95 protein-coding genes, 1 pseudogene and 2 riboswitches (2 of these 98 running past the window's edge) are annotated in these 115,343 nt (G+C 33.3%); of the genes and pseudogenes, 40 read left to right on the top strand and 56 right to left on the bottom strand.

All coding sequences use genetic code 11. The features are described from left to right. A protein-coding gene (gene metE / locus AC3ITQ_RS07595; RefSeq protein WP_489237765.1) for a 5-methyltetrahydropteroyltriglutamate--homocysteine S-methyltransferase crosses the window boundary here: on the top strand, nt 1-1,672 show its 3' portion. Its footprint begins 653 nt before the window's first position; the window shows 1,672 of its 2,325 coding nt (coding positions 654-2,325); its start codon lies off the left edge, out of view; its stop codon occupies nt 1,670-1,672. Between the two features lie 301 nt (nt 1,673-1,973). Here the strand turns inward: metE and AC3ITQ_RS07590 are convergent, their stop codons facing one another. After that, nucleotides 1,974-2,567: an outer membrane beta-barrel protein gene (locus AC3ITQ_RS07590; RefSeq protein ID WP_489237763.1), complete on the bottom strand. Its 594-nt coding sequence runs from the start codon at nt 2,565-2,567 to the stop codon at nt 1,974-1,976. A 226-nt stretch (nt 2,568-2,793) separates the two neighbouring features. After that, nucleotides 2,794-3,372: an outer membrane beta-barrel protein gene (locus AC3ITQ_RS07585; protein ID WP_489237761.1), complete on the bottom strand. Its 579-nt coding sequence runs from the start codon at nt 3,370-3,372 to the stop codon at nt 2,794-2,796. Nucleotides 3,373-3,517: 145 nt separating this feature from the next. On the opposite strand from AC3ITQ_RS07585, the gene gldA reads away from it, so the two are divergent. Both gldA and AC3ITQ_RS07575 read left to right on the top strand, forming a co-directional pair. After that, on the top strand, nt 3,518-4,414 hold the full coding sequence (gene gldA, locus AC3ITQ_RS07580; RefSeq protein WP_489237759.1) for a gliding motility-associated ABC transporter ATP-binding subunit GldA: 897 nt from the start codon (nt 3,518-3,520) through the stop codon (nt 4,412-4,414). A 386-nt stretch (nt 4,415-4,800) separates the two neighbouring features. Further along, nucleotides 4,801-6,923: pseudogene (locus tag AC3ITQ_RS07575) on the top strand (TonB-dependent receptor domain-containing protein). A 148-nt stretch (nt 6,924-7,071) separates the two neighbouring features. On the opposite strand, the gene AC3ITQ_RS07570 reads toward AC3ITQ_RS07575, so the two are convergent. The 19 genes from AC3ITQ_RS07570 to AC3ITQ_RS07480 form a co-directional block, all read right to left on the bottom strand. Beyond that, complete coding sequence (locus AC3ITQ_RS07570; RefSeq protein WP_489237757.1) at nt 7,072-8,229, bottom strand: PepSY-associated TM helix domain-containing protein; 1,158 nt, start codon at nt 8,227-8,229, stop codon at nt 7,072-7,074. Between the two features lie 116 nt (nt 8,230-8,345). Continuing rightward, a complete protein-coding gene (locus AC3ITQ_RS07565; protein WP_489237755.1) occupies nt 8,346-9,626 on the bottom strand; it encodes a DUF4374 domain-containing protein in 1,281 nt (426 codons plus the stop codon). Between the two features lie 69 nt (nt 9,627-9,695). Beyond that, on the bottom strand, nt 9,696-12,059 hold the full coding sequence (locus tag AC3ITQ_RS07560; RefSeq protein WP_489237753.1) for a TonB-dependent receptor: 2,364 nt from the start codon (nt 12,057-12,059) through the stop codon (nt 9,696-9,698). Nucleotides 12,060-12,349: 290 nt separating this feature from the next. Beyond that, a complete protein-coding gene (locus AC3ITQ_RS07555; protein WP_489237751.1) occupies nt 12,350-13,759 on the bottom strand; it encodes a pyridoxal phosphate-dependent decarboxylase family protein in 1,410 nt (469 codons plus the stop codon). 31 nt (nt 13,760-13,790) lie between these two features. Then, nucleotides 13,791-15,014, bottom strand: a complete 1,224-nt coding sequence (locus AC3ITQ_RS07550) for a dicarboxylate/amino acid:cation symporter (protein ID WP_489237749.1) — start codon at nt 15,012-15,014, stop codon at nt 13,791-13,793. Nucleotides 15,015-15,096: 82 nt separating this feature from the next. Beyond that, nucleotides 15,097-15,750 (bottom strand): class I SAM-dependent methyltransferase, encoded by a 654-nt coding sequence (locus AC3ITQ_RS07545; RefSeq protein ID WP_489237747.1) that lies wholly within the window; start codon nt 15,748-15,750, stop codon nt 15,097-15,099. 113 nt (nt 15,751-15,863) lie between these two features. Further along, entirely contained in the window at nt 15,864-16,838 is a 975-nt protein-coding gene (locus tag AC3ITQ_RS07540; protein WP_489235457.1) for an IS110 family RNA-guided transposase, read from the bottom strand. A gap of 352 nt (nt 16,839-17,190) precedes the next feature. Beyond that, nucleotides 17,191-18,147 (bottom strand): methylenetetrahydrofolate reductase [NAD(P)H], encoded by a 957-nt coding sequence (metF, locus tag AC3ITQ_RS07535; RefSeq protein WP_489237745.1) that lies wholly within the window; start codon nt 18,145-18,147, stop codon nt 17,191-17,193. A gap of 165 nt (nt 18,148-18,312) precedes the next feature. Continuing rightward, nucleotides 18,313-20,988, bottom strand: coding sequence for a methionine synthase (metH, locus tag AC3ITQ_RS07530; protein ID WP_489237743.1), 2,676 nt, complete (start codon nt 20,986-20,988; stop codon nt 18,313-18,315). A gap of 459 nt (nt 20,989-21,447) precedes the next feature. Further along, nucleotides 21,448-21,876 carry a hypothetical protein gene (locus AC3ITQ_RS07525; RefSeq protein WP_489237742.1) on the bottom strand — a complete coding sequence of 143 codons (429 nt, stop codon included), beginning with the start codon at nt 21,874-21,876 and terminating at the stop codon, nt 21,448-21,450. A 7-nt stretch (nt 21,877-21,883) separates the two neighbouring features. Beyond that, nucleotides 21,884-22,888: a homocysteine S-methyltransferase family protein gene (locus tag AC3ITQ_RS07520; protein WP_489237740.1), complete on the bottom strand. Its 1,005-nt coding sequence runs from the start codon at nt 22,886-22,888 to the stop codon at nt 21,884-21,886. 317 nt (nt 22,889-23,205) lie between these two features. After that, nucleotides 23,206-23,320, bottom strand: a riboswitch (SAM riboswitch). Nucleotides 23,321-23,727: 407 nt separating this feature from the next. Then, nucleotides 23,728-24,780: an NAD(P)/FAD-dependent oxidoreductase gene (locus AC3ITQ_RS07515; protein ID WP_489237738.1), complete on the bottom strand. Its 1,053-nt coding sequence runs from the start codon at nt 24,778-24,780 to the stop codon at nt 23,728-23,730. A 96-nt stretch (nt 24,781-24,876) separates the two neighbouring features. Then, nucleotides 24,877-25,458: a precorrin-2 dehydrogenase/sirohydrochlorin ferrochelatase family protein gene (locus tag AC3ITQ_RS07510; RefSeq protein ID WP_489237736.1), complete on the bottom strand. Its 582-nt coding sequence runs from the start codon at nt 25,456-25,458 to the stop codon at nt 24,877-24,879. Nucleotides 25,459-25,696: 238 nt separating this feature from the next. Further along, a complete protein-coding gene (cobA, locus tag AC3ITQ_RS07505; RefSeq protein ID WP_489237734.1) occupies nt 25,697-26,473 on the bottom strand; it encodes a uroporphyrinogen-III C-methyltransferase in 777 nt (258 codons plus the stop codon). Further along, nucleotides 26,466-28,556, bottom strand: a complete 2,091-nt coding sequence (locus tag AC3ITQ_RS07500) for a HEPN domain-containing protein (protein ID WP_489237732.1) — start codon at nt 28,554-28,556, stop codon at nt 26,466-26,468. Before AC3ITQ_RS07500 ends, cobA begins: the two co-directional genes overlap by 8 nt. 114 nt (nt 28,557-28,670) lie before the next feature. Continuing rightward, on the bottom strand, nt 28,671-29,915 hold the full coding sequence (locus tag AC3ITQ_RS07495; protein ID WP_489238911.1) for a sulfate adenylyltransferase subunit 1: 1,245 nt from the start codon (nt 29,913-29,915) through the stop codon (nt 28,671-28,673). 142 nt (nt 29,916-30,057) lie between these two features. Beyond that, the gene (cysD, locus tag AC3ITQ_RS07490) at nt 30,058-30,957 is read right to left on the bottom strand and encodes a sulfate adenylyltransferase subunit CysD (protein ID WP_072970415.1); all 900 of its coding nucleotides are present in this window, start codon (nt 30,955-30,957) and stop codon (nt 30,058-30,060) included. 129 nt (nt 30,958-31,086) lie between these two features. Continuing rightward, nucleotides 31,087-31,797 (bottom strand): phosphoadenylyl-sulfate reductase, encoded by a 711-nt coding sequence (locus tag AC3ITQ_RS07485; RefSeq protein WP_489237729.1) that lies wholly within the window; start codon nt 31,795-31,797, stop codon nt 31,087-31,089. Nucleotides 31,798-31,824: 27 nt separating this feature from the next. Beyond that, nucleotides 31,825-32,727 carry a sulfite exporter TauE/SafE family protein gene (locus AC3ITQ_RS07480; RefSeq protein ID WP_375033801.1) on the bottom strand — a complete coding sequence of 301 codons (903 nt, stop codon included), beginning with the start codon at nt 32,725-32,727 and terminating at the stop codon, nt 31,825-31,827. A gap of 308 nt (nt 32,728-33,035) precedes the next feature. On the opposite strand from AC3ITQ_RS07480, the gene AC3ITQ_RS07475 reads away from it, so the two are divergent. Further along, on the top strand, nt 33,036-33,818 hold the full coding sequence (locus AC3ITQ_RS07475; RefSeq protein WP_489237727.1) for a sulfite exporter TauE/SafE family protein: 783 nt from the start codon (nt 33,036-33,038) through the stop codon (nt 33,816-33,818). Nucleotides 33,819-33,905: 87 nt separating this feature from the next. On the opposite strand, the gene AC3ITQ_RS07470 is transcribed toward AC3ITQ_RS07475, so the two are convergent. The 11 genes from AC3ITQ_RS07470 to AC3ITQ_RS07420 form a co-directional block, all read right to left on the bottom strand. Beyond that, nucleotides 33,906-34,316: an RrF2 family transcriptional regulator gene (locus tag AC3ITQ_RS07470; RefSeq protein WP_115888189.1), complete on the bottom strand. Its 411-nt coding sequence runs from the start codon at nt 34,314-34,316 to the stop codon at nt 33,906-33,908. A 143-nt stretch (nt 34,317-34,459) separates the two neighbouring features. After that, nucleotides 34,460-34,969, bottom strand: a complete 510-nt coding sequence (locus tag AC3ITQ_RS07465) for an RDD family protein (protein ID WP_489237725.1) — start codon at nt 34,967-34,969, stop codon at nt 34,460-34,462. Between the two features lie 145 nt (nt 34,970-35,114). Continuing rightward, nucleotides 35,115-35,630, bottom strand: coding sequence for an alpha/beta hydrolase (locus tag AC3ITQ_RS07460; protein WP_489237723.1), 516 nt, complete (start codon nt 35,628-35,630; stop codon nt 35,115-35,117). A 68-nt stretch (nt 35,631-35,698) separates the two neighbouring features. Then, a complete protein-coding gene (locus AC3ITQ_RS07455) occupies nt 35,699-36,871 on the bottom strand; it encodes a trans-sulfuration enzyme family protein (protein WP_026983849.1) in 1,173 nt (390 codons plus the stop codon). A 173-nt stretch (nt 36,872-37,044) separates the two neighbouring features. Continuing rightward, nucleotides 37,045-37,470, bottom strand: a complete 426-nt coding sequence (locus AC3ITQ_RS07450; RefSeq protein ID WP_489237721.1) for an OsmC family protein — start codon at nt 37,468-37,470, stop codon at nt 37,045-37,047. Between the two features lie 71 nt (nt 37,471-37,541). Continuing rightward, a complete protein-coding gene (thrA, locus tag AC3ITQ_RS07445; protein ID WP_489237719.1) occupies nt 37,542-39,956 on the bottom strand; it encodes a bifunctional aspartate kinase/homoserine dehydrogenase I in 2,415 nt (804 codons plus the stop codon). A 1-nt stretch (nt 39,957) separates the two neighbouring features. Then, complete coding sequence (locus tag AC3ITQ_RS07440; RefSeq protein ID WP_489237717.1) at nt 39,958-40,941, bottom strand: alpha/beta fold hydrolase; 984 nt, start codon at nt 40,939-40,941, stop codon at nt 39,958-39,960. A 79-nt stretch (nt 40,942-41,020) separates the two neighbouring features. Further along, nucleotides 41,021-41,129, bottom strand: a riboswitch (SAM riboswitch). A gap of 188 nt (nt 41,130-41,317) precedes the next feature. Next, nucleotides 41,318-41,515: a hypothetical protein gene (locus AC3ITQ_RS07435; protein ID WP_072970406.1), complete on the bottom strand. Its 198-nt coding sequence runs from the start codon at nt 41,513-41,515 to the stop codon at nt 41,318-41,320. 626 nt (nt 41,516-42,141) lie between these two features. Further along, on the bottom strand, nt 42,142-43,230 hold the full coding sequence (locus AC3ITQ_RS07430) for a homoserine dehydrogenase family protein (RefSeq protein WP_489237715.1): 1,089 nt from the start codon (nt 43,228-43,230) through the stop codon (nt 42,142-42,144). A gap of 181 nt (nt 43,231-43,411) precedes the next feature. Continuing rightward, on the bottom strand, nt 43,412-44,716 hold the full coding sequence (locus tag AC3ITQ_RS07425) for an O-acetylhomoserine aminocarboxypropyltransferase/cysteine synthase family protein (protein WP_489237713.1): 1,305 nt from the start codon (nt 44,714-44,716) through the stop codon (nt 43,412-43,414). An 81-nt stretch (nt 44,717-44,797) separates the two neighbouring features. Continuing rightward, nucleotides 44,798-44,986, bottom strand: a complete 189-nt coding sequence (locus tag AC3ITQ_RS07420) for a hypothetical protein (protein ID WP_489237711.1) — start codon at nt 44,984-44,986, stop codon at nt 44,798-44,800. Nucleotides 44,987-45,802: 816 nt separating this feature from the next. Between AC3ITQ_RS07420 and metK the strand changes: the two genes are divergently transcribed. Beyond that, the gene (gene metK / locus AC3ITQ_RS07415) at nt 45,803-47,053 is read left to right on the top strand and encodes a methionine adenosyltransferase (RefSeq protein ID WP_489237709.1); all 1,251 of its coding nucleotides are present in this window, start codon (nt 45,803-45,805) and stop codon (nt 47,051-47,053) included. Nucleotides 47,054-47,131: 78 nt separating this feature from the next. On the opposite strand, the gene AC3ITQ_RS07410 is transcribed toward metK, so the two are convergent. From AC3ITQ_RS07410 to AC3ITQ_RS07400, 3 genes are all read right to left on the bottom strand, one after another. Then, nucleotides 47,132-49,360, bottom strand: coding sequence for a hypothetical protein (locus AC3ITQ_RS07410; protein WP_489237707.1), 2,229 nt, complete (start codon nt 49,358-49,360; stop codon nt 47,132-47,134). A 91-nt stretch (nt 49,361-49,451) separates the two neighbouring features. Continuing rightward, nucleotides 49,452-52,139, bottom strand: a complete 2,688-nt coding sequence (locus tag AC3ITQ_RS07405; protein WP_489237705.1) for a carboxypeptidase-like regulatory domain-containing protein — start codon at nt 52,137-52,139, stop codon at nt 49,452-49,454. A 28-nt stretch (nt 52,140-52,167) separates the two neighbouring features. Then, nucleotides 52,168-53,082, bottom strand: a complete 915-nt coding sequence (locus AC3ITQ_RS07400; protein ID WP_489237703.1) for a GLPGLI family protein — start codon at nt 53,080-53,082, stop codon at nt 52,168-52,170. A gap of 233 nt (nt 53,083-53,315) precedes the next feature. Between AC3ITQ_RS07400 and AC3ITQ_RS07395 the strand changes: the two genes are divergently transcribed. Beyond that, nucleotides 53,316-54,131 (top strand): hypothetical protein, encoded by an 816-nt coding sequence (locus AC3ITQ_RS07395; protein WP_489237702.1) that lies wholly within the window; start codon nt 53,316-53,318, stop codon nt 54,129-54,131. Then, on the top strand, nt 54,131-54,745 hold the full coding sequence (locus AC3ITQ_RS07390; RefSeq protein ID WP_026983862.1) for a deoxynucleoside kinase: 615 nt from the start codon (nt 54,131-54,133) through the stop codon (nt 54,743-54,745). Before AC3ITQ_RS07395 ends, AC3ITQ_RS07390 begins: the two co-directional genes overlap by 1 nt. A 118-nt stretch (nt 54,746-54,863) precedes the next feature. On the opposite strand, the gene AC3ITQ_RS07385 is transcribed toward AC3ITQ_RS07390, so the two are convergent. The 5 genes from AC3ITQ_RS07385 to AC3ITQ_RS07365 all read right to left on the bottom strand — a co-directional run bounded on the left by AC3ITQ_RS07385 (nt 54,864) and on the right by AC3ITQ_RS07365 (nt 62,545). Then, entirely contained in the window at nt 54,864-57,410 is a 2,547-nt protein-coding gene (locus AC3ITQ_RS07385; protein WP_489237700.1) for a sodium-translocating pyrophosphatase, read from the bottom strand. Nucleotides 57,411-57,522: 112 nt separating this feature from the next. Continuing rightward, entirely contained in the window at nt 57,523-58,053 is a 531-nt protein-coding gene (locus tag AC3ITQ_RS07380; RefSeq protein WP_065449271.1) for an inorganic diphosphatase, read from the bottom strand. Nucleotides 58,054-58,163: 110 nt separating this feature from the next. Beyond that, a complete protein-coding gene (locus AC3ITQ_RS07375; protein ID WP_489237697.1) occupies nt 58,164-58,763 on the bottom strand; it encodes a DNA-3-methyladenine glycosylase family protein in 600 nt (199 codons plus the stop codon). A gap of 235 nt (nt 58,764-58,998) precedes the next feature. Then, nucleotides 58,999-61,500: a DUF5686 and carboxypeptidase-like regulatory domain-containing protein gene (locus AC3ITQ_RS07370; protein WP_489238909.1), complete on the bottom strand. Its 2,502-nt coding sequence runs from the start codon at nt 61,498-61,500 to the stop codon at nt 58,999-59,001. A gap of 67 nt (nt 61,501-61,567) precedes the next feature. Further along, nucleotides 61,568-62,545, bottom strand: coding sequence for a pyruvate dehydrogenase complex E1 component subunit beta (locus AC3ITQ_RS07365; RefSeq protein ID WP_026983869.1), 978 nt, complete (start codon nt 62,543-62,545; stop codon nt 61,568-61,570). Between the two features lie 493 nt (nt 62,546-63,038). Here AC3ITQ_RS07365 and AC3ITQ_RS07360 point away from each other — a divergent pair, with 493 nt between their 5' ends. The 4 genes from AC3ITQ_RS07360 (at nt 63,039) to AC3ITQ_RS07345 (ending at nt 66,545) form a co-directional block, all read left to right on the top strand. After that, a complete protein-coding gene (locus AC3ITQ_RS07360) occupies nt 63,039-63,785 on the top strand; it encodes an electron transfer flavoprotein subunit beta/FixA family protein (protein WP_489237695.1) in 747 nt (248 codons plus the stop codon). A gap of 76 nt (nt 63,786-63,861) precedes the next feature. Continuing rightward, nucleotides 63,862-64,830, top strand: coding sequence for an electron transfer flavoprotein subunit alpha/FixB family protein (locus AC3ITQ_RS07355; protein WP_489237693.1), 969 nt, complete (start codon nt 63,862-63,864; stop codon nt 64,828-64,830). Between the two features lie 164 nt (nt 64,831-64,994). Next, nucleotides 64,995-65,618, top strand: a complete 624-nt coding sequence (locus AC3ITQ_RS07350; RefSeq protein WP_056190192.1) for a bifunctional nuclease family protein — start codon at nt 64,995-64,997, stop codon at nt 65,616-65,618. A 75-nt stretch (nt 65,619-65,693) separates the two neighbouring features. After that, nucleotides 65,694-66,545 carry a thymidylate synthase gene (locus AC3ITQ_RS07345; protein WP_194658136.1) on the top strand — a complete coding sequence of 284 codons (852 nt, stop codon included), beginning with the start codon at nt 65,694-65,696 and terminating at the stop codon, nt 66,543-66,545. Between the two features lie 30 nt (nt 66,546-66,575). Here the strand turns inward: AC3ITQ_RS07345 and AC3ITQ_RS07340 are convergent, their stop codons facing one another. Next, complete coding sequence (locus tag AC3ITQ_RS07340) at nt 66,576-66,872, bottom strand: isoamylase early set domain-containing protein (RefSeq protein ID WP_026983875.1); 297 nt, start codon at nt 66,870-66,872, stop codon at nt 66,576-66,578. A gap of 247 nt (nt 66,873-67,119) precedes the next feature. Here AC3ITQ_RS07340 and AC3ITQ_RS07335 point away from each other — a divergent pair, with 247 nt between their 5' ends. From AC3ITQ_RS07335 to porT, 4 genes are all read left to right on the top strand, one after another. Continuing rightward, nucleotides 67,120-67,464 (top strand): 2TM domain-containing protein, encoded by a 345-nt coding sequence (locus AC3ITQ_RS07335; RefSeq protein ID WP_489237690.1) that lies wholly within the window; start codon nt 67,120-67,122, stop codon nt 67,462-67,464. Nucleotides 67,465-67,476: 12 nt separating this feature from the next. After that, a complete protein-coding gene (locus AC3ITQ_RS07330) occupies nt 67,477-67,959 on the top strand; it encodes a dihydrofolate reductase (RefSeq protein WP_489237688.1) in 483 nt (160 codons plus the stop codon). 586 nt (nt 67,960-68,545) lie between these two features. Beyond that, complete coding sequence (gene ubiE / locus AC3ITQ_RS07325) at nt 68,546-69,277, top strand: bifunctional demethylmenaquinone methyltransferase/2-methoxy-6-polyprenyl-1,4-benzoquinol methylase UbiE (protein WP_375034547.1); 732 nt, start codon at nt 68,546-68,548, stop codon at nt 69,275-69,277. A 1-nt stretch (nt 69,278) separates the two neighbouring features. Next, nucleotides 69,279-69,992, top strand: coding sequence for a type IX secretion/gliding motility protein PorT/SprT (porT, locus tag AC3ITQ_RS07320; RefSeq protein WP_489237686.1), 714 nt, complete (start codon nt 69,279-69,281; stop codon nt 69,990-69,992). Nucleotides 69,993-70,001: 9 nt separating this feature from the next. Here porT and AC3ITQ_RS07315 read toward each other — a convergent pair whose 3' ends face one another. After that, the gene (locus AC3ITQ_RS07315) at nt 70,002-70,730 is read right to left on the bottom strand and encodes a TrmH family RNA methyltransferase (RefSeq protein WP_489237684.1); all 729 of its coding nucleotides are present in this window, start codon (nt 70,728-70,730) and stop codon (nt 70,002-70,004) included. Between the two features lie 37 nt (nt 70,731-70,767). Between AC3ITQ_RS07315 and tamL the strand changes: the two genes are divergently transcribed. From tamL to AC3ITQ_RS07295, 4 genes are all read left to right on the top strand, one after another. Next, a complete protein-coding gene (tamL, locus tag AC3ITQ_RS07310; protein ID WP_489237682.1) occupies nt 70,768-73,323 on the top strand; it encodes a translocation and assembly module lipoprotein TamL in 2,556 nt (851 codons plus the stop codon). Nucleotides 73,324-73,382: 59 nt separating this feature from the next. Then, nucleotides 73,383-74,450 (top strand): class II fructose-bisphosphate aldolase, encoded by a 1,068-nt coding sequence (fbaA, locus tag AC3ITQ_RS07305; RefSeq protein ID WP_489237680.1) that lies wholly within the window; start codon nt 73,383-73,385, stop codon nt 74,448-74,450. A 74-nt stretch (nt 74,451-74,524) separates the two neighbouring features. Beyond that, entirely contained in the window at nt 74,525-75,379 is an 855-nt protein-coding gene (gene accD / locus AC3ITQ_RS07300; protein WP_026983883.1) for an acetyl-CoA carboxylase, carboxyltransferase subunit beta, read from the top strand. Nucleotides 75,380-75,462: 83 nt separating this feature from the next. Beyond that, a complete protein-coding gene (locus AC3ITQ_RS07295; RefSeq protein WP_489237679.1) occupies nt 75,463-76,038 on the top strand; it encodes a hypothetical protein in 576 nt (191 codons plus the stop codon). A 37-nt stretch (nt 76,039-76,075) separates the two neighbouring features. On the opposite strand, the gene AC3ITQ_RS07290 is transcribed toward AC3ITQ_RS07295, so the two are convergent. Next, nucleotides 76,076-76,963 (bottom strand): cupin-like domain-containing protein, encoded by an 888-nt coding sequence (locus tag AC3ITQ_RS07290; protein WP_489237677.1) that lies wholly within the window; start codon nt 76,961-76,963, stop codon nt 76,076-76,078. An 85-nt stretch (nt 76,964-77,048) separates the two neighbouring features. After that, nucleotides 77,049-78,296 (bottom strand): ABC transporter permease, encoded by a 1,248-nt coding sequence (locus AC3ITQ_RS07285; RefSeq protein WP_489237676.1) that lies wholly within the window; start codon nt 78,294-78,296, stop codon nt 77,049-77,051. Between the two features lie 165 nt (nt 78,297-78,461). Here AC3ITQ_RS07285 and purH point away from each other — a divergent pair, with 165 nt between their 5' ends. The 6 genes from purH to rodA all read left to right on the top strand — a co-directional run bounded on the left by purH (nt 78,462) and on the right by rodA (nt 85,718). Continuing rightward, complete coding sequence (gene purH / locus AC3ITQ_RS07280) at nt 78,462-79,988, top strand: bifunctional phosphoribosylaminoimidazolecarboxamide formyltransferase/IMP cyclohydrolase (RefSeq protein WP_489237674.1); 1,527 nt, start codon at nt 78,462-78,464, stop codon at nt 79,986-79,988. A gap of 55 nt (nt 79,989-80,043) precedes the next feature. Further along, nucleotides 80,044-81,072, top strand: a complete 1,029-nt coding sequence (locus AC3ITQ_RS07275) for a rod shape-determining protein (RefSeq protein ID WP_026983887.1) — start codon at nt 80,044-80,046, stop codon at nt 81,070-81,072. Between the two features lie 110 nt (nt 81,073-81,182). Continuing rightward, nucleotides 81,183-82,007 carry a rod shape-determining protein MreC gene (gene mreC / locus AC3ITQ_RS07270; protein WP_375034539.1) on the top strand — a complete coding sequence of 275 codons (825 nt, stop codon included), beginning with the start codon at nt 81,183-81,185 and terminating at the stop codon, nt 82,005-82,007. Next, nucleotides 82,000-82,506, top strand: a complete 507-nt coding sequence (locus AC3ITQ_RS07265) for a hypothetical protein (protein WP_026983889.1) — start codon at nt 82,000-82,002, stop codon at nt 82,504-82,506. Before mreC ends, AC3ITQ_RS07265 begins: the two co-directional genes overlap by 8 nt. Further along, nucleotides 82,503-84,467 carry a penicillin-binding protein 2 gene (gene mrdA, locus AC3ITQ_RS07260; protein WP_489237671.1) on the top strand — a complete coding sequence of 655 codons (1,965 nt, stop codon included), beginning with the start codon at nt 82,503-82,505 and terminating at the stop codon, nt 84,465-84,467. Before AC3ITQ_RS07265 ends, mrdA begins: the two co-directional genes overlap by 4 nt. A 15-nt stretch (nt 84,468-84,482) precedes the next feature. Then, nucleotides 84,483-85,718 carry a rod shape-determining protein RodA gene (rodA, locus tag AC3ITQ_RS07255; protein WP_375034537.1) on the top strand — a complete coding sequence of 412 codons (1,236 nt, stop codon included), beginning with the start codon at nt 84,483-84,485 and terminating at the stop codon, nt 85,716-85,718. A gap of 161 nt (nt 85,719-85,879) precedes the next feature. Here rodA and AC3ITQ_RS07250 read toward each other — a convergent pair whose 3' ends face one another. The 6 genes from AC3ITQ_RS07250 to xrtF all read right to left on the bottom strand — a co-directional run bounded on the left by AC3ITQ_RS07250 (nt 85,880) and on the right by xrtF (nt 90,605). Then, nucleotides 85,880-86,560, bottom strand: a complete 681-nt coding sequence (locus AC3ITQ_RS07250) for a DedA family protein (RefSeq protein ID WP_489237669.1) — start codon at nt 86,558-86,560, stop codon at nt 85,880-85,882. 132 nt (nt 86,561-86,692) lie between these two features. Further along, nucleotides 86,693-87,034 carry a heavy-metal-associated domain-containing protein gene (locus AC3ITQ_RS07245; protein ID WP_489237667.1) on the bottom strand — a complete coding sequence of 114 codons (342 nt, stop codon included), beginning with the start codon at nt 87,032-87,034 and terminating at the stop codon, nt 86,693-86,695. A gap of 33 nt (nt 87,035-87,067) precedes the next feature. Next, a complete protein-coding gene (locus AC3ITQ_RS07240) occupies nt 87,068-89,074 on the bottom strand; it encodes a TonB-dependent receptor plug domain-containing protein (RefSeq protein ID WP_489237665.1) in 2,007 nt (668 codons plus the stop codon). Between the two features lie 114 nt (nt 89,075-89,188). Then, nucleotides 89,189-89,587: an HYC_CC_PP family protein gene (locus tag AC3ITQ_RS07235; protein WP_489237663.1), complete on the bottom strand. Its 399-nt coding sequence runs from the start codon at nt 89,585-89,587 to the stop codon at nt 89,189-89,191. 45 nt (nt 89,588-89,632) lie between these two features. Then, on the bottom strand, nt 89,633-90,079 hold the full coding sequence (locus AC3ITQ_RS07230) for an exosortase F system-associated membrane protein (RefSeq protein WP_489237661.1): 447 nt from the start codon (nt 90,077-90,079) through the stop codon (nt 89,633-89,635). Then, nucleotides 90,069-90,605 (bottom strand): exosortase family protein XrtF, encoded by a 537-nt coding sequence (xrtF, locus tag AC3ITQ_RS07225; RefSeq protein WP_489237659.1) that lies wholly within the window; start codon nt 90,603-90,605, stop codon nt 90,069-90,071. Before xrtF ends, AC3ITQ_RS07230 begins: the two co-directional genes overlap by 11 nt. A gap of 72 nt (nt 90,606-90,677) precedes the next feature. On the opposite strand from xrtF, the gene AC3ITQ_RS07220 reads away from it, so the two are divergent. The 10 genes from AC3ITQ_RS07220 (at nt 90,678) to rpe (ending at nt 103,493) form a co-directional block, all read left to right on the top strand. Then, nucleotides 90,678-91,133, top strand: a complete 456-nt coding sequence (locus tag AC3ITQ_RS07220; RefSeq protein ID WP_072970372.1) for a GAF domain-containing protein — start codon at nt 90,678-90,680, stop codon at nt 91,131-91,133. Between the two features lie 36 nt (nt 91,134-91,169). Then, nucleotides 91,170-92,120 (top strand): energy transducer TonB, encoded by a 951-nt coding sequence (locus AC3ITQ_RS07215; protein WP_489237657.1) that lies wholly within the window; start codon nt 91,170-91,172, stop codon nt 92,118-92,120. A 90-nt stretch (nt 92,121-92,210) separates the two neighbouring features. Next, the gene (gene rpsO / locus AC3ITQ_RS07210) at nt 92,211-92,477 is read left to right on the top strand and encodes a 30S ribosomal protein S15 (protein ID WP_026983900.1); all 267 of its coding nucleotides are present in this window, start codon (nt 92,211-92,213) and stop codon (nt 92,475-92,477) included. A 161-nt stretch (nt 92,478-92,638) separates the two neighbouring features. Continuing rightward, a complete protein-coding gene (locus tag AC3ITQ_RS07205; protein ID WP_194658158.1) occupies nt 92,639-94,774 on the top strand; it encodes a polyribonucleotide nucleotidyltransferase in 2,136 nt (711 codons plus the stop codon). A 181-nt stretch (nt 94,775-94,955) separates the two neighbouring features. Further along, the gene (locus tag AC3ITQ_RS07200; RefSeq protein ID WP_489237655.1) at nt 94,956-95,699 is read left to right on the top strand and encodes a hypothetical protein; all 744 of its coding nucleotides are present in this window, start codon (nt 94,956-94,958) and stop codon (nt 95,697-95,699) included. A 5-nt stretch (nt 95,700-95,704) separates the two neighbouring features. Further along, on the top strand, nt 95,705-98,488 hold the full coding sequence (locus tag AC3ITQ_RS07195) for a TonB-dependent receptor (RefSeq protein WP_489237653.1): 2,784 nt from the start codon (nt 95,705-95,707) through the stop codon (nt 98,486-98,488). Between the two features lie 23 nt (nt 98,489-98,511). Continuing rightward, nucleotides 98,512-99,702 (top strand): DUF4249 domain-containing protein, encoded by a 1,191-nt coding sequence (locus AC3ITQ_RS07190; RefSeq protein WP_489237651.1) that lies wholly within the window; start codon nt 98,512-98,514, stop codon nt 99,700-99,702. Then, on the top strand, nt 99,690-101,444 hold the full coding sequence (locus AC3ITQ_RS07185; protein ID WP_489237650.1) for a hypothetical protein: 1,755 nt from the start codon (nt 99,690-99,692) through the stop codon (nt 101,442-101,444). Before AC3ITQ_RS07190 ends, AC3ITQ_RS07185 begins: the two co-directional genes overlap by 13 nt. A gap of 138 nt (nt 101,445-101,582) precedes the next feature. Then, the gene (locus AC3ITQ_RS07180) at nt 101,583-102,446 is read left to right on the top strand and encodes a sigma-70 family RNA polymerase sigma factor (protein WP_007804760.1); all 864 of its coding nucleotides are present in this window, start codon (nt 101,583-101,585) and stop codon (nt 102,444-102,446) included. Nucleotides 102,447-102,830: 384 nt separating this feature from the next. Next, nucleotides 102,831-103,493, top strand: a complete 663-nt coding sequence (gene rpe, locus AC3ITQ_RS07175) for a ribulose-phosphate 3-epimerase (RefSeq protein ID WP_489237648.1) — start codon at nt 102,831-102,833, stop codon at nt 103,491-103,493. Here rpe and AC3ITQ_RS07170 read toward each other — a convergent pair. Continuing rightward, nucleotides 103,470-104,258: a DNA/RNA non-specific endonuclease gene (locus AC3ITQ_RS07170; RefSeq protein WP_489237646.1), complete on the bottom strand. Its 789-nt coding sequence runs from the start codon at nt 104,256-104,258 to the stop codon at nt 103,470-103,472. The two genes, rpe and AC3ITQ_RS07170, sit on opposite strands and share 24 nt — an antisense overlap. Before the next feature lie 93 nt (nt 104,259-104,351). Then, on the bottom strand, nt 104,352-106,535 hold the full coding sequence (locus AC3ITQ_RS07165; RefSeq protein WP_489237644.1) for a carboxy terminal-processing peptidase: 2,184 nt from the start codon (nt 106,533-106,535) through the stop codon (nt 104,352-104,354). Between the two features lie 211 nt (nt 106,536-106,746). Here AC3ITQ_RS07165 and surE point away from each other — a divergent pair, with 211 nt between their 5' ends. The 5 genes from surE (at nt 106,747) to AC3ITQ_RS07140 (ending at nt 111,566) form a co-directional block, all read left to right on the top strand. After that, nucleotides 106,747-107,526, top strand: a complete 780-nt coding sequence (surE, locus tag AC3ITQ_RS07160; RefSeq protein WP_489237642.1) for a 5'/3'-nucleotidase SurE — start codon at nt 106,747-106,749, stop codon at nt 107,524-107,526. Further along, complete coding sequence (locus tag AC3ITQ_RS07155; RefSeq protein WP_489237640.1) at nt 107,519-107,791, top strand: hypothetical protein; 273 nt, start codon at nt 107,519-107,521, stop codon at nt 107,789-107,791. Before surE ends, AC3ITQ_RS07155 begins: the two co-directional genes overlap by 8 nt. Before the next feature lie 66 nt (nt 107,792-107,857). Beyond that, nucleotides 107,858-108,976: a lipid-A-disaccharide synthase gene (gene lpxB, locus AC3ITQ_RS07150; RefSeq protein ID WP_489237638.1), complete on the top strand. Its 1,119-nt coding sequence runs from the start codon at nt 107,858-107,860 to the stop codon at nt 108,974-108,976. Between the two features lie 12 nt (nt 108,977-108,988). Further along, nucleotides 108,989-109,483, top strand: coding sequence for a C40 family peptidase (locus tag AC3ITQ_RS07145; RefSeq protein ID WP_489237636.1), 495 nt, complete (start codon nt 108,989-108,991; stop codon nt 109,481-109,483). Between the two features lie 46 nt (nt 109,484-109,529). Beyond that, the gene (locus tag AC3ITQ_RS07140; protein WP_489237634.1) at nt 109,530-111,566 is read left to right on the top strand and encodes a ComEC/Rec2 family competence protein; all 2,037 of its coding nucleotides are present in this window, start codon (nt 109,530-109,532) and stop codon (nt 111,564-111,566) included. A gap of 10 nt (nt 111,567-111,576) precedes the next feature. On the opposite strand, the gene AC3ITQ_RS07135 is transcribed toward AC3ITQ_RS07140, so the two are convergent. The 4 genes from AC3ITQ_RS07135 to AC3ITQ_RS07120 all read right to left on the bottom strand — a co-directional run. After that, a complete protein-coding gene (locus AC3ITQ_RS07135) occupies nt 111,577-112,029 on the bottom strand; it encodes a thioredoxin family protein (RefSeq protein ID WP_489237632.1) in 453 nt (150 codons plus the stop codon). Between the two features lie 219 nt (nt 112,030-112,248). After that, nucleotides 112,249-112,716: a thioredoxin family protein gene (locus AC3ITQ_RS07130; RefSeq protein WP_489237630.1), complete on the bottom strand. Its 468-nt coding sequence runs from the start codon at nt 112,714-112,716 to the stop codon at nt 112,249-112,251. A 52-nt stretch (nt 112,717-112,768) separates the two neighbouring features. Then, the gene (locus tag AC3ITQ_RS07125) at nt 112,769-114,256 is read right to left on the bottom strand and encodes a peptide MFS transporter (protein ID WP_489237628.1); all 1,488 of its coding nucleotides are present in this window, start codon (nt 114,254-114,256) and stop codon (nt 112,769-112,771) included. Nucleotide 114,257: 1 nt separating this feature from the next. Further along, a protein-coding gene (locus AC3ITQ_RS07120) for a peptide MFS transporter (protein WP_375034516.1) crosses the window boundary here: on the bottom strand, nt 114,258-115,343 show its 3' portion. The gene runs 591 nt beyond the window's last position; the window shows 1,086 of its 1,677 coding nt (coding positions 592-1,677); the start codon falls outside the window, past its right edge — the gene reads right to left on this strand; it ends in the stop codon at nt 114,258-114,260.

Here is a 115,343-nt window from a genome sequence, read left to right as displayed (position 1 = left end):
CAAAGAGCGTAATACTTTCACGGAAGTGTACAATGAAATCAATATTCGTTTTCCAAAAATTAAAATCATTTTAGCCAATTATTTTGATTGCTTCGGAGAAAATTTGGCAACTGCATTGGCTTTGCCTGTTGATACTTTCCATTTAGATTTGGTACGTTGTCCTTCTCAATTAGATGACATTTTAGAATCGGGACAATTGGCATCAAATGTAAAGCTGTCTTTAGGAGTTGTTGACGGAAGAAATATCTGGAAAAATGATTTTAAAAAATCATTAGAATTAATCCAAAAAGCAATTGATGCTTTGGGTGAAAACAGAATTTTAGTAGCACCGTCTTGTTCTTTAATTCACAGTCCATGCGACTTGGATTTAGAAACTAACGATGCAACCTTAACTCCGGAAATCAAACAATGGCTGGCTTTTGCTAAACAGAAAATCAACGAATTAGTCGTCTTAAAACAATTAGCTTCCGGTGAAATCGATGTTAAAAACTCTGTTGATTTTGAAAGAAACGTAATCGCAAATGACAATCGTAAAACTTCAAAATTAATTCACAATAATGAAGTTAAAACACGTGTCGCCGGAATTACAGCTTCTGATGACAAACGTAAAAGCACTTTTGCAACAAGAAGAAAAAGCCAGATTGACGCTTTAGATTTACCTTTATTTCCAACAACCACAATTGGTTCTTTCCCTCAAACAGCTGAAGTGAGAAGCTGGAGAGCGAAATTCAAAAAAGGAGAATTAACTACAGAACAATACAACGATTTAATCGAAAAAGAAACCGAAGCTACGATTCGTTTTCAGGAAGAAACCGGAATTGATGTATTGGTTCATGGAGAATTCGAACGTAATGATATGGTGGAATATTTTGGCGAGCAATTGGCTGGATTTACGTTCACCAAAAATGGCTGGGTTCAAAGTTACGGAAGCCGTTGCGTGAAACCTCCTGTTATCTATGGCGACGTTTCAAGACCAAATCCAATGACGGTAAAATGGTCGAAATATGCACAATCCTTAACTCCAAAATGGGTAAAAGGAATGTTGACTGGTCCGGTAACTATTTTACAATGGTCGTTTGTTCGTAACGATCAGCCACGTTCTGAAACTTGTACTCAAATTGCATTGGCAATTCGTGATGAAGTGGTAGATCTTGAAAAAGCCGGAATCAAAATTATTCAAATTGATGAACCTGCTATCCGTGAAGGTTTGCCTTTAAGAAAAGAAGAATGGGCAAATTATCTGGATTGGGCTGTAAAAGCATTTCGAATTTCTGCATCAGGGGTTCAGGACGACACACAAATTCATACCCATATGTGTTACAGCGAATTCAACGATATCATTCAGAATATTGCTGATATGGATGCTGATGTTATCACAATTGAATGTTCTCGCTCGCAAATGGAACTTTTAGATGCTTTTGCCAACTTTAAATATCCAAACGAAATTGGACCTGGAGTTTATGATATTCACTCGCCACGTGTGCCTTCAAGTGCCGAAATGGTTCGTTTACTAGAAAAAGCTTCAGCTGTTATTCCGGTAGATCAATTATGGGTAAATCCGGATTGCGGTTTAAAAACCCGTCATTGGGATGAAACCAAAAAAGCTTTGATCGAAATGGTTGCCGCCGCTCAGGAAATGCGAGCTGCCGTTGAAAACGGAGTGACTGCCTAATTTTATCTTATTATATTTTTGTTTTTTAGTGTCAACAAGTGGAATCGAAAATTCTTGTAGTTATGATTTAATTTCGATTTCACTTCTGTTGGCATTATTTTTTTTAGAAGCAGAAATTTTCATTTTCAAAACACGTTCAGTCCCGCTATCCGCTATATCTGCTGTGGTGAACCCCACCACAACAGGATATCGCTTCTATCGGGGCTAAATAAGATTTTTTAGTTTTCATAAGATTTTAGATAGGTACAAAAAAGCATCCGCCGCGGCGGATGCTTTTTCAAAATTGAAATATATTTTCAGATTAGAAATTTTTGGAAACTCCTACAGAAAATGCCTGACCAAAAGTGAAACTAAAATTTTTGAATTCATCTCCATTTCCGTTATTCCCGTCATAGTTAAATGTATTGTAACCAATACCTCCAATATTAAAATTCAAACCAAATCCTTTACCTACATTAATTAAAATTGCCGGAGTAACTCCAATATAAAAACCGTCTCCTTGATTTGTTGATGATATTGATCCTGTTGTATTTGTTGATTTACTATTTTGATAACCAACTCCTAAATCAGCATAAGCAGAAAAAGTTTGATTCAATGGTTTTGAGTAACGCAAAAAACCTCCCACTGAATAAATGTTTGATTTAGACTCATTACTATTATTTTTTACTTCTTGTTTTGAAGTACCAACTGTTCCTTCAATACCAGCAGTCCAGTTTTCATGAAACTGATATCCTACTTTTGGCGAAAAAGAAAAAAGAGTCGATTGAGTCTCTAAGTCAGAATTTGATGCATTTTGAGAATGGTATTCAATACTTCCCATAACTAATACAGACCCTTTTTGGGCATTTGCAAAGCTAACTATAGCCAACGCAAGAATAACTAGAATTTTTTTCATAAGTGATATTTAAAATTTTACTATATTTTAACAAGAACAATGCCAACTATATTAACATTTTAAATACCAGATAAATACTATTTTAATATTTTAACACTTACTCACAAATAATTCATATTACTCAGGAAAATTATCAAAAAAATAAAACCGACACCGTACTAATTATTGCAAAAAAAAGCATCCGCCGCGGCGGATGCTTTTAAAAAATTGAATATAAAATCTAAGATTAGAAATTTTTAGAAACTCCAATATTAAATGTTCTACCAAAATTAAAATCGAAGTTTTTGTATTCTGGACCGTTGTTTTCGTAGTTTATTGTACCGTAGCTTAAACCTCCAATATTAAAGTTTAAACCAAAACCTTTTTTCATATTAATGAAAAGTGCAGGTGTTACACCAACATACATACCGTCACCTTCATAAGTTGAAGTGATAGGTCCTTCATAAATTTTATCTTTTTCACTTTGATAACCTAAACCTAATTCTGCAAAGAATGAGAAAGTTGGATTCAATGGCATAGTGTAACGTAAAAATGCACCTAATTTAGTAGTATTAAATTTCTCTTCGTTTACTCCTTGTTTTGTTTTAGAAGAACCAAAAGAAGCTTCACCTCCAACTGTCCAATTATCGTGAAATTGGTAACCTACTTTAGGAGAAAAGTCAAATTCATTGTCTTTTACTTCGTTATTAGCAAGAGTTCTTGTTTCTGAAGAATAACCAACACTTCCACCTACTAAAATTGTTCCTTTTTGAGCGTTTGCAAAACTGCAGATAGCCAATGCAGCCATCACTAAAATTTTTTTCATAATTTGGGTTTTATTTTATTTAGCAATCCTTTAACAATAACAATGCCGTCAATACTGGGATTTTTAATTTTTTTAGGAATACTTTAAAAGATAAATTTTAGCAATCGAGACTATTTCTGTTTACTTTTGTAGCAAATAAAAAGTCATGTCGATAGAAGTAAACAGTATATCAAAAAGTTACGGAGAGCAAAAAGCTTTAAACGAAATTTCCTTTAAAATTGAGAAGGGAGAAATCGTTGGATTTCTTGGCCCAAATGGAGCAGGAAAATCTACTTTAATGAAAATTTTGACTACTTATTTATTGGCAGATAGCGGCTCAGCCCTTGTAAATAGTCACGATGTCATGACAAATGCGAAAGCAGTGCAGCAATCTATAGGCTACCTGCCGGAACATAATCCGTTGTATTTGGATTTGTATGTTCGTGAGTATTTGGCTTTTAATGCCGATGTTTACAAAGTGCCAAAGTCAAGAATTGAAGAAGTAATTCAACTGACAGGACTGTCAGCTGAAAGTCATAAAAAAATAGGACAATTGTCTAAAGGATACCGCCAGCGTGTGGGACTTGCCAACGCCTTATTGCATAATCCTGACGTTTTAATTTTGGATGAACCAACTACAGGTCTGGATCCGAATCAGTTAATGGAAATTCGAAATGTGATTAAAAATGTTGGAAAAGATAAAACGGTTTTTCTGTCAACACACATCATGCAGGAAGTAGAAGCCATTTGTGATCGTGTCATTATTATTGACAAAGGACAAATCGTTGCAGATAAAAAATTAGATCATTTAGTATCTGAAGACAAACAACAAGTTATCGAAGTTGAATTTGATTATCAGGTTGAAGAACAGCTTTTAGCAAAACTCGAAAATATTGTTTCGTACATAAATACACATGACATGACGTGGGAACTAACTTTTGTCGCAGACAAAGATATGCGCCCTTCTATTTTTGATTTTGCCAATGAAAATGGTTTAAAAACATTACAATTGAATCAGAAGAATAAAAATCTGGAAGCTGTTTTTAGAGAGATTACTAAATAATTCTTAGTCTCAGTTCCAGTTTAAATATAAAAGCTCGTTTAAAATATTAAACGAGCTTTTTCTATTGCATTACTTATTTAAACAAGCCCTTCTCTCCTATCTCATTCAGGAATAACTCAGAAATTTTAAAAAACACTACCAACTAATTCTCAATGAATTAAAAATTAATTACAATTTTTAACTTTATTTTTATTTAGACTTATTATAAATAGTTATATATTTGAACTTTCAAACTTTAAATGCCATATCATGTTATCAGCACTTTATTCTAAAACCAAATACTATTTTTCTCTTCTTACACATTGGCAACAGTGTTTAGAAAATCTTTCTAATAAACTAGAGAAAATTGTATTACAATAAAAGATTAAGTAAAGAAGAACAGGAAAATGAAGCATATTATAACCTCAATAATGATGGCCTTTTCGGTTTATGGTTATTCACAGACAGAAAAAGAAACTGATAGTGTTGTAGAAACATCCATTAATGTTTTAGACGAAATTGTTATCACTAAAAAGAAAGTACTTTATACACAAAAGTCAGATAAAATGGTTTTTAACGTAGAAAATAGCATTGTTTCTGAAGGCGGAACTGCACTTGATGTATTAAGTCGGGCCCCTGGTGTAGTTGTTTCTCAGGACGGGGAATTATCTATAAGAGGGCAGCAAGGTGTTGGTGTAATGATAAACGGTAAATTAACACAGCTTTCGCAGAAAGAATTAGCTAATTATTTGAAATCAACAACCTCATCTAATATCAAGCAAATAGAAGTGATTACAAATCCTTCCTCAAAATATGATGCAACAGGAAAAGCCGGAATTATAAATATTATATTAAAGAAACCCAACTCAGACGGCTTAAAAGGAACTGTTTTTACCAATTATGCAAGAGGTCGAAAAAACAGAACGAACTCTGGATTAAACTTGAGTTACAATAAAGACAAATTTGGTGTTTTTGGTAACTACAGTTATACTTTTAGGGGCGAAGAAGAACGTAAAGAATTCAATCAAATTCAATATACGGATATTACAAGACAAGAGATCGCAACAAAAAATTATCAAAATTCAATTACAGATGAGCCATTAACTTCAAATAATTTTAAAATTGGAACAACTTATGAAGTTTCCCCAAAAACAAATTTAGAGATTTATATCGATGCAAAAATTGGACGTTATGAAAACATTGCTGACGGCCGAAATACATTAGTCAACGGCTTAGATCAACTGCTTTTTGATGCTTCAACTTATAATGACAGCAAAGAAAAATGGAATGATTACACTTATAGTTTTTCCGGAGTTCACAAATTTAATACTGAAGGAAAAAACATGTCTTTTGATTTTGAATACGAAACTTCAAAATTTAGATCGAATCAATTTCAGAGTGCTCAAAATATAGCTCCTTCAAATGCCGCAGCAATTAATGACCGCAGGGGCTTTATTCCTTCTCAATTGAAAGTTTTTACTGGAAAAGTGGATTTTATAAATCCGTTAAAAGAAAAACAATCTCTTGAATGGGGCTTTAAAACAAGTCTCAAAAACAACGACAATCCTTCTGTGTACGAATATTACGATAACAATGAATGGCTTATAGATCCAAATTCAACTAATCATTTTGAATATAAAGAGCAAATTTATGCCGGGTATGCGAACTATAAATATCAACTCGAAAAGCTTTCTATTCAGGGAGGTATAAGAACCGAATATACTGCTATAAATATTGCGCAAAAAACTTTAAGTGAAGAACATAAGAGTGATTATTTAAAATGGTTTCCTAGTATTTCAATGAATACCAACTTAGTGCCGATCATGCTATGCATGCTTCTTACAGTAAAAGAATTAACAGACCAAGCCAGTTTGATTTGAATCCATTTCGATTTTATGACGATTCCTTTAATTATTCTCAGGGAAATCCAAATTTAATACCTGAAATCACACACACGGCAGAAGTTGGATATGCATGGAAAAGTAACTTTATGGCTTCATTATACTTTAGTCAGACGAAAGATGTTTTTACAGAAATTTACGCCTATAATCCGGAAAATAATACCACTGTAACTTCGCAAATTAATGTTGACAAATCGTATAATTATGGTTTAAATATTACCAATACAGCCGAATTTAATAAGTGGTGGTCCCTAAATACTCTTTTCAATGTTTTTGAAAATAAGTTTATGGGGAATGTTCTAAATTCTGCTACAATAAATCCTATTGCAACTTTAAATTTAAGTCTCCAAAACTCTTTTACAATTACAGATAGCTGGAAAGCCGAAGTTAACGGGCAATACCAATCTAAATCTAATCTTGGAATTTATGAGCGTGATGCTTTCTTTGATTTAAGTATCGGGATTTCGAAACAAATTTTAGCCAGCAAAGGCAATATAAAATTGAATGTCACTGACGTTTTCAATACCAATAATTTCAATATCAATTCTGTTACAGGACAAACCAGTATCAACAAAAGATATGATCTTGACAACCGAATTGCAACTATCGCATTTACTTATCGAATATAAGCCTTGTTTACTATTTTGATTCTTGTTTTTTTGTTTTTTTTTGATGTTAGTAAAGAGCCTGTCTGTTCAACAGGCTCTTTCATTTTTATAAAATCTAACTTTCAAAAAATCTATTTGCACTAAATAGGTTTTACTAACCTTTGATTGCCTATTTTTTCTTTTTCTTTCTTCCCCACCAAATGTAAAAACCTGTAAGAGGCAAGCTGGCGCAAATTAAACTGGCTGTAAAATAAATAATCTTAGTTGGTAATCCGCCAATAGCTCCAACGTGCAGACTGTAATTGGAACGGCTTAACCAATCGTGAAATTTTTCATTTCCGATATATTTTCTTGAATTAGGAAGCAGTTCTAATGTTTTGGAATTAAAATATAAATCTCTCCAATTACCATTTTTCATATCTGTACAAGCGTAAAAATCATCATTGGGTTCATCTGGAAAATTAATAATAACTGCTTCTTTATTTTCTTTTGCTATTTCTTTCCGAACTTTATTAAATATAATATCTGATGCAGTCAACATATCATATTTAGGTTTAGAAAGACTATCAGTTTTAACTTCTGCTACAACTTCCTTTTTTACTTCTTCATTAGTAAAACCTCCCGTTATCCAGTACGTACTTTCTCTTACCCAATGAAAACTCATTATCAATCCGGTTAACGCAATTAAGAAAGCTAAAATGAGAGAATAAAATCCTAATACGTTATGTAAATCATAATTAAGTCGCTTAAAACGGGCATTCCATTTAATTTTGAAACTACTGTTAATATTTGTTTTATTCCACTTTTTTGGAAACCATAAAATTATACCGCTGATTAAAAGAAAAAAGAAAATTAAAGTCGCCCAGGACGTTATGGTTGTTCCAAGTTCTTCCCCAAGCCATAAATAGCGATGCCCTTCATCAATTTCATGAAAAAAATCTTCATGATCTACCATTCCGGTTATTTTTCCGTTATAAGGATTTACATAAATCAAAGAATCTGATTCAATATCAACTTTTATTGTTTTATCTAAACCATTATACCATAAGCCGTGAATCTCTTTTTCCGGTAAAGCTTTTTTTACCTCACCATAGATCTTAGAAGGCGGTAAAATTTTATCGGCACTTTGAGCTTCTACATTTAACCAGGGTGAAGTCATTGCTTTTATTTCTTGTTCAAAAACCAAAATACAGCCTGTAATGCCCATTATAAGAACAACAATTCCAGAAGCCAATCCAAGCCATAAATGAAGCCAGGCGTTAATTTTGCTAAAGCGGGATTTGTTTTTTTGTTTTGTTTTAGAAAATTTTTCAGTGATAACAGACATTATAAAATTCTTAATATTTCACCAGTAATGAAATTGTTATTATTAAAAAACCATATAAACAATATCAATAAAGACATTGCTTATATGGTTATAAAGTTAAAAACAAAAAGTTTTGATTATTTTGTTGTTGCAGCCGGTGTTGTGTGCGACAATTTGGTAATTGCAGGAATATCCGTTCCACCACCAGTTACTTTTGCTCCGGCAGTAGCAACTCCTGTTTCTATATTAACTTTATATATACGAACTTCTTCATTCGTTACAAAAGCTTTATAAGCATTACCATCTTCATAGTATAAACTTCCAATACCAAAGTAATTATCACCAGCGTGTCCAGGCAATCCAGTTACCGGAGTTATTTTCTTAGACGGTAAATCTATAATGGCAGATTTAAATTTAAATGAATAGTGACGTAAGAATCCCCACTCCAAAGTATCATCTGCAGTTGGAAGATAAACAATAAATGCTTTCTCTCCCCCAAGCGGATAAGCAGCAAGCACTTTACCACCTAAAGAACTAGCCTGAATATCAAAGAAATAAGAAGAATCAAATTCAGTTTGACCTTTGTTAATTCTCAAAATTCCTGAATTAACAGTTGTAGATGGAGCACTGTAACCTCCTGCTTTTGCGTTTGAAGAGAAAGTATAAACATTTCCTGATTCAGTACGAATAATACCTGTATTAGTATAATACATACCCGCTGCAGTAGTACGTGCATCTTCGATTCTCTTAACGAATGTCAAAGAAGGATAATCATAAACTCTAATATAAGCTTTCGCCTGATCTATAGCCCAATTATCACTTGCGTCTCTATTAAAAACGGTAACGAATACTTTATCTCCAACAACAGTTACACCAGTAGGAAAGTCAAAACGTCCTGTAGTTGTTCCAAAATCATTGAATTTACGATTAGTAATCAACTGTTTCACAGGATCATAAACAATTAATTCGTTATTTGAACTTGCACCTTCCCATGACGCACCAACAATTAATAATTTATTATCGTCTGTAACACCGTAAGCATAAGGAGATTCGATCAAAACGCGTGTTCCTGCAATTAATTGACCCGCAGCATTTAAAGAATAAGGTGCTGCACCTTCTGCTTCACTATCCAATGCAAACATCGTATTAGCAATAGGAATATACGAACCACCTTGCTCGATTCCTTTTCCAGTCATGTCAATTGTTCCAGTCATTAAATCGTTTAATGAGCCAAAACTCCACATATAATTTTCATTCCATGTATCAGTTTGGTAACCAATTACATACTTATTAACAACAACTGGTTCCGGAGTAACAACTTCAGGTTCTTTAACTGGAGAATCATCGCTACTGCATGAAAATAGAGTAACAGACATTAGCATAATAGCTAATAGATTTTTAATTTTAATTGTTTTCATAATATTTAGTTTAATTATTTATTAGTCTGTCACAGGACAGATTGAGAATTGATTTTAATTTTTATTTGATTACATAAAGAAATAGCGCAGTTTTAGCGTAAACGATCTTCCCGGTTTTTGTACACTGAAATAATCGTAAAGTTTAACGTCTGTAAAATCAAAGCATTCTACGGCAATGTTATAGCGGCCGTTTTTAAGTGAATAGGCTACAGATGCAGAATAGTAAAGCTGTTCAGGAATTTCTTTTTTATTTGTCTCTCCAAGATTTGGACTTCTTAAGTAATAACTCGCTGAGTAATTTGCCATTAAATTAACAGTAAGGAAGTCATCGTCAAATTTAATTTTCCTGAAGTTGAACCCTAAATTGGCATTTCCGTAAAAAATTGGAACATTAGGAAGTTGTGTATCATACAAATAATTAATTTGATTAGTATCCGGAGAAATGGTTGAATCTTTATTAAGTGTTTTTTGGTAAGTTGCATTGGCATCAAAAAACAACCAATCTTTATAACCATAATGAACAACTCCATCAAATCCGGTTACCTGTATATTTTTAAAATTAACAGCTTTTCTTTTAAACTGATTAGATTGATCTATTCTAAACTGTATAAAATCATTGGCTTTTCTATAGATGAAATTCCCCTCTACTCCAAAAGAGTGCACTGAAAATATTTTTTTATAAGAAAACCCAAAATTAAAATTATCACTGGTTTCTTGCTGAAGATTAGGACTTGGACTAACCGTAAGTCCATCTCCTAACAACTCTAAAGATGAAGGAAGTCTATAAGCATGCTCGAAAGATGTTTTAACCTGAAGCTCTTCAGGAATTAAAAAATAAGCCGCTGCGGAACCGTATCCAAAATTGTTAAACGAAGGATTTACTTTTTGTTCTGAAGTGGTTCCTGCGTCTGTTATTACTTCTCCTTTTAAATCAATTATTTTCCCAAAGACGTTAAAAGACAGTCTTTTTTCAAGCGCCGACAAACTATAGGAGAATCCAACTATGTTTTTATTTAAAAAAGGTTTTGTTGGAGTATCTGTAGTTATGTATTCATTATCCTCAGTTCGCTTATATCCAATATAGGTATAATTTAAACCAAAGGAGTGATTTTGATTTAGATCGTATTTAAGATTAGCATTACTTTGCAGTGATTTTATATCAAATACCATTAAAGTTTTAACCTGATTAATTTCTCCGGAAGTAAAATATCCTGGGGTTTCTCGCTCTCCTCTCCATGTAAATCTTCTTGATGAAGTATCTACTTTTCGTTCTTCTGCTACATTATAAGATGCATTCCAGGTTGCGGTTAACCCCTTGGTAAATAAGTTTGCTTTTTTATACTTTAAAGAAGCCACCAAATTTTGACTGTCTTCAAAAGCAGCTCCTACAACTCTATACATCGTTGGTCCTTGCTGAATTTCTTTTTTATTTGCACTTCCGGTTACGCCTACCAACAAATAATCTGCATATTTTTTATCTTTTACTCCCACTTCGGCTATTACAGTTCCTTGTTTATATCCATCATGAAAATGCTTAAGTTCCTCTGGCGGACCAAAAACTCCTGTCATAGGATCTGGAATTTGACCTTCAACTTTATAACTGTTATCAGAATAATTAAAAAAAGCATTTAAATTAGTTACGAAACCATTTTTACTTGTAAAACGTGTATTTAAAGCGGCTTTGTGAGTATTAAAAGAGCCATAGCTATAAGAAGCATCAATATATCTTCTGGCACTCTTATTTGTAATAATATTTACTGCACCTCCTAATGCGTCACCTCCTAATTCGATTGGCACAACTCCCTTGTAAACATCAATTCTTTCTGCCATGTTAGTTGGAATATTATTTAATGTAAAAGAGGATCCATAATTATCTAAAGGAATTCCGTCCATAAAAAATTTCACCTGATCTCCGGAAAAACCATTCAATGAAAAATTAAAAGCAGATCCCATTCCTCCTGTCTCTCTAACACGAACACCTGTTGTTCTGTTTAAGACCTGATTTAAATCAGAAGAAGTATTGTACAATTGTTTCAAATCAACCGCAGTAATATTAAAGGCCTCTTCTTTTACTCTTTGTACCTTAGATTTTCCTTTTACCTGAACCTCTTCCAGAGCAGCCATATCTTCATCAATACTTATTGTCGCAGCGGTCTGATTAGATTGCAGCTTAATTTTTGTTTGTTTTGGTTTATATCCAACATAAGTAACCGACAACACGTAATCACCTGGCTCAGCGTTTAGTTCATATTCGCCCTTTTCATTTGTCAATGCTGAATAACCAGTCCCCTTTAGTGCCACTGAAACACTTTCGGCAGGCTGGCCATTTTGTGTTAAAACAACTCCATTTAATTTTACTTTGCTTTTTTGTGAGAAACCCTGAATCGAAGCTAAAAGAACCAATATCAGGATTAATAGTTTTTTTATATGCATTATTTTAAAATTGATTGAGATAAAATTTTGCACAAAAATAGGCGCTACAAAGAGCTTTTCCAAAACTATTTTTAATTATTCTAAATAAAGACAATTATTAACTTTTAAAAACACATATTCGCAAAAAAGTTTTTATTTTTTAAGATATAATTAAATCTAACTTAAGATTTGCTTAATATTTTGAATCTAATAAGTTAAAAAGCAATGTTCAATTTTAAGAAAAAGTAGTTTTTTGTCATAAAAAAGCCGTTTACAATGTAAACGGCTTTTCAAAAATTTCTTGCTTTATCTTAAATTTCCAGATCCAAAATAGTTTCTTTCATTTCTTCAATTACGATTTTAATATCTTCTTCTGCTGTACGCCAGTTCACAAATGACGCTCGTATTCCTTTTCGATTTTGGTAAACTGTTGGTGTCATGAATACTTTTCCTTTATCATTTAGAAGTGTCAAAAACGCGCTTACTTTTTCCTGATTGTGCTTTCCTTTCAAAGTAAAGCAAACATTATTAAGTCGGATTGGAGCCAGCAATTCGAAATTATCGTCTTCGATCAATTCATTTCCAAAATGTAATGCCAGTGCAGCACTGTTTTCAACAATATCCTGAAATCCTTCTTTACCATAAGCCAATAAGGAAAACCAAACCGGCAACGCTCTTAAACGTCTTGAATTTTCAGGCACTACATTCAGGTAATTAAAATTCTCCAACGGATTCCCCAAATAAGGTGCATTCGAATTCTGAAAAGTTTCTATTTGTAAATTTGTATGTTCTTTTTTAATCAAATAAAAAGCACTTTCATAAGGTACGTTTAGCCATTTATGACAATCTATTGTAATACTGTCTGCTCCTTCCCAACCTTCAACAAAATGTTTGAATTTATTCGAAACCGCAGCAAATCCTCCAAAAGCAGCGTCAATATGCCACCAGAAATTGTATTTATCTTTCAGTTTTGCGATGGCTTCAAAATCATCAAAATCAGCTGTATTGACAGTTCCTGCACTTGAAATCAAAACAAAAGGCTTTCCGTTTAAATTTTGAATATTTTTTTCTAAATCATCAATATCAATGGCCTCACGATTACCTTCAATTGTTTTGATTGTAGTGAAGTTATTACTTCCAATTCCTAACATCGCCAATGATTTTATGGATGAAGAATGTGGTGTTGCTGTCAATATATTGATTGATTCTGAAATTCCGTTCTTAGCAAAATCTTTTCCAAATTGTTTTCCAAACCACTGTCTTGCAACGCCTAAACAAGTAAAATTCGACATGGTTGCTCCGGTTACAAATCCGCCTAAAAAAGAATCCGGCAATTGTAATAATTGAAGCAGTAAATTAATTGTTTCAAATTCTATTAAAGCAGAAACTCCCCCTTGTGCTTTTATCGCCTGTGTATTTTGGTCATAAACTGTAGCCAGCCAATCACCCACAATTGAAGCCGGCGTTGATCCGCCTGTTACAAATCCCCAATATCTCGGCCCTGGTGAGCTGACCAATAAAGGAGCTAATCTTTCATTAAATTCTTCTAACGCAGCCAATGAACCCAAACCTAATTCGTTCAGTTCTCTCGTTGGATCAATTGAATTTTTAGTAGACGTTGGAACGTTTTCAAGATTGTTCAAAAAATCTATTCCTTGTTGTTTTGTTCTGTCAAGAATAGTCGACAGATTATTTAAATCGCTTTTTAATATTGAATTCATTACGTATAATTTGAAGTAATTGAAATTTTATTTACCATTTGGTCTTTTCAGAAAATCGCGAAATCATCATCGAACAAATCAAATCGCCGTTTACGTTTAATAAAGTCGCAATTGGATCAACTAATGTTCCCAAGATCATGGCAACTGGCAAAGCTTGTTCCATTGGCAGTCCGTAAACGGTTATCGCTAAAACTTCTCCTATATAACCTCCATTCGGAATTCCGCCTTCGACAATCGAAACGATTACAGTAATTCCTAAAGCCAAAAGTATCGTTGAAGGTTCTGTAAAATCTTTTCCAAACATGGCAAAAAGAACCGTTATTTTTAAAATAGAAGACATACTCGATCCGTCTTTATGCAAAGGAGCCCCAAGCGGAATAACCAAATTGCGAACATGTTTTGGTATGTTCATTTTTTCGGCTGCTTCCAAATTTGCAGGAATGGTGGCAATACTGCTGCAGGTCCCAACTGCCGTTAAAGCAGGGGTAATGTTGTTACTCCAAAATACTTTAAAAGCTCTTTTCCCACCGGCAACCAAAGCGTACAAACTAAAAAATACAAAGAAATAAAAAGTACAAGCGCCGTAATAAACTCCGAGCGGTTTAGCATAAACACCAAATAACTGCGGTCCAAAAACGCCAACCTGATAGGCAAAATAAGCACCCAAACCAATTGGCGCCAATTTCATAATCATATTCAAAAGCTGCTTCATAACTTCATTTCCTGAGTCCAGAAAACTTCTGAAAGCACTTCCTTTTTCTCCCGACTGCAAACTGGCAAATCCAATCAAAAAAGAAAATATAATCAACGCCAACATACTTTTTCGGGACAATAATTCGAAGAAATCATTTACGGTCAGCAATTGCGCTATTTGATCTCCGATACTTCCTGATTGCATATTTTCTATCGGAACTTTAGAAATGATGATATTTTGATGAATAGGAAAAAGATAAACTGCAAAAATCATGACAATTGCAGAAATAAGGATGGTCGCCAGAAAAACGGCGATCATAATAATAAACAATTTTCCCAATTTTTCTGTTCGTTCTAAATTGGCAATAGAAGAAGCAATTGTGAAAAATATAAGTGGAATAATGGCTGTAAAAAGTAAGTTTAGGAAAATATCTCCAAGTGGTTTTATAACCAAGACATCTTTACCATAAAATAACCCTAAAATACTTCCGAGAATAATACCGCCTAGAAGTAATAAAATGCTACTATAACTTTTGAGAAAATTGATTTTTTTAACCTCCATATTATAAAAAGTATTAGGATTTGCCGAAATCGAAACCTGAAATAAGAATCAATTAAATTACTCAAAAAAAGAGTTCAAAAAACTATTTTTCCAAAACAATCGTAGTAAAATCCCGATCGACCAATTCGCCTGTTTTCGTTTTGACCTTTTCGGTTAAAGTCTCTTTGTATAAGATTTTAAAAGCTGTTTTTTGGACTAATTGCTCCACTTTTTCAGTGCTATAAAGTTCAAATTCGAATTTGGTAAAAGGCAATTGTTTCATAAAACTTTCTTCTGCAAAAGTGATGCAGAATAGGCCATTTGGTTTTAAAACTCGGTATATTTCTGAAAGTAACTTTTCTGGTTCCTGCCAGAAATAAATGGTATTAACCGTGAATATTTTATCAAAAAAAACTTCTTGAAACGGAATTATATTTCCTTCATAAAGCGAAAAGAAAGCTTGTTTTTGAGAGACAAAATTTCTGTTGATTTGGCGCGCTTCCTGAAACATTAATTCAGACATTTCGAGTCCGTAATATTTCAGGTTTTCGGCTTGTTCGAATATAAATTCGACATGTCCTGCGTTTCCATGACCTAATTCTAAAATAGCATTTCCTGCTTTTATATTTAGATTTTGAACAGAATGACGCGTCATGTTGATGTTAGTTTCATTCATCATGTTGGCCATTTCTATCCCTTTTTCTCCTGTTGGATGTTTTAACTGGGAGGCGATTGCTTGTAATTCTTCTTTTTCCATAAAACTAAAATTAAATTCCAATTAAAAAATTCCAAATTCCAAACTTATTTGTAATTGCGAGGAACAAAGCAACCACACTAACTGTCTCAACATCATGTTTGTCATTCCGATTTCTATGATAAAACCAAATCTTTTTGATAAGGGATTTGGTTTTTTATTACCGCAAAAACTCGATGGATTATTTTATTTCTCACAGCGTTTAAAACGCTCATTTTATTCTTTCCTTCATCAACTTTTCTAATGTAGTATGTTCTTAAATCATTATCTGATCGGACCGCACTCATCGCTGCCAGATGCAGAATAGTTTTTAGATTTTTATCAGCAAGCATTGATACTCCAGGCCTTCTTTTTAATGATGTTCCAGATTGAAAATCAAAAGGAACTACTCCACTGTAACATGCCATTTTCCTAGGATCAGTTATAGTTGTGAATCCTTCTGTTTTTGACAACAATGTCCATGATAAAACCTGACCTACTCCAGGAACAGATTTAATCAATTTCTGTTGTTGATTAAGACTCTCTTGGTTTTGGATTATATTTTCAATATCATTTTCTATTATCTTAATTTGGACGTCAATATCTTTAATAAGCTTAATATTTAAGTCTTTTAGCTGTTTATCTAAGCCAATACTTTTCATGAGTTTGTAATCATGCTGCTGCACTATTAGCTGCTTTTTAATCTTTATTCTTGAAGCTCTTTCGGTTAATAGTATTTTTATCTTTTTAATCGAACAAGAACCTGGCTTCCATTCTCTGCTTTCCTGATGATTTTTTTCGATGAAATTACAAATGCGAAGAGCATCAATTTTATCATTTTTACCTCTAACAAGTCCTATACTTTTTTTGATATGTAAAGCTGATATTACATAAACTTTAAAATCAAATTTTTCAAGCACTTCAAACAGATTCCAATTATATCTGCCTGTGTTTTCCATAGCTATAATTACCTTTTCTCCCGAGTAGCTTTTCAAGAAACGTTTAATAACAGGTACTTTATTTTCAATGGAAAAGTAGCTTACTGTCTCATTTTTAATACAGATATCTAAAGTCTTACTGCTGATATCAATGCCAATAATAATGTTTTTCATAACTTTGCTTTTACGATTCAACAAATGATTTGAGAAATTCATCATAAGCTCAACTCCTTGATAACGGGTCTCTAGCCCAAATTTCTATCTGAGTCTTTGATGAAAGGGAAGCGAAAGTCTTAATCAAGATATGAGTCACAAACTCAGAGGAACGAATAGTTTACTTTTGCTTCCTTTCTCAATCATAAATTTAATTAAATTTCAAAAAGCAAATCTAAAGGAGGGACGAGGAATCCCCGCGAGAAACTCTACAAAGCAATTCGACAATCATTGTCGAGCTACTTACGGGGATTCCTCGTCCCTCGGAATGACATACTGTGAGTTATTACAGTATATTTAAGCAAAAAAACTCTTAAAAAATCTGACTCGCGATCTGGCGAATATTCTCAGATTTACCCATTGAATAATAGTGCAAAACCGGAACTCCCGCTGCTTTTAGTTCAAGAGATTGCTGAATCGCCCACTCGATTCCGACTTGTTTGATTTCAGCATTATTTTTACATTTATCAACAGCATCAATTAAATCTTCCGGTAAATCGATTCTGAAAATCTGTGGCAAAATCTGTAAATGTCTTTGAACAGCAATTGGCTTAATTCCAGGGATAATCGGAATTGTGATACCTATTTCTCTTGCTTTTGCTACAAATTCAAAATATTTAGCATTGTCAAAAAACATTTGTGTCACCACATAATCAGCACCTGCATCTACTTTTTCTTTCAATCGCTTTAAATCCGATTGTAACGAAGGAGATTCTAAATGTTTCTCCGGATAACCTGCAACACCAATACAAAAATCAGCTTTGTTGTCGATATCCATTACTTCATGCAGATATTTTCCGCAATTTAAATTGTTGATTTGTTTTACCAAATCTATAGCAAAATGGTTACCTCCAACTTTAGGAACAAAAGATTGTTCGTCTTTCATGGCATCGCCACGAAGCGCCATTACATTAGTAATTCCCAAATATTGACAATCAACCAGCATGTATTCTGTTTCTTCCTGAGTGAAGCCTCCGCAAAGCAAATGCGGCACAGTATCTACATTGTATTTGTGTTTTATAGAAGCGCAGATTCCAAGCGTTCCAGGACGCATACGAGTCAATTTTTTATCTAAAAGTCCGTTTCCTTTATCAATATAAATATACTCTTCGCGAGAAGTCGTTACATCAATAAACGGCGGTTTAAACTCCATCAACGGATCAATATTATCGTATAATTCCTGAATACTTTTCCCTTTTTGAGGCGGAATAAGTTCAAATGAGAATAAGGTATTTCCTTTGGCGTTTTCTATATGTTCTGTTACTTTCATTATTTAAGTTATGAGTTATGAATTATGAGTTTTGAGTTATTTGTGTAAAAAATCTGAATCAAAAAACATAATCAAATAATCTTATTTTGTTTCACGTTTCAAGTTTCAAGTTTCACGTTGCTTTAGAGAACCTTAAACTTGAAACCTGAAACAAATAAAACTTTCTTAATCTGCTATATTAGGGTTTAACCATTTGCTTGCATATTCAGTTGAGACGCTGCGTCGCTTCGCGTAATCTACCACCTGATCTTCTTTTATTTTTCCTAGTCCGAAGTACCTGCTTTTTGGATTTCCGAAATAATATCCTGAAACAGAAGATGCTGGCCACATCGCCATACTTTCTGTAAGTGTTACACCAATTTCTTCGGCTACATTTAAAAGTTTCCAAATCGTTGGTTTTTCCAGATGATCCGGACAAGCCGGATATCCTGGAGCCGGACGAATTCCTTTATAAGTTTCTTTAATCAATTCTTCGTTGGTTAAAGATTCTTCGGTATCATAACCCCAAAAATCTTTTCGAACTTTCTCGTGAAGATATTCGGCGAAAGCCTCAGCAAAACGATCGGCTAATGCCTTAACCATAATCGAATTATAATCATCCAAATCCTTTTCAAATTCTGCTGCCCATTCGTCAACACCAAAACCGGTTGTCACACAAAAAGCTCCCATATAATCGGCTATTCCGCTTTCTTTTGGCAGAATAAAATCAGACAATGCGATATTCGGCGCGCCTTTTGTTTTTTGTGATTGCTGACGAAGCGTTAAGAATTTCTCTAAAACTTTTCCGTTTTCATCACGCAATTCTATATCGTCATCATCAACCTGATTCGCAGGAAAAATTCCGTAAATACCTTTTGCTTGTAGTTTTTTCTCAGCCAAAATGACTTTCAGCATCGCCTGAGCATCTGCAAAAAGAGAAGTGGCTTCTTTACCCACAACCTCATCCGTTAAAATCGCAGGATATTTTCCGTGCAATTCCCACGTTTGAAAAAATGGCGTCCAGTCGATATACGGAACCAAAACATCCAAATCAACCTCAACAGTTTGTTTTCCAATAAATTTTGGTTTTGTTGGAGTGTATTCGCTCCAGTCTAATTGCATTTTATTTTTACGGGCATCTTCAATACTTAAGAAGTTTTTATCTCTTGAACGATTTAAAAACGTTTCTCTAAACGAATCATATTCTGCGCGAATATCGCTTGCATATATTTTACGGTTATGATCTAATAAATTTCCTGCAACAGTAACGGCACGCGAAGCATCGTTTACGTGAATTACAGTTTCTCTATATTGTGGAGCAATTTTCACGGCGGTATGCGCGCGCGAAGTGGTTGCTCCCCCAATCATAATCGGAATTTTAATTCCTTGTTTGTCTAATTCTTTGGCTAAATAAACCATTTCGTCAAGCGAAGGTGTGATCAGTCCGCTTAGTCCAATAATGTCAACATTATGTTCAATCGCAGCCGCAATAATTTTTTCCGGAGGCACCATAACACCAAGATCTACAATCTCGTAATTATTACAAGCCAAAACTACCGAAACAATATTTTTACCAATATCGTGAACGTCGCCTTTTACGGTCGCCATCAATATTTTTCCGTTTCCTTGTTTGTCTCCGGCTTGTTTGCTTGCTTCGATATAAGGCAACAAATAAGCAACGGCTTTTTTCATTACACGTGCTGATTTTACCACCTGAGGCAGGAACATTTTTCCGCTTCCGAATAAATCTCCAACCACGTTCATTCCCGTCATCAAATTGATTTCGATAACTTCAATTGGTTTAGTTGCTGCCAAACGTGCTTCTTCAACATCTTCTTCAATAAAAGCATCAACCCCTTTTACTAATGAATGCGTAATTCTCTCCTGAACCGTTCCTAAACGCCATTCCTGAATCGCTTTTTCATCTGATTTTACTTCGCCTTTTACGTTTTCAGCAAAATCTAAAAGTCGTTCTGTTGCGTCGTCGCGTCTGTTCAAGATTACATCTTCAACGTGTTCTAATAAATCTTTCGGAATATCATCGTAAATCGAAAGCATCTCCGGATTCACAATTCCCATCGTCATTCCGTTCTTTATCGCGTGATATAAAAATACCGAGTGCATCGCTTCACGAACCGTATCATTTCCTCTAAAAGAAAACGAAACATTACTCACACCACCACTAATATGCGCGTGAGGTAAATTATCTCTAACCCATTTTGTACCTCTAAAAAAGTCCAAAGCATTTAAGCGATGTTCTTCCATTCCGGTTGCAACGGGGAAAATATTTAAATCGAAAATGATATCCTGTGGCGGAAAACCAACTTTATTAACCAAAATATCATACGAACGCTGGCAAATTTCAACTCTTCGGTCGAAATTATCCGCCTGACCCACTTCGTCAAAAGCCATGATAATGGCCGCAGCTCCGTATCGTTTGATTAATTTGGCATGATGAATAAAGGCTTCCTCTCCTTCTTTCAACGAAATCGAGTTTACAACGCTTTTTCCTTGTACTACTTTAAGACCTGCTTCGATGATTTCCCATTTCGAGCTGTCGATCATAATCGGCACTCTCGAAATATCCGGTTCTGATGCAATTAAATTCAGGAATTTTGTCATTGCCTGAACACCATCAAGCATTCCTTCATCCATATTAATATCGATGATCTGTGCTCCACCTTCTACTTGTTGTCTTGCAATATCAAGCGCCTCGTCATATTTCTCTTCCTTGATCAAGCGAAGGAATTTTCGCGAACCTGTTACGTTCGTACGCTCCCCAACGTTTACAAAAACACTTTCGGGCGTAATAATCAACGGTTCTAATCCTGCTAATACAAGGTCTCTTCTTTTTTCTGCCATTTCTTTTTAAGTTACTAAGGTCCTAAGGTTCTTAGGTTCTAAGTTTTTTTTATTCTATCTTTTCTTTCCTGCAAGGTTTTCGAAACCTTGTTAGGTATATGTCGTTTTCAATAATCTTATTTGGGGCGTGTTCGCCGAAAAAGGCGAACCGGGCTATCCGTTACAAGTCCTCGACCAATTTCGTTATCACTGCATTGGTCTGCGGGCTTTTCACTTCTATCCCGCACGCGGCACTCAATTTCAAAAGACGATTTATATTTCTACAATTTAATTGTCGTTTTTAAAATCTCTGGACCTACTATATATGTCGTTCCTACGGAACTTTTAATTCAACGTCTTGCTTGTCTTTGCGAAGAACGAAGCAATCTCATCCTAATACTCCATATTCCAAAAAAACATTTCGTCTTCCGAAACTATCCTTTAGTTTTCTTTATTAATTTTATGAAAACAATTAATTCTCTATTTCCACTTTGAGTACTCTATATATTTACAAGTTACACCTGCATCATATATGTAATATTTAGTTTTAGTGAATCCCGCTTTAACTAATGAAATTGAGTCAGGTTTTAATTCTTCATCCAAAACAATATAGTGTTCTTCCGGTTTATCTAAATCATACTTAACTTTATAAAACTTATTTACAAGCCCAGAATCTTCACTCAAAACTTCTGATAAAATTTTTCTACCTGAATAGAAATAATACTTTAAATAATCTCTTTTGCCTTCACGTTCAATTCTAGTTACAAATCCAATAGTTTCGCCTTTGAATGTTTTCTTATACTGATTATATTCATTGGCATCTTTACTTGAAAGAAAAAACAACAAAAATATTATTGCAATAAGAAGAATTGGTCCTATCAAATTTGTATTGATGTCATTTCCTTTCATCCTTCTATTACGCAAAAACCGGTGCCACTCTTGGCTTATAATCCTTCGCAACCTCAGCAATTAATCGAATATGATCCGGAGTTGTTCCGCAACAACCACCGATAATGTTGATTAAATTGTCATCTAAATATTCTTTAATTAAAGCCTGAGTTTGTTCCGGTGTTTCATCATATTGTCCGAACGCGTTTGGCAAGCCTGCATTTGGATGTGCCGAAACGTTGAACTGTGTATGCTGAGATAATGTTTTTAAATACGGTTTCAATAAATCGGCTCCAAGAGCGCAATTGAAGCCTACACTCAATAACGGAATATGTGATACTGAAATCAAAAACGCTTCAACCGTTTGTCCGGAAAGTGTTCTTCCTGAAGCATCGGTAATCGTTCCTGAAACCATGATTGGAATATCAAGATTACGTTCGTCTTTTACTTCTTCGATAGCAAAAAGTGCTGCTTTTGCATTTAACGTATCAAAAATGGTTTCTACCAAAAGTAAATCACATCCACCATCCATTAAAGCTTCTACTTGTTGTTTGTAGGCGATACGCAAATCATCAAAAGTTACGGCTCTATAACCCGGATCATTTACGTCTGGTGACATACTTGCCGTTCTGTTTGTCGGTCCGATTGAACCGGCAACGAAACGCGGTTTGTCAGGATTTTTAGCCGTGAATTCATCCGCTACCTGACGGGCAATTTTAGCCGATTCGTAGTTTAATTCGTAAACCAAATCTTCCAGGAAATAGTCGGCCATACCGATCGTAGTTCCTGAAAAAGTATTGGTTTCTACAATGTCTGCGCCAGCATCAAAATACGCAGCGTGAACATCGCGGATCGCTTGTGGTTGTGTTATGGATAGTAAATCGTTGTTTCCTTTTAACGGATGCGGAAAATCCTTGAAACGCTCTCCTCTAAAATCTTCTTCTGAGAAATTATAGCGTTGCAGCATTGTTCCCATTGCTCCATCAAGGATTAGGATATTTTTTTTAATTGCTTCCTGAATTGTTATTGCCATTTTTTTTGTCTTTTGCCACGAAGACGCTAAGACACTAAGCTTTTTTTAATTTTTATTATCTTCATACCTAACAGGTTTTTGAAACCTGTTAGGATACGCATTTTGATTCACATTGATTCCAAAAATTCACTATTGCCAGCCAATTAGCCCCGATGGGAGCAAATATCCTTTTATCCGCCGCGGCGGATAAAAGATATTGTGGACAGCGGGAACGATGTTAGCATAAATGCGCTAATAATTCGCTCATTAAACTGTGAATTCAGTAAAATAATATTGTAAGGTTGTCAGGAAAAGTTGAGGAAATACTTTATGTATTTGTGTTATCTATCTTTAATACTATGAATTAGTGTAAAGTAGAATTTAGCACCTTCTTTATGATAAAGGGTTGCTAAGGTTTCATCGGGTCTATCCCTCCGCCTTTCGTGATAACTTTCAATAAATTTAGGAACGGTGCAAAGGTATGAAATAGCCTTGCGATTTGCAAATGTTTTTTTAAAGGGTCTGAGGGACTGAGTGGCTAAGGTTCTAAGGTCTTTTTAAGGTACTGAGGTTCTAAGATACTAAGGGGTTAAGTTGAAAATTCTAATTAATGTTTTTTAATAAAGCTCCGGCGGAGCGTCATGTTTATAGCAAACAATTATACGTTTAATCAAAGCTCCAGCGGAGCGATATATTATTTATAAATAATTATATGTCGCCCCGCTGGGGCTCTTTTTTCATTAGGCATCCTTATTCTATAAACATGGCATCCCTTCGGGATTAAAAAAAAGCTCAAACTAAAAGTTTGAGCTTTATAAAAATCTTAGTACCTCAGTACCTTAGAACCTTAGCCCCTCAAATTAAACAATCGCTTTCACAACTGCCTTAGGTGCTTCTTTTCGTGTTCCGTCAAAACCGTCTACTCCAGAAACTGTGGTATATTTCAATACGTATTTTTTACCTGGATTAATGATTTGGTACGCAGCCTGGCACATTAAAGTTGCTTCGTGGAAACCACAAAGAATCAATTTTAATTTTCCTGGGTAAGTATTTACATCTCCAATGGCAAAGATTCCCGGAATATTGGTCTGGTAATCTAATGCGTTGTTTACTTTGATTGCATTTTTCTCTATATCTAATCCCCAGTCTCCAATTGGACCTAATTTTGGTGTCAATCCGAAAAGTGGAATAAAGAAATCTGTTTCGATTTTACGGTGTGCTCCGTTTTCTTCGATATCTAATGACTCAACGTGCTCAGCACCGTTGATTCCGATTACTTCTGCTGGTGTAATTAATTTAATTTTTCCGGCAGTTTTTAATTCCTGCACTTTTTCTACAGAATCTAAAGCTCCTCTAAATTCATTTCTTCTGTGAATCAAAGTTACTTCTGAAGCTACGTTTGCCAAGAAAATACTCCAGTCTAATGCTGAATCTCCTCCTCCTGCAATTACAACTCTTTTATCTCTGAATTTCTCTGGATTTTTGATGAAGTATTTTACTCCTTTATCTTCGTAAAACTCGATATCTTCAATAAGTGGCTTGCGTGGCTCAAAACTTCCTAAACCTCCTGCGATAGCGATAACCGGTGCGTGAAATTTAGTTCCTTTATTTGAGGTTACAATGAAACTTCCGTCTTCTTGTTTTTCGATTGTTTCAGCCCTTTCTCCTAATGTATAACCTGGCTCAAACTGCTTAATTTGTTCTTGTAAGTTATCAATTAAATCTCCTGCTAAAACTTCCGGGAAACCAGGGATATCATAAATAGGCTTTTTTGGATACAATTCTGAAAGTTGTCCTCCTGCTTGTGGTAAAGCATCTAAAATATGACATTTTAATTTCAATAGTCCTGCCTCGAAAACGGCAAATAATCCTGTAGGGCCTGCTCCAATTATAAGTATATCTGTTTTAATCATTATGTTTGTTGTTTATAATCATTCTTAATAATACAAAGAAACGAATAAATTATTCTTTAATCAATGATTTTTATCATTATTCATTTCTCTTGTGTGCTACTCTTTATTTTTAAGGGAAGATGTAATTTCGTTCATTCTTTTAACCTTTTCTTCAAAATCGCCTTTTAAAGTTTTCCTGTATTCGTTCAGATTTTCTACCATTTGGTTTATGTCTTCGGGAATTACCTCTTCGAAAAACTCACGCAATCTTTTAGCAGTTGTTGGCGATTTTCCGTTGGTCGAAATGGCGATTTTTACATTTCCTTTCGTCACGATTCCGCCTAAATAATAATCACATAAATCGGGCGTATCGGCAATATTGCAAATCAAATAACGCTTTCGGGATAAATCGTATACTCTTTTATTGACTTTTAAATCATCGGTACAAGCGATTACCATATGGCGTTTTTTGAGCATTTTCTTTTTGAACTTCGATTCCGTCAATTTAATTGAAGGATGATTTTCGGCTAAAACTTTAATTTCTAAATGAAAGTCGGGCGCTACGACCTCAACATTGGCATTTGGACTTGACTTTAGCAAAAAAGAAAGTTTCTCTAATCCAACATTTCCGCCACCCACAATCAACACATTTAGATTGTGAAGCTTTAAGAATATTGGATATAATTCATTCTGTTCCATTTTAATTTATTTTCAACTAATCAAAATTAGATGATTTATTTTTAACAGCATTGGTTTTAAAATCCAATGTTATAACCATGTGTACACCAGATTGAAATTTGAACGTTTATTTGCCGGGCGTACATCGGGTTGAAACCCGACGCTACAATATTGTTCATCCCTCCGGGATTTTATTATGTAACGTGTTCACATTATGTCCATCAGGTTGAAACCTGACGCTATGTTTCTCTTCGGAACTTTATCTTGTAATTTCTTTCGACAAAAATTCTTCGTAAAAGCCTTTTAATTTGTTGCTTTCTCTCACAACTTCTCCGAGAACAATGATTGCTGGCGAACTCAATTTCTTCTCTTTTACAATTTCTAAAATTGAATTTACGGTTCCAACTCCTACTTTTTCTTCTGAAGTTGTTCCGTTTTGAATGATTGCTACGGGCAAATCTCCTTTATCTTCTTTTTGAAACAAATCGATAATTTGAGGCAATTTGTGCATTCCCATCAAAATAACAACTGTTGCTGATGACTGTGCGGCCAAGGCTACATCTGAAGATAATTTTCTGTCAGAAGTTGTCCCTGTAATCGCCCAGAAACTTTCTGAAACGCCTCTTTTTGTAATGGAGATTCCCAGACTTGCAGGAACTGCTACTACTGAAGAAATTCCAGGAACGACAACGGTCTCGATGCCGAAGCTTTCAATAAATTCGATTTCTTCGCTTCCACGCCCAAAAATAAACGGATCGCCGCCTTTTAAACGAACCACATTTCCGTAAGTCAGCGCGTTATCAACAATTAATTGATTGATCTGATCTTGCGTATAAGCGTGATTCCCAATTTTCTTCCCAACAAAAATTCTAATTGCATTTTTGGGTGCGTAAGCTAGTATTTCTTCATTGGCCAATGCATCATACAAAACCACGTTTGCTTCAGCCAATGCTTTTGCGCCTTTCAGCGTAAGCAAATCCGGATCGCCAGGACCTGCACCGACTAAAGTTACTTTGGGTTTTATTGTATTATGCATTTGCTAATTCTTGAGCTCTGTATTTTTCAATTGTATCAAAAAATGCAATTCCTTCCTGAATGTATTGTTTTGCAAAAGCTTCTGAAGGATCATTTTGATTGATTTGATACACTAATTCTTTAAATGATGTTGCCAATTCGATTTTACCTGTTACGATGAAAACGTTATCAAACAAATCCACAATTCCTGCATGATTGTTTGTTTTTTCGTTTTCTGAAAGCAACAATGCTTTAGCTCCATTTACAAATCCGGCGTAAGCGTGGTAAATAGCATCTGACCATTTTCCTTCGTCGAAAGATTCTTGTGCGAAAGTCAATTTATCTTTAGCTTCTAATAATAAAGTCGCTACTAAATCGATCACAACACCAGCACATTCTCCAACTCCAACTGCTTTTACGTAATTATCGGCATTACCCCAATCCACAAAATCAGCTTCTGTTAAATTGGTTACATCCGCGAAAGGTTTCAAAATTTCATAGAAATATTTCTCTCCTTTTTGATCGTAATAGTTTAGGAATTTTTCTCCGTTTGCATTTTTGTCAAAATCATTTAAGATCGTACGTAATGCATCTGGACCTCTTCTACTTGGAATTTTGATTACTTTATCAGCAAAACGTCCTTCTCCGTTTCCTAATCTTCCTCCACCTAATAAAACTTGTAATGCCGGAGCTACTAGTTTTCCAGAGTTGATTGACATCCCCTGAAAACCAATTGCTGACATATTGTGTTGTCCACAAGCATTCATACAACCAGAAATTTTAATTTCGATTTCGCGGTTGTTTAAATACTGCGGATATTCAGCATTTATTACTCTTTCTAATTCTTCTGCAATACCGGTACTACTTGCAATCCCCAAGTTGCAAGTATCAGTACCGGGACATGCCGTAATATCTACAGTAGAATTATAACCCAAATGAACAAAGTCTAATTTGGCTAATTCCTGATAAAAGAAAGGAAGATTCTCTTCTTTTACGTGACGTATTACAATATTTTGACGCAATGAAAAACGTAATTCATTTGCTGCGTAATTTTTAATTAAAGCTGCTAATAATCTGGCTTTATCAGTGTAAAAATCTCCTAATAAAACTTTGATTCCAATTGCATAATAACCTGCTTGTTTCTGAGCAATTACATTCGAGTTTTTCCAGGCTTCATAAGCTGCGGTATCTTCAATTGTAACTTGCGGAACTTCTAATAAAGGCTCTGCAATTGGTCCGTCAAAAGCGGTTGTATCAATTTCGTAGGTTTCAAAAGCGATTGCTTTTTTCTCTTTTTCAACCAAATCAAGGAAAACATCTCTTCCCATTTCTTTGATTAAGAATTTCATACGCGCTTTCATTCTTTTTGCACGCTCGCCATATCGGTCAAAAATACGGATGATTCCTTCTGCGGTCGGGATGATTTCGTTTGCAGGTACAAATTCTGAAAGTAATTCAGCATGTGCTGGCTGAGATCCTAAACCTCCACCAAACATGATTTTGAAACCTCTTTGTCCATCAACGATTTTTGGAATAAATCCTAAATCGTGTAAATAACTCAAAGCGGTATCTTCATCAGATGATGAGAACGAAATTTTGAATTTACGTCCCATTTCCTGACAAATCGGGTTTCTTAATAAATATTGAAACAAAGCGTGTGCATAAGGCGTAACATCAAATGGTTCGTCTACATCTACACCAGCCAATTCGCTTCCTGTAATATTACGAACAGTGTTTCCACAAGCTTCACGCAACGTAACATCGTCTTTAGCCAGATTTGCCCAAAGTTCCGGAGTTCTGTCTAAACTCACATAGTGAATTTGAATATCCTGACGCGTTGTAATGTGCAAACGCCCTGTAGAATATTCATCAGAAACTTTAGTAATACGTACCAATTGCTCGCTGGTTACTTTCCCGTACGGCAATTTAATACGAATCATTTGAACGCCTTCCTGACGTTGTCCGTAAATTCCACGTGCTAAACGAAGACTACGAAAACGCTCATCATCAATTTTTCCTCCACGGAATAAATGAATCTTTTTTTCTAAATCGATAATTTCTTTTTGAACTATCGGATTTTCTATTTCTGTTCTAAAACTTTCCATTTCTTTTTAATGCTTTAGGCTTTAAGCAATAAGCTGTAGGCTTTCTTGCGTACCGTGTTATACATTTTTTGCTAAAAGCTTACAGCCTAAAGCTTATTGCTTACAGCAGTGAAACTAGCGAATGAATCCTACTCCTGCTGTTGTGTTTGTTGCGGTGTCAATTAATATGAACGCTCCGTTTGATTTATTATCGTTATAGGCATCAAAATATAAAGGCTTGCTTAATTTGATGGTTACTTCTCCAATTTCGTTGATCGCCAATTGCGATGCTTCTTTGGTTCCTGAATAGTCAGTTGAGATTGTATTTTTGATACTTTCTACTTTTGCCAAAACTCTGTTGGTATTGTGCTGGATCAGGTATTTTGTTCCTGCAACCAATTTTTTGCTGTCCATCCAACAAACAGTTGTTGTGATTTCTTTTTCAATTTTTGGAAGTTCTGATGATTTTACAATCATATCGCCTCTTGTCACATTGATATCATTTTCTAATTCGATTGTGATAGACGAACCTGCAACAGCTTCATCAAATGTTTTATCGAAAAAGTGAATTTTAGTCACTTTTGATTCGGTTAAAGAAGGCAAAACTGTTACAGCATCTCCAACTTTAATTGAATTTCCGTATAATTTTCCAGCGTAACCTCTAAAATCGTGGTATTCCTCTGTTTTTGGACGAATAACCGTTTGAACCGGGAAACGCGCTTTTCCTGCTTCAAATACATCAGAAGAATGCAATCCTTCTAAATGTTCCAATACAGTTTGACCAGTGTACCAAGGCATATCTTTCGATTGATCCACTACGTTTCCACCGTTGATCGCGCTTAACGGAATGTAACTTACGTTTTGCTCTTTGAAAGTACTTTTTGCATTTAATGCCTGAAAATCGGCTTTGATTTTGTTGTAAACTTCTTCAGAATAATCAACTAAATCCATTTTATTAATCGCAACAATTACCTCTTTTACTCTCAATAAATTATTGATAAAAAAGTGACGGTATGTTTGCTCGATAACTCCTTTTCTCGCATCAATTAAAATAATAGAAACCTGAGAAGTCGAAGCTCCTGTCACCATGTTTCTGGTATATTCTACGTGCCCCGGAGTATCGGCGATAATGTAACTTTTCTTTGCAGTCGAAAAATAAATGTGCGCTACGTCAATTGTAATTCCTTGTTCTCTCTCTGCTACTAATCCGTCAGTTGCCAAAGAAAAATCCAAATAATCGTACCCTTTTTGTTTACTGCTTTTCTCGATTGCTTCAATTTTATCCGTAGTCAAGGATTTTGTATCGTACAATAATCGTCCGATCAAAGTACTTTTTCCGTCATCTACACTTCCTGCTGTTGCTATTTTTAAAACTTCCATTTCTATATTTTGTTTCAAGTTTTAATTTTGTTTCAAGTTTCAAGTTTTGAAAAACTTTGTCTAAAATTAAACCTGTATGTTTTTTTGTTTTTGAATTTTACTTTAGAGATTTTTAATTTTTAATTCCAAATTTTTAATTGAATTAAAAGTACCCTTGTTGTTTTCTTTTCTCCATTGCAGCTTCAGAACGTTTGTCGTCGATTCTGGCTCCTCTTTCAGAAATAGTTGAAGTTCTAATTTCTCCAACAACTTCCTGGATTGTTGCTGCGTAAGATTCAACAGCGGCTGTACAACTCATATCTCCAACGGTTCTGAAGCGAACAATTCGTTCTTCGATTTGTTCGTCTTCTTCCTGGTACACAAAAGGAGAATGCGACCAGATTAAACCGTCTCTCAAAAAAACTTTTCTTTTATGTGAAAAATAGATTGATGGAATTTCGATGTGTTCTTTTTCGATATAACTCCAAACATCTAATTCAGTCCAGTTTGAAATTGGGAAAACACGAACATTTTGACCATTTTCTATTTTTCCATTCAAAATATCAAACAATTCCGGACGTTGATTTTTTTCATCCCATTGACCGAAATCGTCACGAACAGAAAAAATACGTTCTTTAGCTCTTGCTTTTTCTTCATCACGACGCGCTCCACCAATACAAGCATCAAACTTAAATTCTTCAATTGCATCTAAAAGTGTAATCGTCTGCAAGCTGTTTCTACTAGAATATTTTCCAGTTTCTTCAACAACTTTTCCTTCATCAATAGCATCCTGAACATTACGAACGATTAACTCTAAACCTAATTCTTCAACCAATTTATCTCTGAAAGCAATTGTCTCAGGGAAATTATGTCCCGTATCAACGTGCAAAAGAGGAAACGGAATTTTTGCCGGGAAAAAGGCTTTTTGCGCCAAACGCACTAATGTTATAGAATCTTTTCCTCCAGAGAAAAGTAAAACAGGTTTATCAAACTGTGAAATTACTTCTCTGAAAATGTATATTGCTTCACTCTCTAAAGCGTTTGTTTTTAATACTGAACTCATTGTTTTTTGTTTAAAAAAGTTTCAAGTTTTAGGTTTCAAGTTTGTGGTGACTCTAAAATTCTCAACTATTGTTTTATTCTATTCTCTTGCTTCTTTGCTCTTGCCTCTATTCTCTTTATTCTATTCTCTTTACTCCTTCTTAGCGCTGTGTAATCCACATTCTTTGTGGCTTGATTCCCACCACCATCTTCCGGCTCTGATATCTTCTCCCGGAAAAATTGCTCTTGTACATGGTGCGCATCCTATACTTACGAAACCTTGTTTGTGCAATGCATTTTGAGGAACATTGTTTTCTGATAAATAGGTTTCAACTTCTTCTAAAGACCATTTTAATAATGGATTGAATTTGATGATTTCGAAACCTCCATCGTATTCAAATAAATTCAAATCTTGTCTGTTTTCCGATTGCTCCGCTCTTAAACCTGTGATCCAAACTGAGTTTCCAGCCAAAGCTTTTCGTAACGGAACCACCTTTCGGATGAAACAACATTCTTTTCTATTCTCAACCGAATCATAAAAACTATTCGGACCTTTTTGTTTTAATAAATTCTCCACCGCTGTTGCTTCCGGAAAATAAACCTCAATTGGTCTTTTATACTTTTTTAATGTCTTATGAAAAACATCATACGTTTCCTGAAACAGTCTTCCGGTATCCAGGGTGAAAATGGTAATATCAGTATTGCTTTTTGCAATGAAATCTGTGATTACCTGATCTTCCTGACCAAATGAAGTCGAAAAAATTACTTTCCCCGAATATTCTTTAGCTAAAAAAACTAAAGTTTCATCAAGCGAAAAATCTTTCGTCTTATCTAATAATGTTTGTATAACTGTCGCGCTCATATTCTTTTTTCCTTTCTAAAAAATTGATTACAATAATTTAGATAATGTTTTCAAACTCAATAATATTATTAAAACTCCAACTGCAATCATCATTGGTTTTCTTTTGATTTTATTTACCAAATAAGCTCCTAATGGCGCTGCAATTACGCCTCCTAAAATCAAACCAATAATAACCTGCCAACCGTGGATTCCTCCAAAAAGCATGAAAGTAATTCCGCTTGCAAATGATACTGCAAATTCAGCTGCATTTACTGATCCAATCGTGTAACGAGGATTTCTCCCTCTTCCTAACAATGTAGAAGTTACTATTGGTCCCCAGCCTCCGCCACCAACTGCATCCATAAAACCTCCAAAAGTGGCAAGAAAACCTAATTTCTTCGTTTTCTTTTTTATAATACTTTTTGCTAATGCTTTTCTAATAATGATGATTGCGAGAATAATCATGTAAACTGCAATAAAAGGCTTTATAACATCGCCATTAATTACATCTGACAATAAATAGGCTCCCGTAATTGACCCTAAAACTCCTGGAATCAATAAATGTTTTACCAGTTTTTTATTAATGTTCCCGAAACGGTGATGCGAAATTGCCGATACTCCTGTTGTAAACATTTCGGCAACGTGAACTCCTGTACTGCTAACTACCGGTGGAACTCCATAAGCCAATAAAAAAGAAGTTGAAGTTGCTCCGTAACCCATTCCTAACGTTCCGTCTACCAACTGAGCAAATACACCAATAAAGAAAAAAACTAAAAACTCCTGATTAAATCCCGAAACAAAACCATTCCATGAAAATTCAGCATGATGATTATAAACCAACACAGTCAGTAAACCTACCAACAAAACTACAGGTATAATAACCCATAATTTTTCTTTTAATGACGTATCAGACTTAACCTCAACACTATTTAACTTCAGTTCTTTTTCCATATTTCTACTATTCTTTTTCAAAAAATCCATTACCCTATCGGGTTAGTAGATTACTTTGCAAAAATACTACTTATTTCTAAATATCAAAACAATATTTTTATTTTTTTAACCCTCTAAGAATCCTTTAATTACATCTTAGCGAGATATTTATAGCCGAGGCCGATTATTTTAACAAATAATACGCTATTTCAATGTATTCAAACAATAAATACACTTGGAATATTTGTTTTATAAAATACATCTTTAAAGTCTACCATTTCCATAGGATAATTATAAAATTGTTGTTATTTTTACGGCAAATTTTTATTATGGATTTTCAAATCGGTCTTGTTATAGCGGGTTTACTCGTTGGTTTTGTGGTGGGGTTGACAGGTGTTGGCGGTGGTTCATTAATGACTCCTATTTTATTGTATTTTGGAATTCCCCCAACAACAGCCGTTGGTACCGATTTATTATATGCCGCATTTACCAAAATGGGAGGCGTATTTGTACATCATAAAAAAAGCAATATCAATTGGCAAATAACTGGCTGGCTGACCTTAGGCAGTGTTCCTGCTGCTTTACTTACTTTATGGATTTTACATAGTATTAAAACTGATATTTCCACTATAAATGCTGTAATCAAATACAGTTTAGGCTGGGCACTTCTTTTTACATCAATAGCAATTTTATTCAAAAAGAAACTTTTAGTTTTTTCTCAAAAACATGCGGGAGATAAATTTCATAGTGAAAGCCATACTCAAAATATGCTGACTATTGGGATTGGCATCTTGCTGGGAGCAACTGTAACACTTACTTCTATTGGTGCCGGTGCTTTAGGAACAGTTACCTTATTCTTTCTTTATCCGCTTTTACCAACACCACGTTTAGTTGGAACCGAGATTGCTCACGCTGTTCCGTTAACTCTTGTTGCCGGAATTGGGCATGCTTCTATGGGAAATTTAGATTTGGGATTATTAGGACAATTATTAATGGGATCACTTCCGGGGATTTTTATAGGGAGCATGTTAAGTGGAAAAGTACCTGATTTGTTTCTTAGAAATGCTATCGCAGTAATGTTATTTTTGGCTGGATATAAATTAGTTTTTTAAAAGAAAGAATCTTTCAAAACATAAAAAAAGACCTTTTCATTAATCTGAAAAGGTCTTTTTATTATGTTTTATTCTGAACAGAATGCTTTAAAAAGCAATATCTGCTAATGAATTGCTTTCCAAAATCTTAAGTGTATTATCTCTAACTTCAGTCATTAAACGTCTGGCAGCACAAGTTGCTTCATCATCGCAATCATCACATTTTTCATAAAAGTTATGGCTGGCGCAAGGCAATAGTGCAATTGGTCCTTCAAGAATTCTGTAGACTTTAGCCATGCTAATATCTTTCGGATCTTTGATCAGATAATATCCACCGCCTTTTCCTTTTTTTGCTCCAAGAAAACCGGAGTTACGAAGCAGCAATAGAATACTCTCCAGAAATTTAATCGAAATATGTTCGCTTTTGGCAATTTCAGCAATTTGTACCGGTTCGTTGTTCTCGCGTCTGGCTAAATAAGTTAAAGCTTTAATTCCGTATTTTGTTTTCTTTGAAAGCACGTGTATAATTTTAGATTGTTGAGTTTAAATTTAGATTGATTGCTTACATCTAAAAAATCAACATATTTTCCAGTACAAAAATATACTTTTTGAACGAGAATAATAATATAATGAGTAACTAAATTCTACTAAATTAGTATAGTTTAAATTAATTCGTTTTCCGGAACCCCAATTAAGTTAAAATCATGAAAAGATTTTACACTTTCATCCAATCCTTTTTTACTAACAACATAGGTATCAGAAATAGAATCGTGCCATCCTCTTGAGCCTCCTAAAAAAGTAAACGCATCAAAAGGGATGTAACGACATAAACTTCTTTTAAAAATCGTTCCAAAGCTTGGTTTTTCTCCATTTTCATCTACAACAACAGAGCCCGTAATAAATTTACCTACAGATCGTCCAAACAATCCTTCCATGAAAGTGTAATAAATTATAGACACCGTAATAGCTACTAAATTCCATCCCAAATCACCCAAACTGTCAACCCAAAGACCTAGTGCAGTCATTCCTAATACATTGGTCAAAATTCCTAATACAATGCCAATTGCAAATAAAACAACAAAAAAAGAAACCAGATCAATAATGTAATTCAAAAAACGAGTCCCGCTGGACACCAATAATGTATCATCTAAAATGTAAGTAGAATTACTCATAAGCGATAAAGGTTGATTTAAGGTTAAGTATATCTTTTTGATTTCGTTATGAACAAAAATATACTTTTTACTGAAACAATTATGCAAACAAAAAACGATTTTTTAACAGTAATAAATTTACAGTCAAAAAATCGTTTTTTGTTTTTTAAATTTCCTTAGAAATTAAAGAAGCATTTTCTTCTTTCTTATAAAAATCATGGCTTTGTCCCTGAAGAATTGTATTTGATATTTTTAAGTCGATAAACCATTTATCAATTGGATTGTTTGGGTCATTTTCTCCAAAGTACACTTTAATATCACAATTTGGAACTTCTGTTTCATATCGTAATCGGGTTGATGAAACAGCAAATAAATGTGTTGTTTTTAATCCTTGCAAAGAAGCTTTCCAGGCAATTGTTCCTCCAATGCTAAATCCCAAAACTGTTACTTTATCAGTTTCTAATTTTAATAAAGTTTCAACTGCTTTATCAATTCCTCCATTGAGAAATTGTTTGTGAATATCAGCTTCCGCAAGATTGGAAGCATCAATATTGGCTAATTCAAGAACATCATAATACTGAATCTCAAATTTAGACCGTAATGTATTTGTATAGTAGTTTATCCATTTCGGATGTTGCCCTCCAAATAAATCTGATAGGATGAGTAGTTTCGGTTTAACCATACCATAAAAATATGATTTTAGATACCAGATTCAAAATCTAATATCCAAAATCATAAATCTAAAATTCCTTAAGAAAGTGCCTGATCTAAATCGGCAATAACATCTTTTACTGTTTCTAAACCTACAGAAACACGTACTAAACCTTCTGTGATTCCAACTGCAAGCTTTTCTTCAACAGACAATTTACTGTGTGTTGTTGAGGCTGGATGCGTTACAATTGTTTTTACGTCTCCAATGTTTGCAGAAAGCGAGCATAATTTAATCTTGTCCAAAAATTTTCTACCTGCTTCAAGACCACCTTTAATTTCAATTGCAATAATATTACCACCTAAAAGCATTTGTTTTTTAGCGATTTCATATTTTGGATGTGACTTTAAGAAAGGATATTTCACACTTGCTACATTTGGATGTGCTTCTAAAAACTCAGCCACTTTTAAAGCATTCTCACAATGTTTGTCAACACGAACAGCTAAAGTTTCTAAACTTTTTGACAAAACCCACGCATTAAATGGCGACATTGCCGGTCCGGTATTTCTTGAAAACAAGTATATCTTACGAATCAATTCAGCATCTCCAACTGCAACTCCGCCTAATACACGACCTTGTCCGTCTATCAGTTTTGTCGCCGAGTGAATTACGATATGAGCACCGTATTTAATAGGCTGTTGAATGTATGGTGTTGCAAAACAGTTATCAATTATTAAAATCAAATTATGTTTTTTCGCAATTTGTCCCAATAATTCTAAATCAATTACATCTACACCAGGATTTGTTGGTGTTTCAGCATATAAAATTTTAGTGTTTGGTTTAATAAAACTTTCAATCGTTTCTGGCTGATTGATATCAAAATAAGAAGTTTCGATTTTCCATTTTGGAAAATAGGTCATGAATAAAGCGTGCGTTGATCCAAAGACACTTCCCGCAGAAACAATGTGGTCGCCAGATTCTAATAATCCTGCAAACGTAGAATATATAGCAGCCATTCCGGTTGCAAAAGCATACCCAGCTTCCGCACCTTCCATCGCGCAAACTTTGTCAACAAATTCTGTTGTATTTGGGTTGCTAAAACGAGAGTAAATATTACGTACTTTCTCTTCTGTAAAAGAGGCTCTCATATCTTCTGCATCCTCAAATACAAAACTTGATGATAAATACAAAGGAGTGGAATGTTCCTGAAATTGTGTTTTTTCTAAATGGGTACGGATGGCTTGGGTTTCAAAACCAAATTCTTGTTCGTTCATTATGTTTGCTTTTTTGTTTGCTTCGCCAGTTCGGCTAAAACCTCGTGTCATGTTTCAAGTTTCAAGTTCCTGCGATGCGCATAAAGCTTGATTTAAAACACAAACTAAATTGAGTAGTTATTTATTCGCCAATCTAAAAATTATCTAATTCTCTAATTGACTCATTTTCTAATTTATAGTATTTCGTTGTTCAGGACAACTTTATATTTGATTGTTGCAGTTGGTTCAACTGTTTTGGCAACTGAGCAATATTTCTCGAAAGAAAGTTGTGCGGCACGTTGTGCTTTTTCAGGATTGATATCGCCTTCTAAATAGAAAACAACATTAATTTCTTTAAAAGGTTTTGCTTCGTCAACTTGAACGCGCTCGCCTTCAACCTCAGCATTAAAGGATGTTATTTCCTGACGTTGTTTCTTTAGAATCGAAATCATATCAATCGCGCTGCATCCTGCAACGCCCATCAATACTAATTCCATTGGACTTGCACCTAGGTCGCTTCCGCCAAATTCGGCTCTGCTATCAACATCAACTACATGACCTCTTTCATTTTTTAGTTTGAAATGAAACGCGTCGTTTACTCTGTTTAAGGTTACTTTCATTTTTTTTGTTTTTTGTTTTGTTGTTCGAGTTCAACAATCTAAAATCAGAACTCTAAAATCTAAAATCGATATTATCCTTTATCAGATAATCTCAAAATATCTCCAAAAACTCCTCTCGCTGTAACTGCAGAACCTGCACCGGCTCCCTGAATTACAATTGGACGATCTCCGTAAGATTCTGTATAAATTTCGAAGAAAGAATCTGAACCTTTCAATCCGCCTAGCGCAGTATCAGAAGGAACTGAAACTAATTTCACTTCTAAATTTCCTTTATCATTTTGCAAATCTCCAGACAATTCACCAATGTATCTTAATACGTGATTTGGCTTTTGATCTGCTTTTATTTTATCGTAAATTGGATCGAATTCTTTTAGTTTAGTTAAGAAATCAGAAACATTTCCTTCTCTTAAATGTTCCGGAATTAAATTCTGAATAGAGATTTCTTCAAACTCATTTTGTAAATCTAATTCTCTGGCTAAAATCAATAGTTTTCTTCCCACATCATTTCCGCATAAATCTTCACGCGGATCTGGTTCTGTATATCCGTTATCGATTGCTTCTTTTAATATTTCACTAAACGGAACATCTTTTGCAGAGAAATTATTGAATAAATAACTTAACGTTCCAGAGAAAACTCCTTTAATTTTGGTAATATTTTCACCTGAAAGATGTAATAATTTAATGGTATCGATTAATGGTAATCCTGCACCAACATTGGTTTCATATAAATAATTCTTCTGGTTTTCAGCCAAAGCTTTTCTCAATTCTTTATAAAAACCATAACTTAATGTATTGGCTACTTTATTAGAAGAAATCAAATCGAAACTGCCTTCTACAAGTGGGATATAATTTTCTACGAAAGAGGCACTTGCTGTATTATCAATAGCAATTAAATTCTCTAAATGATGTTGGTTTGCATACGCGATAATGTCCTGAATAGTATAAGCAAGACCTTCTTTTTCAATCTCGGTTTTCCAGTTTGAAGTTACGCCATTTTTATTTAAAAGTAATTTTTTAGAATTAGCAATTGCAAAAACATTTAGCTTAACATCTTTCCTCTTTTCGATAGCTGCAGCCGATTCTAAAATTTGGTTAATTAATGTTCCGCCTACTAAACCGTGACCAATAATTGCAATGTTGATTTTTTTAGAAACTCCAAAAATCTCACCGTGAATTACATTTAAAGCTTTATTTAATTCCGATTTTTTAACTACCAAACTCACATTTTTACCCGTAACAGTATTGTTAAACAAGATTGGAACAATTTTATTTTTAATTAAAGCAGTGTACGGTTTATGAAAAGTGCTCAAATCCTGGCCAATAATCGAAATTACTGATACGTTATCTGTTACTGTAATTTGGTTTACATCTTTAGAATAAAAGTCATTTTCAAATTCTTTTTCTAATTCAACCATTGCCGTTGTTGCTTTTTCTGTAGCTACAACAAGCCCAATTCCTCTTTCTGAAGAACCTTGCGAAATAATACTCACACTAATATTATTATCACCCATTACTTTAAAAATTCTGGCATCAACACCAGATTTACCAAGCAATCCGCGGCCTTCCAGATTTACCAACGAAACATTTTCTAAAACAGAAAGTGTTTTAATTCCTTCTTTAGTTGAATCAGAAGTAATTAAAGTTCCGCGGTTTTCATGATTGAATGTATTTAAAATACGAAGCGGAATGTTTTTTTCCAACAAAGGAATAATGGTTTTAGCATGAAGAATTGTTGCACCAAAGTTCGCTAATTCATTCGCTTCGTTAAACGAAAGAAATTCGATTTTTTTAGCATCTGCAACCAAATCAGGATTTGCCGTGTAAATTCCGTCAACGTGTGTAAAGTTTTGAAGTTCTTCAGCATTCAGATAGTTAGCAATTAACGAAGCGGTATAATTACTACCGTTTCTTCCTAAAGTCGTTGTATCATTATTGTTATTTGAACCAATAAAACCAGTTACAATATTAACTGTTGATCCGTTATGTTCTTTGAAATAATTGACAACGTTTTTCTTAGAAAGTTGCTCTAAAGGCTGCGCATCACCAAACTTAGAATCGGTTTTTAATAAATCTCTTGAATCAACAAAATTCGCAGGAATTCCTTTTTCTTTCAGAATTGCTGTCAATAATTTAGCCGAAAGCAATTCACCTTTAGATAAAATCTGATCTTTAATTTTATTGCTGTAATCTCCAATTAAGCTTACACCTTCAAAAAGTTTATCTAAAATATTGAACTCTTCAGACAAATCAACCTCAGGATAATCTGAAATTTGATAGGTTTTAAAGTTTTCTAACAAGATTTTATAATTACCGTTTTTAGCAGCAATTTTCAAAATATATTCTAATTCATCTGTAGCATCTCCACGAGCCGAAACTACGACGGCGATATTTTCGCCCTGATTTACTTTATCTGAAATTATAGAAACAACTTTATTTAGTCCCTCTCCGTTTGATAATGATTTACCTCCAAATTTTAATATTTTCATTTTATTTTGCTATTGTTTCTGCCTTAAAAATATCGGCAAGTAAATGATCTAATTGTTTGTACTCTATTAAAAAAGCGTCATGTCCGTGTACCGAATCTATTTCGCTGTAAAAAACATTTTCTTTGAACTTTTTTAATTCCTCATAGGTTTCTTTATTTTCTCTGGCAGTAAAAAACAAATCCGAATTGATTCCGATAATATGAATCGCTGCATTTGTTTTAGACATTAAAGTTTCAAAATCGGCACTATTTCTTGTAATATCTATGGTTTTAAGCAATTGATTCATCAATTTATAAGATGCTAATTGATATCTCTTTTGCAGTTTATCTCCGTGATGTGCCAACCAACTTTCTATATTAAAAATGGAAAGATTTTCGTTGACCGACCGTTGAAATTTTTCTTTGAATGATTCGGGAGATCTGTAACACAACATAGCATGAATCCTGGCATCTTCAATTGGTTTTGACGAATTGTTCAGGATTTGCTCCTGTAAAAAACAGTTAGCAATCATCCAGTCTGTCGATTTCCAGTCGGTTGCAATTGGTATCAAATTTTGAGTGATGTTAGGTTCTAAAGCCAGCATTTCCCAGGCAACTCCTCCTCCAACAGAACCGCCAATAATCGTATGAACCTGATCTATAGCTAAGGTTTCAAGTCCTTTAATAAAAATTCTGGCAATATCTCTGGTAGTAAAATCCTGGTACTTTTCAATTATAAAAGAATCCGTTCCGTTACCCGGAACATTAAATGCCAATACGGTATATCTGCTGGTATCAATTGTTTTTCCTTCTCCAATTAAGTCATTCCACCAGCCATTTTCGCCGGTAACCTGAGCATTTCCTGTCAAAGCATGATTGACCAAAACAATAGGCGCGCTATGTAATGGCAAACCGAAAAGGGTAAAACTTAAAGGTAACGAACGATATAGTGCACCACTTTCGGTGGTGAAATTTTGTATGCTAATGGGGTTTGGTATATTTTCCAATTTCAAATCTGTTGTATTATTGATTTGTATCTGGAAATATTAGAAAGAAAAGTCTAGAGTGTAACTAGAAAAATTCTTGTTGTTATCTTTCCACGTTTGGGCGTGGTAGAATGCAGCACCTTCTTCGCTTTACCGAAGGGTTGCTAAGGATTCATCGGGTCTAATCCCTCGTCCTTTCTTTATAACATTTCAATACGTTTTTGAACTTAAAGGTGCAAATTAACTACTATTTTCTTAAACAAACAAATTTTATCGAAACTGATTCCTCAATTTCATAAATATAATTCAAACTAAAACTAGTATACGCAAAAATTTACCGAACTAAAAGCCCAGTAAAATTAAGCAGGTATTCCCCTATTTTATGATACTTTTCGATTTAGATAAAAAGCGTTTCATTTTCTTTTGAATACATCAAAAACAATAAAGAGTTCGGTTCTTTTTTATCTGTTTTTTTATCGGTCTCGGTTATTCCGAATCTTGGATCGATTAATTCATTTTTTGGCGGAGGATTGTTCCTTTTACTTCTGTTTTTCAATGTTGAAAATGTCTTTGATAAGTAGTTTAATGTGCTCATGATATTTAAGTTTAGTTTAGTTTGTGTATTATTATCTTTATTATTCGTTTACTATTGTGTTAACCAGCCGGATGAAATAAAAAAACCCTTTTGGATTAGTGTACCAAAAGGGTTTAAGTTTTTCAAACTCATATATTCTTTTGGAATCAACAGACGCATACGCAAATAAATGCGACAGTGAACATCTTGTTCATCTGTAGGGATTTATTCATCTGTGATTTATTTGTTATTTTAAATTCTTGCATTTTCATATAAAATTAAAAAGCCTCCTAAAATTATCGGGAGGCTTTGCATATAATATTGTTGTTTTCTTACAATTTAAGCAAAAGACTTCCCAACGGTATTAACCGAAATGGCGCAAAACATTTTATAGACATTTAAGTTCATTGACTCAGTAGCTTTTGGGTTTAACAAATATGCAAATATTATTTTAATTACACAAATTATTTTAAGGAAATTATGACAAATAATCGACAAAAAAACGCATTTTAGCGATATAAAACATCTTACAAAAGTTTTGTTTCATAAAATCAAAGTAAAAACCTACAAAAATACACTTTTGCTTTTAATATCTCCACAAATCAGTTTATCAAAGAACTTTAAAAAACTATTCAGGTGTCCAGTTCTTAAAGCCAGACTGCTTCTTTATTTTTAATTTTCTCTGAAACTTTTAATATATCCGTAATAATTCCTCTTGAAATTGCCTGTTTACACGGAGAGGCGCTCTGAATTACAATTGGAACTTTAGCATAAGATTGTGTATAAATTTCAAAAATTGAATCTGAACCTTTTAATTGACCAATGGCAGATGAAACAGGTTCCGAAACTAATTTAACTTCTAATAAATTTCGCTCCACATCAAATTCGCCCACATATCTTAATACATGATTGTCTGCCTGAGTGATTTTTGCAATTTTAAAGGATCTGTCAATTGCTTCTTTATTAAGGATTCCGTTTTCCTCTAAATGTTCTTCCCTAATAATAGAATTAATTTTTATATCTGATAACTCAAAATCTTTTCCTATTTCTCTTGTCAAAATCAGCAATTTTCTGGCAGTATCATTTCCTGACAAATCTTCCTTAAAAGTAGAACGCATTAATCCTAACAAACTGGCATCTTTCAATATAGAGGAGAAAGAAGCTTCTTCTGCAGAAAACCGATTAAAAACATAGCTCAGATTATCAGAAAAAACACCACGAATCTTTGTTATTTTTTCTCCTGAATAATACAAATCTCGCAAAGTCTGCAAAACCGGAAAACCAGTATCGACTGAAGTTTCATATAAAAACTCTTTATCATACTTTTTAAGATTTTCACGGATCTCTTTATAAAGGTCAATTGGTAATGTATTGGCCTTTTTATTTACCGCTACAATATTAAATCCGTTTTCAATCAACGTATTATAATGACCAATCAATTCGTCGCTGGCCGTTGCATCAACCGCAATCAGATTTTCGAATTCATTTTCTTTTGCAAACTCAACGATATCTTTTACTTTAAAAGGAACAGCCAATTCTCTAAAATTGGTTTCCCAGGCATATCCAACACCTTCTTTCTCGAAAAAAGCAACAGTAGAATTGGTGATAATCGGAAAATGAAAGTCAATATTTTTACTCTGGAGAAAAAATTCCTGGCTTTCTATAATCTGATTGATCAAAGTACTTCCGATATTCCCAATTCCAAAAAGGATAATATTTATTTTAAGCTTTGACATAACTTTATTTATTGGGGTTAATTTGAACTACATAAGTATTTAGACGCGCTAAAGCGCGTCTCTACTACATGACTTATATGGTGAAAACTTTTATGCTGAATTTCTTTTCATAAAAAATCACCTCTAGCAACACCACATTGCTAAAGGCAATTTTTCAAACAAAAAACAAAAAAACCTAATTCTAATTTTTATTAATACTGTATTGCGACTGTGTCACGCTGGCGAAAACAGTTTGCAAATCTGAAATCAAATCTTCGATATCTTCAATTCCCACAGAAAGTCGGACCAAATCTTTTGAAACTCCTGTTTCTAATTGTTCGTCATCAGACAATTGCTGATGCGTTGTACTTGCCGGATGAATAATTAATGATTTTGTATCGCCAATATTAGCAAGCAACGAGAATAATTTAGTTTCATCAACTACTTTTTTAGCCGCATCAAAACCACCTTTTAACCCAAACGTAATAATTCCGCTTTGACCTTCAGGTAAATATTGTTGCGCCAGATCGTAATATTTATTCGATTTCAAACCTGGATAATTTACCCAAACAACCTCATCTTGTTTCTCTAACCATTCCGCCAGAGCCAAAGCATTTTCACTGTGTTTTCTAATTCGGATTGGCAATGTTTCTAATCCCTGAATGATCTGGAAAGCATTAAACGGGCTCAAGGCCGAACCAAAATCACGTAATCCTTCAATTCTTGCTTTTGCAATAAAAGCTGCATTTCCTAAAGCTTCGTGGTATACTAAACCATGATAACCTGCAGAAGGCTCTGTAAATTCAGGAAATTTCCCGTTAGACCAGTCAAAAGTTCCGGCATCGATAATGGCACCTCCTAATGAAGTTCCGTTTCCGGCAATATATTTAGTTAAGGAGTGAATGACGATATTGGCTCCGTGCTCAATTGGTTTTAGCAGATAAGAAGTCGCAACCGTATTATCTACAATAAAAGGTACTTTGAAGTTTTTGGCTTCCGCCGAAATCGCTTTCAAATCCAATACGTCTAATTTTGGATTCCCTAAAGATTCTACGAAGAAAGCTCTCGTATTTTCCTTTGCTGCTTTAGTAAAGTTTTCTGGTTTTGAGGGATCTACAAAGGTTGTTGTAATTCCTAATCTTGGCAGCGTCACTTTCAATAAATTATAAGTTCCTCCATATAAACTATTTGATGCTACAATATGATCTCCGGCTTTTAGCAAGGTCAAAAAGGTTGTAGCAATTGCCGATGCTCCTGAAGCTGTCACAACTGCTGCAATTCCACCTTCAAGCGCTGCAAGCCGTTGTTCTAGAACATCATTTGTTGGGTTGTTTAATCTGGTGTAGATAAATCCAGCTTCAGCAAGACCAAATAAATTGGCTGCATGGTCTGCATTATTAAAAACATACGATGATGTTTGATAAATTGGTACTGCTCTCGTGCTTCCGTTTTTTGTTACGTCGTGTCCTGCGTGTAGTGCGTTTGTTGCAAATTTTTGTGTGCTCATGATTTTTTAATTTTAGGTATTGTTAGTACTATTATATATTGTTATTGAAATTGTTTCGTTGAAATTGAAATTTGATATTCTCTAAACAAAGAGATCTTCTTCTTCAAGATTATACATATGAAATAATAAAGACTTTTGACCTTTTATATATTGTTCTGGATCATACTTTACAGCTTCACTTGTTGGTTCTTCAGATTTATTATTATTTTTTTGAGATTCTGTTCTCAATAAGTAATGAAATGCGATTGTATTTATATCTAATGTGTTCATGATTTAAAATTTAAAATGTTGAAATGAAAAAAGCCCTTCCGGATGGCGACCAAAAGGGCTTATAGTTTAACTATAACAAAGATTGTATCTTTTACTTTTGGCAACAGCAAGGTTGGATGCACATTTGCATCATACTACAACACATCATATTGCCTCTTGCTATTGTTTTCATTTTATTTTATTTAAAATTAATTCTTTTTTTTAAACTCGACTAATTCGATAGGGTAAATGTAATAAGTATTTTTCGAATCACAAAACTAAATTTTCATATTTAACATTAAAATTTTATCATTCCCCATAATATCAATCTATTAGACGTAATTAAATTTTGACTTTGCTCCACCTTTAAACAAAAAAAACCTCTGCAGTTACGCAGAGGTTCTATATATAGGTTTGAAAATATACTACAATAGTGTCTCTGCGGAAGGTTCCGGCATCATACAAGACATATTGCAAACTGTTAATTTCATTTTTTCTTTTATTTTGATCCGGCAAATGTCTGAACTATTTTTTAATCTGCCAAACAAAAACCAAATTAATTTCTATTACCCTATCAATATAGTATGCTTATGTTAAATTTCTGCTTATAAAAATAAAAAAAGTTGAACTTTAATTTGCAAATCAAAATGGTTTTGTACTTTTGCACCCGAATACAGAGGAAAAATTTGAACTGATTGCAACCTCTTCATAATGAAACGGTTCGTTATGAATGCTGAAAGATAAATTTCGGCAGTAAAAAATGCTAAAGCAGACTTTCTCCTTTAGCCCTTTTTAAGCAATTTTTTTCCTCACTTAATTTTAATTTAATAAATTATTATGGCTTATTTATTTACGTCAGAATCTGTTAGTGAAGGGCATCCAGACAAAGTTGCAGATCAAATTTCGGATGCATTAATTGATAACTTCTTGGCATTCGATGCTGACTCAAAAGTAGCATGTGAAACTTTAGTTACAACTGGTCAGGTAATTTTGGCTGGTGAAGTAAAATCGAATACTTATCTTGATGTGCAACAAATTGCTCGTGAAGTAATCCGTAAAATTGGATATACAAAAAGCGAATACATGTTTGAAGCAAATTCTTGTGGAATTTTATCAGCAATTCACGAACAATCTGCTGATATCAATCAAGGTGTAGACAGAGCTAAGCCAGAAGAACAAGGTGCGGGTGACCAGGGAATGATGTTTGGTTACGCAACTAACGAGACTGAAAACTTCATGCCATTGGCACTTGATTTATCTCATAAATTATTACAGGAGTTAGCTATATTAAGACGTGAAAATAAAGAAATCACTTATTTACGTCCGGATGCTAAATCTCAGGTAACTTTAGAATATAGCGACGATAACAAACCAACTCGTATTGATGCGATTGTAATCTCTACTCAACACGATGATTTTGATGAAGAAGCTACAATGTTGGCTAAAATCAAAAATGATATTATCGAAATTTTGATTCCAAGAATTATCGCTAAAAATCCAGCTCACGCTCATTTATTTAATGATAAAATCAACTATCATATTAACCCAACAGGAAAATTCGTTATTGGAGGACCTCATGGAGATACTGGTTTAACAGGAAGAAAAATTATTGTTGATACTTACGGTGGAAAAGGAGCTCACGGTGGTGGTGCTTTCTCTGGAAAAGATCCAAGTAAAGTAGATAGAAGTGCTGCTTATGCTACACGTCATATCGCTAAAAACTTAGTTGCTGCAGGTGTTGCTGACGAAATCTTAGTTCAGGTTTCTTATGCAATTGGAGTTGCTGAGCCAATGGGTATTTTTATTGATACTTACGGAACTTCAAAAGTAAACTTAACAAACGGTGAAATCGCTAAAAAAGTAGAAGCTATCTTTGATATGCGTCCTTACTTTATCGAGCAACGTTTGAAATTAAGAAATCCTATCTATAGCGAAACTGCTGCTTACGGACACATGGGACGTAAACCAGAAGTAGTAACTAAAACTTTTTCTGCTCCGGGAGGACATTCGAAAACAGTTACTGTTGAATTATTTACCTGGGAAAAACTTGATTTTGTTGACAAAGTAAAATCTGCTTTTGGATTGTAATTAATCTGAAACTTTACATACAAAAAGAGGCTGTCTATTTATTTAGACAGCCTCTTTTTTTTGATTCAGAATACTTTATTAATATGTTCCGTCTTGCATCTTTGCTAACGTCACACGTATTTCATCTGCTGTTTCCACTTCTACCTCAGCACTTAAATATTTCACAGCTAATGTTTGAGTTTCGACTGCTTTTTGTTTTTGTCCGTCTTTATAATACAATTGCGCTAACGTATCCAAATAATAAGGATTGTTCTTAGTTACCGCCAAACTATATTCAGACCAACTGATTGCAGATTTTAAAAAATTAGCATTACCAGGTTTTAAAACTACTGTCCATGCAGCTTCATTACATAAGTTGGAATGATATTCCTTAAAAGCATTCCATCCATTATAAGAGTAATCAGAAATTGGGTCTAAAGTCGCATACATTTCATCTAATCGTTCAATCGCACTTCCTTTATCAGTTGCTAAATTGGCATTGTAATAACTGCTAAACTCTTTTAAATAACTTGTATTGGAGCCGTCCTTATCTTCTACTTCACCTAAATAAGCAAAATAGTTTCGATAACATTCAAAATTTCCTTTTCCGGCAGCAATTAGTTTTTTATAAACTGAAATTGTTTTGTCTTTATTTGCTTCTCCAGACACTCCATCAGCTTCCATATAGGTATTTTGCTGTAATGCCGAAGTAATCTCAGCAATCACATTACCTACTAAATGCTTTTCTCCTTCTTTTTCATTAAAAACTACTCTTTCAGTTTCTATAGCATCAGCATGTTTTATCAAATAATCAATGGATAGAAAATCAGTATCATTCAATACTTTATCTTCATTGAAAAATTGCTTGTAAAACCCTTGATTTTTAATTTCTTTCAGAATTGTTTCTACCAGATACATATTTGGTTTTGCATCTTTTTGATGCGCTTCAATTACTTTTTTCCAGTTCTGAGAAACTGTTTTTTTATCCAGTGCCACTTTTACAAGCTTAAAATCTTCAGGATTCTCCGTACTTGTTTCAGCATAATCATAATCGTAAGGCATTTCAAGAACAGCAGCTTTATTAAAAGCTTTAATCAAGTCAGCATCCGTAGCTTTTTTATTTTTAATTACTTTATCAAAAGAAAGTAAAACATTTACTCGCTGCGCTTTTTTATAAAATCCGTCATAATAATTAAATTGAGCTTGTTTTTCAGTCAACTTCGATTTTGAAGTTGCTAAAATATCTCCGTTTTCATTTAATACAATTATGTTTGGATTATCTGTTATTTTATTGGTTTTCAACCATTTTTTATCTTCGGCGGAAGCCAAATAATAATTAAAAAGATCATATTCAGCATTATATCCATCATACATAGTATATCCAAGCTGCGCTTCCTGATCTTTTATGAAAGTATCAAAATCAGCTTTCGCCGCCGGATTTTTACTATCAACATACACAACCAAAAGTTTATTTTTTGTTGATGAGATAGCGTTTTTTAAACTACTCTCTATCTTAAACTTAAAATCAAATTTAGTTGAAGCATAGGACTCCACAGCAACCGCGTTACTATCAACTGCAACATTTTCTGTCCCAAAATCATCACTTATCAATGGTTCTTTTCCCGGATAAGTCCAGTTTGAAATAGTCTGGCTTTCCACGGGAATAACTTTTGAAACTGCAGCTTGTGGTAGCTCTTTTTCATTTATGAAAACTAATGGATTCTTTCCTTTTTGCTCAGAAATTCTCAACTCATTTGTTTTTTGATCAAAAAAACCGGAAATATTTAAATCGTTTACAGCGGCCAATTGATAATTAATAGTCACTTCAGAAACATCTTTTGGTAAGCCAAATTTTGACAATTTACTTTCACCATTGTAGTCTTCATAAACCAAATACAAATAATCTGCTTTATCTATTTCAAACTCTAGATTGGCCTGGATCCATTCCGGATCAACTTTAGTTCTGATATCCGTTATTTTTTGATACTGAACGGGACCATTTGAATTTTGTGTTCCGATGTAGAACGAATAATAGGAAGGTTCTAAAAACTTAATTTTAATTTTTTGCGCTTTTTTATCAGTTGCAAAAGCAACATCAAAAGTATTTTCCGACTTTAACTTCTGTGTAAATAAAAGTGAATCGCCTTTGATTTCATACTCTCCGGAATAAAAAACCAGTTCGTATTTATTATCTTCTAATAAATTTAATTTAATTTTTTCTCCTTTATTTGCAGAAAGATAAGTTCCTTTCTGAATGCCTTTTGTTTGAGAAAAAGAAAAAAATGTCACACAAAAAAGCAAAAAGAAACTCCATTTAAAACTACGCATATTTAAAATTTTTGGCTGTTAATATCATGCGTAAAGATATTGCATTTCTGATTAAACAAATCACAAAAAAGCAGTATTTGTACTTAAAATACTATAAATTATATTTCATTGAAAAGATGATATAACGGGGTTGTACTGTATATTGCGAAACACGTGTGGAGAACTGTGAGAAGCTGTCATCGTTCAGATATTTAGTATTTAATAAGTTGGTCGCCGAAACTTTATACTCCCATTTACTGTCTTTTTTCTGATAAATCAAACTAGCACTTAAAAAATCATATTCGTTATCAACCGTTTTATCCGAATTATAATAATGGTAAAACTCATACTCCGAAACAAACGAGAAGCTATTCCAGAAATAATAATCCAATCGTGCAAAAGGCTTATCAGTATAATAAGTTGACCCACTATATTGGTTGATTAATGCATTGTAACCGACTTCTAAATTCGGAAAGTTTTTATAGTTTGTCGAAGCTCTAACGGTATAACTTTGAGTAAAACTTTCTGTAGTAGCCAATATATTATTCTGAATATTATTGAATTTCGACCAGTTGAAACTTGCAACTGCTGATACTTTGTAATTTTTTAAAAAAGAGCGTCCATAACTTCCCATTCCTGAAAAGGTTTCATCGGCCAAATTGGAATTATATGGCATTGAAGATTGATTAATTCCATCAAAATCAGCTTTGGTTTTAATAGCGTCTACTTTTTTGGTGTAGGTTGCATTGGCAAAAATATTTTCAAAATTGAACATATTATATTTAAAGTAGCGCAACGAATGCACTTGTGAAGTAGCATTTTCTAAAAATCGATTTCCTCTAAACAAACTGCTGTAATCGGATAAAACATACCCTGCTGCCAACTGATTAATATCTGTAAAATCATTTGACAAAGAGAAATTATAAGTCAGCGTTTCTGATTTTTTGATTTGATATAAGGCAAAAAAATCAGGCAATACTTTTATAAAGTTTTGAGAATAATCTGTTCCCAATTGTGTGTTGGTCATGGAATAGGAATGTAAACTAACTCCCGGCGTCAATGTAAATTTCCCTGACAAGATCTTATAGTGAAAACCTAAAAAAGTATCATTAAAATTATACTTTACCTGATTATTATTTTGAGAATCATTTAAATCATTTCGATCACCATTATCCAGCATCTGAAAAATATGAGAGTTGAAATCCTGATACGAATAGGTATTTCCTAAAGTAATATTGATGTTACTTTTTGGCGTCACCATATAATAGTAATCCAGCTTAGCATCAAGCTTGTTTGTTTTCACAAAACGATCCTGATTCAAATCATTTCGTTGCTGACCTGTAATATATCCAGACAAATCAAAAGGCTGTGAACGTAAATTGGCATTATAAAACGGGTTTTCGTCCTGATATAAATGCTGCATTTCAAAAGCAAAAATATTTTTATCGCTTTGTGTATAATACAAACTCAAATTCTGATTTATCGATGTTGGATTTTGCTTTTTATTTGTCAAAATGGTTTCAACAGAAGAAATATCATTTACCACTGATTCACGCAACAAATCTGTATCTTCATCTTGTTTTGATAATTTCGTTAAGATATCATAATCAAACTGAAACTTGTCATTGGGCTTATAAGTTGAACTCAATTTAAAAAGACCCAAATTATTCTTTTGATGCGTTAATTCATCTCTTTTTTGCTGATCTCCGGAGTCTAAAATCGTAGTCTGAGATTTGGTTTCTAAATCTGTTTTTGATTCGGAAAGTATTCCGAAACCACTAATATTCCAAGCTTTTGTAACGGAATAAGCAAAATTGGTTGCGCCAAACTTCGTTTCTATTTCCTTAGCCCGATTGTTTCTTAAAATAGAAATTCCTAAATCATTTGATGAAACATTAAAATTGCTTCCACCCTTTTTCATCATATTTTTAAATCCGCCTGTGAACTTAAAATAATCCTGAGCGGTCAGGGGCAATTCGCCAATATTATTAAAATTGGTAATTAAATTAATGGAGTATTTTGGACTGTAATAAAACAATTTCGGATTGATAATATAACGGCTATCTAGTTCTGCAACCCCAATTCCTGCCGTTGCATCACCAAACCAAAAGTTCTTTTTACCTTCTTTCAGTTTAATATTCATGGCCACATTATCCTGATCATTTTCTAGACCTTTTAAAGCACCAACTTCATTGTAATTTCTCAAAACCTGAATTTTATCGATAGCATCGGCAGGAATATTTTTAACACCCAGTTTAGTATCACCATCAAAGAAATCTTTTCCTTCAACCATTAATTTACTGACTTTTTTTCCTTCAACTTCAATTTCTCCATCGGCATTTACCTCAACTCCGGGTAATTTTTTCAATACATCTTCCAGCTTTTTTTCTGTTCCTGATTTAAAAGAATCTGCATTATACACAATCGTATCTCCTTTTATTGAAACGGGCATTTCGCGAACAATTTCAACACCTTCAAGTTCAATTCCAGAGCCATCCATGACAATATTCTGGACTATATTTTCAGTGTTGGTTGAGATTGAAATTTCTTTAGATTTCATTCCAAGATAACTTACTTTAACCGTGTAAACAGTATTTGGTTTTAAAGTAAGCTGAAATTTTCCTTTATCGTTGGTAATTCCGTAGGAGTCCATTGCTTTTGTTCCATTGTTAACCGCCATAATATTGGCCATTTCCAAAGGGTTTTTCTGTTCGTCCTGAATAAAACCATCAAAACGTACCGTTTGAGCAAAGGATATAGACGTCATTAATAAAATAACGGAGAGAAGTATATTTTTCATAAGGAAAATCTAAAGATGATTTGCTTAATTATCGTCTGATCATTGTTGGACCAGCACCAGGACCACCTTCGCGACCACGGTTCATTTCTCTAAATTCTTCCATTTTTTTAATTACAGTTTCATCGTAATCTTTCTGAGAAATCACTTTACCTTTTGTAGGTGCTTTTATTTCGACTTTGTCTTTAGCATTTAAAACAATCTTCGAACATAAAATGGTAGTTCTTCCATCGTTCACCTCTAAAATCAAACCCGGTAAACCCCAATAGCTTTCAGGACCTTGATTCACCGGAATTTCCGGAGAATACCACGCCGTTATAATAATCTCTTTTGGAATTTCAAAATTGTCTGCAAAATTAGTTTTTGTTTCTCCTGAAGTTTTCTTGGTATCCTCTTTTTTATCTTCAGCCTTTTTTTCGTTATCATTTTTAGGTCTGAAATTTCTAAAATCGGTTTTACTTGCTTCTTTTACAGCTGTTGCTTTATAACAAGTGTAACCACCAATTTGTTTGGTCTCCGATTCCATTTTCCAATTTAATTTTGGAAGAGAATCTATAACCAGAAACTCTTTTCCCATAAATTCTTTATCAACCGTATATGATTTGCTCTTCACATCTTTATAAAAAGTGCCTCCACCACCCATAAAAGAGTTCATCATAATACGCATTCCTCCACCTTGTTGCCCCGGAGTTTCTAACTTTTCTTCTTCTTTGTAAATGGAGGCCGATTTATCGAAATTTAAAATAAAGGTTTTCTCCAGCATTTTTTTCATGCGCTCCTCCATGTTTTTCTGCATTTCAGGAGTAATATCCCTATTAGCACGCATTCCGTCCATTTTAGGAGCCTGCGTTTTTGACTCGTAAACAGCCATTCCCTGAAAGTCCTTTTGCGCACGCATTTGAGTAAATACGAGCATTAAAGACATATATATAAATATTTTTTTCATTTCATTATTCTTTTAAATTGAGTTCATTATAAGAACTTACTTTCAAATGTATTACTAATTTTAAAATACTAAAAATTAAATATATCAATACGTATAACCTATCGACGAAATCAGCTGTTAATTAGATTGTTGTAATTATGAAAGGTTTAAAGACTAAATCAAACTAAAAATGCTATTTACTCTATTTCATACTATACTTTTTTGTAATTTGGCTTCTTTGAAACCCATTTCTTATGAACAAGACTGTGCGCAAAATTTTAATACTACTTTTTATCGCTTGTTCATTTTCTACTGTTTCTGCGCAAAATCAAAAAATAAAGGCTTCTTTAATTTCCAGCTTTACAGCTGATATTGATGACTTTCTAGGTTATGATTCCTTTGGTTTTTCTTACCACATTAAAAATAATATCTTTAAAAAATTTAAAGGGAATGAGATCTTTGAATACAAAAATGTTTCATTGGGAAATATTACCAAAGTCGACATTCTTAATCCTCTTAAAATAGTGTTATTCTATGAAGATTTTAATACCGTTGTTTTACTGGATAATCAATTAAATAAAATGACGGAAATCAATTTTTCTCAAAACAGCACACCTATTGTTGTACCGGCGATTGGTATGTCAACTCAAAATCAGCTATGGATTTTCAATACCTTAAATCAGCAAATTGGCCTTTTTGATTATTTAAAAAATGAATACAAAACAGTTTCCACCCCTTTAACAGATGGTATAAAGTATTATCAGACTGATTTTAATACCTTTTATTGGATTGATAAAAAAAACAATTTGTTTTCTTGTGATATTTTCGGAAAAACAACCGCTTTAGGAAAAGTTGCAGACTTTGATAAAATTGAAATTTTAAACGATCATCAATATATATTTAGCAAAGCTAATTTGTTGTATTTTAAAGACATTAGCAGCGTAAATTCAAACAGTATTTCTGAAATTGAAATTTTACAAAAAAGCTTTGATAAATTCTGCTACAAAGACCAAATTTTATCTATTTTTACAACTAAAGAAATCACCAATTATAAAATCGTAACACCGTAATGCACATAGCAATAGCAGGAAACATAGGCGCTGGAAAAACAACTTTGACTAAATTATTGGCTAAACATTTTAAATGGGAGCCCCATTATGAAGATGTTGTTGATAATCCGTATTTAGATGATTTTTACCACCAAATGGAGCGTTGGTCATTTAATTTGCAGATTTATTTCTTAAACAGCAGATTTCGTCAGGTGCAGCAAATTCGTGAAAGCGGAAAAAAAATCATTCAGGACAGAACGATTTATGAGGATGCTTATATTTTTGCTCCCAACTTATATTCGATGGGATTAATGACAAGTCGTGATTTCGAAAATTATACTTCCTTATTTGAATTAATGGAATCGTTAGTAAAAGCTCCCGATTTATTAATTTACCTAAGAAGCTCTATTCCAAATTTAGTGGGGCAAATTCACAAACGCGGACGCGAATATGAAAACTCAATTTCTATTGATTATTTAAGCCGATTGAATGAAAGATATGAAGCCTGGGTTCAGACTTATACTAAAGGAAAATTACTTATTATAGATGTTGACAATATCAATTTTGTAGATAATCCAGAAGATTTAGGAAACATCATAAACCGTATTGATGCTGAATTAAACGGATTATTTTAGAAACACAAATTCCACAGATTTACACTAAATAAAAATGCCTCTAAAAATTTTTAGAGGCATTTTTATTTTCAAAACCTTTGTCAAAGTTTAAACCTTTGACAAAGGTCATCAGTCTATATTATTTCGCAGCTTCAATTTTTGCTTTTACTTCTGCTTCAGTTCCTTCGTAAACTTCGGTTGTTGTTTTTCCGTTTTCCGTTTTTGTTACGGTTCCAACGGTAACACCGTTTGTGGTAGACAAATTAACCTCAACTCTATTTTTGCTGTATTTTGTTGTATCGAAACAATCTGTTCTTTGATTAGCATATTTTCCATTTGCATCATAATGTGCTAAACATTTTGCAGTTTCTTCAGCTGTACAGCCTTTTTCTTTGCACATTTTAATACACTCCTCTTTTGTCATTCCTGATAAATCTCCGCATTTAGAAACACTACTTGCAGACATTTCCATTTTACAGCAAGATCCTTTTTCAGCCATAGTTGAAGACGAATGTCCTTCTCCTAAAATTGGAGCAATAACTAATCCAATTAAACAAGTCAATTTAATCAAAATGTTCATTGACGGTCCAGAAGTATCTTTGAATGGATCTCCAACTGTATCTCCGGTTACTGCTGCTTTGTGTGCATCAGAACCTTTGTATGTCATTTCACCATTAATCATAACTCCGGCTTCAAAAGATTTTTTAGCATTATCCCAGGCACCTCCGGCATTGTTTTGAAAAACTGCCCAAAGTACACCAGAAACCGTAACTCCAGCCATGTATCCTCCTAACATTTCAGCAATTAACTGATTGTTATCTGCATAAACTAATTTACCTAATAATACAATTGCGATAGGGAAACCAATTGTCAAAATTCCTGGTAACATCATTTCGCGTAAAGCAGCTTTAGTAGAAATTTCAACACATTTTCCGTATTCAGGTTTTCCGGTTCCTTCCATAATTCCAGGAATTTCCTTAAACTGGCGACGTACTTCATACACCATATCCATTGCAGCTTTTCCAACAGAATTCATTGCCAAAGCTGAGAATACTACCGGAATCATTCCTCCGACAAATAACATGGCTAAAACTGGTGCTTTAAAAATATTGATTCCATCAATTCCTGTAAATGTTACATAAGCGGCAAACAAAGCTAATGAAGTTAATGCTGCAGATGCAATTGCAAAACCTTTTCCTGTTGCTGCTGTAGTGTTTCCTACTGAATCTAAAATATCTGTTCTTGTACGTACTTCTTTTGGTAATTCACTCATTTCTGCAATTCCTCCAGCATTATCTGAGATTGGTCCGAAAGCATCAATTGCTAACTGCATTGCTGTAGTCGCCATCATTGCCGAAGCTGCTAATGCAACTCCATAAAATCCTGCCAAAGCATAAGAAATCCAGATTGCCGCTGCAAATAATAAAACGGTTGGAAAAGTAGAAACCATACCTGTCGCCAAACCGGCAATTACATTTGTTCCTGCTCCTGTAGATGATTTTTGTACAATTGCCATTACTGGTTTTGTCCCTAATCCCGTATAATATTCTGTTACTGATGAAATGGCTCCACCAACTACTAATCCAACCAAAGTGGCATAAAAAACACGCATTGATGAAATATCTTTAGAACCTTCTCCAAAGAAGCTCATTTGCATTGTCTCCGGTAACATATGTTGTACTAAGAAGAAACAGGCAATTGCAGTTAAAGCAATTGAAACCCAATTTCCTATATTTAATGCTTTTTGTACTTGTGCTTCTTTGGCATTATCATCAGAGATTTTCACTAACATAGTTCCGATAATCGAAAATAAAATTCCAAAACCGGCAATTGCCATTGGAAGTAAGATTGGACCAATTCCTCCAAAAGCATCCTGAATAGAACCGCCCATATCTTTGATAACATAATTCCCTAAAACCATTGCAGCCAAAACTGTCGCCACATACGAACCAAACAAATCGGCTCCCATTCCGGCAACGTCACCCACATTATCTCCTACGTTATCTGCGATTGTAGCAGGATTACGAGGATCATCTTCTGGAATTCCGGCTTCTACCTTACCTACTAAATCAGCACCAACGTCGGCAGCTTTCGTATAAATTCCACCTCCAACTCTGGCAAACAAAGCTATTGATTCTGCACCAAGTGAAAATCCTGCCAAAGTCTCTAAAACCTTAGTCATATCCTCAGATGATGTCCAGGCTCCATTCATGAATATCTGAAAGAAAACAATAAAGAAACCTGTCAATCCTAAAACAGCAAGACCAGCAACTCCTAACCCCATTACGGTTCCGCCTCCAAAAGAAACTTTCAAAGCCTGAGGCAAACTTGTACGCGCAGCCTGCGTTGTTCTAACATTCGTTTTTGTTGCTATTTTCATTCCCATATTTCCAGCCAAAGCAGAGAAAAATGCACCAAAAATAAAAGCAACTACTATTAATATATGTGTGGTAGGAACGATGAAAGAAATTCCGGCTAATACTAAACTGGCACCAATTACAAAAAAAGTTAACAATCGATATTCAGCTTTTAAAAATGCGAGGGCTCCTTCATAAATGTGATCTGAAATTTCTTTCATTTTACCGTCTCCCGCATCTTGTTTTAAAACCCAAGTCCTTTTTATTCCCATGAAAAGTAATCCTAAAATTGCCATAACAATTGGCAAGTAAATCATAAATGCATTCATAATATAGTAATGGTTTTGGTTAATAGTCAATAAACTAACTAAAACGAATTTAAACAAAAAAGCAATACTCCTAACGGAGTATTGCTTTTTTTATAATAGAATAAGGTAAAAATTATTTAATACTAAATAATCCCTCTGGTTTGTTTTCGATATCATCAAAACGCTTAGTACACTCAGCAATAATTGCAAATGCTTCGTTTACGTCTCCCCAACCTTCAACATCTACTTGTTTATTTTCAAGATCTTTATATACCTGGAAGAAATGCTCGATTTCTTTCAATAAGTGTCCGTTAATATCAGATAAATCATTTAATGAATTCCAGATTGGATCTGAAACTGGTACGCAAATAATTTTTTCATCTGGTCCTTTATCATCTGCCATGTGGAAAACACCAATTGGCTTTACTTCTATAACACATCCAGGGAAAGTAGGTTCATTTATCAAAACCAATACATCAAGAGGATCACCGTCAAGAGCTAAAGTTTCCGGAATAAATCCGTAATCAGCCGGGTACATCATTGAAGAGAACAACATTCTGTCAAAACGCATTCTTTTGATTTCAAAATCGTACTCGTATTTATTTCTGCTTCCTCTTGGTATTTCGATTAATACATCGAAAGTCGTTAGTTTGTCTGCGGTCATTTTCGTTTTTTATTATTTCTATAAATTCGATTGCAAAAGTAACTAAAGAATCCTTTTTTACAATAAAAAACTGCATTAATCTACATACTTTTCTGTTAAATAACAAACAGTTAATATGTAATTTTTCTGTTTCGTTTATTTAAATAATAGTGCCAAAGCAAATAGGTTGCATAAGAACGATATGGACTCCATTGTTCAGCATGGATTTCCATTTCGTTTTTGTCATGAATATCCAATAATTCTTTGATTGTATTTACCACTGCAATATCACCAAGCGGAATCAAATCTGGTTCCTGAAGACAGAACATTAAGTAAATATCGATAGTCCAATTTCCAATTCCTTTTAACTTAATAAGTTCTTCCCTGACATGTTTTGCCGGTTTTGAAGCCAGACTTTCAATATCTAATTCCTTATTTAAAACTGCTTCAGCAAGGATTTTAATGTATTTTGTTTTTTGGCGACTTACACCCAAAGCTCGAAATTCTTCATCTGGCAAAATCGCCATAGTTTCAGGATTACAAGTTGTATAGGCTTTAATTTTTAAAAATGTGGCTTTCGCCGAATCAATAGAAACTTGTTGTTCGAGTATTAGCAACACCAAAGTTTCAAAACCCTGAGGACGTTTCGGAATTGGAGGTAAACCATATTTCTTAATAATTTCCTGAAATATGGGATTTTTGGTTGATAGAAAATCGATGGCTTCTTGCATTACTTTAGTTCTTAGTCTATTTCAAAATTAAATAAAAAATAATCTTTTAAAGTTGCGAAGTTTTTTTTGCTCGCAGATTCAGCAGATATAGTTCTTTAAACCGAAAATATAAAATCTTGGCAGATCAGCTTAAATCTACATAATCTGCGTGAAGTACTATTATATACAGAAAAACGCCAAGTTGCAAAGAAATAAACTTAGCGACTTGGCGTCTTTGTGGCAATAATTTTTATTTTTAGAAATAGAACCCAAAAGATCCTTTTACTGCAAATTTATTAGCATCAGGAGCATTTAAGTAACTTCCTCTCCAGGAGAAATCAATTCGAAAAACCTTAAAGATATTCCCAATTCCAGCATTGTATTCCCAATATACATTTTCCGGTGCATTATAAGGCTGATCAGAAGCATTTATAGCTCTGTTTGCAGCTGATATGGTTCCGTAAACTCCTTTTACACCAACAAATTCTCTCCAGTTTAATTTTCTCATAAATGGGATTCTGGCAAATAACCTTCCTCCAAAATCATGATTCCATTGCAGAGTAGTATACTGATCTGTTATAAATTCGTAGAAATTCAGGTTACTAAAGGTATTTTCAATTGTGAAATACGTCTGGTTACCCGGAATTACACTCATTAATCCTAACGGAATTGTTCCAAAAGTCTTACCTGTTTCTAAAATAATATTAGATCTTCCTAAAGGCCCGATTATAATAGGTTGCTTATAGTAAATCTGTATTTTTTCATAAGCAAAATCACTATTAAAAACACCTTTTAAACCATAACTAAAGTTAACAAAGAAATGACTAAACGGACTGTCGACAAGATCACGCTCTACTCCAAAACCAATAGTTTTTCGGTTTGGCATAAACTCAAATTGAATATTAGCTTCAGATTGTGTTACCGCACTTGCTACAATTCCTGCAGGATTTGAAGGGCTTGGCAAAGTGGTATAATAATCTAAACTAAAAGTAGGCGAAGCAGATTCTAAAGTTCTATAAGAAAGTCCTGCCTGCACAACAAAATTCTTCATCGGCTCCATTTCAACCGAAATGTTACTCAAATTAATGTTGGTCAGCTTTCCGTTACTTCCTGTTGTGAAAAACGCCGAAGAAGCAAAACTTCGTCCTAAAATATCATTTGTTGTGGTTAAGCTCGCACCAATTTGTTCAATGTCACGCCTGTTTCCTCCAGAAATAATAAATCGTTTTTTCTTATCAAGCATCCATTTTCCTGAAACACCATATTTGAATTTATTATCATCAAAACCATATGCGGTGTACGCTTGTATACGCCAAGGGTCATTTGGTCCAAAATAAGTTCTTCCTCCCGCTCGAATCCTTAATCCTTCGACTTCATTGTAGCCAAATGTGGAGAAAATAGGTCCAAAATCAAAATTTTTAAACTCGACATAACCACTTCCTAAAATGGAAACCAGATTGTATATTTGTTTAAATCGTTTGACAGTCTGCAAAGTATCGAGCATTTTATAAATACCCAACTCGTCTTTATTTAATTTCTCAAAGCGGTTCTCCTCCCAAAACTCGTCCGGTCTATCATACACCTCATTGTCTATATAATTGACTTCTTCTTTATAAAACTTCTCGGGTTTTTGAATATTGAATTTATGATTTCGATATAAAGTCGTTCGTTTTCCATAAACGCCTTTGGATTTTTCCTTTTTATTCAAAGCAAAATCAGACATCATATAATCGCGTGTCAACAGAAAAACAGAGTCATTTTCTACATCAAACTCCTGTTCTATATAAATATCTTTTACCCAGTTAATATTAGCGCTTTTAGTAACGCCCATATTAATTTTCTTAATAGCAAAAGTGGTATCGTTTACCCAAAAATCTCCTTTAAATGTTAATTCGTTTTTTCGTCTTGGATAAAAAACAATATTATAACACCATTTTTTATCGATATAAGCACTGTCTTTTAAGACATAATTGTAAACGTCAATTCCTGTTTTTGAAAGTGGACTTGTAAAACTTTTATCAAAAAAAGTAAGGTGATTATCGTAAATATTATAATCTGAATAAAGATCTTTTACAAAAGATAGAATCTGTTGATTTCCATTGAAACCAGAAGTTTTACTTCCGGCAATATTTTCTTTTGTTTTCTTTAATTTATTGTCACCGTATACATCATACACAGATTCATTGATGAAAATTGGCAGGTATGTTTTTCCGGTAACATCAGAAGTATCCACATGATTAAAAACAAACTCCATACCTTTGAAGAGTTTATTTTTCATGAAAGCACTGTCAATCGTGTTCATGTCAAATTCAACTTTTTCGTACTTCTGCATTTGATACTGATTGAATTGGTACAAACCGTTTTTACGTTTTCGTTCCCAAATTTTTCTCAAAATATCTAGTGCCGGGTTATTCTTTTTTGATGTTTTTCCTGTAAAAATTACAACTTCGTTTAATGCTTCAGCTTCGCTTAAAACAATTTTAAAATTATAATTAACTGCTTTTTCCAAAGGAATTTCTTTATCTGAAAATCCTGCAGAAGTAACTAACAATGCCGTGTACGTTTTTGGCGACTCTAAATAAAAACGGCCATCTTCATTTGAAACTATTCCGGTATTTGAACCCTTAAAAACAATATTAGCAAACGGAACAGGCTGATTCAATTTATCCAAAACAATTCCGCTCACTTTAGTTTGTGCAGTAGCAATATTCGCAAGCGCAAATACAAAAAACAGGCTGAGTAAAATTATTTTCTTCATCATCTGGCAAAAAAAAACTTCATCAATTAATATGACTGATGAAGTTTTATAAGTATTGTTTGTTTGATTATTTGTACATTACTTTCTTTACTGCTTTTACTACATCAGCTGCATTTGGCAACCAGTCTTTTAGTAAAACAGGAGAGTAAGGTGCAGGAGTATCTGCTGTTGTAATACGCTGAATCGGCGCATCAAGAAAATCAAAAGCTTGTTCCTGAACGATATAAGTGATTTCAGAAGAAATACTTGCAAATGGCCATGCCTCTTCTAATATTACTAAACGATTTGTTTTTTTAACTGATTTTAAGATCGCTTCGTTATCCATTGGACGAACTGTTCTTAAATCGATAATCTCACATGAAATTCCTTCTTTAGCTAATTCATCAGCAGCAATAAAAGCTTCTTTGATAATTTTTCCAAAAGAAACAATAGTAACATCAGTTCCTTCACGTTTAACATCAGCAACTCCTAATGGAATTGTATATTCTCCGTCTGGCACTTCACCTTTGTCACCATACATTTGCTCAGATTCCATAAAAATTACAGGATCATTATCACGAATTGCAGATTTTAAAAGCCCTTTTGCGTCGTAAGGTGTAGAAGGAACTACAACTTTAAGACCAGGAGTATTGGCAAACCAGTTTTCTAAAGCTTGAGAGTGAGTTGCTCCTAATTGACCTGCAGAAGCAGTTGGCCCACGAAAAACGATTGGCACATTAAATTGTCCACCAGTCATTTGACGCATTTTAGCAGCATTATTTATAATTTGATCAATACCAACTAAACAGAAGTTGAAAGTCATATACTCTACGATAGGACGACAACCGTTCATAGCTGATCCTACTGCAATTCCTGTAAAACCAAGCTCAGCAATTGGAGTGTCAATAACTCTTTTTTCACCAAACTCAGCAAGCATTCCTTTTGAAGCTTTGTAAGCTCCGTTATATTCTGCAACTTCTTCGCCCATTAAATATATGGATTCATCGTGACGCATTTCTTCGCTCATCGCTTCACAAATGGCCTCTCTAAATTGTATTGTTCTCATATTTATATTGTATGTTGAATTTTCTGAAGAGCAAAAATAAATATTTTAAATAACTTAAAAGCATAAATTGAACTTAAAATCACACGAACTTCGCCCTCTTCTTTCGCTTTTAACGTTTAAAATTTTATTGTGACATTTACGAAATCGATATAATTGCGATTATTCCACCCGTAAAAACATTTTTCAGACAAACACCTCCTTATTTGTTTAATTCTGATTTCAGCGAATTCTATCTTCAAACGGAACAAATCAAAAATTAGTACACATGCACTTCAAATTTAACAGTTCTCTACCGGATTAGCATTGCAAAATTCCTAAGAATCAGAGCCAATAACTGAATTTTCAATTTTATAGTCTAACAAAAGCACTTTCAAATTCCATAATCTTCGAAAACGTAATAGTTTTTAAAAAATATTATGCATGCATAGTATATTATTCCGATTTTAATTTCTAAATTTGTCAAACCATATTATAAATATCAAAATATATACTTATGAAAATATTAGTTTGCATCAGCCATGTGCCTGATACTACTTCAAAAATTAACTTCTCCAATGGTGATTCAGAATTTGATACCAACGGTGTACAATATGTAATTAATCCTAATGATGAGTTTGGTTTAACACGTGCAATTTGGTTCCAGGAGCAACAAGGAGCAACTGTAACTGTTGTTAATGTTGGAGGACCTGACACAGAGCCAACTTTGCGTAAAGCATTGGCAATTGGTGCAAACGAAGCGATTCGTGTAAACGCTAATCCAACTGATGGTTTTTTTGTTGCAAAACAACTAGCTGAAGTTATTAAGAATGGTGGTTATGATCTTGTAATTGCAGGAAAAGAATCTTTAGATTATAATGGAGGAATGGTTCCTGGAATGATTGCAGGAATTTTAGGTTCTAACTTTTTAAACTCTTGTACAAACGTAACCGTTGATGGAAACAATGTAAAAGCAGTTCGTGAAATCGATGGTGGAAAAGAAACTGTTAGTACTACTCTACCTTTAATTATTGGTGGACAAAAAGGTCTTGTTGAAGAAAAAGATTTGCGTATTCCAAACATGAGAGGAATTATGACAGCAAGAACAAAAGCTTTAACTATCCTTGAACCAGTTGACGCTCCTGTAAATACAAAAGCAGTGAAATTTGAAAAACCAGCTCCTAAATCAGCAGTGAAATTAATTTCTCCTGATAATTTAGATGAGTTAGTTAATTTATTACACAACGAGGCTAAAGTAATCTAGTATTCAGTAATCAGTTTTTTTAGTGATCAGTTTTCAAACTTGAAACCTGAAACTTTAAACTTTTAAACAAAAAATTATGTCAATATTAATATATGCAGAATCTGCAGAAGGAAAATTTAAAAAAGTTGCTTTTGAATTAGCTTCTTACGCTAAAAAAGTAGCAGAATCTTTAGGGACTACTGTAACCGCTTTGACTGTCAACATCAGTGATGCAAGCGAGTTATCTAAATACGGAGTTGATAAAGTTCTAAAAGTAAACAACGATAAATTAGCAGGTTTCACAGCTAAGGCTTACGCCGATGTTATCAAACAAGCTGCTGAAAAAGAAGGAACTAAATTAGTATTACTTTCTTCTACAACAGACAGTATTTACCTTTCATCATTAGTTGCAGTAGCACTAAACGCAGGTTTTGCTTCAAATGTCGTTGGATTACCAGTAAGCACTTCTCCTTTTCAGGTAAAAAGAAATGCTTTCTCAAACAAAGCTTTCAATATTACAGAAATCAGTACTGATATAAAAGTACTTGGTTTAGCTAAAAACTCATATGGAATATTCGAAAGTGCAGGATCTGCAACTGAAGAAGATTTCAACCCATCTATTGGAGACAATGATTTTGGGGTAAAAGTAGAATCAGTAGAAAAAGTAACAGGAAAAGTTTCTATCGCTGATGCTGATATCGTAGTTTCTGGAGGACGTGGGTTAAAAGGACCTGAAAACTGGGGATTAGTTGAAGACTTAGCTGCAGTATTAGGTGCTGCAACAGCATGTTCTAAACCAGTTTCAGATTTAGGATGGAGACCTCATAGCGAACACGTTGGACAAACAGGAAAACCAGTTGCAACAAACTTATATATTGCAATTGGAATTTCTGGAGCGATTCAGCATATTGCCGGAATCAACTCTTCAAAAGTAAAAGTAGTAATCAACAGTGATCCTGAAGCGCCTTTCTTTAAAGTTGCTGATTATGGTATTGTTGGAGATGCATTTGAAATCGTTCCTAAGCTAACAGAGAAATTAAAAGCTTTTAAAGCACAACATTCTTAATTTAAAATTCTCTATCAAAATATAGCTGCCTAAAAACAAGATAATCGTATCTTTGTTTTAGGTAGCTTTTTTGTTCCATATTTTTTGATTAAAATTGCACCTTTATTTTTCAATCAAAAAAAGTATTAAAATGAGGCATCAATTGCCCTTTTTTACCCACATATATGAGTCTAGTAAAATTGTCCATAAAAGGAATTTCATACAGTCAAACTCAAAATGGCGCTTATGCCTTAATTTTGAATGAAGTTGACGGTGAAAGAAAACTACCAATTGTTATTGGTGCTTTTGAAGCCCAATCGATTGCTATTGCCTTAGAAAAAGAAATAAAACCTCCTCGCCCATTAACACATGATTTATTCAAAAACTTCGCTGAAAGATTTGATATTGTTGTAAAACAAGTCATCATTCACAAGTTAGTTGATGGTGTATTCTATTCTAGCTTAATCTGCGAAAGAGACAAAATCGAAGAAATTATTGATGCAAGAACTTCTGATGCAATAGCCCTAGCGTTACGTTTTAATGCTCCGATATTTACTTATAAAAACATACTGGATAAAGCCGGAATTTATTTAAAATCAAATACTGCAGACACCGATTCTGGTGCTCAGGAAATTGATGACGTACTTTCTAATCCGGAAACTTTTGGTCACGAAGAAGAAAGCAATCAATCTGGTGATGTATATGCAAAACATACATTACAGGAATTAAATGAACTTTTAGACCAGGCCGTTTCTCAGGAAGATTATGAGAAAGCCGCTAAAATTAGAGACGAAATCTCGAAAAGATAATTATAAAGCAATAAGCAATAAGCTTTAGGCAGTAAGCTTAAAGCCTATTGCCTAAAGCTTAAAGCAAAAAAAATCATGAAACAATACTTAGATTTAGTAAAACATGTTTTAGAAACCGGTTGCCAAAAAGGAGACCGAACAGGAACAGGTACAAAAAGTGTTTTTGGTTACCAAATGCGTTTTGATTTAAGTGAAGGTTTCCCAATGGTTACTACCAAAAAACTACACTTAAAATCTATCATTTACGAATTGCTTTGGTTCTTAAAGGGTGATACCAATATTAAATACCTACAGGATAATGGAGTAAAAATTTGGGATGCCTGGGCAGACTCAAATGGAGACTTAGGCCCTGTTTACGGGCATCAATGGCGTAATTGGAATAGCGAAGAAATTGATCAGATCTCTGAATTGATTACCGAACTGAAAACAAATCCAAATAGCCGAAGAATGCTGGTCTCTGCATGGAACCCATCTGTTCTGCCGGATACAAAAAAATCATTCGAAGAAAACGTAGCAAACAACAAGGCAGCTTTACCTCCTTGCCATGCCTTTTTTCAATTTTATGTTTCGAGTCCCGATATTGAAAAAGGCGAGACAAAAGGAAAACTTTCTTGTCAATTGTATCAGCGAAGTGCTGACATATTTTTAGGAGTTCCTTTTAATATCGCTTCTTATGCATTGCTAACTATGATGATCGCTCAGGTTTGTGATTTAGACGCAGGCGAATTTATTCACACTTTTGGTGATGCACATATTTACAACAATCATATCGAACAATTGGAGTTGCAATTAAGCCGCGAGCCAAAACCTTTACCAAAAATGATTTTAAATCCGGATATCAAAAATATTTTTGATTTTGATTATAATGACTTCACGCTTTTAGATTATGAACCTCATGCTGGCATAAAAGGAAGTGTTGCTGTATAAATAAAATCCGCTTGTAATGAGCGGATTTTTTTATACAACTAAAACACTATTTTCACTTCCTGCAAAATCATTCCATTTATAAGAATCAGCTTCAGGATCATTTACATACAATCCGTCAATTACATATTTAAACTCATAAATAGCATCCTTTACTAAGTCATAAGTTGCTTTAAAAGTTCCGTTTTTTAACTTGCTTAAAGCACCTTCTTCCGGATTCCAATTGTTAAAATCTCCCACTACAGCAGCCGAATTTGCATCTTTAGCCTCTACAGAAAAAGTAACTTTACACACTGGTTTTGTTTTGATAAATTGTTTCTTTAAAGACATAACTATTTAGTTTTTAGATTTATACATCTAAATTACAGAAATTCAGCTGAACATTCAACAACCTCCTTATCGATTTATGATAATATCAAAAACGGCATATTTTTTTAACTACATTAACAATTTAAAGTGCAAATAATTTCGTGTTTCTCATTTAGCATTCCTTTGAACATAAATATTATACGATCAAAAACACCATGAATTCAAAATAAATTTTAACTTTATAACCTCATTATTCATTAATTGTCTTATGGAAAAAGAAGTGCACGAACAATACGAATACGCCCGAAGAAGACTTAGGCAAAAGAAAATCCTATATTTTCACTTTGTACTTTTTCTCTTAGGCAGTTTATTTTTATTTATTGCAAACAGATTTTTTGGCTTTGGCGCTAACACAAATCAAAACTGGTGTATTTGGGGCATTACAATATGGTTTTTCATCTTCATTTTACACTTTATCAAAGTCTATATTACGGACAGATTTATGAATAAAAAATGGGAAAGAGAACAAATTGACAGACTTGTTGCTTTACAGCAAAAAAGAATTAGTCAATTAGAGTCCAAAATAAATGAGAATACCGATAATAAAATTTAGTTTTAGAATACCATGATTATAATGATAGCGGCTGTTGCCGAAAATAATGCTCTTGGAAAAAATAATGAGTTAGTATGGCATTTACCAAATGATTTCAAAAGATTCAAATCGCTTACAACCAATCATCACATTATTATGGGAAGAAAAACTTTTGAAAGCTTCCCGAAACCATTACCAAACAGAGTTCATGTTGTAATAACACGTCAAAAGGATTATAATCCAGAAGGCTGCATTGTTGTAGACAGTATTGAAAAAGCGATTTCTGTTTGCCCTGAAAATGAAGATTCTTACATCATTGGCGGAGGCGAGATTTATAATTTAGGAATGGAGCATGCTGATATACTTGAAATAACCAAAGTTCATCACAGCTTTGATGCTGATGCGTATTTCCCTGAAATTGATAAAACCGACTGGCAACTAGTTGAATCCGAAGAAAATTTTAGAGATGAAAAACATCTTTACGATTATACCTATGAAACTTACATTAGACGTTAAATAAAAAAAACATCCTCTTTTGAAGGATGTTTTTTAAAATGATTGATTTTTTTCGATCTGACTCTTTCAGGAAGTAGTTTTTGTAAAAATCACAAATGTTTAAAACATTTGAATTAACTGAATAACATTAAAGTTATTTGAGAATAAATCCCAAAAAGAGCCCTTAATAACAAATACCACTAAGATATTAAAGGCAAGAAAATTAAAATTTCCAAAAACAAATTTAATCCTAAGAACGTATTTTGCACCTATTTAAAATAGTATTGCGGTTTAAAAACAATACTTTCAAAACTACTTACAAGAACAAATGAGATTACCAGTGCAAAGAAGCATTCATTTGATTTAAGTCATTTTATTCTATCAATCATTAAAATTTCATCATTTTATCTTTAGCAAAAGTGGCCATAAATCAAGCATTGCACAATACCCACATTTAGTGATTTTATAAAAATACCTGCTTTTGATTAGAGTCAAAAACCCAGCTCAGATATTTTTTAAAAAGCTTATTCTAAAACATTTGATTTACAAATTAAAAAACGCAATTACAGTTAACACAGTTTGTATTATATTTGCGTAAATAAAAAAAATGTCTGAAAAAATAACTCCATATAAAGACTCTTCTTTAGGTAAAAAAGAACAGGTTGCCCAAATGTTTGATAACATTTCTGGGAACTACGATAATTTGAATCGCGTAATTTCATTTGGAATCGATATTAAATGGCGAAAAAAAGTATTAAAAATAGTATCTGATACCAATCCGAAAATAATTCTTGATATCGCAACAGGAACCGGCGATTTGGCTATTTTAATGGCTCAGACTAAGGCTGAGAAAATCATTGGTCTGGATATTTCTGCCGGAATGCTTGAAGTGGGAAAAAAGAAAGTTGCAGATAAAAACCTTTCTACTATTATTGATTTAGTTTTAGGTGACTCAGAAAACATTCCATTTGAAGATAATTATTTCGATGCCATTACAGTTGGTTTTGGAGTTAGAAATTTTGAAAACTTAGAAAAAGGTTTTTCTGAAATCTTAAGAGTTTTAAAGCCGGGTGGTGTATTTGTTATTTTAGAAACTTCAGTTCCTGATAAAACTCCATATAAACAAGGATATAGATTTTACAGCAAAAATATACTTCCGATAATCGGAAAATTATTTTCAAAAGATAATTCGGCATATGGTTACTTATCAGAATCTGCGGCTGTTTTTCCTTACGGAGAAGCTTTAAACAATATTTTGAGAAAAATTGGGTTTATAGATGTTGTGGCAATGCCTCAAACTTTTGGAGTTGCAACCATTTATTCTGCTTCTAAAAAATAGTATGAAAAAAACAGTAATCTTACTTTTATTAGTCTTATCGACAAAAGGATATTCGCAATTTGCTAAAAGTATGTTTAGCAAGGACCCTATAATCAATCTTGAAAACTGGCAAAAACAACGCCTGTATTTTGGTTATTACCTGGGCTTTAATAGTTTTGATTTTAAATTTGACTACAAAACTCCTCCACAACAAGATATTCAAGTAAAAAAAACAACCGGATTCAATGTGGGTGTTGTAGCTGATTTAAGACTGCAAGAGTACTTAAACTTGCGTTTTGAACCTGGTTTATATTATACTAAACGCGATTTATATTTCCCGGAAGTTGGAGATTTAGAAAAAGATTACTTAAGAGAAGTAAACAGTACTTATATTCATTTTCCGTTATTATTGAAATTTTCAGCACTACGTACAGGAAACATCCGCCCGTATTTAGTTGGAGGAATGTCAACAACATTAAACTTGTCCAGCAATTCAAAATCTAAAGAAGACAACTACGAGGGTAAATTCAGAGTAAAACCGTGGACAGCAGCATACGAACTAGGTTTTGGAATTGATATTTTCTCTGAGTATTTTATTTTCTCTCCTTCAATCAGAGGTATGTTCGGAATTACAGATGAATTAATTCGCGATAATCCAGGTCAGCCGAGCGGATACACTGATAATATTGATTCAATGAAATCCAGAGCAATTTTAATTAATTTCACTTTTCATTAAAACAAATTCTTAACTATTTCGTTTAAATTCACTAAGAATAATTGCTGTTGCGGTAGCTACATTTAAACTTTCCGTTTTTTGTAGTTCTCCAAATCTTGGAATTGAGATTCGGCTGGTTACTATTTTTTCAATTTCTGCTGAAATACCATTGGCTTCATTACCCATAATAATGATTCCGCTTTGAGGCAGATTAGACTGATAGATATTATCACCGTCCATAAAAGTTCCAAAGACCGGTAATTTTGTTTGTGTGATAAAGGTTTTCAGATCAATATAACTAACATTTACTCTGGCAATAGACCCCATTGTAGCCTGCACTACTTTTGGATTATAAATATCTACTGTTTCTTTAGAGCAAATGATTTGTTTGATACCAAACCAATCGCAAAGACGTAAAATTGTTCCTAAATTTCCAGGATCTCTAATATCGTCTAAAGCAATGATTAATCCTGAGTCGATTATTTTATTTTCGGCAGGGATTTTGAATACAGCCAAACAAGAATTTGGAGTTGCCAAAGCACTTATTTTTTTAAGCTCCTGCTCATTAATAAGAGTGCGCTTTGAAGACTGAACAGTCTCAAAATCATTTAAAGTCGTGTATAAATGTTCTAATTCAAAATTGGATTGCAACAATTCCTGAATTACCTTTACTCCTTCTGCAAAAAATAATTGATTTGCGAAACGCTGCTTTTTTTGATGTAAACCTGTTATAAGTTTTATTTGGTTTTTACTAACCATAAAATAATGTACTTTTGAATTAAATATTTAAAAACACTTGAAAAAGAATTCCACAAAAATAATAGCATTTATTCTAATAGCAATATTTATTTGTGCTTGTGATGCTGTAAAAAGAGTTCCTGATGGAAAAAAGCTTCTTGTAAAAAATAATATTCTTGTAAATGGGAAGAGCACCAATGATGAAACTGCATCAAATCAGATGTATCAAAAACCAAATGGTACTTTACTAGGCTATAAATTGCGTTTAAATTTATACAATTTAGCCAATTTAAATCCGGATTCTACATATCAGGCTAAATTTAAAAATAATCCAGGCTTGTATGAGCGTCAGTCAAAATTTTTATCAGCAAAACAAGTCGATCGTCTCGGGCAATCATTTTTGTATAAAGGCATTCATGAATTCTTAAAAAACACTGGTGAGCCACCGGTTATTATTGATACTACAAAAACAAAAAAAACATTATTACGTTTAAAATTCTACTATTTCAACAATGGTTATTTCAATGTAAAAACAGATTATACGATTGATAGCATTGCTCCAAAAAAAGCAAAAATCAATTACAATATTCTTACGGGGCCAGGTTATACTTTAGATTCTATCAGAACAACTATTTTAACTCCCGCCTTAGATTCTTTATATAAAACAAATCCGGAGCCTTCTGTCTTAAAATCCGGTAATCAATATAAAACTTCTGATTTTGAAGAAGAAAAAAACCGTATAACAACTTATTTCAGAAACCACGGTGCTTATTTCTTTCAACCAACTTATGTTACTTTTGATATCGATACCATTGGCAAAAAAAACAAAGCAGACATTAATCTAAAAATTGGCAACAATAATATCCAGGAAAGAGATTCAAGCAGATCTGAACCTTTTAAATTGTATAAAATAAGTGATGTAAATATTTATACCGATTATTCTGCAGCTAATGCAAAAAGCAAAATAACAGACAGTACAACTTATAAAAACTTCAATCTGTACAGTTACAAAAAACTAAAGTACAAACCCCGCGCTATTACGGATGCTATTTTTATTAATAAAGGAAGCACTTATTCTGACACAAGAACAACACTTTCATCACGTTACTTAAACAACCTGAAGATTTTTAATTACCCCTCTATACAATATGAGGTTGATAAAAGAGATTCTACTGCGCAGTCCTTAATTGCGAATGTTTATCTGACACCAAGAAAAAAATATAGTTTTGGAGCCACTCTGGATGTAACACATTCTAATATTCAGGATTTCGGAATTGGAGCCAGTGTTTCAGAAACGATTCGAAATGTTTTTAACCGAGCCGAAACACTAGAAATTTCAGCACGTGTAAATGTTGGATCATCAAAAGACATGGCCAACCCTAATGATAATTTCTTTAATGTTTCGGAATACGGAATTGATACTAAGCTTAATTTTCCAAGAATCTTAATGCCTTTTGGAACCGAAAAAATTATTCCAAAAAGAATGATTCCTTCAACAAGTATTTCTGCAGGTTTCTCAAAGCAACGAAATATTGGTTTGGATAAAGAAAATTTTACCGGCGGATTATCTTATAATTGGTCACCTAAACGTTTAAATACCGTTAAACTTGAAGTACTGAATGCCCAATTTGTACGTAATTTAAATCCTGACAACTATTTTAATGTTTATACCTCTTCATATGACGAATTAAATGGCATTGCAAATGTATACAACACTAAACCAATCAATGTCGATGACGATGGAAATTTAAAAATCCCAACAGGAACGACCGGTTTTACTAATGATGTTTTAACAGAACAGACTGTCTTAACACCTGCAGACGAACAATATCAAGACGTAAAGAGTATCGAAGAACGAAGAGTTCGTCTGACTGAAAATGACTTTATTTTAGCTTCGAGTTACACGTTTACCAAAACAACAAAAAAAGATCTTGCTGATAATAATTTCTATCAATTTAAAGCAAAAATTGAATCAGCTGGAACTTTGCTATCTGCTGTTTCAAATATAGCAAATCTTCAAAAAAACGTAAATGGTAATTACGTAATATTCAACTTAGAATACTCAGAATATCTTAAAACAGAGTTCGATTATATTAAACACTGGGATTTTGGAAAAGAGAAAGTTTTGGCCGTTCGAAGCTTTTTCGGAATTGCGATTCCTTTTGGCAACTCAGATTATATTCCGTTTTCACGAAGTTATTATTCAGGAGGTTCAAATGATAATCGCGCCTGGCAACCTTACTCATTAGGTCCGGGAAGCACTGATGCTTTAGACGATTTTAATGAGGCGAATATGAAAATTGCATTAAGTGCTGAGTTCCGATTTAAAGTTTTTGGAGATGTTAAGGGAGCTGTCTTTGCTGACGCCGGAAATATCTGGAATGTGCTCGATAATGTTACAGATGAGAAGGCAAAATTTAACAACGTAAACGATTTAGCTGAGATTGCTTTAGGAACAGGATTCGGATTACGATACGATTTAAGCTTTTTTGTTGTTCGATTAGATTTAGGCTTCAAGACTTATAATCCGGCACATGAGAAGGGAGACCGCTGGTTCAAAGAGTACAATTTTGGGCACTCGGTTTTAAATTTTGGAATAAATTATCCTTTCTAATGCTAATTAATTCTTATTTTTGCAACCTAAAAACCTAAAAACAACTAAAAAAAATTACAATGGCACACAATATTAAACCAGGAGTAGCTACAGGAGATCAGGTACAAGAGATTTTTAATTATGCGAAAGAAAAAGGATTTGCACTTCCAGCAGTAAATGTTACGGGGTCAAGCACAATTAATGGAGTCCTTGAAACTGCAGCGAAACTTAATGCGCCAGTTATCATTCAATTTTCAAACGGAGGAGCACAATTTAACGCAGGAAAAGGATTGTCTAACGCAGGTGAAAAAGCCGCAATTGCTGGTGGAATCGCAGGAGCAAAACATATTCACGCTTTAGCAGAAGCTTACGGAGCAACTGTAATCTTACACACTGACCACTGTGCAAAAAAATTATTACCTTGGATTGATGGTTTGTTAGATGCATCTGAAAAACATTTCGCAGAAACAGGAAAACCATTATTCAGTTCACATATGATCGATTTGTCTGAGGAGCCAATCGAAGAAAATATTGAGATCTGTAAAGAGTATTTAGCGAGAATGAGTAAAATGGGTATGACATTAGAAATCGAGCTAGGTATTACAGGTGGTGAAGAAGATGGTGTTGACAATTCTGATGTTGACAGTTCAAAATTATACACACAGCCAGAAGAAGTAGCTTACGCTTATGAAGAATTATCTAAAGTAAGTCCTAAATTTACTATTGCTGCGGCATTTGGAAACGTTCACGGTGTTTACAAACCAGGAAACGTAAAATTAACTCCAAAAATATTAAAAAATTCTCAGGATTTCGTTCAAAACAAATTCAACACTGGACATAACCCGGTAGATTTCGTTTTCCACGGAGGTTCAGGTTCTACACTTGAAGAAATCAGAGAAGGAATTAGCTACGGAGTTATCAAAATGAACATTGATACAGATTTACAATTTGCATATACTGAAGGAATTCGTGATTATATGGTTAAAAACCTTGACTATTTAAGATCTCAAATTGGTAACCCAGAAGGGGCTGATGTTCCTAACAAAAAATATTATGACCCAAGAAGATGGGTTCGTGAAAGCGAAGTAACATTCAACGCAAGACTTGAACAAGCTTTTGCAGACTTGAATAACGTGAATACGCTATAAGTAAAAGTTTAAAGTTTCAGATTTCAAGTTTCGCAACTTGAAACCTGAAACCTGAAACAACAAAATTAATAAATATGGCTTGGTTTAAAAGACAGGAAAAAGGAATTACGACCGCGACAGAAGATAAGATGGACGTTCCGAAAGGATTGTGGTACAAATCTCCTACTGGAAAAATTATTGATGCAGACGAATTAGCAAGAAACTTATTCGTAAGCCCTGAAGATGATTTTCACGTTAGAATTGGAAGCGCAACCTATTTTGAAATTTTATTCGACAACAACGAATTTGTTGAGTTAGATAAAAACATGACATCAAAAGATCCTCTGCATTTTGTGGATACAAAAAAATATGCAGAAAGATTGAAAGATGTAATGGAAAAAACACATCTTAAAGACGCTGTACGTACAGGAGTAGGAAAATCTAAAGGACGAGAGCTTGTAATTTGCTGTATGGACTTCGCATTCATCGGTGGATCTATGGGAGCTGTTGTAGGTGAAAAAATTGCAAGAGGTATTGATCATGCGATCAAAAACAAATTACCTTTTGTCATGATTTCTAAATCAGGAGGAGCTCGTATGATGGAAGCCGCTTATTCATTAATGCAATTAGCTAAAACATCAGTAAAATTAGCCCAGTTAGCTGAAGCTAAATTACCTTACATTTCGCTTTGTACAGATCCAACTACAGGAGGAACAACTGCATCTTACGCTATGTTAGGAGATATTAATATTTCTGAGCCTGGTGCTTTGATTGGTTTTGCAGGACCACGGGTTGTTCGTGACACAACTGGTAAAGATTTACCGGAAGGTTTCCAGACCGCTGAGTTTCTTTTAGAGCACGGATTCCTAGACTTTATTACGCCTAGAAAAGAATTGAAAGACAAGATTAACTTGTACATCGATTTGATTCAAAATAATACAATTAGATAGTTTTAAAACTTCTAATCATATAAAATCCCATTCGCTAAGGCAAATGGGATTTTTTCATATCTTTATTTTAAATCTTGATTGTTATGACGAGAATTTTTTTTGGTTTTGTGGTCTTCTTGCTTCTTTTGAATTGCAACAAAAAAGAAGAGAAGACTTCTTATGTAATTTCCATCGAGAAGAGCAAATTCTTAAATGAATTAAAAAAGAAAAATATTCCACCCCCACCTTCTGGATTTTACTCCTATAACAATCTAATTATAGATCAAAAAGGGGATTTTTATTTTTATCAAAAAGAATATACGCCTTGGCATTGCATTCCATCTGAAAGAGATACAATTCCAGATTTCTTTAACATTAAACCAATTGAGATAATTAAAGTTCCAAATAATAGCATTGTTGATTTTATAAAACAAAATGTTGCAAATAGAAATGAAATGAAACGTATGCTTGTAATTGCGTCTCAAAATGACACTATAAAAAATAATGCTCTACTTTCTTATTTAAATGAAAACCAACTAAGATCTTTTTCTACAAGAAGAACAACACAAGAAGAAGATACAGTTTTAAAATACAAGCAAAACAATGAATTTTACAATTATGAAGATATTAAATGGAATCAAAACAGAATAATACTTCCATTCATAAAACCAAAATTGTAAAGTAAAAAATACTTTTCATCCACAATAAGTTTCTTAATTACCCTGCCTTTTTCAAATCCTTTTTCAGTTCTCTTTCAGCTATTTTAAAAGCTAGCTTCTCACGCCATATCGCATAACGTTCTCTAAAAACTATTTTTATAGCACTATCAACTGCGCCATGCATGAATAAACTCCAAACGCTCTGCATTTTTCGTGTTATAGATCGATCCCATGCACGAAGACTTAATGAAAAAGAACCGTCTACGTAGCGCATCCAATGCCACATTCCGGTTGGCATAAACAAAGTATCTCCGTGTTCCAGAAAAACCTCATAACCTTCAACGCCTCTTAGAGCGGGAAATTTTTCAAAATCCGGATTGGCAACATCATAATCTTCTAAAGCATAGGTAGTATTCGGAACGCAATAAAGTCTTTTCTTCCATTTATAGTCAAATAATATAATATGTTTCCTTCCTCCAAAATGGGTATGAAAAAGATGTGGCAAATCGATATCATAATGTAAAAAAGTGAACGCACTCGAACCTCCAAAAAACATGGCTGGCATGCTTTCTATAAAGCCTCCCATTAATTCCTTTGGGACTTTCACATCATTTATTAATTCAGGTCTGTGTTTGAAAAGATTAAAGAAAAAAATACGCAACTGTGTTGGCTCCCTTTTTATTAAATCCAGATATTCTCCAAATTTCATACTCGCAATAGAAGCATTGATTATTTTGGTAGGATCTGCTTTAGAATTATCAACCAGTTTTACCTCAATATCCCCTGCGATTTCTTTAAAATAATCCGTTGTCCATTTTTCTCTGGCTGGCCAGTCTTTTGTTAATCCTTTTATAATTAAAGGCTTTCTCTTATCTAAATAGTTCTTTTTAAAATCTTCTCTAGAAATAGACTCAACGGTATCGACAGGTTTTAAGTTAAAGCTCATTTATTTATTGATTTAAATTGCTACCTACCAAGTAAGTATCTACTCCTTTAAAAAAATCACAACTAATAACACAAAAGAAAACTTACTACATCCCAGTTCGAATAGCTTCAACAGGGTCTAAGTTCGCTGCAGAAATTGCTGGCAGAATTCCAGATATTAACCCAATTATGGCTGCTAACGTAGTTCCTAAAATTATATTTCCAAAGCTTAAAACGAATTCGAAGTCAAGCACTTTTGTCAAAACAAGTGCGATCCCCCAAACCATTAAAAGCCCAATTATTCCACCAATAACAGAAAGAATTATAGCTTCAAATAAAAATTGAAACAATATAAAACGATTTTTCGCCCCCAATGACTTTTGAATTCCAATTAAATTGGTTCGTTCTTTAACCGAAACGAACATAATATTAGCAATTCCGAAGCCTCCTACTAAAAGAGAAAATCCGCTAATAATCCAACCCACAACATTCATCTGACCTAAAATTCCGTCAATAAAATCAGTAAATCCAGAAAGAACATTCACAAAAAAATTATCTATTTCACCCGCTTTCATTCCACGGATGGCTCTTAATTTTTGTGCAACTTCGGCTTTATAAGCATCCATATCGACACCTTTAACAGGTTTTAAAACAATTACAGGAGTCATCGCATCACTGTCACCATACATTCTTCGCAAAAAGTTAGCCGGAAAATAAACTGATGTATCATTACTATCTCCAAAAAATCCCGCACCCATTTTAGTCATAACGCCAATAACAGTAAAACGTTGTCCGTACAAACGAATACTTTTCCCGATAGGATCATCAGAACCAAAAAGTCCAGTCGCAATTTCATATCCTAAAACAATTACCGGTGATCCGGAATTAGATTCAGATTCGGTGTAAAATCGTCCCTTATCAAAAGTTAATCCGTCAATGTCAACCATTTCATAAGAAGAAGGAACCATATTAACATCGGCAACAGTTTTTGAATCATATTTCAAACTTTCTCTATTTACAAAAAGCTGATAACCGACCTGCTGTGTATTGTTGAGTGAATTTTTTAAAGCGATATATTCATCATATTTCACATTTGGAAACTGCTCTCTTTTCCATTGCGGAATTTCTGAAGGTCCAAAGCAAAATTTCATTAAATAAATTGTATTTTTATCTAAGCTGCTCAAATCTTTAGAAATTTTACGGTCCAGAGAATCGACAGCAGCCAAAACGGCGATAATCGAAAAAATACCAATTGTAACACCCAACAACGACAATAATGTACGCAATTTGTTATTTCGCAAAGCATTTATGGCAAAGCTCAGACTTTCCTTTAATAATCTTAAATAAAGCAGCATATTTTCGTATTTTTCAATAAAGTAAAATTCAATAAATTAAAATCAAAAACCTAATAAAAGTTAACTTACTCATCAGTAGTTTTTTTTAAGATAATGTTACATTAATTTTCTTTAAAATAATATTTAAAAAAACTACTTTTGCAGTCTGAAAATCATAACTACACAATGAGCACAACTAAAACAATACAATCAGCATTAATATCTGTTTTTTCGAAAGATGGACTAGAGCCAATCGTTAGAAAATTACACGAGCAAAAAGTAACACTTTATTCAACTGGAGGAACTGAAGATTTCATTAAAAATCTTGGAATTCCTGTAGTTCCGGTAGAAGATATAACTTCATTTCCTGAAATTCTTGGAGGAAGAGTAAAAACTTTGCACCCGAAAATTTTTGGTGGAATTTTAAACCGTCAGGATAATGAAAGCGATGTTCAACAAATGAAGGAATTTGATATTCCGCAGATTGATTTAGTAATTGTTGATTTATACCCTTTTGAAAAAACGGTTGCTTCAGGTGCAAGTGAACAAGATATTATTGAAAAAATTGATATTGGTGGAATTTCATTGATTCGTGCCGGTGCAAAAAACTTCAAAGACACTGTAATCGTAGCTTCAGTAAATGAATATAGTTTACTTTTAGACTTGATCACAGAACAAAACGGAGCAACAACATTAGAAAACAGAAGATTATTGGCTACAAAAGCATTCCACGTTTCTTCTCACTATGACGGTGCTATTTTCAATTATTTCAATACAGATGAAACCATCTATAAAGAAAGCATTGCTGATGGACAAGTTTTAAGATACGGAGAGAATCCACACCAAAAAGGGTTTTTCTTTGGAGATTTTGATGCTATGTTCAAAAAAGTTCACGGAAAAGAATTATCTTACAACAACTTATTAGACGTTGATGCTGCAGTAAATTTAATTAATGAATTTAAAACTGACGGACCAACATTCGCTATTTTAAAACATAATAATGCTTGTGGTTTAGCTTCAAGAAAAACAATTAGTGAAGCTTATTTAGCTGCTTTAGCTTGTGATCCTACATCTGCTTTTGGTGGAGTTTTGATCGCAAACACTAAAATTGATTTAGCTACGGCACAAGAAATCAATAAATTATTCTGTGAGGTTGTAATTGCTCCAAGTTATGATGATGATGCAATTGCAGTTTTACAAGAAAAGAAAAACAGAATTATATTAGTTCAGAATGAAGTTGAATTACCTTCAAGACAAGTAAGAACATGTCTTAATGGTTTGTTAATTCAGGATAGAAATAACATTACAGATACTAAAGAGCATTTAAAAACCGTTACTATCACAGAGCCAACTACACAAGAGATAGAAGATTTAATTTTTGCTTCTAAAATTTGTAAAAACACAAAATCAAATACAATCGTATTTGCTAAAAACGGAACTTTAATTTCATCAGGAACGGGTCAGACCTCAAGAGTTGATGCTTTGATGCAGGCAGTAGATAAAGCAAAAGCTTTCGGATTTGATCTGACAGGAGCTTCAATGGCGAGTGATGCATTTTTCCCTTTTCCGGATTGTGTAGAATTAGCTAAAAAAGCCGGAATTACAGCTGTAATTCAACCAGGAGGATCAATAAAAGATGAATTAAGCATCAATTATTGCAATGAAAATAATCTTGCAATGGTATTTACAGGAACGCGTCATTTTAAACATTAATTTGTTTAACTTTGTTCGATAATTATTTATAACATTTTAAACCCCTAAAAAACTTATGGGATTTTTTGATTTCATGACCGAGGATATTGCGATAGACCTTGGTACCGCAAACACTTTAATCATTCACAATGATAAAGTTGTTATTGATAGTCCGTCAATCGTTGCACGTGATAGAATATCAGGCAAAATCATTGCTGTTGGTAAGGAAGCCAACATGATGCAAGGTAAAACGCATGAAAACATCAAGACCATAAGGCCTTTGAAGGATGGTGTAATTGCCGATTTTGATGCTTCAGAAAAGATGATCAATATGTTCATTAAAAGCATTCCGGCATTGAAAAAAAGGATGTTTACTCCAGCGTTACGCATGGTAGTATGTATTCCGTCTGGAATTACAGAGGTTGAGATGAGAGCTGTAAAAGAATCTTGTGAAAGAGTAAACGGAAAAGAAGTTTACCTGATTCATGAACCAATGGCAGCAGCAATTGGTATTGGTATCGACATCATGCAGCCAAAAGGAAATATGATTGTTGATATTGGAGGTGGTACAACTGAAATTGCTGTAATTGCATTAGGCGGAATTGTATGTGATAAATCTGTAAAAATTGCGGGTGACGTTTTCACAAATGATATCGTGTATTACATGCGTACACAACACAATCTTTTTGTGGGAGAAAGTACTGCTGAAAAAATCAAAATTCAAATTGGAGCTGCTATCGAAGATTTAGATGGCCCTCCAGAAGATATGTCTGTTCAGGGTAGAGATTTACTTACTGGTAAACCAAAACAAGTAGATGTATCATATCGTGAAATCGCAAAAGCATTAGACAAATCAATTCAGCGTATCGAAGATGCAGTAATGGAAACGTTATCACAAACACCTCCTGAATTAGCTGCCGATATATACAATACAGGTATTTACTTAGCTGGTGGTGGATCTATGTTGAGAGGTCTTGACAAACGTATTTCATTAAAAACAGACTTACCTGTTTACATTGCCGAAGATCCTTTAAGAGCAGTTGTTCGTGGAACTGGAATGGCATTGAAAAACATTGCAAAATTTAAAAGTATCTTAATTAAATAAGATTCATAATAACAACCAATATATTTTTTATTGGGGTCAAATATTCAGATTTGACCCTAATAAAATTGGAAACCAAAAGCATATCCTGAAACAAAATAACCAAACAAGAAATGCAGCAAATTTTTAATTTTATTATAAGAAACAGTAATCGATTGCTGTTTTTGCTGCTTTTAGGTATTTCGTTGGCTCTCTCAATTCAATCGCATTCCTATCACAGAAGCAAAGTAATCAGCTCGGCTAATTTTTTAAGCGGAGGTGTTTATGAAAGAATTAATCATGTGAATGAATATTTGAATTTAAGAACCGAAAATGACGAACTTGTACTTGAAAACGCAAGATTAAAAAGTCTCCTTTTTAACAAAGAGGACACTAGCAAATTACCGTTGCCAGATAGTATAAAAGGTGTAAAACCTGCAGATATTATTGTTTCAAAAGTAATTCACAACTCTTATAACAGACACGAAAACTACATTACGTTAAATTCCGGAGCAAATGAAGGAATTAAACCAGATATGGGAGTAATCAATAGTTTAGGAATTATTGGAGTGGTAGACAATACTTCACCAAGATATTCAACAGTGATAAGTATTTTGAATATGAAATCACAGATCAATGCTAAGCTAAAAAAATCCAATCACTTTGGTTCGTTGACCTGGAATGGAAAAAGCACAGGATTTGTTCAGTTAGAAGATGTTCCAAGACTAGCTTCTGTGAAAAAAGGAGACACCATTGTCACAGGTGGACAATCTGTTATTTTTCCTGAAGGAATTAATATTGGCACAGTGGATATTGTATACAAAAAAGAAGGAACAAGTTATTATGTCATAAAAGTTAAGTTATTCAACGATATGACAAACTTAGGCCACGTATATGTTATCAAGAGTAAAGATAGAGAAGAACTTATTAATTTAGAAAACAAGGAAAAAGATGAATAGCGCATTGTTAGTCAATATTTTTCGATTCATTATGTTACTTGCAATTCAGATTGTTATTTTTAACAATATGAATTTCTTAGGGTACATAAGTCCTTTTCCGTACATTCTGTATATTATTCTTTATCCTGTAAACAGCAACAGATCAGGTTTAATAATTTCAAGTTTTTTACTTGGTCTTACGATGGATATGTTTTGTAATTCGGGAGGAATTCATGCTACTGCATGTGTTATTCTCGCTTATTACAGGCCTTACATCTTTAAATTTTCATTTGGACTGAGTTACGAGTATCAAACGATAAAACTAAATGAATCTCTTACACCTGAACGTTTTTCGTTCATACTGGTTTCCGTTTTATTACATCACATAATATTATTTACTCTCGAAGCGTTTCAGTTTAAATTTATTTGGGATATTTTACTCCGAACCCTATTTAGTACCATTTTTACAATAATTATTTCAATCATAATAATATATCTTATTAAGCCCAATAAACGATGAGAAAAGTTTTGCTGCCCTCCTTAATTATTATCGCAGCATCTTTGCTGTTGATCAGGGTATTTTATCTGCAAATTATTGATGATTCATTCAAATTAAAATCAGAGAATAACGCGATAAAAAAACAGTATGACTATCCTGAAAGAGGTTATATTTATGACAGATATGGTAAATTATTAGTTGCCAATCAGGCTTCCTATGATATTATGGTTATTCCTCGCGACATTAAAGAAAATCTTAATGTTGAAGAATTTTGTACTTTATTAAATATTACTAAAGAAGATTACGAAAAAAGAGTTGCTAAAGCTAGAGTATATAGCCCTCGTTTACCTTCTGTGTTTTTATCACAATTAAACAAAAGCGAATTTGCTGCCTTTCAGGAAAAAATAAGAAAGTTTGATGGATTTTATTTCCAAAAAAGATCGCTTCGTGATTACGAGGTAGATTATGGCGCTAACATTTTTGGTTTCATTACTCAGGTAAACGAAAGATTAATTGCCAAAAATCCTTACTATAATAGTGGAGATTTAATCGGACAGCAAGGGGTTGAGCAAAGTTACGAAGAAGTTTTACGCGGCATAAAAGGTGTAAAATACATTCAAAAAGATAAATACAACCGAGAAATAGGTTCCTATAAAAACGGAAAATATGATACGATCGCTGTCGCCGGAGAAGACATCAATATAACTATTGATGCTGAACTACAAAAGTACGGCGAAGAATTAATGATCAACAAAAGAGGTGGAATTGTTGCTATTGAGCCAAAAACAGGTGAAATCTTAGCGTTAGTTACGGCTCCGTCTTATGATCCGGGAATTATGGTTGGAAGACAAAAATCTAAAAACTACACACTTTTATATCACGATTCCATTGCAAAACCTTTATACGACAGGGGTCTTCTGGCGGAATATCCTCCAGGATCACCATTTAAAATCTTAACAGGTTTAGTGGCGCTTCAGGAAGGTGTAATTGATGAGCACACCACTTTTATGTGTCACCATGGTTTTAGCTATGGTAGAGGTCGTTTTATGAAATGCCACGGTTTTGGACCGCATCAATTAAACAATGGTATTTATAATTCCTGTAATACCTATTTTGCGCAATCCTACATGTTAACTATAAATAAATACAATAATCCTGCTAAGGCTGTAGATATTTGGAGTGATCACGTAAAAAGTTTTGGGTTAGGCCAGTTTATGGGATATGATTTACCAACAGGTAAAAGAGGAAATATTCCAACTTCTAAAACCTATAAAAAAATATATCCAAATGGTGGATGGAGAAGTACAACAATTGTTTCTAACTCAATTGGACAGGGAGAAGTTTTAATGACACCTATTCAACTAGCCAACATGATGGCAACAGTTGCAAATCAAGGTTATTATTATACCCCTCATATCATTAAAAAGATTGAAGGCAAAAAAATAGACGCAAAATTTACAACCAAACACGAAACTACTATTGACAAAAAGTATTTCCCGCCGGTTATAGCAGGTTTATTTGATGTATATAATAAAGGAACCGCATATGCCCTTAAAGTAGAAGGAATTGATATTTGCGGAAAAACAGGTACCGCTGAAAACTACGCAAAAATAGGTGGTGTTAGAACAAAATTAAAAGATCACTCTATTTTTGTAGCTTTTGCCCCAAAAGACAATCCCAAAATTGCAATAGCCATTATGATTGAAAACGGAGGTTTTGGCGCAACTGTTGCGGGTCCGATCGCCAGTTTGATGATCGAAAAATATCTTAGAAAAAAGATCACCAGAACTGATTTGGAAACTAGAGTTTTAAACAAAAGTTTAGCTGTTGAATATGCAAAACTGGGAGGAATGAATGAAGCGAGCGCTATTGAATCAACGCCAAAAGACTCAGTTTTAAAAGCTAAAATTATTGTTCCAAAAACAGTAGTTCCGAAAACAGAAATTAAAAAAACAAAAGTAGACACCACTAAAAAGAACTAACAAAGATTATTTCAAATGAAAAATCAAAGTGTAAAAAATAACATCGATTGGATAAGTGTTTTTATCTATACTGCGTTAGTAATATTAGGGTGGCTGAACATTTATTCTTCATCATTATTATCGACAGAAGGAACTTATCAAAAACAACTAATTTTTATTGGTTGTACTATTCCTTTAATTTTTGTTGTGCTTTTTGTTGATGGAAAATTCTATGAAAAATACGCCAGTATTATTTTCGGAGTTTCTCTATTATCATTGGCAGGATTATTTGTATTTGGAAAAACAATTGCCGGTCAAAGATGTTGGTACGCCATAGGAAGCTTCACCTTACAGCCCTCTGAGTTTGCTAAAGCTGCAACTTCATTGGCATTGGCCAAATATTTAAGTGACACCCAAATTAATCTAAAAGACGTAAACAGGCAAATTCAGGCTCTAGCCATTGTCTTTTTACCAGTATTACTAATTTTACCCCAACCCGATCCCGGAAGTGCTCTTATTTACAGTATTTTTATTATTGTATTATACAGAGAAGGTTTGCCGTCATGGTATGTCTGGACAGGTTTCATAACCATTTTATTATTTGTCCTTACACTTGTTTTAGAACCTTATGTCGTGATACTAATTGCGTTGGCCGTTCTTATGATTATTCATTTCAAAGGAAGAGTTGTCGACAGAAACATTATTTTAAGCGGCATAATATTGCTTGGTATCTCTGCCTTTGTTTTTTCTGTAGATTATGTTTTTGATAACGTTTTTAAGCAACACCACAGAGATCGTTTTAATATCTTGTTAGGAAAAAGTGTTGACATGAAAGGTATTGGATACAATACCAATCAATCAGAAATTGCGATTGGATCAGGAGGCTGGATTGGAAAAGGTTTCTTGGAAGGAACTCAGACCAAAGGAGGATTCGTACCAGAGCAACATACCGATTATATTTTTACAACAGTTGGTGAAGAATGGGGCTTTGCTGGTTCGTTTGTGGTGATTGCACTTTTTGCCGGCCTATTTTTACGGGTTATTTATTTAGCAGAAAGACAAAAAACAAAATTCAGCAGGGTTTACGGCTATTGTGTTGCCGCTATTTTATTCACGCACTTCTTTGTAAACATAGCAATGGTTATCGGAATTTTTCCAACAATTGGAGTACCACTACCCTTCTTTTCTTATGGAGGTTCAGGACTCTGGGGGTTCACTATTCTATTGTTTATATTCCTAAAAATGGATGCCAACAAAGTAAATGAATGGTAATTTTAAATTTCACTTTATCCCGAAACTTCGAGACCAAATTCCAATATAATGAATTTTAGAGTCCTTTGAATTATTACAACAAAAGAACTTGGTTCTTCCAGATATAAAAAAAGTCCGAAGTTTTAAACTTCGGACTTTTTTTATATCTGGAATTTGTAGCCTTATATTTTTTCTATTGGTCTTTTCTTTAACAGTTTAAGCAACACAGGAAAGGTAGATATAATTATAATAATTATGATAATATACTCTATGTGATGTTTCAGATCTATTCCTTGCTTTAAAAAGATACCGTATAAATAATGTCCAGAAAAAATTAATATAAAGGACCATAAAAAAGAGCTCAACACATTAAAGAACATAAACTTCTTTTTATCCATTGAAACAATACCCGCTATAATTGGAGCAAAAGTTCTGAAAATTGGTAAAAAACGCGCGTAGATAATTGCCTTTCCGCCGTATTTTTCAAAGAAATCTTTTGATTGTAACAAGTACTTCTTTTTAAACCAAAAAGTATCTTCTTTCTTAAATAAATAATAACCGCTTTTAGCACCAAACCAGTAACCTGTCATGTTTCCTAAAACACCCATAATAGCCACTAGTGTCGAAAGCAAAAAAACATTGATAAAATCACTCGGAATATAAACAACATTTTGAACTAAATCGCGGCTGTATATCCCTGATAAAAAAAGCAAACTGTCTCCGGGAAGAAAAAAACCTGCAAAAAGTCCTGTTTCAGCAAAAACGATAAACAGCACTATGTATAAACCAATTTGAAAACCGCCGATACTTAAAGTTATATAAAATTCAGGGTTGACTAATTGAGTCCAATCAAAATTATTCATAAAATGAGTTTGGTTACATTTATAAGTTTGTGAAAGTAAGAATAATTTAGTTTAACCACAATAAATTACGGCATTTTAAAGATAAATTAACGATAAAGAAAGCCAAGCATTGGCTTGGCTTTCTAAAAAATATTAATCTCTTTCGTACTTACAACATGTATGTAAATTATCGTAATCTGTCTGGGTTGCTTTTACTTCTTTGGTATCGTGACCTACTTTTGCAATTGCTTTATTTAAATCCTCAGGAGAACTCTTCTCTTCATTCAAAATAACCGTTAACTGATGCGAACTAATATCCCAGCTGGCCGTCTTTACTCCAGGCACACTAAACGCCGCTTTTTCAATACGCTTTTTACATTGCTCGCAGTTTCCATTAACTTCAGTTGTATATTTTAAATTCTTGTTCTTTTTAGTTTGAGCCTGAGCCGAAAACCCTAAAAAAGTGATCATTGCCATTAAAATTAAATTCTTCATTTTATTAATTATTTAAAGTTATTGTTATTGTATTTATTTTATTTTGAAGCGCAATCCCGCATAATACATTTGTCCAAAAATTGGGGCGTAAGCTATAGATGCATCAAAATTTGGTCCAAATGGATTTTCGGCACCTAAAATTGCTTTCTCCTGTTTATAATTGCCAATATTTTCTCCACCAATATAGACTTCAAAAACTGGCGAAAAAACTCTTGTAACCTGAACATTCATCACGGCGTATGAAGGTGAAAATTCAGGAAATTGGTCTTCAACAGGATTCGATGCTGTATATGGCAATTGTTGTTCTCCTGACCAATTAAAAGTATAATCAAACTTCCATTGTTTATTGTCATTCATTGGAGTCTCATATTCTAAATTTCCTAAAAAACGATGTTTGGCCTGAAGCGGACGCTGAAAAGTTCCTTTCAAATAATCTGTTTGTATATCATAATATTTGTAGGCGGTTCTTAAATTCAGATTATGAATTAACTCGTAATTGAATTCCACTTGAAAACTATTGGCAAAAGAACTTCCCTTTAAATTATAAAACAAAACATCCTGTGGACTTTGCATTAAATCAACAACGGCCTGATTTTGGAAATCGGTTCTGTAAAAATCAAAACCAGCTTCGGCATTTTTATTGAAAAGTTTAAATTTCTGCGAAAAACTAACGCCGTAATTCCAGGCAATTTCAGGATTCAAACCATAGATTTTTCCATTACTATCTAATATTGAAAACGTTCTGGAACTTGCAAACAACTGTTGATTCTCGGCAAAAATATTAGCGGAACGCTTTCCTCTTCCGGCAGAAAAACGAATCACCCCATTCTCCCAGGGATTATAACGCATGTGCAAACGAGTCGTTACAAAAAATCCCAATCTATTATGGTTATCTACTCTCCCTCCTAATATCAAACTAAAATTATCTGTATTATCATAGGTATACTCAAAGAATGCACCTACCGAATTATCAATTCGGCTATAATCTGTCACGTTCACAAATTCCTGATACTGATCGTAGGTAAAATTTAAACCTGTCGAGAATTTATGTTTCGTATTATTTATAATCGAATTGAAAATTAAATTTGAATAAAAGCTATTCTGCTTAATATCATACAGATTCAAACCAAAATAAGAATTTTGATTATGACTGTTAAAAGCATTTTGAAAACCAATACTCTGGTAAGGCATATCTTTAAAAACATAACCAATTTTAGTCGACACATCAAAACGATCTGTATTGATTTCTGATCCCCAATGATTCGTGGTCCCGCGATCTCTGTCTTTGTCAAAATCAACTTCACCGGTTTGTTTTTTATCATTCATAAATCTGAAATTGATAAAACTCACCAACCCGCTTTCAGGATTGTAATACTGATATCGGTTTAAAACATTGATTTGTTTCCCTAACGGATTATCCAGGAATCCATCATCATTCATATCGTTTTTGGCCACACGGGTATTGCCATGAACAAATAAACTTGTGGCCCATTTATCAGATATTTTTTTGTTGAAATGTGTGTTCAATTCAAAACGGGCATCCGTAGATCCGTAAGCATTTAAGAAAAACGTTATATCGCTCAACGGTTTTAAAAGTTCAGTATTTATTTGGCCCGAAATACTTTCATAACCGTTTATAACACTCCCCGCTCCTTTTGTAATCTGAACACTTTCGATCCAGGTTCCTGGCGTAAATGAGAGTCCATATGCCTGAGAAGCACCACGAACTGAAGGAATGTTTTCTTCCGTAATCATTAAATACGGACTCGTTAAACCAAGCATTTTTATTTGTTTGGTTCCTGTCAGAGCATCAGAAAAATTAACATCGATTGATGGGTTTGTCTCAAAACTTTCAGCCAGATTACAGCAAGCTGCTTTTAACAATTCTTTACTTGTAATTACGGTTGTATTGGATGTAAGTGTATAGGATTTTTTTATTCCCTTTTGCTTTTTAGTAACTTTTACTTCCTGCAAATCTTCTTGTGAAAAAACAGATACTGAAAGCAAAATCATACCAAACAGCATGATATTTTTTTGCATAAAAAATGATTTTAATAATAATTAGAAAACTGTTTTTTCAAAGTTTATCTTCAAATAGAAAACTAAAACAGCACACCTCAAGCCACAAAAAGACTTGATTCTAAAACATTAAAATCAGGAGTAAAAAATATATTGATTGTATAATTTGAATAAGGGGGGTGCATTCGCATCAGAATAATACGAAATGATTTGATTGTTCTTAAAATTCGGAATTGATAAAAACACAATGGGTTTATATTCCTGAATTACTGCCGGAAAGGCAATTTGAAAAAAGAATATTTTAAAAGTAGCATTATCCGATTTCTTTTCGATATGAACTACTTTGTCTTTACAACAAGATGATTTTTTCTCAGTTGACCCACAACAGCTTTTTTCAGGAGCAGCCGCAGCTGATGTATTTAACGAAACAGAAGCAATTTCTCCTCCGCAATAATGCACATCAAAAGCAAACCCAATGTTGGAAACCAACAATAGGAAAGCTAAAAATAATCCTGTGCACTTTTTTAAGTTCATATTGCAAAACTATTTAAAAAACGGCAGAAAAGATTTAATGAAATGTTATTTTTTAAAATTTAGTTGCTGATAATAGAATGCAGGAATGAAAAGCAAAACAAATATAGGCTGAATAATAAATCTTCGTACATAAAAAAGCAGCCAGTTTGCTTCAGGAAAATAATTCAAAAGTACAAAGGTGAACACGAAGAGTATTACCATAAAAAACACATAGAGAAAAGTACTGAACCTCAAAATCTCTTTATCACGAAACAGGGTATAGATAAGAATCAATGATAAAACAGTATTTAAAAAATATCGCAGAAAGAGTCCACAGAAAAGTTTAAAAACTTCAACTTGAGGAATTGGTGAAGTCTTATAATTCATCTCAAAGTATTCTAGAAACGGATCATAAAATAATTCCCTTTCAAACGTTCTGATTAATCCAAAACATAGCACTACAAATATTGTGATTAGAATTTTAACCTTGTACTTCATTAAGTTACTTTGCATATTTTGAAAATTTATTAACCCAAAATACCCATAAGGTAAAAACCAATCCGTAAATAATTAACGGAAATAAAACGCCGTGCAAAATATGCACATTTTCAGGGAAATGGAATAATAAAACGGTCAAAACAGCAATCCGAATCAGATTTAAAAGATATATTAAAACACTACCTGTTATTATAAAAAGTACGGTCGTTTTCAATTTTCCGGAAAAAGCAATAATAAATGAGGCGAACAAAATAATAACACTTATTGCATTGCAGCCTTCTACAATTCTAATGGTATATTTTCTATTATACCAAACTTCAAAATAGGGATGGAATAAGTTTTTTTGAATACTTATATCACCGTTAAACAACAGCATTAGCTGCTCAACATTATGACTAACAATAGCAGTTAATCCATCAACATCATTAGCCACGAAACTATTTAAATAAAACTTATAAAGTAAAGTCAATACAATATAAGCCGAAAAGAAGGTACCTATAAAAACAAGAAAAGGCTTAAATTGTATTAAATATTTTTTCAAGAGATTTTTTTTTCAAATTTATGTATTTTTTGAGACTAGCTTTAAATACTTTTGTATAAAAATTTTTATATCATGACATTTCAGGATTTACAACCAAAAATAAGCGCTATTGTTACTGATAACAACGCAGAAAGAGACGAAAAATTATTGGCAATATGTCAGTTATTAAACGAAAATATAGAATACTATAACTGGGTTGGTTTTTATTTTGCGAATCACGAAAACAAAACCTTACACTTAGGTCCTTATGTTGGAGCAGAAACTGACCATACTGTAATACCTTTTGGAAAAGGCATTTGCGGACAAGTTGCAGAAAGCAATGCTAATTTTGTTGTTCCGGACGTAGCAGCTCAGGACAATTACATCGCTTGCAGCTTTACAGTAAAATCTGAAATTGTGGTCCCTTTATTTGTAAATGGAGTAAATATTGGTCAGATTGATATTGACAGCCATGTAATAGATCCGTTTACTGAAGCTGATGAAAGATTTTTGGAATTTGTAAATCAAGAGGTTGCCAAATTGTACTAAAAATAATACATTTGCATACCTTGACTTAACAGATTTATGAAACCGTTTTTACGTACACTATTTTTTCTTTTACTTTCAACTAAATTATTCGCGCAATCTCTTTCAGAAAGCAAAGTAACTTTTCTTGATTCCTGCTGGGCGGAAGGCTCCGCTGAAAACTACAAGTACATTAGAATTGTTGAAGATTATTACACAGATAAGAAATCATATCTCTACAAAGAATACTACAAATCCAAAGTATTAAAATCTATTGGAACAACTTTAGACAGAGATATTATTAAAAAAGACGGCCAATTTATTTCTTATTATGAAAATGGCAACAAACAGTCAAATGTAAATTTTGCGAAGACAAAAAAATCAGGAAAAGAATTCAACTGGTATGAAAACGGAAATATAAAATCTGAAATTGAATATTTTGAAAACAAAAATGGAGATATTGAATACAAAATCAATAACTTCTGGAATTCCAAAAAAGAACAAACAATTGCAGACGGAAACGGAGATTATGCTGATACAGAAGAATTTTCAGAAGAAAGCGGAAAAGTAAAAAATGGCTTTCCAGATGGTATCTGGAAAGGAAAAAATCTAAAAACGAAATCCACTTTCACTGAAAACTATGAAAATGGAAAATTAGTTTCGGGAGTTACAATAGATTCTTTAAGTATTGAGCATCCTTATACGGTAAAAAATCAACCTCCAAGCCCAAAAAAAGGTATTAATTCCTTTTATAGCTATATTGGAAAATCAATGTATATTCCTATTGAGGCCAGAAACAAAGTTTACGGAAAGATGTACTTAACTTTTATAGTGGACAAAGAAGGGAATTTGGTTGAGCCAAAAATAATAAAAGGACTTGGCTATGGTTTGGACGAAAGTGCCATTAGCGTAATTAAGGGTGCAAAAAAATGGATTCCGGGAACGATTAGAGGTGTCCCAGTACGAGTTTTATATTCGCTTCCTATAACAATTGCCAAAAAAGGGTACTAAAAAATTTATTTTTCGAAAAAAAAGTATTATTTTTGCACCCGTCTTACAAAGGATGTACGACATACATAAAAATCATTAAATAATATTGGAATGTATTTAACTAAAGAAAAGAAAGAAGAGATTTTCGCTCAACACGGTGCTGCAACAAACACTGGAAGCGCAGAAGGTCAGATTGCATTGTTCACTTACAGAATTTCACACTTAACTGAGCACTTGAAAAAAAATCGTCACGATTACAACACTGAGCGTTCACTTGTACTATTAGTAGGTAAAAGAAGAGCTTTGTTGGATTACTTGAAAAAGAAAGAGATCAACAGATATCGTGAGATTATCAAAGTATTGAATATCAGAAAATAATCAATATAGAAAAGAGGTGCGAGAGTGCCTCTTTTTGTTTTTACATTACAAGCATTTTAAGAAAAAAAGTTTGGTTTTTCATTGGGTTTTAGAAACAACAACTACACACACAACAACTACAACACAACTAAAACCCATTGTATAACCAATAAGAAAAAATTATGATTCCACAATTATTTGTAGAAAAGATCGATTTAGGTGATGGCAGAAGCATCACAATCGAGACGGGTCGTTTAGCTAAACAAGCAGACGGTTCGGTAGTAGTAAGAATGGGCGACACAATGATACTTGCAACAGCAGTTTCAGCTCGCACTTCTAACCCAGCGGTTGACTTTTTACCATTAACGGTAGATTACCGCGAAAAATTTGCAGCAGCAGGTCGTTTCCCAGGAGGTTTCTTTAAAAGAGAAGCACGTCCTAGTGATAGCGAAGTATTAACAATGCGATTAGTTGACCGTGTTTTACGTCCACTTTTCCCAGACGATTACCATGCTGAAACACAAGTTATGATTCAATTAATGTCTCATGACGAAGAAGTAATGCCAGATGCTTTAGCTGGTTTAGCTGCATCTGCAGCATTAGCAGTTTCAGATATTCCTTTTTATAACTTAATTTCAGAAGTACGTGTTGCACGTATTGACGGAAAATTTGTAATCAACCCTAGCAGAGTAGAATTAGAAAAATCTGACATCGATATGATGATTGGTGCTTCTATGGATTCTGTTGCAATGGTTGAAGGTGAGATGAAAGAAATTTCAGAAGCTGAAATGGTTGAAGCAATTAAATTTGCTCACGAAGCTATTAAAGTACAAATTCAGGCACAATTGCGTTTACAAGCTGCTTTTGGTAAAAAAGAAATTCGTACTTACGAAGGTGAGAAAGAAAACGAAGAAATCTATAAAAAAGTAAAAGCTGCAGCATACGATAAAATTTATGCTATTGCAAAAGTTGGTTCAGCTAAACACGAAAGAGGAGCTGCATTTGCTGAAGTAAAAGAAGAAGTAAAAGCTTTATTTACTGAAGAAGAATTGGCTGCTGATGGAGATTTAGTTTCTAAATATTTCTACAAAACAAACAAAGAAGCTGTTCGTAATGTAGTATTAGAATTAGGTGTTCGTTTGGACGGTAGAAAAACTACAGATATCAGACCAATCTGGTGTGAAACTGATTATTTACCAAGAGTTCACGGATCTTCTTTATTTACACGTGGAGAAACTCAGGCATTGGCTACAGTAACTTTAGGTACATCAAGAGAAGCTAACCAAATTGATTCTCCATCTGAACAAGGTGAAGAGAAATTCTACTTACACTATAACTTCCCTCCTTTCTCTACTGGTGAAGCAAAACCACTAAGAGGAACTTCAAGAAGAGAAGTTGGTCACGGAAACTTAGCTCAAAGAGCTTTAAAAAATATGATTCCTGCAGATTGTCCTTATACAATTCGTATTGTTTCTGAAGTTTTAGAATCTAATGGTTCTTCTTCTATGGCAACAGTTTGTGCCGGAACAATGGCTTTGATGGATGCTGGAGTTCAAATGGTGAAACCAGTTTCTGGAATTGCTATGGGATTAATTACTGATGGTGAGAAATTTGCTGTACTATCTGATATTTTAGGTGATGAAGATCACTTAGGAGATATGGACTTTAAAGTAACTGGAACTGCTGACGGTATTACAGCTTGTCAAATGGACATCAAAATTGATGGTTTACGTTACGACATTATGGAGCAGGCTTTAGGGCAGGCACGTGAAGGGCGTTTACACATCTTAGGAAAATTAACTGAGACTATCGCTGCTCCAAGAGCTGACGTAAAAGCTCATGCACCAAAAATCATTACCAGAACTATTCCTGGAAACTTTATTGGAGCGTTAATTGGACCTGGCGGAAAAGTAATTCAGGAATTACAAAAAGCTACAGGAACCACTATTGTAATCAACGAAGTTGATGAACAAGGTGTTATTGAAATCTTAGGTACAGATCCTGCCGGAATTGAAGCAGTATTGGCTAAAATTAAGTCAATCACTTTTAAACCACAAATGGGAGAAGCTTACGAAGTGAAAGTAATCAAAATGTTAGATTTTGGAGCTGTAGTTGAATATACTGCTGCACCTGGAAATGAGGTTTTATTGCACGTATCTGAATTAGCTTGGGAACGCACCGAAAACGTTACAGATGTAGTGAACATGGGTGATGTTTTTGAAGTGAAATATCTAGGTGTTGATCCTAAGACAAAGAAAGAAAAAGTGTCAAGAAAAGCGCTTTTACAAAGACCTCCACGTGAGGAGAAAAAAGAGTAATCAGATCTTAGTTTACTAAAGGTTTATTCATAGAAAACCCCAATTCATTTATTTGAATTGGGGTTTTTCGTTTAAAAGAATAAATATTTTATTACAATTTAACATTTCACACTATACTTTGTTATATTTTTTTTAATACTTTTGGAATCGCCAAAACAAATTACTAAAACCGTACAATCCTTTGAAAAATTATCAAAAAAAGTTAACAATCCTAATATTCTTTGGATTATTACTAAACATTTGCTCAATACACAGTCAAACCAGCAAAGAAATAGAAGTATTTAATTTGTATGACAAAACTGTAGGAAAAGAAAATCTGGACATTAATAATGGAGTATTATATACCGACCCCTTCAGAGGCTCGGACGGCCATATATATTATATTGATGATAAATTTGAAAAAGGCTCATTGTCTTACGAAGGCCAGACCTACTATGAAACGGCCCTTAAATACGACATATATCGAGATATTTTGATTTTGAATCCACATGGAACTTCTGATTTACTAGGAATAAGCCTTATCAAAGAAAAAGTCCAGTCTTTTACAATTTATAATCAAAAATTCGTAAACCTAAACAAGGAGCAATTTAATTTACCCAATTTCACCTCGGGTTATTATGAAGTTGCAGAAAATAGCAATGACTTTGTTTTTTATATAAAGTACAGCAAATTAATGCAGAAAAAAGTTAGGGAAGACGGAATTTATTACCAGTTCAAACCTAGCAGCACGTATTACTTATCATATCAAAAAAACTTATACAAAGTAGATACAAAAGGCGAAATACTAAAAATATTTCCAGATCTAAAAAAACAAATTAATGAGTTTTATTTAATGAATAGAGATATTAGAAAATCTGATCCTAATCAATTCATGAAAAATCTGATGAAATATATTAATAACTCTCTTTCAAATCAAAATAAATAAGACTAATGAAAAAAATTATACTCGCCTTAATTATTTTACTGTCATTTAATTTTTCATTCGCCCAGGATTCAAATGAAAAACTAACTATAACTTTTAAAGATCAAAATTTAGTAACAGCACTAAAAACAATTGAATCCTCCACATCTTATAAATTTTACTTTGATCCAACTTGGGTTGAATCAAACAAAATTTTAATTTCCGAAAATTTCAACAATGCAACAATTGATGAAATATTAAATAAACTTTTAGCCAAAACAGATTTAAATTATGTTGTCTTAAAAAACAAAGTAATCTTAACTCTAAACAATACCATTCACGAAAAGTTACCGGGTAACTTTTTTGCAGATGCACCTCCCGAAACTGTAAATGATCAAAACGGTGATTCAGAAAATCCAATTTTTTACAAACAATTAGATACTTTAAATAACTATAGTGTAACAAAAAAATCGGCAGTCGTTTTTATAGGAAAAGAAAACAAGGACATCACGAAAAAGAATTTCACACTGACAGGTACTATTAAAAATGAAGAAACTGGTAAGCCTGAGCCAAACATCTTTTTAAAAGTAAAAAACAAAAACATAAGCACTTCTACTGATTTAGATGGACATTACAGCTTACAATTACCTAGAGGAGTAAACGTTGTTGAAATAAAATCTTTAAGCCACAAAGAAATTACAAAAACGGTTATTGTATATGATAACGGTAATTTAGACATCGATATCAATGAGAAATCAAATCAACTGGATGAAGTTGTAATTAAGAAAAAAGGACAAAAAACTACAGAAACCGTTATATCAGGATTGGTCTCCATTGACATTGAAGGAATGAAAAATGTTCCATTAATTCTTGGAGAAAGAGATATACTAAAGGTCGCAACCACATTTCCTGGTATTAAAACCACTGGAGAAGGATCTGCGGGCTTTAACGTAAGAGGTGGTAAAGAAGATCAAAACTTAATTCTTCTTGACAATGCAGTCCTATATAACCCACAGCACTTTTTAGGTTTTTTCTCTGCAATAAACCCTTATACAGCAAAAAAGGCAGATATTTACAAAGGAAGCATTCCGGCTGATTTTGGAGGAAGACTTTCTTCTGTATTTGACATTACGACAAAAAATGGAAATCCAGAAAAATTTTCTGGAGAAGGTGCTATAGGACCTGTTACATCAAACTTAAGTTTTGGCCTTCCAATACAAAAAAATAAATCAAGCATTCTTTTTGGTGCCAGAGCAACTTACTCAGACTGGATATTAAAAACTTTAGACGACGAAAACCTTAAAAACAGCCAGGCTGGTTTTTATGACGGAATTCTGAAATACAACAATGCTATCAATAAAAACAATAATTTAGAAGCTACATTATATTATAGCCATGATCGTTTTAGCGTTAGTTCAGACTCTATTTACAAATACAGCAATAGGTTAGCTTCTGTAAAATGGGATCATACATTTAGTAAGAGACATAAATCTGCTCTTCTTTTTACAAACAGCGAATACAAATTCAACATTGATTATGATACTGACGATATCAATTCATTTGATTTTGGCTATAAGATTAACGAATCGCAATTGCAATTAAAATTCAATTATGCTTTTAATGAAAAACATAATTTTTCATACGGAATTGCAAGCAAATTATATAACATCTCTCCAGGATACCAGCATCCGACCAATCCAAACGCTACATTAGTCCCTACTGATATAGCAAAAGAAAAGGCACTGGAATCTGCTGTTTATTTTGGTGACAATTATAAATTAAGTGAAAAATTACTTGTTGATTTAGGTCTTCGATATTCTTTTTATGCTTCATTAGGAGAATCTGATGTGAATTTTTATCAGGAAGGATTACCTTTGAATGACGCAACAGTAATTAGAACAGAACATTACGGCAACAATGAGGTTGTAAAAACATACGGAGGATTTGAACCTCGTTTAGCTGCGAGATATTTCTTTGCCGAAGATTTTTCTATAAAAGCAAGTTATGACATGACAAGACAATACATCCATCTTTTGTCTAGTAACGTTACACAATCGCCAACTGATACCTGGAAATTATCAGATGCAAATGTAAAACCTCAAAGTGCACAACAAGTTTCATTAGGGTTATACAAAAATCTTAAAGATGAAGAATACGAATTAAGCTTGGAAGGTTATTACAAAAGATCTAAAAACATTCTCGATTATAAAGTTGGAGCACAATTATTATTAAATGAAAATGTAGAAACTGAACTTTTACAAGGCGAAGGAAAAGCCTATGGAATTGAGTTCTTAGTTAAGAAACAAGTAGGAAAATTAAACGGATGGATTGGATACACATATTCAAGATCTCTTATAAAATTAGATAGTCAGTTTAACGAAGAAAAGGTAAACGGAGGTAAATACTTTGCATCAAATTTTGACAAACCGCATGACTTTAGTGCCGTATTAAATTATAAATTTACAAAAAGATATAGTTTCTCTACCAACTTTTTATACCAGACCGGAAGGCCAATCACATTCCCTATTGGTACATATAATTATGGAGGAGCAGAGTACACTCTTTATAGCGATAGAAATAAATACAGAATTCCAGATTATATTCGTTTAGACATCGGAATTAACATTGAAGGAAACCATAAGATAAAAAAATTAGCTCATAGTTTCTGGAATATATCTGTTTTCAATGTATTAGGCCGCAACAACCCGTATTCTATTTATTTTGTAACAGATCCTAGCGGTAAAGTGAAAGGATATAAAACATCTATTTTTTCTATTCCTGTTCCTAGTATTACTTATAACTTTAAATTTTAATATCCCAAACGGATTCAAAGATCATGAAAACAATATATAAAAATAAATACATCCTTATTCTATTACTGAGTCTTTTTTTGAGCAGCTGCACAGAGACTTACGTATTGCAATCAGACACTTATGAAGAAGCTCTGGTTGTTGAGGCAACTATAACTAACGAATTAAAAAAGCAAGAAGTTAAACTGTCTAAAACTGCCAGGCTTGAAGATGACGGAATTCTAGATGAAACAGGGGCTACAGTAACGGTTAAAGACGACCTAGGAACTGTATTTACTTTTAAAGAAGAAAACGGGATCTATGTATCAGAAGCCGATTTTCAAGCTGTGCCAAACAGAATTTATACTTTAGAAATAAAAACCAAAGACGGTAAAGTTTATCAATCTTCAAACGAAACCCTTACTACTGAAAATCAAATTGAAAGCGTTATTCCTACAGTTGTTACAGACAGCAAAGAAGGAAGAGGGGTTCAAATTAGAGTAAACAACTATGATCCGAGCAATACTTCAAAATACTACAGATATGAGTATGAAGAGACCTACAAAATTATTGCACCTGTATACCGTCAGGAAAAATTGGTAGTTACAGGTCCTCAAACAGTTGGACTGGAACCAAATGATCCAAATACAAGAACATGTTACAGTACTAAAGCCTCAAATGATATCATTTTAACCACCACAACAAACTTACAAGAAGATCGCGTTAACTTTCCCGTTCGTTTCATCAGTGATCAAAATTACATCATCAGCCATCGCTACAGTATCCTGGTGAAGCAATATGTACAAACTTTAGAATCCTATACATTTCGCAAAACTATGAAAGAGATTTCTAGTTCAGCTAGTGTATTATCTCCTAAACAGCCTGGTTTTATCAACGGAAATTTAAAATGTGTTTCTAATACTGGTGAAAAAGTAATTGGCTTTTTTGAAGTTTCGTCGTTTTCAGAAAAAAGAATATTTTTTAATTATTCAGATTTATTTCCTGGAGAGACACTTCCGCCATACTATACAGATTGTACAGAGGAAGAATTTAAATTTTGTTTTGGTCTTAGTATGCCTATTCCATGTCGTGGTAATGTTTTAATTGATAGAATTAATGCTCATACTATTACATATAAATACAATATAGAATCCAGTTTTTATTACATGGTTCCTGTAGAATGCGGCGATTGCACTTCCTTTTCATCTAACCAAATACCTTCATTTTGGACAAATTAAAACACCTTATATTATTGTTTGTATTAATTAATACGCAATTAACCAGCGCACAATCGATCGTTGCTTTAGACGAAACGGTATTTATTCATGCAAATGCAACTACTTTTGTTTCAGGAGAGAGCTTATTGTACAAAATATATTGTCTGAAATCTTCAGACAAAACTCCGAGTATCATTAGCAAAATTGCTTACATTGAACTTGTTGACAGTGATAAAAATTCGGTTTTTAAAACCAAAGTAGCCTTAGAAAATTCATATGGACAAGGAGATTATTTCATACCAACAAATTTAAAAACGGGAAATTATAAACTGATTGGCTATACTGATTGGATGCTAAACAAGTCAACCGCAGATTTTTTTCAAATAGACATTACAATTATTAATCCGTTTAAGACAAGCGAAAATGAAACTGTATCAAATACGGCACCTAACAGCAGCAGCAATATAGCTACGAACGGAAACCAATCGACTTTAACAGAAAAGAGCATTACTAATGAGAATGTAAAATTCAATCTTAACAAAAAAAACTTTGGCAACCGCGAATTAGTATCGTTAAAAATTGAACCTGTCAATCCAGTTTTCAAAGACGGGAGCTACTCCTTATCTGTTAGAAAAATAGACAATTTGCCTGCTCAAAATCAAATTGCAGCCGCCAATTTTTCATCTTTCAGTAAAAACAATACAGTTGCACTTTTGAGTCCGGATTCTAATATTATTTTACCCGAAATTAGAGGTGAAATTATCTCTGGTAAAATTGCTTCAATAAATGGCAGCGATAAAGTCGAAAACATTACTGTTGCGCTATCCCTTCCCGGAAAATCATTTGCTTTTAAAGCAGTTAAAACAGACCGTAATGGAAAGTTCATTTTTAGCATAGACAAAGCCAATTACAACACTGCCATTACAGTACAAATTATTGATGATAACGCATCTCGTTATACTCTTTCGGTAGATGAATTACCTAAAATAGATTATTCTAAATTAACATTTAATGCAGATTCTCCATTATCGTATGTAATAAAAGAAAGTCTGGTAAACAGATCTATATCAAGCCAAATAGAAAATGCTTACTATCACAAAAAGACAGATAACATTGTCAAAGCACCAAGCTATGATCCATTTTATTATCCGATAGCAAAAGAGTATGTTTTAGATGATTATACAAGATTTAAAACCTTAAAAGAAACTATAACCGAAGTCGCGACAGAAATATATCATAAGCAAAAAGACGATAAAGTTTACTTACACGTAAATGATGCTAGTGTTTTTCCACAATTGCCAGAATCTGCCTTAGTACTGGTCGATGGATTATATTTGGAAAATCAGAACGAATTGATGGCCTACAACATGAAAAATGTATATAAAATCGAACTAATTGTAGGACGATATTATGTAGGTGCGAAATCATTTAACGGAGTAATTATTTTTTCTACTTTCGACAAAGATTTCAAAAGCACTCAAAAGGCAAGCTCAATTGTAAACACTTCCATTCTAAGACCTCAATTAAAAAAAATATATAATAAAATTGATTATACTAATACTGCTGACAACGAAAGAATTCCAGATTTTAGAAACCAATTGTTTTGGAATCCAGAAGTAAAACTAAACAACGAAAGCAATAATACATTCTATACTTCTGATAATTCAGGTTTATTTGAAATAGTACTTGAAGGATTTACAAAAAATGGCTTACCAGTTTCTTTAAAAGAAATAATTGAAGTAAAAGATACCTTAGTAAATTAAAAGCTTAAGAAAATCAATAAAATTCCCGTTTCAAAAATTTTGAAACGGGAATTTTTATTTTTTTTCAAATTATTGTAACCTTTTTGAAACTTCTTACGTATAACCATTTGTACACTTTAAAAATAAGGAGACAAGAAAATGAGACAACTTAAAATCACCAAGCAGGTAACCAATCGTGAAACTGCATCGTTAGATAAATATCTACAAGAAATCGGAAAAGTTGACCTAATTACCGCTGATGAAGAGGTAGAATTAGCACAAAGAATAAAGGCTGGTGATCAAAGAGCTTTAGAAAAACTTACAAAAGCCAACCTACGTTTCGTAGTATCGGTTGCTAAACAATATCAAAATCAAGGATTAACACTTCCTGATTTAATTAATGAAGGAAACTTAGGATTAATTAAAGCTGCTCAACGCTTTGATGAAACGCGTGGTTTCAAATTTATCTCTTACGCAGTTTGGTGGATTCGTCAATCGATCCTTCAGGCTTTGGCAGAACAATCTCGTATCGTTCGTTTACCATTAAACAAAATTGGTTCTATCAATAAAATCAACAAAATGTATGCGTTATTAGAGCAATCTAATGAGCGTCCGCCTTCTGCTGAAGAAATTGCAAAAGAACTTGACATGACTGTAAATGACGTAAAAGAGTCTATGAAAAACTCTGGCCGTCACTTATCAATGGATGCACCTCTTGTTGAAGGAGAAGATTCTAACCTTTACGACGTTTTACGTTCTGGTGAATCTCCAAACCCGGATAGAGAATTAATTCACGAATCATTACGTACTGAAATTGAACGTTCACTAGAAACATTAACTCCTAGAGAAGCTGATGTGGTACGTTTGTATTTTGGTCTTGGTGATCAGCATCCAATGACATTAGAGGAAATTGGAGAAACTTTCGACTTAACTCGTGAGCGTGTACGTCAGATTAAAGAAAAAGCAATCCGCAGATTAAAACATACTTCAAGAAGTAAAATTCTTAAAACTTATTTGGGATAAAACCCCACAAAATCCAATATTAGAAATTCCAAATCCCAATTATTTTATTGGAATTTGGAATTTATTGCGAAACTACCTATATTGGACCGTAAAGCAAACAACAGTTTGATTGACTGTTCGTTTTTTGATTGATGATTGAAACTCCGGCTGATTACCGGAGTTTTTTATTTTATAGATATTTTTTTTACCACAGAGACCACAAAGTTTTTTTATCTGTTGGAATGTGGAAAACACAAAGTTCACAAAGCTTTGTGAACTTATCATTTCAACAAGCTTATAAAAATCTTTGCGGCCTTTGTGTAAATCTTTGCGGCCTTTGCGGTTAAATTTCAATCTAAATAATAAAAAATTTATCTTTGCCAAAATAACACACAACTACACAAAATGAAGAATACACTTATTGCTCCTTCTGTTCTTGCAGCCGATTTTGCCAATCTACAACGTGATATCGAAATGATCAATAATAGTCAGGCTGATTGGTTTCACATTGATATTATGGACGGAGTTTTTGTGCCGAATATCTCTTTTGGAATGCCGGTTCTAGAAGCGATTTCAAGACACGCTAAAAAAACAATCGACGTACATTTAATGATCATTGATCCAGACCGCTACATTAAAACTTTTGCTGATTTAGGTGCCAATATTCTAACTGTACATTATGAAGCTTGCACGCACTTGCACAGAACACTACAGGCTATTAAGGCTGAAGGAATGAAAGCAGGAGTTGCAATCAATCCTCATACTAATATTGATTTATTAGAAGATGTAATCAACGATATTGACTTAGTACTTATTATGAGTGTGAATCCTGGTTTTGGAGGACAGTCATTCATTGAAAACACTTATACTAAAGTAGAGAAACTAAAAGCTTTGATTACTCGTAAAAACGCCTCGACTATTATTGAAATTGATGGTGGTGTAACCAGCAAAAACGCAAAACAATTAGTAGAAGCCGGAGCAGATGTTTTAGTTGCCGGAAGCTTTGTTTTTAAAGCCGAAAACCCAACACAGACCATAGCTGAATTAAAAGCTCTTACTGCTTTTTAAGTTTTTTAAGTTGGGAAAGAAATCGATTCCAGTCATTTTTTCTAAAGTTTCAATTGGAACAACAAAATCATAAAGTGACTTATCGCTATCTTCATTCGGAACCAAAAATGCAATTGCTTTATGTTCCTTTCCTGATTTAGTCAAAATAATTTTATAGAAATATTTAGGGACAGCAACTTTTTCTGTCCCTATTTTTTTATCTGAATCATTCAGAATACCTCCCGTTACTACATATATATCATCATACTTTTCAGCCCAATACCTTGTTTTCTGTTCTAATCTATTCCAGATTCCACTATTAAAATCATGTTTTTGAGGTGAGATATTTGAAGTATAAAATGTATCAGTATAGGCATCCTTATTAAACTCCATATCACCAGCCGGACAAAGATGTCCCTTGTCATAACCTGAATTTTTATAGCTCCTCCAATCAGCAGAACCTGTTGTTACTTTTGGGTCTTCGATAAAATAAGGTCTTTTAAAATCATTATTTTTAAGATATTCTTTCTTCAATTCATAAGCCACCCATTCGGCTTGTTCGAATTTCTCATTATACGAAAGTGTATAATATCTATGTTTTACAATTTGTTCAGTTGTTGACGTTGGCAAATAAGCAAAAGTATACATCGAATCTGTTCTAATCTGATTGGACACAAAATTAGATTCAGTCTCTTTTAAATCATCTTTTACATTGCTTCCTACTGTTTCTTTTTTACATGAAATCGACACCAAAATCATCAAACCTAACAAAATATAATTCCTCATTTACAAGCTATCTTTAATTCATTAAACTTACAAAAAAAACGCTCCTAAAAATAAATTTTTAGGAGCGTTTAGTAACAAATTATTTTTGTAAAATTAAGATTTAACTAATTTATCTTTTTTCATTTTAGGACTAACACTATTTTTTACTAAACCTTTCGTTTGTAAATCATCTAAAACATTTAATGCTTCTTCAACATAAACATCTTTAGCTAATGCCTGATGCCAGGCTTCTCTCTTTTCTTTTAAAGTAGCATCGTTGTTCATTTCAAGCTCCTCATAAGGTAAAGATTTAAAAACCAAATTATTTTTGTAATCTGAAATTGGTTTGTATTTTTTACCTTCATTTTCAACTTGTTCCTGAGTTGCTTTAAAGCTATTGATATTTAAACTATAAGTGTTTTCTTTATTTTTAACATCAATCCACCTCGCATTATCTTCAATTAATTTAAACTGAGCATTACCTGCAATTCTGTTTCTACTATTTGCAATTGCCTGATTAAATTTCTCATTAGATGTCCAGGTATTGTAATCAGCCGGATCAATTTTATCCCATGGCATTGCGTTGTCAATATCGCGTTCACCCATTTTTAAGTAAGCATAACGATCTGGCATTACCACATCACTATGAACACCTTCTAACTGAGTTGAACCACCATTGATTCTGTAAAACTTTTGTCCGGTAATTTTCAAAGCACCTAAATCTCCATAATTTGCATTACGAACAAATTGGTTTAAATCTAAAACGTTTTGTACTGTACCTTTTCCATAAGTTTGTTTACTTCCTATAATTACTCCACGTTTGTAATCCTGAATTGCAGCAGCCAAAATCTCTGAAGCTGAAGCGGAGAAACTGTTTACCATAATTACTAATGGTCCGTCCCACTCGATCTTTTTATCTTTATCGTATAAAACTTCTTTCTTTTTACCTGCAGATTTTACCTGAACAATAGGTCCTTCTTCAATAAATAAACCTGCAATGTCAACTACTGTAGACAAAGATCCACCTCCATCATCACGAACATCAAGTACAATACCGTTGATGTCTTCCTTTTTCAATCTTTCTACTTCAAGAGCGATATCTTTTCCAGCGTCACGGCCATCTTTATTTTCAAAATCAATATAGAATTTAGGCAAATAAATAACCCCGTATTTCAATCCGTTTCTTTCTACGATACTTGATTTAGCGTATGTTTCTTCAATTTCAACCACATCTCTGATAATTGAAATCACTTTAATACTTCCATCTACTTTTTTAACTGTCAGTTTTACTTCGGTTCCTTTGTGTCCTTTAATTTTTTTCACAACATCATCCAAACGCATCCCTACAACATCTACAGGTTCCTCGTTTCCTTGGGCTACTTTCAAAATTAAATCTCCGGCTTCAAGTTGTTTTCCTTTCCAAGCTGGTCCTCCTGAAATCAATTCATCGATTTGCGTAAAATCATTTTTCTTTGTTAACCTCGCTCCGATTCCTTCTAGTTTTCCACTGATATTAACATCAAAACGATCTTTTTCTTCTGGTGCAAAATAACTTGTATGTGGATCAAAACGTGTCATGATCGAATTTACATACACAGAAAACCAATCTTCTTTATTCAAATCTTTAATTAAACTAAAGTTATCATCTAAAGATTTTAAAGAACTCTCACGAGTTTCTTTTTCTAAAGTTTCAAAAGATTTTGCCTTGTAAGCAGGATCTGTTTTCTTTTTATCTTCCTCTATTTTTTGTTTAGTAACAAGAGATGAAAGTGTAGATAACTTGATTTGTTTTCTCCATCTTTCATTAATTTCCACAGCATTTTTAGCATACGGAAGATGCTCATAATCTGCATTAAAAGTCTCATCAACGTTATAATTGAAAGGTTGTGCCAAAATCGTTTTGTAACGTTTTTTACTCTCTTCCATTCTCTTCATCAATCTGGTATAAGTCAGATTGAAAAACGTCAGGTCTTTATTCAAAAACTGATCATCTAATTGCAGCTCATATTGCTTAAATTCATCAATATCAGACTGTAAAAAGAATCTTTTTGAAGGATCTAAAGCATCAATATAATCTTTAAAAATTCCCTTAGAGAACTCATCGTTTATTTCTGCCGGACTATAATGTCCTTTTTCAATAACGAATGCAAGTAATTCTAAAAGTGTTTTATCTCTGTTTGGGTCCGGATCTTCTGTCTTATCTGCATTTATTTTAAAAGCAAATAAGGTTAATGACAAGCATAATACGGCTATAAGTATTTTATAATTTCTTTTCATAAATTTTATAATAGCATTCATCAATTTTTTAATCTAAGTTACGGTAAAAACTATGCCACGACAGCCAAGTTCACTATAATTTTTTGTTAAAGATATAAAAATGTTTAATGCACGAAAACGTTCTTTAATTTAGTTGACAATTTTTATTTATTTGTTAGTATTCTACCAAAATCTGTTACTACATTTGCTTTAACAAGCTTTAATTTTGACAATTCACAAATGACATCCGCGCATGAAAAATGAAAAACCTTTGATATTAGTTACTAATGACGACGGGATTTTAGCACCCGGAATCAGGGCTTTGATCAGTGTTATGGAAACTATTGGCGAAGTAATCGTTGTTGCCCCCGACAAACCTCAAAGTGCAATGGGACATGCGATAACCATCAACAACACTTTATTTCTGGATAAAATTTCAAAAGAAAATGACAGTGTAACGGAGTACAGCTGCTCCGGAACACCTGTTGATTGTGTAAAACTGGCAGTAAATGAAATTCTGCATCGAAAACCTGATCTGTGCGTTTCAGGCATCAATCACGGTTCAAATTCTTCTATAAATGTAATTTATTCGGGAACAATGAGCGCTGCAGTTGAGGCAGGAATTGAAGGTATTCAGGCGATTGGTTTTTCTTTATTAGATTTTGACTGGAATGCCAATTTTGAGCCAATAAAATCATTTGTCAAAAAAATCACACTCGAAACTCTTGCCAATAAACTACCTGCCGGAGTGGTTTTAAATGTTAATTTTCCGAAATTAAAGGAAAAAGAATTTAAGGGCATAAAAATTTGTCGTCAGGCAAAAGCTTATTATGCTCAAAAATTTGACAAGCGCCAAACGCCTTACGGAAAGGACTACTATTGGCTTACAGGAAAATTCACAAACGAAGATAAAGGTGAAGACACAGATGAATGGGCTCTGGAAAATGGTTACATCTCAGTCGTTCCCGTACAATTTGATTTAACAGCACATCATACTATGCAACAACTTAATACATGGAAATTAAATGAATAAAAAAGAAATTGTTATTGGTTTTATTATCGGAATTTTCACTGCACTTCTTGGCAGTTATTTGTTTATCACATTCTTTACCACTTTTGATCTTTCATCAGGAATTGAAACTATCAAACATTACGGTTACTTAGGAAAAATAATTACTCTTGGTGCTCTTTTAGACCTGGCAGTATTTTTAATTTTATTAAAAAAAGATAAGGAATTGATGGCTCGCGGTGTGGTTTTGGCCGTGATTGTTTTGGCAATTTCGACTTTGTTTATTTAAATCTTATCTTTGCATTGCAAAATAGTTTCTGTCGTTAAAGCATAAACTACTGTCAAAAAAATTCATATGAAATATTACATCATAGCTGGCGAAGCTTCCGGAGATTTACATGGTTCTAATTTAATGAAAGCATTATATGAGGAAGATCCTCAGGCTGAAATTAGATTTTGGGGTGGCGATTTAATGCAAAAAACCGGAGGAACTTTAGTAAAACACTATCGCGAATTGGCATTCATGGGTTTTGTTGAAGTTATTTTTAATCTGAAAACTATTTTAAGCAATATCACTTTTTGCAAAAAAGATATTTTGGAATTCAAACCAGACGTTATCATTTTTATCGATTACCCTGGGTTTAATATGCGTATTGCCAAATGGGCCAAAGAACTGAATTACAAAACACATTACTATATTTCTCCTCAAATCTGGGCCTGGAAAGAAAACAGGATAAAAGCGATCAAACAAGATGTTGACAAAATGTTTGTGATTTTGCCATTTGAAAAAAGCTTCTACGAAGACAAACATCATTTTCCGGTTGATTTTGTCGGGCATCCATTAATCGACGCTATTCAGAATCAGCCTCCTTTTGACGAAGCTATTTTTAGAAAAGAAAATCAATTGGGAGACAAACCTATTATTGCACTTTTGCCAGGAAGCCGCAAACAGGAAATTACCAAAATGCTTAGTGTAATGCTTAGTGTTGTTGACGACTTTAAGGATTATGAATTTGTAATTGCCGGCGCACCAAGTCAGGAATATGAGTTTTATAAGCAATTTATTTCTAACGAAAATATCGCATTTGTTTCAAATAAAACTTATGATTTGCTACGTTCTTCTACGGCTGCGTTAGTAACATCGGGAACAGCAACATTAGAAACTGCTCTTTTTAAAGTTCCAGAAGTAGTTTGCTATAAAGGAAGCAATATCTCTTATCAAATTGCAAAACGAATTATTACGCTAAAATATATTTCTTTGGTTAATTTGATTATGGATCAGGAAGTTGTAACCGAATTAATTCAGGCTGATTGTAACACGAAACGCATCAAAGAAGAACTTCAAAAATTACTTGAACCTCAGTATCGTGAAAAACTGCTTAAAAATTATGATATTTTAGAGCAAAAATTAGGAGGAGTTGGTGCCAGTAAAAAAACGGCTAAATTAATTGTAGCCGATTTAAAGCAACCTTAAATATTTCTTGTTTTGAAAAAAGTACTCATCTTTCTTCTATTAACTGCCGTTTTTACATCTTGTAAATCAACTTCAACTGCTGTAAGCAATAAAGATACGAAAGACACGAAGCGGGAAAATAAACATATTGTCAATCACTTAATTAAGAATGCAACTGATAATATAGGAGTAAAATACAAAGCCGGCGGAACCACAAAAAGCGGCTTTGATTGTTCCGGATTAGTGTTTACTTCTTTTGAATCTGAAAATATAAAACTTCCCAGAAGTTCTTATGAGCAGTCTAAAATTGGAAAAGTAATCAATATTGATGATGCCAAAAAAGGCGATTTAATTTTCTTCAAAACCAATAAAAGCAGACAAATCAATCATGTCGGATTAATTACAGAAGTAAAATCTGATGAGATACAATTTGTACATTCTTCTACTTCAAAAGGTGTTATAATTTCGTCGACAAAAGAGCCTTATTACAAAAATTCTTTTGCTCAGATTAACAGAGTCGTCGATTAATACTAAATATCTTATTTTTCTTACGAATTTTTAATACTTTTATAACATGAAAGTATTAGATTTCCCATTGGCTAAAATAACTTTTAGCTTCGTTTTTGGCATTTTAGCAGCGTATTATTGGGTACCTCCAATTATAATTTCAGTATTATCAATTTCCTTCGGTTTATTATTTCTTTCATTCTCTTATATTTTTTCAAAAAAGAATAAAAAACTGAATACACTGTTCGGATTAAGCACTTATTACACTTCGTTTTGCATTGGCATTATCGCATTATCAATCAATAGTGATTCTCTTCAAAAGTCAAATTACATCCATTATAAAAATGCGTTTGAAAGCCCCCATTATATCAATATAACCATAAGAGAAAAATTAAAAGGCAATGATTATAATGATCAATATATTGGTCTTATTAATCACATTGATAATAAATACTACTCTGGCAGAATCATTGTAAATGTAGCAAGGGATAGCATTAAGAATTCTTTATTTGTTGGAAACAGTATTCGTGTAAAAACTATTTTGCAACACAATAGTCTGCCAAAAAATCCCAACCAATTTGACTATAGCAAATACCTCGCTAACAAACAGATTTATGCTCAAATTTATATTTCAAAATTAAATATCGAGGTTAATAAAAAAATCAAAAAAGATATCTGGTTTTATACTTCACGCTTGCATTCGAGGATTATTTACAATCTGGAAAAAGCAAAATTTAATAAAACCGAAATGAATGTTGCACTGGCTTTAATATTAGGTCAGAAACAAGAAATTTCATCAGATATAAAACAGGATTATCAATTTTCAGGAGTTACGCACGTACTATCTGTTTCTGGATTGCATGTTGGTTATATAATGTTATTTATTTTATTTATTCTAAAACCCATTCCGAATACTAAAAAGGGTTCACTGATAAAATTAGCTACCATTATTATCTCATTGGCACTTTTTGCAATTGTTTCAGGACTGTCACCACCAGTATTGCGATCTGTGGTCATGTTTTCATTTTTAGCGATAGGAAATCATCTACATAGAAACAGCAATACTTATCATACTTTATTGGTTTCCATTTTATTGATATTACTTTTCGAACCTTATTTCTTATTTGATGCAGGATTTCAATTAAGTTATATCGCCTTATTTTCTATCCTTTGGCTACAACCACTGTTAAAAAACATTTGGTCCCCAAAAAACAAAATAGTTAAATATCTCTGGGAAGCCCTTACCGTTTCATTTGCCGCTCAAATTGGTACATTTCCTATTTGCCTTTATTATTTTCATCAGTTTCCAGCACTCTTTTTTGTTACCAATATTCTAATTCTTCCCGTTTTATCCTTTATAATGATCATTGGCATTGTAGTAATGCTTATTTCTGTATTTACAAGCTGCCCTATAATTGTAATTAAAATTTTCGAAAGAAGCATTTTTCTTTTAAATGAGATTATTCATTATGTGGCTTCTTTCGAATCATTTGTCATTAAAAACATAAGTTTTAATTCCTATCATTTAATTTCTTTTTATTTGTTTTTAGTAGCAAGTATCACTTTGTTAAAAAAACCTTGTTACAACAAGCTTGTTATCACACTAGTTACTATAGCTTTGGTTCAGATTTCCTTCATACAAACCAAAAAAGAAATTGAAAGCAAAAATGAATTTATTGTTTTCCATACGAAGAAAAAAACCATAATTACTCAAAGAATTGGCAAAGACATCAACCTTTTTACAACTAATGCGTTATCAGAAAAAGAATCAAAAAACGACGCTTTACAAACCTTTTTAGTTGCAAATTTTGGAGTTTTGAAATCCATAAATAAGATTGAAAATGTCTTATTTTTTAATGGAAAGAAAATTTTGTTGATCGATAGTTCCGGTATCTATGAAAAGAAACTTAAACCGGACATTCTTGTATTGACAGCTTCTCCAAAAATAAACTTAGATCGCGTATTGGAAGATTTACATCCAAAAATAGTTATAGCAGATGGCTCCAATTCCTATTCATTTCAACAACACTGGAAAACTTCCTGCTATAAAAAAAGAATCCCTTTTCATTCTACAAATGAAAAGGGATTTTATAGATTAAACTAAAAAAAAAATATTATTCGCTTGGATGTAAAAGCGCATTCGACTCCGCTATCCATGCTTTTGCCCCACCAGGCTTATAGGCAATTTTTCCGAGAGCACTAAAAGTAGTTTTGTTTTTACGGATAGATGCCAGTGCAAAACAAACTTCAGGCAGTTCTTCAACACCAAACGCATTTTTAAGTCTTACATTTTGCTCTTTATCCCCATCAGAAGCTGATGAATCCGACAAATCAAGCTTTACTAAAATGACATTATCACGTGACCAAACAGCAAAGTCTGGTGTTTTAAATATTTCATTTTGAAGATTTTCCGGTACACCTGAGGCAGTGAATAAAATTAACATTGGTTTTCTTTGTTCATTACTAATAGCAATAGCATCAGTCATATTAGTTCTCCAAACTAAATTCTGAGCATGCATAAAAAATGAACCTAAAAAAAATAGTAGGATAAGTAATTTTTTGATCATATTATTTTGGTTTTGGTTAGATTAGCATGACGAAATTAACATAATATTTTAATTTTCCAATTTTAATTAATACAAAAAATACATTATGTGTTTTTTTAATTATAAATAAATATTAAATCGACAATTTAAAACAAAATTAAAGATGCCTTTTCTTACTAAACAAAAAAAATCCCTATACTTTGTATAGGGATTTCACATATTTTTTTTAAAAAAATTTATCTAAGACTTTTTAGGATTTACAATTCCGTTAGCAACTGCTAACCATGCTGTAGGACCACCGGCAACATAACCCGTTTGTCCAAGACCTTTAAAATTTACTTTTCCATTTATTGCTTCCGCACTTGTGAAATAAATCGTAGGAAATCCCTGGATTCCGAAAGCTTGTTGCAATTCGCTATTCTGATTTTTTATTTCCAGAGCCTGAGGCGTTCTTCTCGGGTAATCCAATTCAACTAAAACTACGTTTTCAGCTGCCCATTTTGTAAACTCAGGCGTTTTTAAAACTTCATTTTGCAAACGAATACACCATCCGCACCAGTCGCTACCCGTAAAAAACATTAACAGTGGCTTATGTACTTTATTACTTTCAGTAATAGCTTCTCTTACATCTGTATACCATTTTAACTCCTGTGCCTGTATTGAAAAAACACCAGTTAAAAACAAGGTAATCAATAATATTTTTTTCATGCTGCATTAATTTTCTACAAATTTAAACAAAATATCTATTGCTAAATGTCGCCTATTTTACTTCTTGCATTAATTTTTTGATTAATGGCATAGCAATTATTAAAACAACACCGGCAATTACTGCATAAATTGCCAATTGATAATATCCATCAGTATAAGCAATCAACTTAGACATTAAAGTAGTTCCAGTATTTGCATCTGACATTTCAGCTCCTAATTTACCTGCAGCAAACTGACCGAATGCGCTTGATAAAAACCATAATCCCATCATCATTCCAAACAATCGCTTAGGAGATAGTTTAGTAATTACAGACATTCCGATTGGCCCAATGCATAATTCTCCAAGCGTATATAAAAGGTATCCTAAAGCAAAAACATCTAGAGAACTTAATCCATCTTTATTTACAAAAAATCTGGCAGCATAAAAAATAAAGAATCCTGCAGCCAGTAAAAGAAATGACAAACCAAATTTAATAATCGTATTTGGCTCAATTTTTCGCTTAGCCATATATATCCATAGGAATCCAACTAATGGGCTAAAAATAATAACATATAATGAGTTTATACTATTATTTACCACATTTGGATCAATGTTAAAAAACAACAATTTAGTAGATAAATTATCTTTTGCAAACAAGGACAACGAACCACCTGATTGTTCTGAGATAGCCATAAACATAAAATATGCAAAAATAAAGATAAATGCCGCCAACAGCTTAAGCTGTTGCTTGCTCTCTTTAATCATTATTAATTCATATAAAAAATATACTAAAGCCAAAATCCCTATCGTATACATAAAATACTCTGTATAATCAGAATTTATAACCATTATGTAAACAAACGGAATTATAACTATAGAACCTGCATAAACTGCGATTTCGTAAAGATTTCGTTTTTTAGGTGTCTGTTTTTCTAATGGAGAATTTCCAATTGGGGCAAGATATTTTTTCGTCAAAAGAAAAGTTGCAACACCAATAATCATAACAATTGCTGCGGAAAGGAAACATAAACTCCAGGAATAGTTTTTTCCTAAATAAATAGGAATAGCACCTCCCAGCATTCCGCCAATATTGATTCCCGCGTAAAACAATCCGTAACCTGCGTCACGGCGTCCATCATTTTCGTGATACAATTCCCCAACCATTGAAGAAACATTTGGCTTAAAAAAACCAGTTCCAATAATAGAAAGTGTTATACCATAATAAAAGAAATCATGCGGATTTGCAGCAATCAGTAAATTACCCAAAATCATAACGATCCCTCCAAAAAGAAGAGACTTCTTAAAACCTAAAACTTTATCAGCAAAAATTCCCCCAATAAACGTAAAAGCATAAACAAATGCCTGCACAGCACCATATTGAAGATTTGCTTTCCCTTCAACCAAACCTAATTGATCTACCATGAAAACTGCTAAAACACCTCTCATTCCATAGAAGCAAAAACGCTCCCACATTTCAACCAAAAACAAGTACCACAATTGCTTTGGGTAATTCCCTTTAAAATTTTGTATTTGTTCTAGAGTAATTGTATTGTTTTCCATATTATCTAACACCGTGCATCATTTTCTTCAAGAATGGAGTCAATGCAAATAATATAATTGCCGCGATACCAGTAAGAACCACAAATACCATAAAGAACTCATATAAGTTATGAATTTCAAATCCGGCAAAAAAGTGGTTATGAGCACTAATTTGGTGTTGATCCAATAAAGCTAATTGCTCAGGAGTTGGTGTAATTTTATTATCTAAAACTGCTTGAAGATCGATCCCTAATTCTTTTGCTTTTGCAAATTTATCTCCAGTTGCAGGCAAGATAGAACCTAAAGTTCCACCTAAAGCATAACCCGAAGCGTTTGACAAAAAGAATACTCCATATAGTAATGAAGCGAAACGTTTTGGAGATAATTTACCTACCAATGATAAACCAATTGGAGACAAACATAACTCAGCACATGTGTTTAAGAAATACAATAAAATAAGCCATTTTACTAATAACAAACCAGAAGTTCCAATGTAAGAAACCTGAGTCGCAATCATGAAAAAACTAATCGAGATTATCACTAGCCCTGCAGCTAATTTTACCGGAGAAATAGGCTCTCTGTCTTTTGCTCTAAGTGTATCCCATAAAATACTGAATGGTACTGCCATAATCACAACAAATAGTCCATTAAAAATTTGAACCATTGATGGAGGCATTAAAAAACCAAAGAAGTTTCTGTCTGTTTGGTTATCTGCAATAAAAGTTAACGATGAACCAGCTTGCTCAAAAGCCGCCCAGAAGAAAATAATAAAGAACGAAACAATATAAATTACAATAATTCTGTCTCTTTCAATTTTAGTCAATGAAGTATCGGAAATAATTAATCCCGCCAATGACAATCCACTAGAATAAATCAAAGTATAAATCAAATTCTGGCCTACAACATAATGGAAAAAGAATCCTAACGCGATAAATGCAAGACTTGCAATTGCTAAAGATTTATTTGAAAAATTAGCTTTTTGCGCTTCTCCCTCTTCAAAATCAGATGCTTCATTTTTAGAAGGCAAACCTCCTAATGGTCTTCCTTCAGGAGAAACCACATATTTGTTTTTCAAGAAGTAAAAAAGAACTGTTCCGATAAGCATTGC

Source organism: Flavobacterium sp. KH_001, from assembly GCF_057840745.1.
This window is presented reverse-complemented; position numbering and strand designations above follow the sequence as displayed.

What these genes read in the sequence shown, in the direction of transcription:
- AC3ITQ_RS07590 (WP_489237763.1), bottom strand. Translation starts at nt 2,567, where the DNA reads ATGAAAAAAATTCTAGTTATTCTTGCGTTGGCTATAGTTAGCTTTGCA.
- AC3ITQ_RS07585 (WP_489237761.1), bottom strand. Translation starts at nt 3,372, where the DNA reads ATGAAAAAAATTTTAGTGATGGCTGCATTGGCTATCTGCAGTTTTGCA.
- gldA (WP_489237759.1), top strand. Translation starts at nt 3,518, where the DNA reads ATGTCGATAGAAGTAAACAGTATATCAAAAAGTTACGGAGAGCAAAAA.
- AC3ITQ_RS07570 (WP_489237757.1), bottom strand. Translation starts at nt 8,229, where the DNA reads ATGTCTGTTATCACTGAAAAATTTTCTAAAACAAAACAAAAAAACAAA.
- AC3ITQ_RS07565 (WP_489237755.1), bottom strand. Translation starts at nt 9,626, where the DNA reads ATGAAAACAATTAAAATTAAAAATCTATTAGCTATTATGCTAATGTCT.
- AC3ITQ_RS07560 (WP_489237753.1), bottom strand. Translation starts at nt 12,059, where the DNA reads ATGCATATAAAAAAACTATTAATCCTGATATTGGTTCTTTTAGCTTCG.
- AC3ITQ_RS07555 (WP_489237751.1), bottom strand. Translation starts at nt 13,759, where the DNA reads ATGAATTCAATATTAAAAAGCGATTTAAATAATCTGTCGACTATTCTT.
- AC3ITQ_RS07550 (WP_489237749.1), bottom strand. Translation starts at nt 15,014, where the DNA reads ATGGAGGTTAAAAAAATCAATTTTCTCAAAAGTTATAGTAGCATTTTA.
- AC3ITQ_RS07545 (WP_489237747.1), bottom strand. Translation starts at nt 15,750, where the DNA reads ATGGAAAAAGAAGAATTACAAGCAATCGCCTCCCAGTTAAAACATCCA.
- AC3ITQ_RS07540 (WP_489235457.1), bottom strand. Translation starts at nt 16,838, where the DNA reads ATGAAAAACATTATTATTGGCATTGATATCAGCAGTAAGACTTTAGAT.
- metF (WP_489237745.1), bottom strand. Translation starts at nt 18,147, where the DNA reads ATGAAAGTAACAGAACATATAGAAAACGCCAAAGGAAATACCTTATTC.
- metH (WP_489237743.1), bottom strand. Translation starts at nt 20,988, where the DNA reads ATGGCAGAAAAAAGAAGAGACCTTGTATTAGCAGGATTAGAACCGTTG.
- AC3ITQ_RS07525 (WP_489237742.1), bottom strand. Translation starts at nt 21,876, where the DNA reads ATGAAAGGAAATGACATCAATACAAATTTGATAGGACCAATTCTTCTT.
- AC3ITQ_RS07520 (WP_489237740.1), bottom strand. Translation starts at nt 22,888, where the DNA reads ATGGCAATAACAATTCAGGAAGCAATTAAAAAAAATATCCTAATCCTT.
- AC3ITQ_RS07515 (WP_489237738.1), bottom strand. Translation starts at nt 24,780, where the DNA reads ATGATTAAAACAGATATACTTATAATTGGAGCAGGCCCTACAGGATTA.
- AC3ITQ_RS07510 (WP_489237736.1), bottom strand. Translation starts at nt 25,458, where the DNA reads ATGGAACAGAATGAATTATATCCAATATTCTTAAAGCTTCACAATCTA.
- cobA (WP_489237734.1), bottom strand. Translation starts at nt 26,473, where the DNA reads ATGCATAATACAATAAAACCCAAAGTAACTTTAGTCGGTGCAGGTCCT.
- AC3ITQ_RS07500 (WP_489237732.1), bottom strand. Translation starts at nt 28,556, where the DNA reads ATGGAAAGTTTTAGAACAGAAATAGAAAATCCGATAGTTCAAAAAGAA.
- AC3ITQ_RS07495 (WP_489238911.1), bottom strand. Translation starts at nt 29,915, where the DNA reads ATGGAAGTTTTAAAAATAGCAACAGCAGGAAGTGTAGATGACGGAAAA.
- cysD (WP_072970415.1), bottom strand. Translation starts at nt 30,957, where the DNA reads ATGAGTTCAGTATTAAAAACAAACGCTTTAGAGAGTGAAGCAATATAC.
- AC3ITQ_RS07485 (WP_489237729.1), bottom strand. Translation starts at nt 31,797, where the DNA reads ATGAGCGCGACAGTTATACAAACATTATTAGATAAGACGAAAGATTTT.
- AC3ITQ_RS07480 (WP_375033801.1), bottom strand. Translation starts at nt 32,727, where the DNA reads ATGGAAAAAGAACTGAAGTTAAATAGTGTTGAGGTTAAGTCTGATACG.
- AC3ITQ_RS07475 (WP_489237727.1), top strand. Translation starts at nt 33,036, where the DNA reads ATGGATTTTCAAATCGGTCTTGTTATAGCGGGTTTACTCGTTGGTTTT.
- AC3ITQ_RS07465 (WP_489237725.1), bottom strand. Translation starts at nt 34,969, where the DNA reads ATGAGTAATTCTACTTACATTTTAGATGATACATTATTGGTGTCCAGC.
- AC3ITQ_RS07460 (WP_489237723.1), bottom strand. Translation starts at nt 35,630, where the DNA reads ATGGTTAAACCGAAACTACTCATCCTATCAGATTTATTTGGAGGGCAA.
- AC3ITQ_RS07455 (WP_026983849.1), bottom strand. Translation starts at nt 36,871, where the DNA reads ATGAACGAACAAGAATTTGGTTTTGAAACCCAAGCCATCCGTACCCAT.
- AC3ITQ_RS07450 (WP_489237721.1), bottom strand. Translation starts at nt 37,470, where the DNA reads ATGAAAGTAACCTTAAACAGAGTAAACGACGCGTTTCATTTCAAACTA.
- thrA (WP_489237719.1), bottom strand. Translation starts at nt 39,956, where the DNA reads ATGAAAATATTAAAATTTGGAGGTAAATCATTATCAAACGGAGAGGGA.
- AC3ITQ_RS07435 (WP_072970406.1), bottom strand. Translation starts at nt 41,515, where the DNA reads ATGAGCACATTAAACTACTTATCAAAGACATTTTCAACATTGAAAAAC.
- AC3ITQ_RS07430 (WP_489237715.1), bottom strand. Translation starts at nt 43,230, where the DNA reads ATGTCAAAGCTTAAAATAAATATTATCCTTTTTGGAATTGGGAATATC.
- AC3ITQ_RS07425 (WP_489237713.1), bottom strand. Translation starts at nt 44,716, where the DNA reads ATGAGCACACAAAAATTTGCAACAAACGCACTACACGCAGGACACGAC.
- AC3ITQ_RS07420 (WP_489237711.1), bottom strand. Translation starts at nt 44,986, where the DNA reads ATGAACACATTAGATATAAATACAATCGCATTTCATTACTTATTGAGA.
- metK (WP_489237709.1), top strand. Translation starts at nt 45,803, where the DNA reads ATGGCTTATTTATTTACGTCAGAATCTGTTAGTGAAGGGCATCCAGAC.
- AC3ITQ_RS07410 (WP_489237707.1), bottom strand. Translation starts at nt 49,360, where the DNA reads ATGCGTAGTTTTAAATGGAGTTTCTTTTTGCTTTTTTGTGTGACATTT.
- AC3ITQ_RS07405 (WP_489237705.1), bottom strand. Translation starts at nt 52,139, where the DNA reads ATGAAAAATATACTTCTCTCCGTTATTTTATTAATGACGTCTATATCC.
- AC3ITQ_RS07400 (WP_489237703.1), bottom strand. Translation starts at nt 53,082, where the DNA reads ATGAAAAAAATATTTATATATATGTCTTTAATGCTCGTATTTACTCAA.
- AC3ITQ_RS07395 (WP_489237702.1), top strand. Translation starts at nt 53,316, where the DNA reads ATGAACAAGACTGTGCGCAAAATTTTAATACTACTTTTTATCGCTTGT.
- AC3ITQ_RS07390 (WP_026983862.1), top strand. Translation starts at nt 54,131, where the DNA reads ATGCACATAGCAATAGCAGGAAACATAGGCGCTGGAAAAACAACTTTG.
- AC3ITQ_RS07385 (WP_489237700.1), bottom strand. Translation starts at nt 57,410, where the DNA reads ATGAATGCATTTATGATTTACTTGCCAATTGTTATGGCAATTTTAGGA.
- AC3ITQ_RS07380 (WP_065449271.1), bottom strand. Translation starts at nt 58,053, where the DNA reads ATGACCGCAGACAAACTAACGACTTTCGATGTATTAATCGAAATACCA.
- AC3ITQ_RS07375 (WP_489237697.1), bottom strand. Translation starts at nt 58,763, where the DNA reads ATGCAAGAAGCCATCGATTTTCTATCAACCAAAAATCCCATATTTCAG.
- AC3ITQ_RS07370 (WP_489238909.1), bottom strand. Translation starts at nt 61,500, where the DNA reads ATGAAGAAAATAATTTTACTCAGCCTGTTTTTTGTATTTGCGCTTGCG.
- AC3ITQ_RS07365 (WP_026983869.1), bottom strand. Translation starts at nt 62,545, where the DNA reads ATGAGAACAATACAATTTAGAGAGGCCATTTGTGAAGCGATGAGCGAA.
- AC3ITQ_RS07360 (WP_489237695.1), top strand. Translation starts at nt 63,039, where the DNA reads ATGAAAATATTAGTTTGCATCAGCCATGTGCCTGATACTACTTCAAAA.
- AC3ITQ_RS07355 (WP_489237693.1), top strand. Translation starts at nt 63,862, where the DNA reads ATGTCAATATTAATATATGCAGAATCTGCAGAAGGAAAATTTAAAAAA.
- AC3ITQ_RS07350 (WP_056190192.1), top strand. Translation starts at nt 64,995, where the DNA reads ATGAGTCTAGTAAAATTGTCCATAAAAGGAATTTCATACAGTCAAACT.
- AC3ITQ_RS07345 (WP_194658136.1), top strand. Translation starts at nt 65,694, where the DNA reads ATGAAACAATACTTAGATTTAGTAAAACATGTTTTAGAAACCGGTTGC.
- AC3ITQ_RS07340 (WP_026983875.1), bottom strand. Translation starts at nt 66,872, where the DNA reads ATGTCTTTAAAGAAACAATTTATCAAAACAAAACCAGTGTGTAAAGTT.
- AC3ITQ_RS07335 (WP_489237690.1), top strand. Translation starts at nt 67,120, where the DNA reads ATGGAAAAAGAAGTGCACGAACAATACGAATACGCCCGAAGAAGACTT.
- AC3ITQ_RS07330 (WP_489237688.1), top strand. Translation starts at nt 67,477, where the DNA reads ATGATTATAATGATAGCGGCTGTTGCCGAAAATAATGCTCTTGGAAAA.
- ubiE (WP_375034547.1), top strand. Translation starts at nt 68,546, where the DNA reads ATGTCTGAAAAAATAACTCCATATAAAGACTCTTCTTTAGGTAAAAAA.
- porT (WP_489237686.1), top strand. Translation starts at nt 69,279, where the DNA reads ATGAAAAAAACAGTAATCTTACTTTTATTAGTCTTATCGACAAAAGGA.
- AC3ITQ_RS07315 (WP_489237684.1), bottom strand. Translation starts at nt 70,730, where the DNA reads ATGGTTAGTAAAAACCAAATAAAACTTATAACAGGTTTACATCAAAAA.
- fbaA (WP_489237680.1), top strand. Translation starts at nt 73,383, where the DNA reads ATGGCACACAATATTAAACCAGGAGTAGCTACAGGAGATCAGGTACAA.
- accD (WP_026983883.1), top strand. Translation starts at nt 74,525, where the DNA reads ATGGCTTGGTTTAAAAGACAGGAAAAAGGAATTACGACCGCGACAGAA.
- AC3ITQ_RS07295 (WP_489237679.1), top strand. Translation starts at nt 75,463, where the DNA reads ATGACGAGAATTTTTTTTGGTTTTGTGGTCTTCTTGCTTCTTTTGAAT.
- AC3ITQ_RS07290 (WP_489237677.1), bottom strand. Translation starts at nt 76,963, where the DNA reads ATGAGCTTTAACTTAAAACCTGTCGATACCGTTGAGTCTATTTCTAGA.
- AC3ITQ_RS07285 (WP_489237676.1), bottom strand. Translation starts at nt 78,296, where the DNA reads ATGCTGCTTTATTTAAGATTATTAAAGGAAAGTCTGAGCTTTGCCATA.
- purH (WP_489237674.1), top strand. Translation starts at nt 78,462, where the DNA reads ATGAGCACAACTAAAACAATACAATCAGCATTAATATCTGTTTTTTCG.
- AC3ITQ_RS07275 (WP_026983887.1), top strand. Translation starts at nt 80,044, where the DNA reads ATGGGATTTTTTGATTTCATGACCGAGGATATTGCGATAGACCTTGGT.
- mreC (WP_375034539.1), top strand. Translation starts at nt 81,183, where the DNA reads ATGCAGCAAATTTTTAATTTTATTATAAGAAACAGTAATCGATTGCTG.
- AC3ITQ_RS07265 (WP_026983889.1), top strand. Translation starts at nt 82,000, where the DNA reads ATGAATAGCGCATTGTTAGTCAATATTTTTCGATTCATTATGTTACTT.
- mrdA (WP_489237671.1), top strand. Translation starts at nt 82,503, where the DNA reads ATGAGAAAAGTTTTGCTGCCCTCCTTAATTATTATCGCAGCATCTTTG.
- rodA (WP_375034537.1), top strand. Translation starts at nt 84,483, where the DNA reads ATGAAAAATCAAAGTGTAAAAAATAACATCGATTGGATAAGTGTTTTT.
- AC3ITQ_RS07250 (WP_489237669.1), bottom strand. Translation starts at nt 86,560, where the DNA reads ATGAATAATTTTGATTGGACTCAATTAGTCAACCCTGAATTTTATATA.
- AC3ITQ_RS07245 (WP_489237667.1), bottom strand. Translation starts at nt 87,034, where the DNA reads ATGAAGAATTTAATTTTAATGGCAATGATCACTTTTTTAGGGTTTTCG.
- AC3ITQ_RS07240 (WP_489237665.1), bottom strand. Translation starts at nt 89,074, where the DNA reads ATGCAAAAAAATATCATGCTGTTTGGTATGATTTTGCTTTCAGTATCT.
- AC3ITQ_RS07235 (WP_489237663.1), bottom strand. Translation starts at nt 89,587, where the DNA reads ATGAACTTAAAAAAGTGCACAGGATTATTTTTAGCTTTCCTATTGTTG.
- AC3ITQ_RS07230 (WP_489237661.1), bottom strand. Translation starts at nt 90,079, where the DNA reads ATGCAAAGTAACTTAATGAAGTACAAGGTTAAAATTCTAATCACAATA.
- AC3ITQ_RS07220 (WP_072970372.1), top strand. Translation starts at nt 90,678, where the DNA reads ATGACATTTCAGGATTTACAACCAAAAATAAGCGCTATTGTTACTGAT.
- AC3ITQ_RS07215 (WP_489237657.1), top strand. Translation starts at nt 91,170, where the DNA reads ATGAAACCGTTTTTACGTACACTATTTTTTCTTTTACTTTCAACTAAA.
- rpsO (WP_026983900.1), top strand. Translation starts at nt 92,211, where the DNA reads ATGTATTTAACTAAAGAAAAGAAAGAAGAGATTTTCGCTCAACACGGT.
- AC3ITQ_RS07205 (WP_194658158.1), top strand. Translation starts at nt 92,639, where the DNA reads ATGATTCCACAATTATTTGTAGAAAAGATCGATTTAGGTGATGGCAGA.
- AC3ITQ_RS07195 (WP_489237653.1), top strand. Translation starts at nt 95,705, where the DNA reads ATGAAAAAAATTATACTCGCCTTAATTATTTTACTGTCATTTAATTTT.
- AC3ITQ_RS07190 (WP_489237651.1), top strand. Translation starts at nt 98,512, where the DNA reads ATGAAAACAATATATAAAAATAAATACATCCTTATTCTATTACTGAGT.
- AC3ITQ_RS07180 (WP_007804760.1), top strand. Translation starts at nt 101,583, where the DNA reads ATGAGACAACTTAAAATCACCAAGCAGGTAACCAATCGTGAAACTGCA.
- rpe (WP_489237648.1), top strand. Translation starts at nt 102,831, where the DNA reads ATGAAGAATACACTTATTGCTCCTTCTGTTCTTGCAGCCGATTTTGCC.
- AC3ITQ_RS07170 (WP_489237646.1), bottom strand. Translation starts at nt 104,258, where the DNA reads ATGAGGAATTATATTTTGTTAGGTTTGATGATTTTGGTGTCGATTTCA.
- AC3ITQ_RS07165 (WP_489237644.1), bottom strand. Translation starts at nt 106,535, where the DNA reads ATGAATGCTATTATAAAATTTATGAAAAGAAATTATAAAATACTTATA.
- surE (WP_489237642.1), top strand. Translation starts at nt 106,747, where the DNA reads ATGAAAAATGAAAAACCTTTGATATTAGTTACTAATGACGACGGGATT.
- AC3ITQ_RS07155 (WP_489237640.1), top strand. Translation starts at nt 107,519, where the DNA reads ATGAATAAAAAAGAAATTGTTATTGGTTTTATTATCGGAATTTTCACT.
- lpxB (WP_489237638.1), top strand. Translation starts at nt 107,858, where the DNA reads ATGAAATATTACATCATAGCTGGCGAAGCTTCCGGAGATTTACATGGT.
- AC3ITQ_RS07140 (WP_489237634.1), top strand. Translation starts at nt 109,530, where the DNA reads ATGAAAGTATTAGATTTCCCATTGGCTAAAATAACTTTTAGCTTCGTT.
- AC3ITQ_RS07135 (WP_489237632.1), bottom strand. Translation starts at nt 112,029, where the DNA reads ATGATCAAAAAATTACTTATCCTACTATTTTTTTTAGGTTCATTTTTT.
- AC3ITQ_RS07130 (WP_489237630.1), bottom strand. Translation starts at nt 112,716, where the DNA reads ATGAAAAAAATATTATTGATTACCTTGTTTTTAACTGGTGTTTTTTCA.
- AC3ITQ_RS07125 (WP_489237628.1), bottom strand. Translation starts at nt 114,256, where the DNA reads ATGGAAAACAATACAATTACTCTAGAACAAATACAAAATTTTAAAGGG.